Origin of the sequence: Streptomyces sp. cg36 (genome assembly GCF_041080675.1) — a bacterium.
Taxonomy (GTDB): Bacteria; Actinomycetota; Actinomycetes; order Streptomycetales; family Streptomycetaceae; genus Streptomyces.
This window is the reverse complement of record NZ_CP163520.1, coordinates 8444016-8559358: the sequence shown is the minus strand read 5'-3', so window position 1 is coordinate 8559358 and position 115343 is coordinate 8444016. Positions and strand designations below refer to the sequence as shown.

The window sequence follows — 115343 nt, the reverse complement described above, 5'->3', positions numbered from 1 at the left end:
TGGGCATTTGTGTTCGCCGCCTTCATGCTGGTGCGCGGCCGGGTCGGCCGGGGCTTGGGGGAAATCTTCCTCACTCTGCTGATCGGGGCGATCGCTGCCTCCGCGCTCATCCGCCCGGACACCCTGCTCGCCCAGTCCGGGCCGCTTGGGCAGGCCCAGCAGGTCGGCGCGGAAGTGGCGCAGCAGAGCATGGCCGCCTACGACTGGGGCGGCAAACTCGCCAGCCGCGGCCCCTGCGATGCCATGACCGGCAACGCCGAACAAACCTGCCTCGCCCAGCCGGGCCACCAGCCCACCGCAGCCGCGGCGGTAGCCCGCCCGCTGCAGGACTCGCTCACCAACGCGTTGATCGTCAAGCCGTACATGCTGCTGCAGTACGGGCGCATCCTCGACCCCGGCAAGGCGTCCGACCGTGCCGCGTACGCGGTGCATCTGAAATGGGTCAGCGGCGGCTACAAGCCCAGGGACGATGTGCCGGGCGGGCCGTGCAGCCTGATTAAAGGTCCGGCCAAGCAGTACTGCCTGGCCGGACAAGGCGGGGCTGCCCCCAGCGCCGATGCCTTGCCGTCCCTCACTGCAGCGGGTGACCTGCTGGATTCACCGCGCCCGGTCCTGGGCGAAGACGACCAGCAATTCGCGGCGTTCCTCGCCGATCTGAAGAAGGCCGGGCCGGTCGGCAAGGCCTGCGCGGCTTACGCGGAAAAGCCCACCTGGTGGCGGGTGGGCGGCGCCGGACTGCTGCTGATTGCCGCACTGTTCGTCTGCGGCATGCTGCTCTCCAGTGCGGTCGTGCTGCTGGGCACTCAGGGCATCTGCGCGGCCGCAGCAGCCGTCGGCGGCGTCACCTTCGTTGCCGCCATGCTGCCGGGGCCCCCGCGGCAGAGCGTCTGGAAGTGGCTCTCGCTGTGGGGCATCGCGGTCTTGGCCGTTGTTGGCATCTGCGCGTTCATTCCGTTCTTCGGGATCGCCGTCGATGCCACCGTCACCCATGGCCCGGACCTGATGGTGGAGCGGATCCTGCTCATCGACGTCCTGGCCATCGCCGGTGCGGCCGGGCATCGCCGCCTGCTCGCGTCCGTCTCCTCCTTCGGGCGCCGGATGGCGATGAGGATGCGCTACGCCAAGATCGGCGGCACCCACCTGCCCGGTGACACCTCCGAACTCGGCGCCGCGCTCGCCATGAACTCCCCGGCAGCCCTGGGCGGTTACGGTGGACTGCGCGCGTTCACCGGCACTGGCGGCCGGTACGCGATGCTCGGCACCCGCCAGCGTCTGCTGGGCGCCCTCAGCTCCCTGGCCGACGGCACCGGGATGCCCGTGGACACCGGCGCCCTGCTGGCCGATGCCAGTGCCGAGGCCGGACGCGGACTCGCCCCCCTCACCGCGGCTGCAGCCATCGGCGGGCTGGGCACGCGGCTCGGGATCAGGGGCGGGCACTGGCTGCTGATCGGACGACGGCCCGACAAGGACCAGCTGGCCCAGTGGCGCAAACCCACCGCCGAGGGGGACACGGGCGGCGGATCATCGGGGGGCGGGAGCGGTGGTTCGGGCGGCACCGGTCCGCGTCGGCCCGGCGGGCCACCGGACCGCTACCGTGACGCCGACGGCCAGATCCTCGATCGCGACACCGGCAAGGTGCTGCACGACCAGCACACCGACCGCACCCTGCTCTCCACCCGCGCCCACAACCGCCTCATCCGTTACCGCGGCTACCGCATCCTGCACCGCGGCGGGCGGACCGCGTACGGGGCGACCGTCGGGCTGCCGGCCAACGCCCGCCGCACCCGCGCGGGCGGCACCGCCGCCTCGCGCTACACCCACGACGCCCGCCAGCAGGTGCGGGTGTGGGGCAACACCGTGCGCGAGGACGGCCGCGCCTGGCACGACAGCGCACGGCACGCCTCCCATATCGTGCGGGAGAACACCGACGACCGCGGCGGCCCCGGCCCGTTCACCAGCCGCCGCCTGCCCACCGCCGGCCCATCGACCGTCACCTCCCGCCCGGCAACCCCGCCGCGGCCCGCCCCCACCGGACGGACCGCCCAGGCACCGGGTGCCCCTTCGGCAACAGCGTCCCCGGCACAGCTGTCACGCCCGGACAGTCCTGGGCCCCGCTCTCGCCCCGATCTCCACCAGGCCGTACTTCCCGGCGGCGGGAACGCCCGCAGCCAGGCGCGCCAGGAGGCGCGGGCCCGGATGCAGGAGCTGATGCGCAGGACCGCACCCGAAGCCGAACGCCTGCGACGGCAACAGGCCCGCCGGCGGAGCGAGGGCGGTGAGCAGGAGTGACACGTGCTGGACGCCACATGGGGCGGTGGGGATGCCTGGTGGCGTTGCTGATGTTCGCCGCAGTGTGCTGTGCCGTGCCGACGGGACACGCGCTCAGCGCCTACCTCGCGCTGAGGACGGCTGCGCAGGACGGCAGCGGGATCACCGAAGGGGGCAGTGCCGCCGAAATCCCTCCCCGGATGCTGACCGCCTACAAGACGGCTGTCCAGCAGGTCGGGAAGGACGCGCCGAGATGCCGGGGCATGCGCTGGCCCGTCCTCGCCGGGATCGCCAAGATCGAGTCCAACCACGCCATCGGCAGGACCGTCGCGGACAACGGCGACATCCGCCCGAAGATTTACGGGGTAATCCTGAACGGCTCCGGCCAGGGCGGCAACATCACCCCTGTTCCCGATACCGATGGCGGCAAGTGGGATGGCACCACAGAGGGCGACCGCGCCGTCGGTCCCTTCCAGTTCCTGCCCTCCACCTGGGAGACAACCGGCAAAGACGCAGGCGGCGACGGGACAGCGGATCCGCACAACGCGGACGACGCCGCCCTCGGCGCCGCGCTCTACCTCTGCGGGAACGGCCGCGATCTCACGCAGCGGTCACAGCTGGAAGCGGCGATCTGGCAGTACAACCACTCGAGCGCGTATGTGAGCGAGGTGCTGGGCTGGATCGATCAGTACACGGCGGCCGCCACGGGCCCGGACACCAAGCGCCTGACCGGCACGGTCCTCACCGTCATCGAGGCCGCACTCGCCCAGAAGGGGGTGGCGTACTCCTGGGGCGGCGGCGATGCCAGTGGCCCCACCTACGGGATCTGCTGCACCCCTAGCGGCAAAAGCGGCACCGGTATCAAGGGCTTCGACTGCTCCGGGCTGACCGTGTACGCGTACGCCAAGGCCGGAATCCAACTGCCACGCACCGCTGCCGAACAGGCCGGGACCGGCAAACGGATCCCGGCCAGCCTCGGCGCCGGCGCGCTCAAACCCGGGGACCTCGTCTTCTACGCCTACGCCCCCGGCCACGACGCGACGGTTTACCACGTCGGGATCTACGTGGGCGCAGGGCAGATGGTCAACGCGCCCCGCCCGGGGACCCTGGTGCGACTCGATGCCGTCACCGCCATGTCCGGTTATGCGGGAGGAGCCCGGCTGCTGTGATCACCCCACCGCGCTCCCCGCGTCTGCTGGTGCTGGGCACCGTCCTGCTCGCCGTCGTCGGCGTCGCCCTCCTCGGCCTTCCTCAACGTCGGCAGCCACAGGCGCCGACGGTGTCCCCGGCTGCTCGCGCCACGACAGATCCGGCACCTCATGTCTCTTCTGCGGCCGCTGACGCGTCGGCCCGCGGTGCGCCGGCTTCGACGCCTTCCCCGCCCAGAGCGGCCGATGCGTCCGCGCTGCCGCCGCGCGGCGAAGGCGCGGCCGACGACACGGCCGTCCAGCGGGCGTTGGAGGTGGCGTGGCCCTCCGATCTTCCCGACGGCGACGCGCGCGAACTGCTGACTGCAGGACGCGGCCTCCTGCGCGCCGACGCCACCGGGATCGGCCGCGCGCACTGGCCCGCGCTTTTCCCCGCTTCCAAGGGCCTCGCGCCAGCGTTCGCCGTCTCCCGATTCCGGATCCAGGCGGTGATCGCCCGTCGCGGTGGCAGCCCGGACACGGCGGTGGTGCACCTGGTGTGGGCCGGCATCGACCGCGGCGGCACTTTCAGCGACGGCCGCATCACCGACTGGTACTTCACCCGTAGCACCACACCGAAGGAGGCGTCCACGTGGACTCCGCAGCCCCGTCCCTGACCGGGCAGAGCTCCGCCTCGGCATCCGGGCAGTTGCTCGGTCTCGCGCTCGGCATCGTTCACGCCGTCGGCTGGGTGATCACCTACTGGTGGGCGGTGGCTCTGGCCGCCGTCGCGGTCTGGGCCGCGGGCGAGGCGGTGCTGCGCCGCCTGGCACGGAAGGCCTCGGCCGAACGCATGGCACTGGAGCTCGTGCCGTCGCGGCACTTCGACCCCGGTCTGGAGGAGATCTTCCGGCGGGGTGTTCAGCTTGCCCGGGCCTCGACGAGCATGCCGTGGTGGGCGCCGCGCCGGTCCAAGGCGGTGCAGGTCCGGCTGCGTGCTGACGGCTCCAGCCCGCTGCGCTACCGCATCGAAGGCCCGGCAGGCGGCGAGCGCCTGCTGTCGATCACTCCGTTCGGTCCGGCCGTCACCGTGAACCGGGCTCGTCCCCTCACCGACAAGCCCCGGACCCACGTGGTGCGGGCGGAGTTCCTCCTGCGCGGCAGACCGACCGCTCCCCTGCGTGAGGTCCCGCTGGACCCGGACCCGTTGCAGCCGCTGGTCGACGCCGTCTCGGATCTGCGGGCCGAGCTGGGGGATCTCGCCGAGCTCCGGCTCGACATCCAGCGCGCCCCCAAGTGGGCACTGCGGGCGCGCCGTCTGCAGCTGATGAGCAACGCACGTCGGGCGGAGCGGCAAGAGGCCCAGCGCGCCGCCCGGTGGGTACGGCAGGACTCCCTCGGCATCGAGGACTCGCTCACCTGGCAGCTGCAGCAACTGGCAACCGGCAAGGGCGGAGGCGGACGCCGGCTGGTCATGCCGCCCGTCCCACGTCGGGTGGACCCGCAGGAGGCACTGGGCAAACTCGCCGAGGACGACCACCTGGTGCGGGTGCAGCTGCTGGTGATGTGCGCCTCGAACACCGAGGGCCGCGCCCAGGCCAGGCTCGCGCAACTCCAGGCCGCCCTGGACGTGTTCGGCGGCGGCTCGCGCTGGGCGATGCGAGGCTGGCGGGTGGGCCCCTGGCGGATCGGGGCGGACCGCTGGCCCAGCCGCCGCGGCTTCGAACGCCGCTGGGCTCTGGGGCAATGCCAGCCACCCCGTCCGAACTGGGCCCGCCTAGAGGAGCTGGCCGGCCTGCTCAAGCCGCCCACGGCGCACTGCCGTCTGCCCCTGCTCTGCGGCGACCTGCCGACGTTCACGCACGGGAATCCCGAGCTGTTGCTGCAGGGGATCTACCGCAGCCCGGACGGCCGCCGCCGGCTGGTCGCCACCTACGCCAAGGAGACGCTGTTCGAAGTCGGGGTGGGCAAGGCGGGCGGCGGCAAGACCGAGCGCGCCCTCGCCCAGGCGATCGGCTGGGCACATGCCGGCGGCGGACTCATGTTCGTCGACCCGCACCGCGACTCCTGGCCGCGCGCCGTGCCCTTCCTCGCCCACGCCGACCTGATGCAACGGATCGCGCTGATCGATCTCAACGCCCACGGCCCGGCTCCGCAGGTCAGCTGCTGGAATCCGATCGGCATGCACCAGGGCCAGGCTGCGCACGAGGTCGTCGAGGCAACCGCCGACGCGTATGCGTCCGTGCTGGGCTGGGACGACGCCACCGCTCCGCGCGCGCTGACCATCCTCACCGCGGCGCTTGCGGTGCTGGTGGCCGTCAACGAGGCCGCCTGCCAGGCCGGGCGGCCGCACGACCAGACCACGGTCTTTCACCTGCGGCCTTTGCTGACCGACCCGGTCTTTCGTACGACGGCGCTCACCGCGGTCGAGTCACGCCTGGACGAGCAGACCCGCTCGTGGTGGCGGACCGTGTTCCCGACGCTGCCCACCGACGCGTTCGCCGTCGTCCTCAATCCGGTCGCCCGCCTCGCTGCCAACCCCGTCACCCGGGCGTTCCTCGGCCAGCCCGCCGGCGCCTACAACATCCGGGCCGCGATGGACCAACGGATGATCGTGTGGGTGTGCCCGGGCGGGAACGGGCCCACCGACCGGCTGATCACCGCGCTGCTGGCCCGGGACCTGCTGCGGGCCGTCCGCTCACGCCGCGACACCCCCGAAGACCAACGGGTGCCGTTCCGCCCGTACTTCGACGAATTGATCACCCTGACCGGCGCAGCCCCCGAGACCATCGCGAGCATGTTCGAGGACTTCCGCAAATACAAGGTCCACGTCCACGGCATGACCCAGCTGCTGGCCCGCCTTCCCATCCCGGTGCGGCTCTCCCTGGTGCAGAACGCGTCCACCTTGGCGTCGACCGCGGGCTCGCAGTCCGCCATCGCCCCGATCACCGCGGAGTGGGGCGACCGCCCCGGCCCGGACGTCGTGGCCGCCCTGGACCGCTTCGAGCACTACATGTCGCTAACCGTGGACGGCCGCCGTATCGGTCCCGTCCGCATCACCGGCCCCCACCTCGACGAGGTGTTCGCCGACTACGCCCGCCCGGGCCTGGCCGCGGCACTGGAACACGCCGCCCGAGCCACGGCAGGCGCCGCCCCGCTGGGCCAGCTCACCGACCGGGCGGACGACCAGCTCACCCGCGTCAGCAACTTCCTTACCCAGCACTGCTCCACCACGTCAGCCGTCCATCTGCACAAGAAGGACTACAAGTGACCACCGCCTCCGAGACCAGGCCCTGCGCCCACACGCCCAGCCCGGTCGAACCGCTGCCGCATCAGCTCCTGGCCGCGCTCGGCCAGCACCGCATCGCCACCACCCGCCAGCTCCACGAACTGCTGCGGCCCCGCGCAGCACGCCAGACCGTCTCCGCACCACTGAACAAGCTGCGCCGCGACGGCCTGGTGGACTACACCGTGCTGCCGCAGTCCAACCGGTCCCGCGCCTGGTACCTGACGAGCGAAGGCGCCCGGCTGACCCGCGACTTCCCCGCCCTGCGCGGCCGTCCCCCATACCCGGTCAGCTCCACCACAGCGGCCTCCCTCAAAACACCCCACACCCTGACCGTGGTCCGCACGCACCTCGCGTTCGTCACCGACGCACGCCAGCGGGGCGACGAGCACGGCCACCTGGACTGGACACCGGAAGTCGCCCACCCCCTCAGCGACGGCGAGCGGGTCATCGCGGACGCGGTCATGCACTACACCCTCGTCGAGGGAGATGAGCGCACCAAGCTGCGGGCATTCGTCGAGGTCGACCGGGCGACCATGGGCAGCGAGCGGCTCGCCTCCAAGCTGATCGACTACGCGCGGCTGTGGGCCTACGAGCCGCAGCCCGTCGGCCGGCCCCGCTCACGGCAGCCGACCGCTCCCGGAGCGGTCTGGCTACGCTGGTACCCCGTCTTCCCAAGACTGTTGTTCGTCCTGACCGGCGCCTCCCGGTACGTCCTGGACCACCGGATCAGCGACCTGCAGGCCATGGTCGCCCAGCACCCCTTCGTGGGCACGCTGGCCAGGCAGGTGCCGATGGGCGCCGCAGTCCTGGACGATCTCGAAGAGCGGGGGCCCACGGGTGAGGTCTGGGTGCCTCTGACGGGCGGGGGTTCGCGGCCGTGGACCGAGCTGTGACACCCCCGTGGGGCGTGGGCGAAGGTCGCAGGCTTGCAGTTGTTCCTAAGGCAGTTGGCGTTTACGTGCGCATGCGCCCCATCTGCGGTGAGGGACGAAATCACATTCGGCCCCATGCCGCGAACCCGATGGTCCACTGCTCGCTCGCGCATCGGAGGGATCATCCGGGTCGCACGAGCCCTGCACAAGCAACATCAATTCTTCGCGGGCCAAGTGAACAGCAACGTGCAAATCAACATCCGGACCAAAAGTGGCCGGATTCGTCTCAGGTTGTAGGAGTGAACTCCGGTATACAGGTGTGAAGTTGCCTGGCATATGCGGAACCTTACAGTCACGCAAACGGATCATTCGCAGGCTCACCACTCCGTGCCCCCGGGCTGAAGTCCGTGGGCGACGCAGGCATCAGGAACGTCACACCGCACTTTACGGGGAGGCCTCGTGAAACGCCACGCACACAGAATCCCACATTCCGCTAATCACCGAAACCTCGCCTCTGCGTCCCTCGCGCTTTGCGCTGCACTGGCCATGAGCGCGTGCGGCTCCTCCGACAGGGAGAAGCACGAGACAACGGGCCAGATCAAGCCACCCACACCACCTCCAGCGGCGTCTGCCACCACTGGCCCGAAGGAAACAGCAAAGAAAGAAGCAATCGCGGCATACCAGGCCTACTGGCGGGAGATGGAAAAGCTCTATGGCGATCCAACGGGTAAGAGTGCCCATCTTGATCAGTACGCCGCATCTGCAGCCCTGAAAAATGCTGAGGCAGACGCCAAGAGCACCCATGCACGCGGACTCATCAACACGGGCGACGTCGCTGTAAATGATCTGACCGTCACCACGGTCGACCCCTCGGGCAAGGTTGCTAACGCGACCATCTCCAGTTGCCTGGACATCTCTCGGTGGCAGACCGTTGACGCAAAAACAAAGAAACCGGTCTCCCTACCGGAAAACCGGCTGATGAAGTACGTGATCGTCAGCGCCGTCGAGAGGTATCCAGAAGGCTGGCGCGTCACTCGCGATGATCCGCAGGGGAAATCATGCTGACTCGTTGCATCCCCCTTGCCGTGTTATCAATCCTGGTGGCGCTCGCTGCCCCCGTCTCAAGTCACGCGGAGGACAACCCCAAGGCCCATAGCGGGACCCATTGCGGTTTGTACACGTGCGAGGTTGAGGTCGACGTCCCCGGGCAGGCCGGTGGCCAGAACGGCGGCAGCAACAGGACGAGTGGTACCAACGGAGATGGTTCGGCCGGTCACGACGACGGCACGAACGTCAACGTCTGCACCTACAAAGTCGCAGACCCGCAGCCACCGGCCGGAAGCCTGGACTGGGAGGGTCACGCCCAGGGCGACGGGGCCGTGTATGAGCAAAGATGCACAAGAGACAGAGGGGGCCTCACCATCATTCGGATGGTGTGGCTGGCGGACCCGCCTCCGCAAGCGACCGTCGATCCGGCCATCCTGGCTCAGCGGGCGGTTGACTCGATGACGCTTCTCGGCCCGGACGTCGCCAGCCCGAGGGCGAGCGGGCGCTACACCGTGGGCGTCCCGATGTGGATGTGGGTCAACCAGAGCGCCACGACCTACGGGCCGAACACTGCGTCGGCCACGGCAGGCGGGGTCACCGTCACCGCGACCGCGAAGGTGTCGAGGATCGTGTGGGCGATGGGCGACGGTTCGTCCGTGACCTGCAATGGCCCCGGCACGCCCTACACCTCCTCCCAGGACATGGCCCAGTCCCCCACCTGCGGACACCTGTACGCCAAGACCTCGGCCCGTGCGCAAAGCGGCAGGTTCCCGGTGACCGCGACCTCGACGTGGACGATCGACTGGCAGGGCGGCGGACAGGCCGACCAGCTCCTTGAGGTCAGACAGACCACTGTGCAGGTGGCGGTCGGCGAAGTACAGGTCGTCAGGTAACGCAGCCGGAAGGACACAACGGTGAGCAAGACCCGAGAACGTGCAGATACCGCCCGCGCGAACGGAGTCCCCCAGCAGGGACGGGCTGCCGGGCCGGTGGCCCCGCCCCGGGTGTCGGCGCGCAGACGGCGGCCCGGGATCATCGCCTTGTCCGTGGCACTGATCGCCGCGGGAGGCGCCGGCGTTTCCGTCCTGCTGCTTCAGGTCGGTCACCGCACCGACGTGGTCACCGTGGTCCGCGACGTCCAGGTCGGCCAGGTCCTCACCGAGACCGACCTCGGCAAGGCATCCGTCGCCCTGGACCCGGCCGTCAAGGCCGTGCACGCCGACGATCTGAAGTCGGTGGTGGGCAAGCGGGCAGCGGTGGAACTCAAGCCCGGCTCCCTGCTCGCCCCCGCTCAGGTCACGAAGGACTCTGTGGTGCAGGCCGGCGAGCAGCTGGTGCCGATCGGCCTGGAGCCCAAGCAGATCCCGGCCACCGCTCTCGTGCCGGGACAGAAAGTTCAGCTGGTCCATGTCCCGGCCCAGGGCTCCGCCGACACGGGCAAGGCGGCGGATGCCGCTCCGAAGAGCATCGACGGCCGGGTCGTGAAGGCCTCGGGCGCCGCCCCCGGCACCGGGATCGTGGTGGTCGACGTCGCCACCTCCGCTGCCTACGGCCCCACGGCCGCCGCTTGGGAGGCGGCCGGTGCGCTGCGCCTGGTCCTGGCTGCTCCGGACGGCCGCTGATGGCTGTGATCGCGCTCGCAGGCTGCAGCGGAGCACCCGGCGTGACCACGAGCGCCCTTGCTCTGCTCCTGTCGTGGCCGCTTGCAGCGGACCGCAAGATGATCCTCGCGGAGTGCGACCCGGACGGCGGAGCCGTGCTGCACGGCCTGCTCCAAGGCACGCTTGGCGACCGGTACGGGCTGCGCAACCTCTCCGTCGCCGCCCGCAAGGGCGAGTTCAGCGACGCCTTCTGGCGGCAGCTGATCGACCTGAGCAGCGACGGCACGCACGCGTCGCCGCGGGATCGGCTGCTGCTGCCCGGTGTCACCGACCCGTCCCAGGCGGCGAGCATGGTCTCGGTCTGGAAGATGCTGATGCAGATGTTCCGCGGCATCGAGGCGGAAAGCGGCCACGACGTCCTCATCGACCTGGGCCGGAGCGGGGCGTACGGGCCCTCCGCGGTCATGGTCGAGCAGGCTGATGCCGTGTTCGTGGTGGTCCGCAACACGCTCCGCTGCCTGCAGGCAGCGGAGGGCCGGGTGCGCGCACTGGAGGAGTCCGTCGGTGACATCAGTGTGCTGATGGTCAATGAGGGCCCGTATCCGGCAGGCGAAGTACAGCGTGTTCTGCAGGTGCCGGTGATCGCCGCCCTTCCGTACACGCCGAAGGACGCCCGTGTGCTGTCCGACGGAGCCGAGCAGCCACGCCACTTCACCCGCTCGTCCCTGATGAAGGCCGCGGCGACGGCCGGCACGCTGCTGGCCCAGCACGCCGCCAGGCGCCGGACCCGCCTCGATCCACGCGGCTTGGGTGCGGCAGGCGGGGAGGTGACCCATGCACGCTAGGCCCCTGCACCCCGACCCCACGGTGGCCCCGCTGCCCCACGCAGCGCGCCGGCCGGCCCACGGCACGCCTGCGCCGGCCGGTGCGGCCGCAAGTGCCCAGGTGCTCGGCACGGCAGCGCCCCGAGCCACCGTCCCCCACCACACGGCCCGCACCATTGCCTCCCAGGTCGCCAAACAGCGCGAGGAACTGCTCAAGACCACGCCGGGCATGGACCGGGCCAGCGAGGAGCAGCGCTGCCTGGAGTGGATCAACGAGGCCGTCGCGCTGTGGTCGGACGCCCAGGCGATGGCGCCGCAGGAGGATGAGGCGCTGCGGCGCGCCGTCTATGACCTGCTGTTCCGAGCGGGACGCCTGCAGCCGTATCTGGACGATGAGCGGGTGGAGGACATCATCATCCAGGGCCCGGATGAGGTGTGGCTCGACTACGGCGACGGAGTACGCCACCGGGTCGGACCGATCGCCGACTCCGAGGAGGAGTTGCTGGAGCTGCTGCGGGAGTTGGCGCGCGGCTCCGGGCACAGCGAGCGCACCATTTCCACCGCGAGCCCCACGCTCGCCCTCTCCCTGCAGGACGGCTCCCGTCTGCAGGCCATCACCGGGCTCGGTCCGATGACCTATGCGGTGATCCGACGGCATCGAGTGGCCCAGGCCGGTCTCGACGACCTCGTACGGCTGGGCACCATCGACTCGGTCCTGCGGGAATTCCTCGGCGCGTGCGTACGCGCCGGGAAGAACGTGATGATCGCGGGGAAGCAGAAGGCCGGGAAGACCACGCTGCTGCGGGCCATGCTCCGCGAGTTCGGCCCGGAGTGCCGCTTTGCCACGATCCAGACCGAGGACGAGCTGTTCGCCCACGCCAACGGCTACCACCGCCAGGTGGTCTCCCTGGTGGGCCGTGAGTCCAACGGCGAGAAGGACGCCGCAGGGCGCGGCGCCGGTGAAGTGACGCTGCTGGACCTGATGCATCCCGCGCTGCGGATGTCGCTGGAGCGGATCGTGGTCGGCGAGGTCCGCGGCCCGGAAGTCGTCGCGATGATGCAGGCGTTGACGAACGGGTCGGGCGGCAACCTGTGCACCATCCATGCCCGGCGCGCGCACATCGTCTTCGACCGGATCGCCGAGCTGTACGCGCTGGCCCAGGAGAACCTGTCCGAGCAGCTCGCCTACCGGCAGACCGCCAACGGCCTGGACTTCGTGGTCTTCGTCGACATGACCGATGAGACACAGATCGGCGGCCGTCGTCACCGCTACGTCTCGCACGTCCTGGAGCTGACCGGGATCGGTGAGAACGGCCGGCCTGCCACGAACGAGGTCTTCTCCCCCGGCACCGAGTTCGGCGAGCTGCGGGCGGTGCCGCGGATGGACCCCGGCTGCATCGACGACCTGCGCCGCGTCGGCTTCGACTGCACTCTCCTGCGGCAGCCGTACGGGGCGTGGAGCGCGCCTCTGGCACTGAAGGTGGGGGTGCGCCGATGACGCTGACGTTTGTGTGGGCCCTGCTGAGCGGCATGGCCGTCACGGGCGGCCTGGTGGGCATCGTGGCCGGCTGCGTCGGGACCGCGGCGCCGCGCCGGGCCCCGCTGCGGCACCGGTGGCAGGCCCTGCGCGGCGGCGGGAGCGAGAGGGCCCGGCTGCGGCAGGGCACGCTGGCGGGTGGCGCGTTCGTGGTGTTCGCGGGCGTGTGGCTCATCTCCGGGAACTTCGTCGGGGCACTGCTCCTGGGTAGCGCAGTCATCGGCGTGCCGTGGCTGATCACCCCGGCGCAGCTGGCCAAGGAGCGCATCGGGCAGCTGGAAGCGGTGAGCGAGTGGACCCAGCGCCTGGCCGGCCTGCTCCGTCTGGGTATGGGTCTGGAGCAGGCGATGATGACCAGCCGCCAGGGGGCGCCCGAAGAAGTGGCATCGCAGATCACCGCTCTGTCCGACCGGCTGCGTCTGGGCTGGCGCCCGGAGCAGGCGCTGCGGGCGTTCGCTGGGGAACTCGACGACGTCACCTCGGACAAGGTGGTCGCCGCGCTGATCCTGTCGGTCAATGACCGCGGGCCGGGGCTGGCGCAGGCGCTGGAGGACCTGGCAGGCACGGTCCGCGACGAAGTCGCCCGCAAACGCTCCATCGAGGCGGACCGGGCCAAGCCCCGCACCACGGTGCGGTGGATGACGATCATCACCGTGGGCGTCGTCATCGGCGGGTTCCTCGTGCCGTCCTATACGAGGCCGTACGCCACCCTGCTGGGGCAGCTGGTGCTGGCCTTCCTGGTGACCGGGTTCGTCGTCACGCTGGCGCTGATGCGGCAGCTGAGCGCCTTCCGCCGTATCCCGCGGTTCCTGGTAGGCGATCCCACGAGCGCTGTCCGCCTGCCTGCGCCCGCGCCGGAGCCGGACCTGCCCGTCGCCGAGCCGGCAGGAGCTGAGCGGTGAACATGCTTCCCATTGTTCTGACCGGCGCCACGATCGGCGCCGGCGTGGCGCTGCTGATCCGGGAACTTCTCCTGCCCCAGCCCGCGTTGACACCGGCCCTGCAGCGCACTGCTCCCGCTGCGTTGGCGATGCCCGAGTTGCATCTGGAGCGCGAGGAGGTCTGGGGCCGGTGGCTCCTGGCCCGCCTGGAGCGCCTCCCGGGCGTACGGGTCCCCGCGACGCATCTGGCCCTGCTCGGAGTGGGGCCGGGCCAGTTCATGCTCAAGAAGACCGCGCTCGCCGCACTGGGCTTGCTCTGCCCGGTGATCGCGACGGTTCCGTGGCTTATCGCGGGCGTCAGCCTGCCGTTCTACGTGCCCGCAGGCGTCGGAGTCCTCGTCGCGGCGCTGCTGTTCATCACGCCCGACCTGGCGGTGCGGGACCAGGCCAAGCGGGCACGGGAGGAGTTCGCCCACGCCCTGTCCGCCTACCTTGACCTGGTCGCGCTCAAGCGGGCCGCCGATGCCGGGCCCGCCGAAGCGCTGGAGAAGGCCGCCGCCGTCGGTGAGGGCTGGCCCTTCCTCTTCCTGCAGGGCGCGCTGCGCCGGGCCCGCCTGGAGAAGATCCCGCCGTATCAGGCGCTCTCGGAACTGGCCGCGCAGTACGACCTGCCGGTCCTGGACGACGTCGCTGACATCATGCGCGGCAGCGCCACCGACGGTGCTGCCGTCTACAAGGCATTGCGGGCCCGCAGTGCCGCCCTCAACGCCGAACTGCTCGCCGATCAGGGGGCCGAAGCCAACGCGGCCAGCGAGAAGATGACCGCCCCCGGAGCCCTCCTGGCCGTCCTGGTGATGCTGCTGATGGCCTTCCCCGCGGTGATCCGCATGCTCACCGTCTGAGCCTCCCCCCTCTCACTCAACGCACCGAAAAGGCAGGGAAACATGACGCACTTCGCAGCCCGCAGCCGCCGTGCTGTGCTCCAGCTCACCCTGCGCGTGCGGGAAAGGCTCCAGGAGGCTGCGCGCCGGCCGGACCGGGGCGACATCTCCATCACGACCGTCATCATCTGGGTGGCCGGCGTCACCGGTGCCGTCCTGGTCGCCGGGACCATCGCTGTCGTGATCGCCAAGTACAACGGGAAACTCGGCGGCCTGTGATGCACCCGCCCGCCCGCCTGACGCAGTGGTGGCAGGGGCAACGGTGGCGCGACGACCGCGGGGACACCAGCATCCAGATAGCGATCGTCTTCCCCTTCGTGCTGCTCGCCACCCTCGCCGTCATCCAGGCCTCCATGTGGTACTACGCCCGGCAGATCGCCCTGACCGCGGCCCGCGAAGGCCTCACCGCCGCCCGCTCCTACCAGTCGACCCCGGCCGACGGTGCGGCCCAGGCACGCCACGTGCTGGAGCGCACCGCCGGTGACAGCCTGCGCGGCTACAGCGTCGCGGCCAGCAGCGACGGGCAGCGCGTGCGGATACGGGTATCGGGAACGGCCCTGTCGATGATTCCGGGTGTACCCGGCCTGCACATAAGGCAGTCGGCATCCGGGCCGGTCGAGCGCTGGACGGTCGCCGCTGGCGGGGTCGCGAAGGCGGAAGGTGTGGCGGGCGCAAACCCGGGTGGGGGTGGCCCGTGAAACGGTCCCCGGCAGGCGCGAGTTCGCGAACTGACGTGTCGGCGTGCGTGTCGCTGCAGGCTGCCCGCAGACGCGGACTTCGCGGTGATGAAGGCAGTGCCGCGATCGAGGCGGCCATCATCCTCCCGTCGCTGATCATGTTCCTGTGCCTGGCGATCGCGGGCGGCCGGATCGTCACCTCCGGCGCGAAAATCGACGCCGCCGCCCAGGACGCGGCGAGAGAGGCATCCATCCACCGCACCATGGCCTCCGCCCAGAGCGCCGCACAGTCCGCGGCCGCCGAATCCCTGGACGACCAGGGCATCACGTGCGCGTCGACCGACGTCACCGTCAACACCGGGGGTCTCGCCGTGCCCGTGGGGCAAGTCGGCACCATCACTGTGACCGTGACCTGCACCGTCAATCTGTCCGACCTCCTGCTGCCCGGCGTGCCAGGAGCCAAGACGCTCACGTCGACGGCGACCTCAGTGGTGGACCGGTACCGGCAGAGAGCTCTTGGGTTCGCGAATTCTGAAGTACCGGTGAGCGGGAACCGAAGTATGGATGGGCGCTATGAGTGAGCATGGGCACTTGGGTTCACGTCCCTCCAGTGAACGCCTTGACCAGGAGGCGACCATGACCTGGCAAGAAGGCTCCACTCGAACCTACGACGTTTCCGACAAGGGATGCCTGATGATCCTGCGTCGGTCCCTGCAGAGACGGTGCGACGACCGCGGAGGCGTCGCCGTGTTCGTTGCCGTGTGCGTCGTCGCGCTGATCGGCATCATCGGCCTGGCCGTCGACGGCGGAGCCAAGATGCGCGCCACCGAACGCGCCGAATACATCGCCGGTGAAGCCGCGCGGGCCGGCGGACAGGCCATCGACCCCACCAGCGCCATCAACGGCACCGCGATCGCCGTCGATCCGCAGGCGGCGGCCGCCGCCGCACAGGCCTACCTGAACTCCGCCGGCGCCACCGGCACCGTCAGCGTCTCCGGGAACGACCAGACGCTGAATGTCACGGTCACCGGCTCCTACAGCACGAAGTTCCTGCCCGTGGTGGGGATCGGCTCCCTGTCGGTGACCGGCCATGGCAGGGCCACCCTCCTTCATGGCGTCACCGCCCCCCAAGGAAACTGATGCACTCCACCACCCGCTCCGCAGCCGCCGGCCGCACCCTGGCACGGTTCCTGTTCGCCGTGCTCAGTCTCGTGGTCCTTGCGGGGGTAGTCGCCGGGCTGCCTCTGCTGCTGGCCTGGGCTACCCCGGTCATCTGGGCCGCCACCCACGGCGACCTCGCCCACCTCCTGGACCGGCAGGACACCGGCGGCCTGTTCGTGCTCATGCTCGTGCTCATGGCCTGGATCGGGTGGGCGCAGTTCACGTTCTGCGCCGCGCGCGAGCTGATCGCGCAGGTACGGGGCCGGACCTGGCAAGCCCCACGGGGGCTGGGCGCCCCACAGCGCGCCGCAGCTCTCCTGATCGGCAGCATCCTGGTGCTGCTGCCCACGAGTTCGGCCCTGGCCTCCGATGCACAGGCCGCACCGGCCACCATGTCGAGCCTGCTGCCCGGCCAGGCGGACACAGCCGGCCAGAACGCCGCGGCCGGCCAGGTCTCCCCCGCCACCGCGGCGGGCACACCGGCATCGCCCACGTACACCGTGCGCGAGACGCGGCCGGCGGAGAGCCTGTGGGGCATCGCCGAGCGCGAGCTGGGAGAGGGCGAGCGGTGGCGGGAGATCGCGAGCCTGAACGAAGGCCGCCCCATGGCCGACGGCACACTCTTTCGCGCCAACAGCTTTCTGCAGCCCGGCTGGCAGCTGAAGATGCCCGCGGCCGCCGCCACTCCAGGAGGCCTCCGTACGCAGCCGGGTGACACTCCCGCAGCTGTCCACGAGGACCCCGGACATATCGTCACGGTCCACGCGGGCGACTACTTGTCGAAGATCGCGCAGGAGGAACTCGGCGACGGCAACAAGTGGCCCGAGCTGTTCGACGCCAGCCGGGACAAGCCGCAGCCGCACGGCCTGCCCATGATCACCGACCCCGACCGGGTCTACGCGGGGCAGCAGGTCACCGTGCCCGGCGCCCGCCCCGCGCATTCCGATCCACCACCGCACGAAGACGACGGCGATGCGTCGCCGGGCAGGCAGCACACCACGGCCCCCGCGCCTGGCGCCCGGCCAACGCCGGGCGGTGCCGCGCAAGATGTGCCGGCTCCGGACCGCAGCACGGCGCCCGCGTTGCCGTCCCCCGGCGCAGCGAGCCGCCGTCCCGCCGAGCCGCCCCGGCAGCAGCACAGTCCCCCGTCCGCTGGACCGTCAGGAAGGCCGCAGCCGGGCAGCAGCACCGCCACTGCGTCAGCGCCGGCGCAGCCGTCCGGTTCGGCTGCCTCCTCCCCCGCTGCCACGGCGTCACCGGCACCGGTGGCGCGGTCCGCCAGCCTGCTGAACCTGCACACGGTCCTGGGGGCCGGCGCCCTGCTGGCGGCCGCTGTCACCGGTGCTCTTGCCCTGCGCCGTACGCTGCAGCGCCGCCGCCGCAAGCCCGGCGAGACGATCGCCATCGCGTCGCAGACGTCCATGGCCGAGGCCCAGCTGGCGGCGGCCGCCGAGCCAAACGGCGCGGCCCGCCTGGACGTCGCCCTGCGCACCCTGGCCCACCAGACGGCCCGGGAAAAGGACGCGATCCTGCCTGGCCTGCGGGCTGCCCGGATCGGTGCCCGCGCAGTGGAGGTGCTGCCCGAGGATCCCGCCCAGGATCCCGCGGCGCCCTTCGCCGCCGGGCAGGACGGATGGTGGGCCCTGCCCGGTGATGCCGTCCTCCTGGAGGACGAGGGCGCCCACGAGGCGCCGGCACCGTACCCGGGGCTGGTCACGATCGGCAGCACCGAGACCGGTGACCTCCTGCTGCTCAACCTCGCGCAGCTGCCCGCGCTGCTCCTGGACGGCAACCCGGTCCACATCACCGAGGTCTGCACCTCCCTCGCCCTGGAACTCGCAATGAGCCCCTGGGCCGGGGAAACCGAGATCGTCACCGTGGGTTTCGGCGAGGACCTGCCGCACCTGCTGCCCACCACACGGATCGCCCACATGCGCCAGCCCGCCCACGCGCTGCGCGATCTGGGCGAACGCCTGCTGGAAGCGCATCAAATGCCCGACACCCAGCACCAGCCGTACCTCCTGCTGTGCGCCTCCCCGCTGGACGAGGACACGGCCTGGCAATGCGCCGACCTCATCGACCGGGCAGGCAAAGTGCCGGTCACGCTGATCGCCCCGGCGAGCACGGCGGCCGCGTCCTTCCCCGCAGCCGAGATCCTCAACGCCTCCCTCCACGACCCGCAGCACCTCGACGCCGCCGGAGCCAGCATCACGCTCCAGCGCCTGGAGCACGCCGCCTACGTGCAGATCACCACAGCCCTCAAGATCTCCGGGCAGCCGCCCCACCCGGCCGAGGGCCCCTGGAGAGACGTCCCAAACGAGCCCGACACACCGCCGGAGCCCGAGCACAAAGCGGCACACAAGCAGTCCACCGCGCCCGCCGCCGCTCCCTCCCCCTCGCCCGCGGCGGCCACGCAGGTGAGCGGCGAGGTCTTCCCGGCCCTGCTCGCCGCCAGCACCGATCCCTCGGGGCTTCGCCTCCTCTCCCCCGCCGCCCCCTCGCCCGGGCCCGACACCACCCCGGGCCCGGGCCGCACGACAGCGCAACCGCCCGCGGCAACGCCCCCAGCCGCCGCGGACCCCGCCGAAGCGGCAGAGGCCGGCACCGCTGACGGGCCGAGGGACACGCGCAAGGAAGCCACGGCCGCGACAGAAGAAGACACCCAGGCGCAGGACCTGCACGCTCCGGAGATCCGGGTCCTGGGACCGGTCGAGGTGACGGGCGTGGACAGCACCGGTCACGGCCCGCGGATCTGCCAGCTGGCCGCTCTGCTGTACTTCCGGCCCGGCCGCCATGCCGATGCCCTGTGTGCGGACATGGATCCCCTCAGCCCGTGGTCCTCCAGCACCCTCAACGCACGGATGCGGGGCCTGCGCAGCTCCCTGGGCAGCGACTCCTCCGGAACCCCCTACGTGCCACGCCGCACGTCGGGTGACGACCCCTACCAGCTCGCTGCCGGCGTGCGCTGCGACTGGACCCGATTCCTCCAGCTCGTCCAGCGCGCACTGCCCCTGGGCCCCTCCGGCCTTGCGGACCTGGAAAAGGCGCTGACTCTGGTGCGCGGCCGGCCCTTCGGCGGCCGGCCCCTGCCCTGGGCCGAGCCCTACCAGCAGGAAATGATCACGCGGATCATCGACATCGCCCACACCGTGGCCACCTACCGCATCCCCAACGGCCCCCAGCACGACCTCAGCGCCGCGCACCGGGCCGTCGCCACCGGACTCGAAGTCGACCACTCGGCAGAACTGATGTACCGCGCCTGGATGCGGCTCGAGGCCGCACGCGGCAACCGCTCCGGGCTGCACACCGCGATCACCCGCGTCCAACAGGTCAACCAGGCCCTTGACTGCTCACCCGAGATGGAAACCACCCAGCTCATCAACGAGCTCCTCAACGGCTCGGACCCGGCAGCACGCAACGCCCTGTAAACAGCGGCGCGCGCAGGAGGAGCACCACCCACACCTGGCGGCGGGGGGCGACGTCCCCTGCCAGGTCCCTCACGAATTAAGACGGTGTCCTATGTGGTGAGGCGGGGTAGGGCCTCATCTTGAGGCAGGGGACGTGGAGTTGGATCGTGCCGGACGGGCTGTGGGAGATCGCGAAGCCGTTGATCCCTCCGTCGAAGGTGCGGCCGCAGGGGGGTGGGACGCAGGACACGCCTGATGAGACGCTGTTCGCCACGATCGTCTATGTACTGGTGTCCGGCTGTGCCTGGCGGGCGTTTGCCGCCCTGCTTCGGGATCTCGAAGTCGACCGCGCACCGCCGTTTCGTGCTCTGGTCCAGAGCCGGAGTCTGGGCCGGCTGCACGAGGCAGTCCTGCACCGGCTCGACGGCGCCGGCCTCATCGACGTCTCCCGCGTCGTGCTCGACACCGCCCACGGCAGGGCGGAAAAGAGGGGGCGAACACACAGGCCCGAGCCCGGTGGACCGGGGCAAGCCGGGTTCCAAGATGCACGTCCCGTCGGACGCGAACGGACTGCCCCTCCTCGTCGCCGTCTCCGCCGCCAACGTCCACGACAGCGAGGGGCTGAAGCCCATGGTGGAAGGTCACCAAACGAGACACGACCCCCACCGCGGCCGCTCCTTCAAACCCCGGCGCCTGCACGCCGATAAGGCATACAACATCCCTCACCTGCGGAAATGACTGCGCGGCAAGCGCATCGGAGTCCGCATCGCCCGCAAAGGCATCGAGTCCAGCGAACGCTTGGGACACCAGCGCTGGGTGATCGAGCGCACCATGTGCGCCACGTGGCGCTCTGTTTGTATCCCCGGTTCAGCCGGGAGGAACTCGGAAGGAGGTTTCTGGGCCAGATGACTTACCTGGATCCGAAAGGTGAAGGGGACAACAGCATGTCAGAAAACCAGTGACCGGGCTCAGTTGTCAGGGACGGTGTGCTGGGTGGCCCGCGCGATATGGCGAAGGCTGGATTGCTTGAAGCCCAATCTCCAGAAGATGCAAGTTCCCATCCGCCGGAAAGACGACTGAAACCGGCGCCGCGCTCTGCACTGGACCGATCGTTATCCGGTGCACTTCCGGAGCGCGGAGCGATGCCCAGCGAGGGCATTCAAGGAGATGAATGGGACGCCTACGTCGCGCTATGACGTACAGCAGAGACGAACGTGGGATCGCCTACGGGACGCGAGTCCTATGGCGACGGAGGCCCCGTAGTAGTCGCCGGAGCAACGCCCGGCCAGGGAGGACGGGAAAGCCGTCCGCAGGGCGAAGGGGGCCAGGTGATTCGGACGCCCGAGACTCGGGAGGTATGCGAAATGCAGAGCGCCGAAACGGTGCTGGGTGTCCTGCGTGAGCGCGGCAGGCGTGGTCTGTCGTGTGACGAACTGTATCGGCAGATGTCCAACCCGCAGTTATATCTGCTGGCTTACGGGCGCATCTACGCTAACCATGGCGCGATGACACCCGGAGTCACGAGGGAAACAGTGGACGGCATGTCCCAACGGAAGATCGAACGCATCATTGATGCGATACGCCACGAGCGTTACCGATTCCGTCCAGTACGCCGCGTGAACATCCCGAAGAAGAACGGGAAAACGCGGCCGCTGGGACTGCCGACGTGGTCGGACAAGCTCGTTGGTGAAGTGGTGCGCCTCCTACTGGAAGCGTATTACGAGCCGTCGTTCTCCAACCACTCTCACGGGTTCCGGCCCCGAAAGGGATGCCACACCGCCTTGCGCGAGGTGGGTCATACCTGGACCGGGACTTCCTGGTTCGTTGAGGGAGACATCGCCGACTGTTTCGGGAGCCTGGACCATGAGGTTCTGCTCTCGACCCTCGGCGAGAAGATTCACGACAACCGCTTCCTTCGGCTGGTGCGCAACATGCTGACGGCCGGATACGTAGAGGACTGGAGGTGGGGAGCCACGCTCTCCGGAGCGCCGCAAGGCGGAGTGGCTTCCCCGATCCTGTCCAACATCTACCTGCACAAGTTGGATGAGTTCGTCGAGAAGGTTCTTATTCCGGAATACACCCGAGGGGAACGCCGGGCTCGTAACCTGGAATACCTCATGGTGGCGAATGTGCTGGCACGGGCACGCCGGCGCGGCGACAGGGCGGAAGCCCGACGGCTGCGTCAGCACATGCACAGTCTGCCAAGCTCCGACCCGGATGATCCGGAGTACAGGCGACTGCGCTATGTCCGTTACGCCGATGACCACTTGCTCGGGTTCACCGGACCGAAGGCCGAAGCCGAAGAAATCAAGCAGCGTCTGGCCGAGTTCTTGCGTGACGAACTCAAGCTAGAACTCTCCCAGGATAAGACGCTGATCACCCATGCCAGAACCCAGGCGGCACGGTTCCTCGGCTACGAGATCACCACTCAGCAGAACAGCAACAAGGTCACCCGCGGCCGTCGAGCGGTCAACGGACAGATCGCGCTGCGAGTCCCGCTGGATGTGATCAAGGCCAAATGTTCCCCGTATCTTGATCGCGGAAAACCCGCGAAACAACCGGCCCTGTTGAACAGCGACGACCACGCCATCATCGCCACCTTCGGGACCGTCTATCGGGGAATCGTCCAGTACTACCTGTTGGCCGGGGACGTCCACCGGCTGCACCGCCTGCGATGGGTCATGGAGACCTCGATGCTCAAGACCCTGGCAGGAAAACACCGTTCAACAGTTTCAAAGATGGCGGCGAAGTACAAAACCACCTTCGAGACACCGAACGGGCCTCGCGTTGCTTTCGAAGCCCGAATTGAACGGAAGAACAGGAAACCACTGGTCGCACGGTTCGGTGGCATTCCACTCCAACGGCAGCGGACGGCAGAAGTCGTCGACCGCGAGCCGGTCCGGGTGGACTATCCGCAGAAGGAACTCGTCGCGAGACTCCTTGCGGATACCTGCGAGATCTGCGGAAGCAGGGGCAATGTTCAGGTTCACCATGTCCGTGCACTCGCCGACCTCGCGCATGCCGGATGGCAGCCATCTGACTGGGCGCGCGTCATGCTTCATCGACGCCGCAAAACGGTTGTGGCTTGCGATACTTGCCATGACCGAATCCATTCGGAGCGAGCTGTTAAACCACTCACGCAGTAGTCACTGGAGAGCCGGATGACAGGAAACCGTCATGTCCGGTTCGGCGGGAGGCCGTGCGGAAAAGGACTCGCCTTCGGCGGGCACCTCGCCGCGCGGCCCACCCATCCTCCTGGCTCCACGGCTTCCGCCGCCTCCGCATCCGATGGGAACGACGCGACGACATCCACGAAGCCTTCCTCGGCCTCGCCGTCTGCCTGATCACCCACCGCCACGTCCAACGCCTTTGTTAGGGCCAGTTATACGGGACAGCCATTAGGACGCGGCCACGCTCGCGTAGTGGCGTTGACGCGCTGGAACATCCGATAGGCCGCCGGATAGGACAGTGGGCGGAACGGCCGGCGCAACGTCCACCACAACGGACTGTCCGCCTCCGTCTCGACGAGCCCGTCCATCTGCGCCTGGTAGAGGCGCAACCACACCACCGCGTCCGGAGACGCGGGAAGCGACTGCAGGACCCGGCTGCCCTTGCGTACCACTGTCACCAATTGCTGCCCGGCGTCAACCTCACCCTGCCGCACTCCGAGCAGCTCAGATGCTCGGGCCCCCGTGGACAACCACAACGTCACCAACGCGCGATCCCGGTGCGAGGGCAACCGGGCGAACAGCTCGTCGAACCGATCGTCAGGGATCCGTCGTGGTGTCTGTCGGGCGATCTTGGGCCGGTAGAGGCCGCTGCGTTCGAACTTCATGGGCGCCGTCGGCGCGTGGTGAGCCCGCGCTCGTTCCCCGTCCCGGCCCCTGGCCAGCGGGAACGGGTTGCTCAACGGGCCCGTGCCCAGCTCCAGGTGAAAGGCGTAGATGCCGCGCAGCACCGTCTCGCTGTGCGCCCGCGTCCGCAGCGCGTACTGACGGCCAGGACCGCTCTTGCCGGTCACCGGGTTCACACGCCCCTGCGGAGCCGCCCCGCCCCTGGTCGGCTTCGCGACCATCTGCAGCCACCTGCTGAAGTCTCGTGCCTCAACGCGGGTGGCCTGCCCCCACGGCACCCCGACTGCCGACAGGAACCGGAACCAACGCAGCAACGCCAACGCGTACGAGCGCTGCGTCGTGGCTGGCCGCCCGATCGCCTGCAGGTCCTGCAGATACTCCGCCACCGGGACGACAACCTCGCCGTCGGCATCCAGGAGCCGGCACGGCTGCCAGGGATCATCCGACTCCACGACGGATCCGGCCGACGGCACCACCAGCCCCGCGAGATCACGGGAGGCATCACTCGTCTCTGTCATGGTCCGGGACGGTAGTCCTCCCCGACACGGCCTGGACGCTGAACTACATAGATCTGTCTGGTAGTTCAGTCAACAGTCACCGACCGTCTCGAGATCAGTGGAGCCCGCTGAGGCCTCGACGGCGCCGAGGCGGTCTTGAAACTCCGTACCGTCGCCGCCAATGGGGATCTTGACGCCTACTGGGACCACCATCTCGCCGCCGAACATCAGCGTCTCGACTCAACTGACCAGCACCGATACGTTCTCACGGCCTGACCGCGATCTCACTCAGAACGAGCCGCACCCGCCGTCAAACACCCCAGAGGCCCCACCGGAGAGCTAATCCGGTGGGGCCTCTGAGTTTTTCGTAGGGCCATCAGTTGAGCGTCTGAGCTCTATGAGAGGAACCGCTCATACCATGATAGGTCGACGCGGAATAATTTCCCCAGTGGGTAGCTTCGCCGCGCATCAAGAGGCCAGTTTTCCATCTGCGAGGAACGGAGAAAATGCCGACTCAAGCTGCAGCTACTCCCCCAGATTTTGACCCTCGACAGATCCCACTACTTCTTCGAGATCATCGAAATCCCGCCCATCGCAAGGGAGAACATCCGGACAAGTGCTTTCCGAACGTCCGGGTCTCGATCGAGCCGATCCAGCGATTCAAACCTCGCCGGATCAATATCTATCGTGGCAACTCCGCCAGCATCCCCGCCGTCTACGGTCGAGAACAGCAGGAGGCATCGATAGGCCCGCACAGCGCCTCCTCGCTCCTCGCGCATCAGCGACTGGAGGACGACAGCTTCGTCCTTGACCTGACTGCGGAGTGCATCCACGGAGGTCCACCGAGTCGCCCAGCCACGGCCCTCCGCCTCCAGCTGGATCTCCAGCAGCGCATCGAAACTGATCTGACACACGCGGAAGTCAGGGTCAGTCGAATGAATCATAGACATCAGCACTACTCCCCACCGAGGACGTCAATACGGATTTGCTCGTTCGGGTCGATGCGTCCATCTTTGACCCTTGTTTGAATTTCATCCCAGCGGTGATGACCGCCAAGAATCGACCCGTCGCGCGAGACGAAAATCCCTTCTCCCGGCTTGGCTTTATTGACTCCATCCAGGAGTTCATCGTTGCTCAGGTATTCGTGATACCACTGCGACGCCGGGTCCCGAGTTTTCTGACCCTCAGTGTACCTTCCGAGATCACCCGTCTTCACGTAACGCGGTGAAATATTAAGATCGCATCCCGGACCGGTGTTGTGAACGAGTACGGGCGTGGTCCCGGCTAGTACATAGTACGTGTGGAGGTTGCGGACGGTGAGGTTGTAGGCAGATTGCAGCTTGGTGAAGTGCTTGACTCCGGTGACCTGCAGTTGGTCACCCTTCGAGGAGCGGACGGTCATGCCGGGCTTCAGGTCGCCAGCGTTGATCCAGGTGTGGGTGCTTGGCGCCCAGAAGGGGTGGTGGTCCGTTGCTGTGATCCTGCTGCTGGAGGCGGCGTTGCTTGTGACGGTCAAGGTCGTGAAGTCGGTGTCGTCCGGTGTGACGATGGTGGCATCGACCTTGTGGGCTCCTGATTCCCCGGTTTCCGGGTCGGTCGCGGCAACTTCGTCTCCGACCTGGAGTTGGTCGATGGCCTTTGTTGACCCGTCGGCTAGGAGGACTTTGGTTGCGGCAGGGAAGCTGTTGAAGCATCCCTTGATGCTGACAACGTTCCTCTCCATCTCGCCGGCTGCGGAAGCCCGGCCAGCCCTTATGCTTCCGGCGATCTTCGAACCGCCTGATGCGGTGGGGCGGCCGAGGAAGGAGTCGCCGCCTCCGGCGCCGAAGACGGGGATGTTGTCGAGTTCCCAGTTGCGGAGTTCCTTGAAGAGCTCATCATAGGTGTCGCTGTCGTGGCATTCGTCGATGTCCCAGCAGGCGTTCACGGCTGCGGCCACGTACTGGTGGTAGTCCTCGACGCGGTCGCGGCCCCAGCGGTAGCCCTCGCCGTCGTATTTCGCGAGATTCTTCATGATCTTGCGGTGGAGCTTCGGGTAGTTCTTGACGTCGGAGACGGTGACTCCGCCGGGGAGCCACGTCTTTTTGGTCTTGTGGTCGTCGAGGGTCCAGGCGTCGTCGTCCTTCGACCAGGACTCGATGTGGACCTTGCCGTCGATGGTCTCGCAGAACGACGAGGCCCCACCGCAGCCTCCCTCCGGCCTGAGCCCGCTCGGATCGCTCAGGGTCGCCGGGTTGTTGTTGCTGTAGGCGTAGCCGTCGAGCGACTGCGGGTCGTCAGCTGCAAGGACCGGATCGACGCTGAGGAAACGGCCCAGTGACGGGTCGTATTCGCGGGCGCCCAGGTGAGTGAGTCCGGTCTGGGTGTCCATGGTTCCGCCGACGAAGCCCTTGGTACCGGCCCAGGTGGCGGGCGGGGTGCCGCGGTCCTCACCGAAGGGGGTGGTGCGGCGCTGGGTGGCGGTGCCGTCGGTGGCGTTGATGCTGATGTCGGCGGTGCCATGGTGGTCGGTGGCCTGGAAGGTGACCTTGTTGTCGTTCGTGCGGACGGCGGTGGCCGCGCCGAGCGGGTAGTAGCGGGTGGCCGTCGGCTTGGCCGCGCCCTTGGCGAGATTCAGTTCGGTTGCGCCGAGATAGAGGGTGGTGTTCTCGTCGGCGGGGTTGGCGGTGTCGAGTGTGTGGCCCGTGAGGCGGTTGCCGCTGGGGTCGTAGACGTAGTCGGTGGTCTTCTTCGTGGTCACCGTCGAGGTGCCCGTTTTGGTCTGGACGGTGTCGGTGACGCTGGCCAGGTGGCCTTCGGTGTCCCAGGCCATGGCCTGGTTGCTGGAGAGAGCAGCGTTGGGGTTGAGGGTGCGGCGAGTGGTGTTGCCGGCCTGGTCGTAGTCGTAGGAGTCGGTGACCGGGTCGGTGGCGCCGGTTGCGGTGCTGGCGGACAGCAGGGAGTGCGGGTGGGCCGCGCCTGCGGTGGGGTAGGTGTAGGTGCGGGTCTGATCCTTGGACGTGTCACCCGTGGTGTTGTGCTGGGTTTCGGTCTTGCGGGTGCCGTCGGTGTTGTAGGTGTAGCTGGACCAGTAGGGGGCGGGTCCGCCGAGCTTGCTGCCGTCCGGGGTGGTGGGGCAGGACGGGTCGGTGGGGGTGAAAGCCTCGGTGAGGCGGGCGAGGTAGTCGTACTGGAAGCACTGGCGGTCCGTGCCGGTGCGGGAGACGTCGCTCAGTTCGGTGACGTTCCCGGCCTCGTCGTACTTGTAGGCGTTGGCGCGGGCGGGTACGGCGGTGTTCTCGGTGTCGGTGCGGCTGACCGAGAGGCGCTGGGTGCCTTGTTCGTAGCCGTTGGTGATGGTGGTGTTCACGCCGCCGGCATTGAGGGTGGAGCGGTAGGGCTTGCCGGTGAGGGTGTAGATCTGGTCCGCGAGGTAGGTGGACAGGTTGCTTCTGGCGGCGGTGGTCTGGTGGAGCTTGTTGTACGTGAAGGCGACCACCTCGGCGGGCAGACTGCCCGCAGCCGGGTACGACGTGGCCTGGACGGTGCCGTCCGGGTTGTAGGAGGTGCTGGTGGAGTAGTCACCGGCCAGGGCCTCTTGGCCCGGGATGGAAGGGACGGTGAGGGTGGTCTTGGTGGGTCGGTACAGCGGGTCGTAGGTGTTGAAGGTTGTCGTGTACGGGTAGACCGTGCCGCCGATGTTGACGTGGCGGGTGGAGGTGGCCAGTTGTCCCTTGATCTTGTCCCAGGTCTGGGAAGTCAGCAGCGGACCGTTGGCCGTGCCCTCGTGTGTCTCCAGGAGCCGGGAGAGGTTGTCGTAGACGTTGGCGATGGTCTTGCCGCGGCCGTCGGTGGTCGTGGCGAGTTCGCCTCGGTCGTTGTAGGTCTTGCTGGTGGTGCCGCTGTCCGGGTCCATTGCCTTGGTCTGGCGGCCGAGCTGGTCGTAGGTCCAGGACCATTGGGCGCCCTGCGGGCCGGTCAGCCCGGTCATGTGCCCGGCCACGTCGTAGCGGTAGGTGGTGCTGTCGTACGGGCCGGTGGGACCGGCCGGGTTGGTGGCCTGGTACTGACGCAGCTCGGTCGTGCGCCCCTGGGCGTCGCTGAGGGTGGTAGTGGGGGTGGCACCCTTGGGGGGGGTGACGGTGACGCGGTCGCCGCCATAGACCGTGGTGGTCGTGGCCAGCGGGATACCCGTGCCGTTGCCGGAGAGCAGGGTGGACTTGACGGGCCGCCCCAGGCCGTCGTATTCGGTGGCGGTCTGGGTCTCGATGCCGTCGGCGTCTACCACGGTGAAGAGGGTGCCGCTGGGGGCGGCGGTGTTGTGGTAGGGGGCGTAGGCGAGGCGGACCTGGCCGCGTTCGTCGTAGAACGTGTCGGTCAGGATGCGGCCGCCGTCGGGGCCGGGGGCCTGGGTCTGGCGGACGCGGCCGAGGCCGTCGTACAGGGTGTAGCTGGTGTCGGATGAACCGTCGTTGTTCAGCGTGAGAGTGGCGACGGACTGAATCGTGTTCTCGGCGTCGGTGTAGCGGAATTGCAGGTTCGGCGACTGGTTGTTCAGCTTGGAGCGGTTGGGTTTCCACACCTTCAGCGGGCGTCCGAGCGCGTCGTATTCAGTGTCCGTGCGCAGGTTGTTGGCGTCGGTGCTGATGTAGGGAAGGCCGCGCAGCAGATCGAGGTAGGACGTGCTGGTCTGGGATGTGGCTGCGTTGCCGGCGGTGGCGGGCGGGCTGGTGACCGCCACCTTGGTGGGCCGGCCTGTCGCCGGGGTATAGACGGTCGTTGTAGTGGGAGGGGCAGTTGCGGGGGTGGTGGCGGGTGCCTTGGCAGTGTCGTTGGGGTCGAAGACGCTGGTGGAGGCCAGCGCGGTGACGGTCAAGGGCCGCCCGTAGGCGTCGTAGCTGGTGGTCTTGTCGACGTAGGTGGCGGTGTTGCCGCTGCGGGACTTGAGGGTCTCGGTCATGGTGACCAGGCCCCTGGTGGGCGCGGCGCCGTATGCCTGGCCGTCGTAGCGGGTGCGGGTGTCGGCCAGGATTACTGAGGTGCCGTCACCGTGGGTGTCTCTGTCTGGGGTCGCAGCGCAGTCGGCCGCGATGGTTTCGGTGTGGATCGCGGCGGTCCGGATCCATCCGTCGTCGGCGTAGGTGGTGCGGGTGCACTTGTCGTCGGCCGCGACCGAGGGATCGCCCAAGTCCTCGACTGCGACAGGCCGACCGAGGTCGTCGAAGGTGGTGTTGCCGCGGGTTTCGCGCCACTTGTCGTCAGTAGTCAAGTAGGTGAAGCTACGGGTCTGGCTGGTACCGGTGAGGTTGGCGGTGGAGGTGCCCCAACTGCGGACCCGCTTTGCTGTCTCCTTCTTCCACGGCTTGTTCACCGATTTGGACAGGGTCTTCCCGCCCGGCTTGTCGAACGTCTCACTGCGGTATTCGAACCCGGCCCACGCCTCGTCGTCGGTGAGCTTGGAGCCCTCACCGTCCGAGACGGTGACGCTGCGAGTCTTGGTCTTGTCGGTGGGATCGGTTCGGTCACCGTCCATGCCGCGCAGGAAGTAGTGGTCGGCCTGGGTGGACATGGCCTGGCTGCTGCCGGTCTGCACGCGGACCTTGCCGTAGCCGCGCCACTGCGACCAGGTCTTGAGCTTCTCCTTGGTGATGCCCTCGGTGTCGTCGAACGCCCATGCACCGCCGTCGAAGTAGGTGTAGTTGGTCTGGGTGCTGACAGCGCCGCCGGTGCGGTCGGAGGAGATGACCGAGTCCACGACGTACTTGTTGAACCACTCTGTGGTTACTGGATCCGTGTAGCCGGCCTGGTACATCTGCGGGTAGCAGCGTGAGGTGTTGGACTGCGGGCTGGGCAGGCTGTCCCAGGAACAGGCCGCCTGCGAGTAGTTCACGTCCAGTTGGCCGCCCGACTCGTCGAGCACGGTGCGCAGCCGCTGCTTGTAGAAGCCCGGTCGGCCGTCACCGCTCTTGTCCAGGCGTCCGATCTGCGCGCTGTAGGAGAGTGTCGTCGGGGGCAGCTTGACGGGGGTGGCTCCGGCGAGTCCGGTGTGCTGGATGGAGTCGAGCAGGAGCTGGTAGTCGAAGTCGGCGGTGCCCCACTTGTGGTGCAGGTCCCAGGAGTCGGTCGGCTTGTAGCTGCTGTCGGTCTGCAGGGTCTTGGTGGTGACGTTGGCCAGACGGGTGCGGCCCCAGAACGTGGGCGACAGGCGCCCCTTGTCGCACTTGGTTCCGCTGTTGCAGTTCTGGTCCCAGGGGGTGTCGTACCAGTACTGCCGGTTGGTGTCGATCTTCGCCGGGTCGCACAGTGCGGTGTTGGTCTCCAGGCAGCGTTCGGCGGTGGTGAAGTCCACCCGGGCCATCGGCTTGACGGTGTCGGAGTAGAGGTCCTTGAGCTGCTGGCCGTACTCGATGTGGTCCAGGACCGAGGCGCGGACATAAGGGGTGCCGTCGGTCTCCTTGAGGTTGCGGCCGTAGGTGTTGGCCTCCTGCTTGTACCAGTAGGTCATGTCGTTGCCGTTGGCGTCGATGACCAGGTCGAGGTTCCAGCGCCGGCCCTGCTGGCACCATGATTCCGCGAATGTCGCCTTGTTGCACGGCTCGCCGCTGTTGTTGCCGAAGACCGGCACGCTCTCCACCGACTTGGTCTCCGGCTTGCCCGCAGTCCAGTTGGTCAGCCGGTTGTAGCCGAAGTAGTAGCGGGTGCCGTCAGAGGTGGTGGCGCGGAAGTACTCGCCGTCGTTGTCACCATTGCCGCGGTCGTCCTGGCGCCAGTGGAAGACCCGGGTGTTGTCGTCGCCCTTGATCCGCCATTCTTCGTCGTTGATCGGGATCAGTTCGCCGGAGTGCCCGTCGAAGCTGATGGTGGCGTTGTCATACGCCCAGCACATGTCCCCCGGCTCGACTCCGTCGGTCTTCACCCCGTCGTCACCGCACGGTTTGTAGGACCGCTCGACGAAGCCGGGCGCGATGCTGAAGCCGTCACCGGCCCAAGAAGCCTGGTTGTTGGTGTTCGCGGTACGCCCGTCGATCTCTCCCGAGTTGTAGGACAGGCCCACCGTGGGCGTCAGCCCTGTCGGTACTGGCGGAACCGGCATCTTGTACGACCAGGAGAACGAACCGCTGTTCAGCGATGTGCTCCAGGTCGACGCCGCCGACAGAGGGGACGCCTTGTAGTCACCCGACGGGCTGGCGGATCCTGCCGTCGCGGCGAGCACGGTCGCCCCACCCGCCAGCGCCTGGGCCCCGACAGCCAAGGGCGCGGACTTCGACGCAGTGCCAGTGCCCGCGATGGCGACCGCGTCGGCGGTCACCGTGTGCTTCTCCGCATCGTTGCGGCCCACCAGCGGAGTGGAGGTACGGCACTCCGGCTTGCTGGGTGTGGTCAGGACACAGGCAGGCAGCTGGACCAAGCGCAGCCGTTGCCCGTATCCGGCTCCTGCCGCGTCCGCGAATGCGTCGTAGTCGACACTGACCCGTACCTTCCTGGCGGCGTTTCCGCTGTTGGGGGCAAGGGTCAGCAGGATGCCGTCCACTCCGGCCTTCTGGGCGGCCTTGCGGTCCAGCACTGTGACGGTGGCAGCCGTCTGCCCTACGGCATACGGCGGTGCGGCCTGCTGGCGCGGGGCGAGCGGGGCGTTGGCCACCGCGGCCAGCGACACCGGCAGGGAACCGGCCCTCACCTCGCCTCCAGAGCCGGAGCCGCCGGACGTCTTGGCGGTGAGTGCGGGGCCAGCCGCAGCCGGCAGACTGACGCTGGCGGTGGCTTCCTTGGGCCAGGCCGTCTTCGGGCTGCGCGGTTTGGAGACCGTCTTGTCCGCAGGGCGTGGCCTGGCCTCGGTGTTCGTACCCTTGACCGGCTTTTCCTTCCATGACGCTGAGGGAAGGTTCGATTCGGCTGCGGCTTGTGGGCCGGGCAGGGCCTGTAGCAGTCCTGCTACCAGGGCGGCCGATAGGACGGCGGCAACTCGTGCCGTCGTGCGGGTGCCCGCTCGGCGGGCTGGTGTGATGCGCATCGTAAGCAATCCCCCGCCGCACCGGTTCAGCGCCGGGTGCGGCTGATCGTGCCGGCCACGGGCCAGGCAGGTGTGAAGAGGAGGTCAAGTGAGGGGGCCGGGGTGCGGGGCTGCCCACGGGATGGGCAGCCCCGCAACGGCGGCATGGCGGCCTAGCTGGCGGGGCCGGTGGTGATGTCGAGCTCGTCGCCCTGTGCCAGCTGTGCGATGCCGGCGGGGCTGAGGACGCCCTGGTAGGCCCAGATATCGTCGATCTGGCCGGAGAACCAGTCCGCGTTGGCGACAGTGGCCGGGTTGCGGCCCAACCGCAGCTCCTGGGTGGCCTTCAGCGGCTGCTCCGCCGAGGTGAAAGAGATATGCGGGGTGCAGCCGGTGTCGGCGTCGGGGCAGATTTCGTTCTCCCGCTGCCCGTTCACATACAGCGCCAACTCGTTGGAGAAGGCGTCATAGGTCACCGCGAAGTGGTTCCAGAAGCTTCCGATGTCCTGCGAACTGGCAAAGGTATGCATCGCCACGGCGTGCTTGCCGGCATTGTCCACCGTTTCCACCTGCCACTCCCCGATGTTGCCGGGGCTGACCGGATCGTCGCTGGTGCGCAGGAACTTCCAGCGCACCGTGACTGCGGGGTTCTTGTCGCCTCCCAGGGAGAGGACCGTCATGTCGCGGTTCGGTGGCGCGGCCGACTGCGCCCACCCGGCGAGGGTGAAGCTCTGTCCGGTGTCCAGCGGCACCGTGCTGGTCTGTGCGAATCCGGTGCTCCCGTTCAGCGTCAGTGTGCCGGTGCCGACTCGGGCCTCGTCAGGCTTCGATATCGTCGCGCCGCCGTACAGGGATGCGGGGAACCGCCCGCGGTCCTCCGCCGAGACAGGCGGGGTGGCGGTGGTTGCGGCATCGAACCTCCACCGGGCTGCCAGCTGGGGACGCTGCTGGACCATTGTCCTGGCCTCGTCCTCGGTGACGATCCGGTCGAAGACACGCACGTCGTCGATGTCACCGCCGAGGAATTCCGCGGGCGTTCCCTCCCGGCTCAGCCCCGCGATCATGAGTGGCTTCGTCGTCGCCCACGGCGTGGCCTGGGCGTAGTCGCTCTCGTCGACCAGATAGCCGTTGATGTAGAGGCGGATCTTGTGGGTGACCGCGTCCGAGACGCCCACCAGGTGCGTCCACTCGTTGCTCGTCTCGCCGAAGCACGGCAGCCCGTTCACCGCGCCGGTGCAGGCGGGCTGGACCGCACGCACCAGGGTGTCGGCGGTGGAGTCCTCCGTGGACCGGCCGAAGATCCACTTCTTGTAGGAGGGCGAGTAGTACAGGGAAAACTCGGGCTGGTGGACACCGGGCTGGCTGATCGCCACCTTGGCGGTGGAGTCGCCGGCGGCCAGCGCAGGGCGGCGTACCCAGGCCGAGACGGAGAAGCTACGGGTGCCGTCCACCTGCGGGCGGGTGGTGGTGGCATATGCGTCTGCCCCGAACCGAGCTGCCTTGTCCTCGATGCCGTCCTGGATGCCCCGCTGCACCGCACCGGTGACCGTCAGGTCACTGGTCTCGGAGGTGCCGTTCGCGGTCGTGCCGCTCTCGTCCAGCGACCACACCGCCTTGGCGCCCGTCCCGCTGGTGACCTGGCGGTAGGCCGCCAGGTCCGTTGTCTCCGCGAGGCTCAGCGCGCGGTCGTAGACCCGGATGTCGTCCAGCGATCCCTTCCACGGGTCAGTGTAGGTGTCGCGCCAGCGCAGACGTCCGAAGTCCATCGCTCCGCGCGCCGACCACAGGCTGACCCCCTGCGTGGGTGTGGACGGGTTTCCGTTCACGTACAGGGTCAGGGTCTTGGCGGGTGCGTTGTACACCCCGGCCAGGTGCGTCCATTGGTTGGCCACCGGCGCCACGTCGGAGGAGGCGGTGTACCAGCTGTAGTCGGTGGCGTGGTCCGCCGTGGGCGCCTTGATGGTCCACTTCCCGGCGCTCAGGCCCAGTGTGACGGCGGCTTGGTGCACACTGCTCTGGCTCAGCGCCGACTGGAACTGCAGTGAAGGGTCAGCGGTGTTCACCCAGGCAGAGAGGGTGAAGCTCTGGTCCGTCTCCACGACCGCGCTCTGCGTGGAGAGGTAGTTCTTCGGCGTCCCGTCCGGCGCCGTCTCGCCCGTCACAGCCACTGCCGTACCGGTGTGCCCGGCCGCGCCCAGGGTGCCTCCGGTGACGGTGGCGGGGAAGTTCGCGGCCGGGCCTGATGCCAAGCCTGCGCTGCCGGCGGTGTCGTTCATCGCCCACCCGGCCCGCGGGGCCTGCCCGCGCCGCACGTTGAAGTAGTACGTGGTGGTCTCACCCGCGTTTCCCGCCGCGTCCTTGGCGCGGGCCGTGAGGATATGCGGGCCCTCGCTCGGCATCAGCATCCGCACCGAACGCGCGGCTCCCCCGCTGGTGGCCACCTCACGGGCGGCCGTCGGCTGCTGGTCCATCCCCCACTGGTAGGCCACCGCATCCTTGGAGGTGGTGGTGAAGGTGAAGGTGCCGTAGCGGCCCACTCCGTCCGTCCATGCCAGTGGTGCCTGCCCATCGTGCGACCCGGGGAAGTCGAGCGAAGTGGTCACCGGCCCCGCGGGTTTGCTGGTGTCGATGGTGAAGTAGCAGCCGGTGGGGGCGCCGTCCCAGCTCCACGGCCCCCACTCCGCACCGTCCCAGGCCCGCACCGCCCAGCCCACCGCCTTGTTCTGCGGTACGACGGAAGACGGCAGCAGGAGAGAGAAGGTTGAACCGGAGGCTCTGAACGTACTGGACGCGGGCGGGGTGTTCGCACCCCCGGTCGAATACCAAGAACCGTTGGTCCAGACGAGCGCGAACTGCACACCGATGCTGTCCTGGTCCGGATCCGACACCCGCGCATACAGCTGCGGGGCCTTCGTGATCGGTGTCGAAGTAGAGGAGCAGACACCGCCGGGCTGGGACGAGAGGTCTTTCATCGCGGGCTGGCGGGGCGGCAGGTTGTAGAACACCTGCAGGTATCCGTCGTCGGTGAACCGCTTCCACTGCCCGTATGCCGACGCGCTCTCACTTCCGGCCTTCAGACCCAGTGTCAGGTCGACCGCGTTGCGGTCGGCAACTGCCTGGACCGCATCACGCAGACCCGCCGGCTCGAACTCCGTGTATCCGGCCCCACAGCCGTCGAAGCCTCGTGCGTCGTTACGCGTCGCCAGGTACTTGTTCCAGAACGACGAGGACCCCATCGAGCTGGAGTTGTTCCACGTGCTGCTGGAGTTGATGCGCCCGGTGAGGAACAGGTCCACCGGCTGGGCAGTGCAACTCCAGGAGTGCGAGTTCCACGCCCGGAACTTGGCATCCTGAATGTGCTTGCCGACGAAAGCCTGGCCCCGCACCGGAATCGCGTACAGCACCCGCTTCACATCGGCCGGCACGCACCGGCCCTCGTCTCCGCAGTACCCCATGCCGAAGTCCCCGGAAAACTTCCAGAACGACGTATCCGACCAGTACCGGGAGATTCCCGCCCAACCCACTGCTCGAGGTGCTCGCACGTCGGGGTCGATCATCACCGGGAACACCGTGCCCGGCGCATCGAGCAGCTTCTGGTCCGGCGTCAACACCAGCGACTTCTGATCCGCAGGTACCGCCACCTCCACCGGTGCCGCATGAGCCGAAGGATCCACCGGTGCCTCCACCGCGAGCCCGGCTCCCTTCGACGCGGCAAGCGTCTTCAGCCGCGCAGTCGAGGTTGCAGGCATGCCGGAGCCGTCGGTCAGGCCGGGCGAGGAATCGAACATCATCGGCCTCGGGGCCTGGAACACCGTGCCGCCGCCCGCCTTGTCGACCATCGACAGCGAGCCGTCCGTCTCCTTGCGCACCATCAGGTCCGCGCTGGACATCCCCAGCTTCAGCTGGTCCAGCTCGGGGTTCTTCGCCGCCTGCGGCGTCTTCACCACGATCAGCTGCGTGAACCCCGATTCGGTGGCGGTCATCCGCAGGTCCACGTCCGGGAGGATCGAGTGGTACTCGGCCGTGCTCCCATTGATCACCGGCGTCGGCAGCGCCTTGGGCCAGGCGAGCTTCAGCTCTTTACCCGCGCTCAGCATCCGTACCAGCGGCTGCGAACCGCCACCGGAGAACTCCAGGTCCACGAGCGTCGCCGACGGCACCACCGCGCCGCCGCTCGTGGTGCGCAGGGAAGTGTCGATGGCGCGCCAGGCCCCGTCCCTGCGGGTGCGGACCGGCTTGGTGTGGATCGTCGCGGCGAGCCGACCGTCCGGCTTGGCCACCACGTCGCTCGTCTCACTCTGCAGCGAGGCAACATTCACGTCCTTGCCACTGTGCCGGGCCTCGGCCACCGCCAGCGACTCCGCGGTCTCCTGCTGTCCCGGATCGGCACTGCTCGACGCCGACCAGTCACCCGGAACCGCGGAATCCGCCACGGCCGTCAGCGGCTGCGCGCCAGCGAGCACAAGCCCCGATGCCGCAGCCCATCCCGCCCACCGCACCGTCACATGACGCCGGACCTGTCTCACGGCACGACGGCCGTCCCCACCCCACACTGATGCTCCCCCCACAGGAACCACACAGAAAACAAACAAGTGAGCGAATCCAACGAAACGCCAGCCCGACAGTCAACAGTGAGCTACGACACAGCCCGTCATTCCTTGATCCATCACCATTTCCACCAGTCGGCCGGATATGGCCAGCGCCAGCCATCACGGCGAGGTGAACTGCCCCTGAATACAACGTTTCAGGGCTGGCTTCAGGACACAGCCGCCCCTCCGGCCGGCCCCGGCGAACCCACCCCGTCGCGCACCGACCGTTCACGGATCTTTACTTTATGTTTACCGGCATAGTCGGTCGTCAGGCCCTCGCGCCCGCCGTGAACCGAGCTGTTCCTCAGCGCCGGAACCCAGTCGCCCCGCCCGGACTGCACTGCCGGCGCCGCCGGGGGACGGTGATCACCGCCGTGTCCGGGCCGTGGGGTAATCTCGCCGCTGATGCCGGGAGGCGGATGCCCTCGGTACCGAATGCACAGGGTGAGCAGTGACCAACTTGCCACCGCGGGCGGGGAGCGTTCGGAGCGCATGACGCGCCGCGGACACGCGTCGAAATCAGGCTGTGGGGGCCTTGCTGTGCCCGCGCGGCCCGTCGTCCCCTTCGCCTTCTTCGGTGCCACGTGGCCGACCGGGCCCCACGGCGACGCCGAACGGTTTCGCGACAGAGACTGCCTTGGTTGAACGTCTGGACGGGAATGTGACAGGGACTCAGATACGCGTCGACGCACCTCGCGGCCGGGGAGGCCGACGCGCCGCACCCGACGTCAGGGGCATACCGGCGACTCGTCGTGCAGTGGCGGCGTCATGGCGGCGGGCGCGTGCCGCGCTGCTGCTGCACGTCGGGCTGCGCCTGGTCGGCGTCGGCATGGTGGGTATATGGGGGCACCGCAAGGGGCTGGGACTGCACGAAATCCTGGCAACACGGTGGGACTCGGTCTACTACCTCAACATCGCCGAGCACGGCTACAGCGGCCCCATGCACCCCGCCTGCGGCCTCGGCGGCCCCACCTGCAAACTCGCTTTCTTCCCCCTGTACCCCACCCTGATACGTGCCACCACCGCCGTCACCGGCCTCCCCGCCAGCTGGGCGGCCTGGTCCCTCGCACTGACCGCCTCGCTCCTCGCCGCCTGGGGAATCTTCGCCGTCGCCGAGAAGCTCTACGGCTCACGGGCCGCCCTGTTCTCCGTCGCCCTGTACGCGATCGTGCCGCACGCCCTCGTACAGTCCATGGCCTACACCGAGCCCCTCTTCACCGCCCTCGCGGCCTGGGCCCTGTACGCGGTACTCACCCGGGCCTGGCTCACCGCCGGCACACTCGCGCTGCTCGCCGGCGCCACCCGCCCCTCCGGCCTGGCCGTCATCGCCACCGTCACCATCGGCGCTGCCTGGCAACTGCTGTCCGCGGCAAGAGGGCGCTCCACGGAGCCCGTTTCCTTCCAGGGGCGGCGCGCCCGCAAACGCCCTGCGGTGCGTCTGTACGCAGCGATAGCCCTGGCACCCCTGGGCTGGGCGGCGTTCGTCCTATGGGTGGGACACCGTATGAACCGCTGGGACGGCTACTTCGTCGAACAGCAGCAGTGGGGCTCCACCTTCGACGGCGGCGCCTTCACCGCCCAGCGCCTGCGCGCCCTGTTCACCCAACCCCAGCTCTCCCTGAACGATGTCGTGGTCGCCGCCACCCTCGTCACCGCGGTGATCCTGCTCGCCACTCTGGCACTGCGCCGCCCGCCCCTGGCCCTCTGGATCTACGCCGCCGCCCTCGTCCTCATCACCGTCGGCGGTGCCGGCTTCTTCCAGTCCAAGGCCCGCTTCCTCCTCCCCGCGTTCCCCCTCCTGTTCCCCCTCGCCACGGCCCTCGCCCGCGCACGCACCACCACCGTCTACGCCGTCCTCACCGGCACCGCCCTCGTCTCCGCCTTCTACAGCGGCTACCTCACCATGGTGTGGACCCACTCCCCATAGCGTTCAGGCGCAGTGGCCGAGGGTCATGCGCTGAGAACGGTGTGACGGCCGAGCGGTCCGAGGCGGCCGCAGGAGCAACAGGTTCACGGCCTGTGACGCTCTTCCCGAGCGCCGTACCAACGCCGGAGCGCGAGAGTGTGGCACGTACACCTCCGCAAGCCGAGACCGACGACCCGGGGGCCCGTCTGCTCAGCGGGCCGTTGCCAGCGGCCCAGCGGTGCGCGCGGCGCTCTATCCCAGTTGAGCCCGGTTCTGGTCGAGGGAAACGGTCGGGCGGCGTGTGTCAGTGCGGGATGTAAAGATCGCCGCATGGGAGTTCTGTATGGGTATTTTGTTGCCGCAGACGATGACGACGCGGTGCGGGCCGTGGTCCGCGAGGACGGCGAGGCGATCGCGACGGGCTATGACGGATTCGATGTCAACGGCATGGATCCGGTGACTGCCCTGCTTCCGGCCGAGGTTCTGCTGACTGGACGGACGGCCGAGGAGGTGAGCGCCGATCCGCGTCACGGTCACCAGATCGCGATGCTCGGCGACGGCGAGGTCCTGTGCCTGACACTGACCGAGGCCCTGCGTGACGCCCTCGCCACTGCTGATCGCGCCGCCTTCCACAAGGTCGCCCGCGAGTGGGCCACCTCGGATGTCTTCTGGACGCCGCCGGATCCGGACGGCCTGGCAGAATTCCTCCACCAGGCAGCCGACATGGCCAGCCGGGCGGTCGCGCGAGGGCACCGCCTGTACAGCTGGATGAGTGTCTGACAGGCAGGTGCACCTCCTGCCTTGCCCAAGACACTCGGATGAAGGACGGGGCAGGAGATGCCGGACCTCCCGATCAGACTGTGAAGCTGTCGTTCTGCTGACCGGGGGCCCTATCGGTTTCGTCAAGGGAATTGAGGTGCGCTCTCGCGAGGGGCAAGGCAGCATGGCGTGATGCCTGACCTGCTGTGGGATGACGTGAAAAGCTTCTTTGCTCCCTGTCTGAAGGGGGCGCTGGCGGACGTCCGTGTCCCGGATACCTCGCTGGAGGACTGGCAGGCAGTGCTTGATCTCGTTCGGTCGCAGGGGTGGTCGTGCGAGTACTCCGAGGACGGTGTTGCGGTCCGGCTTCCGCGAGCTGCGGACATGCTGGCCCGCGGCGAGGGTGCCGAGGCGTTGCTGAGGGTCTGGCCGGTCCCTGGATTCCTCGTGGTCTTTCGGGCACATGAGGCTGGCTCGGTCGACTTCGACGTTGATCTGCGGGAGTTGCAGGGGCAGGACGGCGTGGATGTGCTGTGCCGTCTGCTGCGGGCAATCGGGCGTCGGCTCGGTAAGCCGGTGTTGCTGAGCCCGGAGTCTGATCCGCTCCACCCGGTTCTCGGCTTCGACATCGAGGCCGACCGTGTGGTGCTGCTGGATGGATGACCCGGAAGTCATGTGACGGCCACTGACTGCGGCCCGTAGAAGGTGCCGTCGCGGCGCATCGCAAAGAGCACGTCGGCTCGTCGTCTGGCGAGGCAGAAAAGCGCTTGGGTTCGCGACCCAGGTGACCTCACCCGCGAGGCCGTCGTCGCGGCGCAGGGCCGCTGGTGAGCGGCCCTGCGCCCGGGACATCGAGGCGGGTCTGACGGATCTTACAGCCGCCCTTCAACCACTCGCGACCCAATTCCTGGCTGTCCCTGCTCGCGGTATCCGTCGTGGAGCATTGCACGGTCGGTATCTTTGGCCGGGCCGGTCCAGTTGGGCCCTGCGGGGCGCCCCGGGGCAGCACAACTCCGATGAGGGAGAGCGTTCATGAGCGTAGAGCCGGGTTCCACCCTTCTCAAGGACCAGTACGCGGCGCAGGTCGGTGCCGACCTGGAGACCAACGCCAAGGAGCAGGAGCGCATCCGCGGGGAGATTCATACCCTGAACGGCCGTCTGGTGACGCTGGAGGGTGACCACGCTCTGCTGACCACCATGCAGGCCACCCTCACCGGCGCCCAGGCCGCTGCCCGCATAGGCGCTGCGGCAGGCCCCAAGGCATCGTCGAAGGGGAAGCCTGCGGCACGGGTGTCCCGGCCGCGATCCTCCCAGCGCACGAAGCAGGACGTCCCGCCCACGGCCGCAACGACGCCCGCCTCCCCCGCCACCACCTCGCCCAAGCGGCGGGCGAGCGTGGAGGCTCCGCTGCGGGAGCTGGTCCTGGCGCTGTTCACCCACCAGGATCCCCGCTCCGTCGCCGACGTCCAGGCCGAGCTGGGGGCCGCGCATCCGCAGCGCACCCGGCCCAGCGCCCAGCTCGTGCGCAACACCCTCGAAGCCCTCGTCGCCAAGAGCCACTTGTCCAGGTCCCGCGTGGAGGGCGCCGTCCGCTACACCGCCCTGCCCGCAGCCCCGGCCGGCGCCCCCGTGCAGCCCACACCCAGCGCCGGCAACGCAGAAGCCGGGGCCTGACACGCGCACGGCAGGACGGCCGTACACCCGGCAGGCCGAGGTGCGGGCCGTGTCGGCGTGCGCATACGGCGGGCGGCCCCTACCGTGGCATCACCGCCCCCGACAGGACAGGCGGACCAGGGGCCCGCGGCCACTCGCACGTACGCGGGCCCCTTCCCCTGCCCCACCACAGCGCCCGCAGACACGGTCGGCCGGATACGTCGCCGGGCAGCAGGGGTGAGGGCCTCGCCAGATGGTCTGAGCGGGTCGCGGTGGTCTGCGGCCGAGCACTGTCGGCCGTGGACAGTCGGCGCTGTCCGCGGCGGGCTTCCTCCACCCCGCCCCCGACTGCAGGCCACCTGGATCGGGCGGTGAGGATCCTGGCCTCGGTCGACGCCCTTGTACCGGGCGACACGGCGCCGTTGGGCTTGGTGCTGCTCGCTCGCTGTCCCGAGTGGGGGTGAGCGCGCGGAGGGGTGCGGTGAGCGCGGACCTGTGGCAGGGAAGCCACTTTAAAATGGGGGCGCCTCGGCCGTACGGGACTCGCTTGGCCGCCTGTCCCGGACGGCCGAGTGCCTTTGCGCCGGGGCCTGTCCGGGCGGAAAAACCGAGGATGGGGAGGACCCGCTTCGATACGATGACAGCGGCTGGCAGCCACCTTCCGTCACCACGCGTGACGTCGTTGTGTGATCTGACTGATCACATCGGCTGCAGCTTCCCGACCGGGACCGCCGCGCCACTGCCGCTGGCGCCGTAGAGACGAAAGGGAGCATCCGAGGATGGCCCGACACCTGGTGACCAGCGCGCTTCCCTACATCAACGGGATCAAGCACCTGGGCAACATGGCCGGGTCGATGCTTCCGGCGGATGTGTACTCCCGGTATCTGCGCCAGCGCGGTCACGATGTCCTCTACATCTGCGCCACCGACGAGCACGGCACCCCGGCCGAGCTTGCCGCCCAGCAGGCCGGGCTGACGGTCGCCGCCTTCTGCGCCCAGGCCCACGAGGCGCAGAAGGCCGTGTACGACGGGTTCGCGCTGGCCTTCGACTACTTCGGTCGCAGTTCGTCGCGGCAGAACGTCGAGATCACCCAGCACTTCGCGCGCAAGCTGCACGAGAACGGGTTCATCGAGGAGCGGGCGGTCCGCCAGGTGTACTCGCCGGTCGACGGCCGTTTCCTGCCCGACCGGTACGTGGAGGGCACCTGCCCGCACTGCGGTTACGACAAGGCCCGCGGTGATCAGTGCGAGAACTGCACCCGCGTCCTGGACCCGACCGACCTGATCGGCCCGCGTTCGGCGATCTCCGGCTCCACGGATCTGGAGGTCCGCGAGACCAGGCACCTGTTCCTGCTGCAGTCCACGCTGCAGCACGAGGTCGAGGAGTGGATCGCCACCGTGAGCGGCCAGTGGCCGCACCTGTCCACCTCCATCGCCCGCAAGTGGCTGACCGAGGGGCTGAACGACCGCGCCATCACCCGCGACCTGGACTGGGGTGTGCCGGTCCCGGCCGACACCTGGCCGCAGCTCGCGGCCGAGGGCAAGGTGTTCTACGTGTGGTTCGACGCCCCGATCGAGTACATCGGCGCCACCAAGGAGTGGGCGGACGCCGCCTGCGACAGTGAGATCCGCGACTGGAAGTCCTGGTGGTACGAGGCCGACGACAGCGTCCGCTACACGCAGTTCATGGCCAAGGACAACGTCCCCTTCCACACGGTCATGTTCCCGGCCACCGAACTCGGCGTGCGCGAGCCGTGGAAGAAGGTCGACGTCGTCAAGGGCTTCAACTGGCTGACCTTCTACGGCGGCAAGTTCTCCACCTCTCAGAAGCGCGGCGTCTTCACCGACGCGGCCCTGGAGATCCTGCCCGGCGACTACTGGCGCTACTTCCTGATCGCCAACGCCCCCGAGTCGGACGACTCCTCCTTCACCTGGGAGCACTTCACCGCCACCGTCAACAAGGACCTGGCGGACACCCTCGGCAACTTCGTCAACCGCGTACTGTCGTTCTCCCGCAAGCGGTTCGGCAACGGGGTTCCGGCCGGGCACATCGCCGGCGAGGCGGAGGCGAAGCTGGGCGAGGAGATCGCACGGCTGCTCGGCGATTACGAGGAGCAGATGGAGGCCCTGCAGTTCCGCAAGGCCGCCACCGCCCTGCGTGCCCTGTGGTCAGCGGGCAACTCCTACCTGGAGGAGAAAGCCCCCTGGCTTCAGGTCAAGACGGACCCGGACGGCGCCGCGCTCACCCTGCGCACCGCGATGAACCTGATCCACCTGTACGCGGTCGTGTCCGAACCGGTCATCCCGGCCACGGCCGCCACCCTGCGCGGCGCCTTCGCCCTCGACGGCGACACCACGACCTGGGTCACCGCCGAACAGGCCAGGGCCCTGGACACCGTCCCGGCCGGCACCGCGTTCACGGTGCCGCCGGTGCTTTTCACGAAGATCACGGAAGAGGACCTGGAGTCCTACCGCGAGCGCTTTGGCGCAGCCCCGCACGCCTGACCGAGCCCCCCATCCCGTGCCGTCCGTACCGTCATCGAGTGCATGGGGGCGGCTGCGGCCGTGTCCAACGACCCGTTGGTGACACGGTGGGACAAGGGCGTGTATCAGGGGATGAGCCTGGCGCATTTGTCGCTAGGCCCGTCCGGGCGCTTCATGGTCGGTGGCGGTTGAGGACCCCGATGAGGGCGGCAAGGTCGGCGGCACCGGCCGGGTCATCGGCGTAGCGGGTGGTCTGGAGGGGTTCGACTTCAGGGAGGGTGATGCCCTCCCGGGCCAGGACGTGGACCAGGGTCAGCAGTGCGGCGCGGGCGTTGCCGTCGGTGAAGGGGTGGAAGAACGCCACATCGAGGTAGGCGCGGGCCGCTCGGGCCGCCAGCGGGATCTCCGGGTCGGTCGTCTCGCGCAGGCAGGAATCGAAATCGGCCTGCGTGTGCGGGGTCAGGCCGTAGCGCTCGCGGCCGGCTTTCGCGTAGGCGTCGCTCGTGCGGAACGGGACCTTTGCTGCGGCGAGGACTTCGCGCTGCCAGCCGGCCAGCAGGGCGAAGTCCAGCGGGGTGCGGCGTGCGGCATCTGTCAGGGACAAGGCGTGTGCGGCGAGCAGGCGTTGCGCGCGATGCGGGTCGCGCAGGCGGACCGGTCCCTTGCACCAGGACTGGAACCCGTCGCGGCCGGGCGGGAAGCGTCGCAGAGCCGGTGCGGACTGCCAGTCGGCCTCGCGGCGCGCGCGCAGCCAGAGGGAAAGGCTGTCAGTAGCGGTCATGGAGTTCCTCCAGCGCCGCCCTCTCCCGGTGGTCCTGGTAGGGGGCGTGGCCGGTGAGGCCGACTGCGAGGTCGTCGGCGACGGATTCGATCAGTGTCTGCTTCGGGTAGACCCAGCTCTTGAACCGGCCACCGATCGCGCGCTCCACCGCCAGCTCGGCCTCGTCCCGGTCCATGCCGGTGCTGGTGAGGAACCAGGCCAGGACGCGCGAGGTCTGGCCGCGCCAGGCGTTGTCCGCTTGCGAGTCCAGTGCGTGGGTCACCAGCCGGACGCAGGCCCGTTCCAGGTGCCAGCTGCGGTCCTGGGGTGAGGCGTCCGGCGGCGGCGCCAGCTCGGTGAAGCGCTGTGCCGTCCGCTCCAGCCACTGGCGCCACTCCAACAGCGCGGCCACGGCCCGGTCAGCGGTCTCGTCGGGGGTCGTCACCGAGCTCGGCCCGCCGGTCCAGTTGCCGATGGGCCCGCTGTTGTAGTGGTACCAGTTCCATCCCCAGGCCCAGGTGCCGTATCGCTCCCGGATGATCGCGTCCACCTGGCTCTCGCACCAGCGCTCTCCTTGCCACCAGCCGGCCATACCGGAGAGCACGGGTGGCACCCATTCGCGGACCAGCGAGCGGAGGTGGGCTTCCTCGTCCTCGTCCCAGGCGAACGGGTGGCGGGCAGGGTCCGACATTTCCCAGTTCCGCATGTCCTCGTAGGTGACGTGAGGCACGCGGTTGTCGGGGAAGGGCAGGGTGTCACGGTTGTACGTCAGGGCTGGCCACTCTCTCTGTCCCATGCGATCGACCCACCAGTCTCACCTCCAAGCCCCTCCCCTCGCGAATGGTTTTCGCACCCCACCCATGAGAGTGGCCCCGGGTACAGAGATCCGTGCACCAGCCTTCGCTACCTGCGTCGGTCCGAAGCCGCTCCACCGACCTGGCGTTGAGCTCTGCCGAGTAGTCTCGCCCTGAGAGGAGGCGTCATGAAGTCACTCGGGACCTTGTTTGTGGCCGCGACCTGGGGTGTTCCGCTGGTCAGTGTGCTGGGCGGGGTGATTGCCGCGGTGGCCATCACACGTTGGCGCCGCCGCGCGATCAGCGCTCTGGAGAGGGACGAGGAAAAGTAAGGCGAACCTGCCCTTTGGACATCCGGTCGGTAGGGAAGCGCGAGCGCTCAGGAGATCGGCGCCGAGGGCATCAGCGGCGCCCGATCATCCGCCTCCGCAGGTCAAAGCCCACCCGTTGCATAATCTTCAGGCCGCGTCGTCTCGTTCTCGTTCGATGGCGGCGAGGCGGTTCTTGAGGCGGTAGCTTGGGCCGTTGATGGAGATCACTCCGCAGTTGGCGGAGGAGGCGGTCGAGGATGGCCGCGCAGCCATCGTGGACCGACTCACCTTCAATGCCACTCTCATCGAGACCGGCACCGAGTCCTACCGCCTCGCCCGCACCAAAGCCCGCCAGGAGAAAACCGGCACCCGGCTACGGCAAGGTCCCCATTCAAGTCGCCCCGCGGAGCCAGCTCACGACGCCTGACCTTCACCAATCAGCCACGAACCGGGGCCAGTTGACGTCGCCTGGGCGGAGCCGCTGAACGTCGCCCCAGCCATGCCGGTGCCCCCTCCCGGGCAGCGGAGCGGCCAGAACGTGTCGTTCACGGTGTGCGGCAGGTACACGGACTCCGAACTCGCCCAGCGGGTGTAGGAACGCGGCGCGGACCACGAAGAGCGCAGGAACTCGCCCCGCTTGGAGGCACAGAGGAAAGGTCCCGAGCAGACCTCGTGGCAGGGCGAGGAGAGCTACCCGAGGCTCTTCACCGTGGGGGGCGCCCACGTCGAGCCACACCCACCCCTCGACCTGGTTGCCTGATTGGGTGCCCCGTTCCCCGGGGGTCGCCCCGGGCGTCGAGGTGGGCCCGGCAGGTGAGGCGGAGGGTGAGGGCGGCCAGGTGGCCGGTGAGCAGGGGGGTTTCGGATGTAGGCGGTGAGGCGGTCACGGCCGTGCCAGGGCAGCACGCTGTTGCCCGTAGGCGATCAGCAGGCGGCCGGTCCGGGTCTCGATGTCGTCGCCGGCCTCCAGGCCACGACCGCGCACCAGGGCGTGCAGCGCGGTGTGGAGCAGGAGGCAGCGCTGTCGTAGCCGTCCCGGCCCCGCTGGCCGGGACGCCCGGGACGGGCCCAGGCGGGCTGCGGCCCGCGATACGGCCCAACTCCTGCGGACTCAGGGGGAGATGGAGGAGAGGGCCCGGATGCGGCGGGGTGGTGGCAGTCATGATGCGTGGGCCCCTTCCCCATGCAGGATCTCCGCGGTCCGCTCGGTGCCGGCCAGGTGCTCCAGTGCGGCGCGGATGTCCGTATCGGCGGCCGCGACCTCGCTCAGCGCGGTGAGGTCACCGGTGTCCTGGGTGACCTGCTCCACCAGCTGGCCGGCCAAGTCGTCGATCTGGCGCTGCAGTTCGCGGCGCTGTTCGGCGAGCTTGAGGACGGCCACGGCCGCCCGGTCCTGCTCCGCGCTGGCATGGACGGAGCGGCCCTCGCGTACGGCCCGGAAGTACTGCTCCCCGGCGAACATGTCGGCGCCCTCGCGGGCCGTGCGCTCGGCTCTGCGCCGTTCGGCCTCCTTAACCAGATCGGGATCCAGGTCGCTGAAGGCCGCATCCCCGCGCATGCCGGGGTGATCCCTGGGAGGCTTCCCAGCCTGATTTCGGGGGTCGTACGGCTGCTCCCCGCGTCTGCGGGGGTAAGGGGCCTTCAGCCGGGCCCGCGCTTCTGGTCCCCGCTGCTGCGGGGTTGATGCCCCATCGCCGCATCGTCCGGGAGTGGCTCATGCTGTCGACCGCCGTCGCCGACCGTGCCTGTCTCGCTGGCCCCGAGGCCGTGGGCGCGCCGCTGGTGCGTCTGCGGGTCTGCCACGACGACTACTGCTCCCCTGCTTCGCCGTCCGCGCCCGCACTAAGCTGCGGCCCATGGACAGGGGGGCCCAGGAAGGCTTGGGCTACATCAACATCGACGGCCCGGAGCCGACTTGGCAGGAGTTGCTGGGCGCACTCAGGCCGGAAGGGCGGGAAGACTGGCGCGGAAGACCTGTCGAGAGGCGGCCGGAGGACATACCAGAGCTACTCGCGATGGCGAAGGAGCTGCGGGCTCTGGAACGGGCCCGCCGGGAGAGGGGCGAACTACGGCGAGCCGAGCTCTACACGGCAGGCCCAGGACGCGCCAGGCGCGAGCGGGACGTTCTCGCCGCCCTGCTCAACCAGACCCACAGGGGCCAGGTCCTCAACGAGGAGCCCTACCAGGTGGTCACGCGCGATGAGCCCCGCTTCCCAAGGTTCCACCCGTCCCACATCTCCCTCCGTGTCCCGTGGTACGTCGAGGACGTCGCGGTGACGGAAGCCGAGTACACGACCGCTGCAGAGTCGGCCATCAGGTGGGGCCTGGTCGTGAGGCGGATGGATGTGGATTGGCGGGGCGAGTTGAGGCCCATTCTGCTGCTCACCGGGTCGGGACGACGCTGTTCCGCCGAATACGGAGGGAATTACCAAGCCATGACCGAGGCAATCGGGCCCAAGCCCGCCGTGAGCATCACGTCCGGCACGGCAGGCGTGATCCAGACCGGCGGCGGCGAGGTGAACATCGACGGCGGCCTCACCGTCACCGGGGCGGCCGACGGCCGCGAGGCGACCGAGGAACAACGGCTCGTCTCGGCGATCCTCGCGGCGCTGAGGGAGCACGGCGGGGAACTGCCGCAGCAGGAGCGTGTCTGGGTCGAGCGGGACGTCCAGGAAATCAGTGACGCGCTGGTGCTGCCCGAGGGAGAGCAGGACCGCGACCGGGTCCGGGACACCCTGTCCCGCCTCACGCGTCGTGTGACCGGGGCCGGGGTACTGGCCGCGGCCGTGCAAGCGCTGTGGGACAGACTCTTCGGCTGACCCGGGGGAGCCTGACCAGCACCCGGAGCCCCGGCCCGCCACGGCCGGGCTCCGTCGCGCCCGGGGCCGGGTCAGGCGCCGGCGGCCCGTGCGATAGCCGAGGCGAAGATGTGGGCGGCGGTGCGCGGGTCTCCGGCGCGGGTGGACATGTTGAAGGTGCTGGAGATGTGGGTGTCTCCGCGCCGGCCACCACCAGGTGCGGTCCGCCGTCACCCGTACCGCGCTGAGCCGGTGCGAGCCGTGCCGAAAGAGACGCCGCACCCGGGACCGCGCGTGCCGGCGGTCCATCAGCCGTGCGGTGCTGCCCCTGGCGCTGCGCACGGACGTGCTGCGCATGCTGCGCCGGAGCCACACGTTTCAGGACGTGGCCCGCCAGTTGCAGATCCCTGCCAGCCAGATCCACGGTCTCGCGCGGACGAACCCCCTCTTCCGGGCCGACCTCGACCGGGCGCTGATGGCGGGCCGCGACAAGACGCTGACCCTCGTGCACTCCGAATGCCACCGCCAGCATCACGCGGGCGACGGCAAACGGGCCACACAACCCTGCTGACCTGCGAAGCCCTCGGGGTTCGCTTGAGCCGGATGCGCTTAATGGCGCACGTCCGGTTCTGAGGGGGCCGGATCACGGCAACGCGATCCGGCTACCCGACTCCAGCCCGAGCTCGACCCGCGCAAGGTCAAGGACCTCGCCACGTTGTCGTTCGTCGAGGCCAGGGCCAACGCTGCCCTGCTGGGGCCTCCGGTTATCAGCGGTCGCGGCCTGCCGGGCTGGGTACTCGATCTACTTCACCAGCCTCGACGACATGGTCCGCAACCTGAAGACCGCCGAGGCCGCCTGCCGCCGCTACCGCGAACGCCACGGCGACCTGCGGGTCCCCGTCACCCACATCGACCCCGAGGGCTACAACCTCGGCGACTTCATCGCCCGCTACCGGGCCCTAAACGCCGGAAGCAGACGCGACAAAAACGGCCGCAGCCTCACCGTGCCCGACGAGCGGCGCGCCGCTCTCGACGCACTCGGCATGGTCTGGGAAGCCGCCCCTCCAAGGCGCCCGCCCACCGACGCGGAGATCACCGCCCTGCGTGCCCTGCCCCCCGAGCGCGGCAACATCCCCGCCCATGCCCTGCTCGCCCTCGTCGATGCGGGCGTCGAGCAGAAAGCCCTCGCGCACGCGCTGGGCTGCAACGCCAGCGCACTCAACGCCCGCCTCTGCGCCGCCCGCAAGCGCCCCGCCGCCGACCTGCCCGCCCTCGCCCGCGCCTACCGCCAACGCCACGGCCACCTGCGCCCCCCGGCCACCTCCACCGATCCCACCGACCGCATCCTCAGCGACTGGCTGTCCAAACAGCGCCGCGCCTACCGCCGCGGCGAGCTCACCGCACCACAGATCCAGGAACTCCAGGACATCGGCGTCGAGTGGGACCTCCACGCCTCCCAATGGATCCACGCCCTGGACGTCGCCCGCCGGTACCACCGCGAACACGGCCACCTGCGCCCCCCGAGCAACACCCGGACCGACGGCGTCGACCTGAGCCTGTGGCTGCTGCGGCAGCGCACCGCCCGCCGGCGCGGCACCCTGGCCCCCGACCGCGTCGCCGCCCTGGACGCGCTCGGCATGGACTGGGAGCCCGGCCCCGGCGTCGCCGGAGTACGGACCGAACAGGTCTGGCAGAGACGGTTCGCCGACGCCCGCGCCTACCACGCCGCCCACGGCCACCTCCGTACGCCCACCCCCACCCTCGTCAACGGGCGACGCCTGGATGCCTGGCTCACCCTCCAGCGCGCCCGCCGACGCCAAGGACGCCTCACCGACCAGCAGATCGCCCAGCTCGACACCCTGGGATTCCGCTGGTGACAGCGCCAGCCAACGATGCTCGGCGTTGCCCAGCGCACAGCCGTCTTGGTCTGCCCGTCGCACGCACCCGACAGCAATGCCGCACGGGTGACGGGTGCACCAGGGCTCCCACGCCGCCACAGAGGGCTGGGTATACGCCCCGGGGCACGTGCCCCCTGTGGATCCTTCCCCAGAGGCCACGGGCGAGCCAGGAGGCTGGGTCTCGTACCAGCGGGATTCCGTCACGCAGCCTCGTAGTGGTGGGCCCGTCCGCCCCGCCATTCGATCATCGACGAATCAGCGGCGACCATGTCCTCGGCGGTCGTCTCCTCTATCCCGGCCTGCCGCAGGAACTCGACGAGATCCCGGTCGGAGTAGGCGAGGCCGATGATGGTGCCGCGCACGGTGACACGCCGCCCGCCACTGCCTCGCGGCCGGTGCACGACGATCGGCGCCCCGTCCATACGTCCAGGGTGCGCCGCCCCGCCGACACCGGCCAGCGGGGCCTACACCGCCTTCGGGCGCGGCAGCTGCCCGACCTCGATCTCGGTCAGCTCGACGTTCTTGCACTTCGCGGCCACCAGCTGCTTCGCCCGGTCCTCGCCCGAGCTCTCCCCGTAGGAGACAGCGGCAGCCCGCGGCACGCCATCGGGGTCGGTCCAGGTCAGGCCATAGTTCGTCATCGTGATCGCCATACGGCAATGATCGCTGGTGGCACTGACAACCACCCCTGATCCACCCGCTTACGTGTGGGATGCCTGGGCGGTGGCTGCCTTCGAGGGGCGGCCCCAGCCGCGGTCCCGCTCGATGGCGGCGAGCAGGACCGGCTCCCATCCGGCCGCGGCGAGCGAGGCCGTGTCGGGCAGGCCCGCCTCGGCGAGGACGGACAGCTGCACCGCGTGCTCGATGCCCTCCGCCCATGCCTCGCGCACTGCCTGGCGGACCTCGATGCGGGCCTGCAGCCCGGCGGTGGAGTCCGTCTCGCCCTCGCGGTGCAGCGCGGCGAGGGCGCGGGCGCGGGCGGCGACCGCGTCCAGGAGCACGGCGGCCCGCTCGGCGTCGGCCTGCATCGGCGCCGCGGTCCCCTTGGGCGTCACCCCGCGCCGCAGCTGCTCCATGCGCCGGGGCAGCGGCTCCCAGGACGGCTCTCCGGCGAGTTGGCCGTTCGTGTCGTCGACGGCGCGGGTCCATTCACGAGCCAGGCCCCGGGGCTCCAGCGGCGTCCCGGCGGGCACGGCCCGGCCGCCATGGTGGTTGGGCTTGAGGGAGACCCACAGGGCGGTCGCGGTGCCGCCGACCGCGGTGAGCAGGTCGTGGCGCTCGGGCAGCCACCGTCGGAGTGCGGCCCGGGACAGGCCGGACAGGGGCAGCAGCTCGGTGTATGCCTCGGACTCGCTCCAGCCCTGGGGGCGGCGCACCACGCGCAGCTCCTCCAGGGTCGGCGCGAGGTCCTCGACCGTGCGGGCGCACAGCTCGCCCGCCCGGAGGCCCGTGTCGCACACGACCGCCCCCATGGCGAGCATCCGCACCCGGCCGCGGGGAGCGCCCGCCTGGTCGGCGAGCGTGGTGAGCTGGGAGCGGAACAGGGTGCGGGGCCGTGTGGCGACGACGGGTTTGCTCTGCGGGTTGATCTGGGGCGGCAGGTCGGCGTAGTCCTCGGCGCCGCACGCGGTGACCAGCAGCCGCAGGACCTCCAGGCGGGTCTGCTCGGAGTGGTCGGAGCGCCTGGCGGGGTCGGCGACCGTGCGGGCGCGCAGCTCGCCGGTGCGGGCCAGCTGCAGGAAGGTGGTGACCGGTCCGCGGGTGAACAGGTCGGTGACGGCAGCGGCCCGCCCGGACCCCACCCATGGGTCCCGGCGCTCCCCCCGCAATCCGCTGTCGCTCGCACTGCGGCTGGTGCCGGCCGCTGGTCAGCCACGGTGGGACCGGGGCTGGCGGGCGCGTTGCGGGTTAGCTCAGGCCGAGTGTGGCCAGCGCGGTGGTCCAGTTGGTGGCGATCGCGTGCCGGGCGGCGTCCAGGCTCACCTGCCCGCTGCACACGGCGCTCTTGAGGCGGTTCTCGACCGTGTCCTTGTTCCCCGCGCTCTTGCCGCCGACGCTGTAGCGCGGCTCGGGCCACAGGTTCAGCGGATCCCGCGGGGCGCCGCCCAGCTCCAGAGGAATGAGGTGATCCTCCTCGTAATCGGCGGTGGAGGTGTCGGTGTAGCCGTAGGCGGCGATCTGCTGGACCTTGAGGGGGTTGGTGTAGCTGGTGGGCGGGCGCACCGTGGAGGTCCAGCCGGACACGCAGATGGTGGAGTTGATGGTGGCCTGGGTGACGTCGGGGTTGTCGGCGCCGGGCTGGCAGACCGGGTCGGGCAGGGGCAGGTATGCCTGCGAACACGACTGCGCCACCGCAGCGGTGACGGCCGTGGGCGGCGTCGCGGCGTGGGCCGTGCCGGTGGTCAGGCTCAGGGCGCCGGCGGCCAGGGTGAACGCGGCCGCAGCGGGGGCGAGTTGCGGGATCACACGCATGTGGGGGTCTCCGTCACGTCGGGCCCGGGCGGGGATGCCGGGCATCTCAGGCATGACACCACCCCGCGGGCATGACCGAGGAGAACCAGCGGGTGAACAGACGGCAACGTGCGTAATCCTTGCCCGGCGTTGGCATGCCGCTGACCAGACCATCAGTGTTTCTTGGTGGCCGTCGCTGCCAACGTCGGGAGGCGCAGTGCGAGCACATCGTCGTGGCTGATCAGCCGATGACCAAGACGGGTGCGGCGCTCTCTCGGTGAGCGTGCCGTCGGTGCTGTGCCACCTGGACCGAATATCACTGAGGGTGGTACGCCGCAGGTAGGCTCCCGGCCCCATGGAACCGCTGCCCGCGGGCGTGGACCGCGACATCCTGGAGGAACGGATCATCTTCGCGCTCACGACGATCCGCGCGACGCAGGGGTGCACGCTGCACCAGGCACTGGATGTCTTCGCGCAGCGGTATGAGGAACTCCGGCGCGACCGCCCGGACGACTTTCACCTGAGCCGGGACGAGTACGGCCGAGGTTTCCACTCCTGAGCTCCCGTTCAGGCGGACCGCGGACGATCGCCGGTTGGCGGTTGACGTCACAGGAGACCGTCACCCAGGGCATATCCGGCCGGGCACAGGCCGGGGCAGAGGCGGTGATGCTCCCGGGCGCAGAAGAACCAACGGCGCTGTTCAGCCCATGACCAGGCCAGATGCACCCTCACGGCCTGGCCGCGCTCTCCCCCGGAACGAGCCGCACCCGACCGGGGCAGGCCCTGTCGTTGAAGTGGCGAGGCAGACGACTCTTGTCCCGCACCTCCGGAGTCCCGTCCTTTACCGAGCGGTTGACCTCGCCGACCACAGGATAGCAACACCGCCGATCGCTCCTCAGCCTCTCCCCCTTGCTGATGACCCCCGCCGACAGGGCGGCCGGAGAAGAGCCAGCCGCTCTGCCTGATCGGCGACCGGAACCGCGAGTCCCCCATGCTGATCGCGCTGGGAGCGTCCTCTGCGCGGCCATCGTCGACCGCCTCACCTTCAACGGCGCCATCGTCGAAACCGGCACCGACTCCCCGCCTCGCCAGGACCCGAGCCCGCGCCGAAGCCGCGGCCAGCACGGTCCCGCCGGGGAGCGTCGGCCACTTCCACCGTCTCAGAGGGAGCTGGCCGACGCTCCCCCGGAGCGATGCAGGGCCCGCAGTTCGTCGGGAGTGACAGACCCCGGGTCACGAACGGGCTGGCCGACGTCGGCAGGCCAACTGGGCCGGAAGCGCTCGACGAAGTCGGTGAAGTCGGTCCGCAGATATCGGGAGTCGGACGGCTTCAGCCGGATCTGCTGGCGGCTGTCCGCCCACCAGATCTCGAAATCGGCAACCGTGCCCTGCGCCGGCCAGTCTTCGCCCTCGCTCGGCAGCAGCAGAACATCGACGAAGCCTGCGACACTCAGGCCGATGTCCACGAAGATCCCGATCGCACCGGGCCTGGGAACCTTCACCACGGTGCCCTCGAAGACCTGCCCAAAGCACAGACCACTGCGAATCCGGGCCCACTCGGCATCTGTCACCACGAACGAATCATCGCACCTTCGTCCCTCTGCCTCAGCGGCACGGCACTGCCGTCCTGACTCGTGAGCATCCACGAGCCGACTGATGACCAGCCACTGCCGGAACTACTGCTGTCATCCACTCGAGGCGTTCGACAGCGACCGGCGATCTCGCGACGATGGCCTCCTACGAGCGGAAATACGGCGTGCTCGCGGAGGACAGTGTGAGCGGCTGGCGAACAGCGAACCGCACGGCAGAGATCAGCCCGTGTGAATTCCAGTCGACTTGGGACGCTGCGCGAGGGACCCTCGACGCGAACCGAACCGAGGAGACAGGTTGATCACGGAGTACCAGCAGCAGCTACGGGAGCGCTACCTGGCCGCCCCCGTCATGACAGCCCCGACACCCTGGCAACCAGGGCTGGACCACAGGATCCCCATCGGCGGCCTGCTCGGCATCGGCTTCGCAGTCCACCCTGACACCGGACACGACCTGGTCATGGTCGTATCCAGCGACGGACACGGCCTCTTCGATGCAGCCTGCGGCGAGAAGATCGCACGCGACCGGGATCCCGATCCCGCCACCAGCACCCCCGACGCCCACCCGGACCTCGCGTGCCCTGGCCTCGGTCCCATCACAGGCACCCCGGTCCGCATCGCCGGCCTCTTCGGCGGCGGTCTGCACAGCACCACCCCGGACGGTTGGACGCTGGACATCGTCAGCCCCGAATGGCCCCACGACCGCGTCATCCTCTCCGCCGACGGCGGAGCGCACAAAGGACCGGCGGGAGGCACCTGGTGGCACGTCTTGCACTCCGAACACTCGCAACTGCGCGCTGCCGGTTTTTCCCCGTCCGGTCTCACCCTGGCAGTCGCCACCAGCAGCGACCTCACCCTCTGGACCCGCCCCAAGCTCCGCATCGAGGACTGAGCGGACGCCGGGACGTGAGGCAAAAGGGCCGGTCAGACGCTGGGTAGGGTGGCGGCCATGGCTAAGAACTCCTAACGAAATGATCTTCGAGGTGGTTGGATCGCTCCGGGACTGTTGATTCGGGGGTGCGGGGTGGCTCGGCCGAAGCCGTGGGAAGTCGATGACGAGTTGTGGGCGGTGGTTGAGCCGCTGTTGCCCAAAGTTGAGCGTCGGGCCCGGCATCCGGGACGCAAGCGGCATCCGGACCGGCCGGTGTTCCAGGGCATCCTGTTCGTGCTGCACACCGGGATCTCGTGGGAACACCTGCCACAGGAACTCGGCTTCGGCTCGGGCATGACGTGCTGGCGGCGCCTGGCCGAGTGGACCGAAGCCGGGGTGTGGCCCCGGCTCCACGAGGTGCTCCTCGCCAGGCTTCGCAGCGTGGACGCCCTGGACTTCTCCAGGGCCGCGGTCGACGGCTCCCACATCCGCGCGTTAAAAGGGGCTCCAAGACGGGACGAAGCCCTGTTGACCGGGGCAGAAGCGGCAGCAAGCACCGCTTGATCACTGACGCCACCGGCATCCCGCTCGCGGTCACCCTGACCGGCGGCAACCGCAACGACGTCACCCAGCTCATCCCGCTGCTCCAGGCCGTGCCGTCCGTGCGGGGCAAGCGCGGCCGGCCGCGTCGCCGCCCGGATGTTGTCCTGGCTGATCGCGGGTACGACCACGACAAGTACCGCCGTCTCGTCTGGGGCCTCGGAGTGAAGCCGATGATCGCCCGCCGAGGCACCGAGCACGGCTCTGGCCTGGGCACCCAACGCTGGGTCGTAGAAAGGGCCTTTGCTCATCTGCACTGGTTCCGCCGCCTGCGGATCCGCTGGGAGGTCCGCGACGACATCCATGAAGCCTTCCTCACGCTGGGATGCGCGCTCATCTGCTGGCGCCGACTCGCGGCCGTTCAGCGGCGCCACTCGTAGGCGCCGGGGGAAGTCTCAAGGACCTCGCGCGGCCACTGCTGCCGTACCTGGTGGAGCAGCCTCCGCTGCTCGTCGATCCATCCCTCCTCAAGGCAGAGCGGGAGGAAAACGTGCACGCCGGATCCGGTCACATCCTCAACCCGCACGGCAGGGGTCTCGTGCTCTTCATCGAGCGCACGGACCCGAATCTCGGGGCTACGGTCGTCGTCGATCCAGACGACGTCATGCCCCGCAGCAAGCACGTCCAGGGCGTGGTCCCAGCCGTCCACGTCCGCGGGGAACAGGCCGAGGGCCAGTCGTCCACGCACGAAGCCACTCTTGATGAGCACCTCCGCATCGAGAAGGTCGTGCAGTGGGAGCACCCCCGGCATCCGGCGGCCCAACACCCGGACTCGGAAGCTGTTGTCGCCATCCGAGAGATGGATCAGATCCACCGAACTACCTCTGCTCTGCCGTACCCGCCAACTGTCACAGCCCATGGTGCGAGGCCGAGCCTCTTCGTCACCACCGCATTACTTGGGCCTCATTCCGATAGAGGTTCTTAGCGGCGATGACTTCGCCACGCTGACGGCATGGGCAACCGCCCTCGGCTGACTCCCCCGGCCGAGGACTCCAGCCATCCGTTTCGGCCCCACCGGCGGCGCCTACTTCACCCACCCCCGGCACGCCGACACCCTCGCGGCCCGGCGGACCTCGTCAGCCGCCGCAGCCCGGGCAGCAATCTCGCCCCTGACCAGGGCGAAGTGCGCGAGATGACGATCAACGCGTTCACCGGCAAGGCCCGTGCGCCGCCGTGCGCGCTGAGCGCCCCAGGAACTGGCTGCTCTCCACACCACTGCGGGCAGGACTCGGGAACCAGCAGGCTTCTCGGCTTCGCCGCTCGCGTTCTCGACGGAGGGCACGCGTCGGTCCGGCCGAAGGCGATAGCGTTCACGCTTCAGGTCCTCAAGCCGGCGCGACTGGGGGTGAGGGGTGAAGCGGCATCCGCTGCTCGATGTGGTCGAGGACATCGACCCTGACGAGCAGTACACCGTGAAGGACATCGCGCACCTGACCGGCCGGGCCTACCGAACGGCCGGCAGATGGGCGGCGGGCGGACACTTCGGAGAAGGCAGCGAGGACCGTGTAGGTGTCCACGACGCGGGCCGCCGCCGGGTGTGGACCGGCCGGGAGCTGCTCGCCGCCGTCGCCGCGCCCAGGCCCGTCCAGGACCACCAGGACCGGGAGAAGTCGACAACGTGGGCCAGTGGCTGCCGCCAAGGCGACGGCTGCGACTGCATCGACCACCACAACGAGGACACCGCGCAGCACCGCCGGGCCTTTCGGGAGGCGTTCGTGGAGCAGGTGTTCCCGGCCCAGGCCCGCGCCGACCTGCTGAAGATCCTTGCGGCGGGGAACCCGCTCCCGGTGGGCCTGGCCTGGGTACAGACCCCGCCCGCGCGGATGTGGGCCTACGCCAGGACACACCCGGCGTGGGGAAGAAACCTTGATGAGGCCCTGATGGCGAGCCGTGACCCGAACCTCCACCACGGCAGGGAGCACACGTACCGGGTCTACGGGTGCCGGTGCCCTGACTGCCGGACGGCGAAAGCCACCCACCGATGATCCACCTCGCCGAACAGGGCGGCCATCTATCCCCGTCCTGCTCTGCGGTACCCATCTGGCCTCCGCGTGCAGGAAGCCGGGCACGACAACGTCGGTTCGCTGATGGGGATTCTCCCGGCCGGCCGTGCACCGGGGCGTCAGGCCGGCTCGGATGCCTGGGCGAGGGCGTGGCAGGCGTCATGTTCGTGGGGCAGTCCGGTCCCGGAAAACCATGGCTCGGAGCGGATGGCGGGCCAGAGTTCCGGGCGTTGCAGGACGGCGGACAGGTAGGTGTGTTGAGCGGGTGAGAGCGGGGCGCCGGTGGAGTGGGGGCGGGCGAACGCCTTGGTGAAGAAGGGTCCCAGATCCCTGTCGAGTGTGAAGACACCGGTGAGGGGAAGCACGGCGAGGGCTGCGGGCAGCAGGGTCAGGAAGTCGTCGGCGCGTGCGGCTGCGGCCTCGATCAAGTCGAATCGCAGCCTTCCGTCCTGGCCGGGCAGGTGCTCTTCGAACCAGTGGTCGGCCTCATGGGCGATGAGCAGTGCGTCGAGGATCGTTCGGGTCGCGTGTGGTTCGTCGGCCAGTGCTGGTGCCAGTGCGGCGCAGGCCCGCACTCCCGGGTGTACGTCGTGGAGCAGGGCTTGGGGGCGGGCTCCGAGGATGCCCAGGAGGCGCGCTGCCACCGCCCGCGATCTGGGGGCGCTGGAGTTGCCGGCGAGCGTCTCGAGCCGGTCGATGATCGCCGGCCGCGATGCGGCGCGGTCCCGGTGGCCGGTCAGGCTCACGGCTGCTTCCAGGGCCTTGAGGTGAATGCGGGCGTCGGGGTCGTCGAAGAGGGGGGTGAGTGCGTCGAGGAGTTCGGGTGCGGCCGCTCGGCAGGCCAGCAGGTCTCGTGCGCTCTTGGTCTGCAGGGATTCGCAGGTGCGGGCGGCCGGCCACGTTACGCCCGTTTGTACCTCGTCGTCGGTGTGCTCGAAGAGGCACGATTGGGCGACACGGGCCAGGAAGTCGACCAGTTCCAGGCGCAGCAGCCGGGGTGCGGTGTCCCAGGGCAGCACGTCCTTGACCGCCTCTCCCATCCGCGGGTCCTGGAGCATCGCCGCGACCACGCGGGCCGCGGGGGCGGTGGCGGTGGCGGAGTAGACGCTGCCTTGGTGCAGGACCGCGCTGTCCAGGTGGGCCACCGCTGCGCTGCGGGCCTTGATGTCGGTGCTGAGCAGGGCCAGCAGATGCGAGGAGGTGTCCGAGGCCGGGCCGTAGGCGTGCTCCAGGTCCGCCCAGGGCGTCTGCGTCAGCAGCCTGATCATCGGTTCCATCAGCTCATCGTCGCAGTTGTTCCCGCCTGCGTCAGCGCCGGGGGCCACCGCGCCCCCGCCGTCGGCCGCAAACGGCATCGACGAGATCGCCCGAGCCTCATCACCGCACCTGCCGACGCCAGTTGCGACGCCGGGCCGGCGCCCCTCAGCCGGTCTGCTGATCGCGGGAGAGCTGCCCCGTGGTCTGCTGCCTGCGGGCCCTGCACCACCACGGGGACCACGGGGCGCTCATCACGCGCTCCCCTCGCATGCCGGTGCCTGCCCGGGGTCTCGGGCAAGCGGTCAACGGGCAGGCGGTCAACGGGCAGGAGAGGATGGGGTGATGAGTGACACCTATCTGACGGTCATTCCCACCGATCCGCTCTGGCAGCCCGGCAAGGAAGCAGGGGACCGTGCCATGGCCGCCCTGTCCGGGATGCTTCCGGACAGCGACGCGCGCCTCGGGCTGGTCAACCAGTGGCACGACGGCGTCGAGTTGATCCTCTGCGGCTCCAACCTGGAGAAGATCTCCTGCCCGCACTGCGGTGCGCAGTGCGCGACAGGCTGGTGGACGGACCTGGTCTCCGAGCGCTACGACCAGGGGTTCGTCCGCCTCATGGCGGCGCTCCCCTGCTGCGGCGTCGACACGTCGCTCAACGACCTGGTCTACGACTGGCCCATGGGGTTCGCGCGGTTCCGGATCGAGGTCATGTATCCGGGCCGGTCATGGCTGACCGCCGAGGAACTGTCCCGCCTCGCCGACACGCTCGGACATCGGGTACGGCAGATCCTCAGCCACTACTGACAGCCCCAGCGGTGGCGGGCCGCCGGCGGGAGGCCGGGGTGTTGTCAGTGGCGTCGTTTAGCGTGGCGGGCACGGGGATCGGGCGAGTGCCGCGAGGGGGCTGCGCATCGTGAGTGACGGTATCCAATGGCTGGCCGGCCTTGCGTACTGGGACGTGCCGGTGGTCTTCGCCCGCGGGGTCGGTCCGGAGGAGCTGGCGAGGCGGCTGTCGCTGCGGCCCGCCGGCGCCGCCGGTTCGGCCCTGCGGCCGATGACGGACCGTCAGGCCCGCGCGGTGGTGGCATCCGAACGTCCGCCAGATTCGGGCGAGGAGGCGGCCGGTGTGGTCCGCGTCGGTGAGTGCGCGGGCTGGTCGTTCGCCCTGGAGTACGGAGACGGAACCGCCGTGGACCAGCTCACCAGGGTGTCGAGGGGAGCGGTTGAGGCCGTGCACCTGCTGCCCTCGATGGAGCGTTCACCGTCGGTGTTCCAGTGGGCGAGGGACGGCGAGAGGGTGTGCTCCTTCACGATCGGAGAGGAATGCCGACGGCAGGGGCGTTTCCCGGATCTCCTGGTGCCGGATCTGGTTCTCGGGGGTGTCCTGGCGGACGGGGAAACTGACGCGCGCCCCGAGGAGCAGCCGGTCCAGGAGCCCTGCCGCCTCACCCTGGGCGTGGTGGAGCGGCGCTTCGGCCTGTCCCTGCCCCGCGAGCACCTGGAGCAGCAGTGCGAGAGCGGCGCCCTGCTGCCCGCGTTCGCGGTGCGGGGTGCCCCGGACGACGGCGTCCTGGACGAGCCCCCGGACACCCCGGCCATACGGGCCTGGGCCACATCACAGGGCTATACCGTGCGGGAAGGCAGGATTCCCGCCGACCTCCGCGAGGCGTACAAACGCGCGCACCGCACCCCACCCGGGCGATGACCGGGGTGGCGCTTGAGCCACCGCAGATGTGTTCAGGGGGGCACTGTGACGGTTCGGCGCGTGGCGCCCAAGGCCCAGGCCACCCCGGGCAGTCGGGTGACCGGCCCGGTCCGATAGTGGCTGGTCAGGCCCGGGGCGTGCTCCCTATCGTGGGGCCATGACGAACGAGGGAGAGCCGACGCTCTACGTGAACCGCTGGGGCGACACCTCGGACCCGGACCCGGGTGGGCGCTGGTCCTACCAGGAGTTGTGCTCGTGCTTCTCCCCGTCGAAGCCGCGTCCGCGGGCCCGGGTCGGGTTCCACACCGAGCAGCAGGACACCTCGGCTCCGGGCTGGCGGCACCTGCTGGAGCTGGTCGAGGAGGCCGCCGCGGACGGCCGCGAGGAGTTCCGCCCCCTGACCGGGCTCAGCCCCGAAGAGCGACGCCAGGTCGTCACCCTGCCGCCGACCATCGCCAAGCTGAGCGCGGTCAGGCACCTGGTGCTCTACGGCAGCAACCTGGTCCGGATCCCGCCCGAGATCGGAGCCATGACCAGCCTGGAGGAGTTCACCCCCTACACCTCCTACCGGCTCCACTGGTTCCCGTACGAGATCACCCGGTGCCGCAACCTGACCCGCAGCACGGTCAGTACGCGCGCCCTGTTCGGCAACTACAAGCTGCGCCCGCCCTTTCCCCGGCTCCAGCCGTCCCAGGACTCCGTGACCGGTCTCGATCCGGCACACCTCGATCCCCGGCGCCGGGGAGCCACCGCCGTGCACAGCTGCAGCATCTGCGACCTGCCGATCTCGCAGCGGGGACTCCACCAGGTGTGGATCTCGATCCGCGTGGCCACGGACGTGCTGCCCCTGCTGGTCAACGCCTGCTCGCCCGCATGCGTGGACGCGCTGCCCGACGGCGCCGAGGACTACATCGCCACGCCGCACAAGGGCGGCCGCATCGATCAGCCGCCATCCGACTGGGGCTGACCGACCTGCCCAACTCCCCGCCCGGACATGCAGCTTCACGACGCGGTTCTGGCACTGATTTCGGATGTCCGGCGAGGAGATTCTCGCTGCGGTGCGGGCCGCCTGGACCATCAGCGCAGGCGTCACCGCCGATGCCGATGCGCTCGGCCCGGTCCGCCGATGCCGCACGGTTCAGGTCGAGCAAGTCGGTCTGGAGGAACGGGTCGTGCATACGGCGCCTCACAAAATTGTGGTGGGCGGCTACCAGGTGATGGTGCGGGCCGCGCGGCTGAGGAATGCGGTGAGCGGCTCTGCCTGCGGGCGTGGGATGTAGGCCGTGGTCTGGTGGTCGCCGGGCAGGACGGGCAGGGCGCCGGGGGGTGAGGGCGGGCAGGGCGGTGGCCCAGAAGCCTGCGCCGCCGCCCTGCCTGGCATAGGAGAAGACGACCTCGGGCGGGTGGGTGGGCGACGGTCCGGTGGTGGCGAGGGGCGACAGGAGGTGCGCGGGGAACGCGTCGCGGTGGCGGTAGGTGTCGGCCCGGTGGTCGATCGGCGGATGCCCGGAGGGAAAGCGGGGCGTGTGGGAGCGCTCGCCCGCTTCTTCGGTCTCGTTCAGGTAGCAGTCGAGGAAGCCGATCAGGTCGCGCACGCTGTTCTTGGTGAAGCCTCCCGCGTACAGGGGGGCGAGGTGCGGGCGGCCGTTTACGCCGTAAACGTGGGCAGCCAACCACGTCGCGAGCAGCGCCTCAGATGGCTGCCTAGAATCCTGGCTGCATCACACGAGGTCAAGCGAGGTATGAGTTATGTGGTCGGTGAAGGACGCGCCTGCCGGGATCAACAAGCACATCGGTGGAGCGATCGCGGTCTGCACCAGCGGAGGTGAGGCCGTTCCCGGGTACGCCTCGTGGGCTGACGACATCGTGGCGATCCGCGCGGCCTGCAACTGCGGCTGGCGCGCGGCTATGGACTTTCCGCCGGACGGCGTGGAGCAGGCCGAACAGCTGTGGCGCACCATGCACATGCTCCCCCTGTGCGCGCTGGGCCAGGAACCCTTCAGTGAGCGGATCGGCCGTGACCTGGTCGAGCAGATGCTCCACTTCCAGCACAACCTGCCCTTCGCCGAGATGAGCCCGCTGGAAGGTCTGCGCACAGCCGCCCGGATGCGGCAGATCGCCGACCAGAGCATCGACCAGCTGCTCGCTCTGGCTCTGCGCCAGAATCTGCCGCTGCGCCATGTCGCCGACGCTCTGGGTACGGATCCCGCCGTACTGCAGGAAGGCACCGGCTACCCGGACCACCCCGGCCACCCCTGAGCCGGGAGAGCATCCGCGTTGATGTGGCTTGCGGCGGTAGGGGCACTGCCGGGACAAAGCGCAGGCGTTCCGTACGCGGGCGGGGCGTGGCGATGGTGCGGATGCGGGCAGGGTTCGTGCGCCACGGCCTGTGTGTCGGTGTGCGTGCTCAGCGGTTCAGGAAAACGGACGCCTTGACATGGTGTGGTGGAATGAGCGGCCTCGATCGGGCTCGCCGCCGTGCGGCTGGCCGAGTACATCATGCTGGAGTTCACCCAGGGAATGCTGTAGTCGAGCTGACGACCGAACCACTGCGCCCGGTGCTCAGCGTCTGCTGTCGCCGGGCGCAAGGCGTACCGCACCTACACCGACCGGACAGCGGCCGGTAGGCAGCTCAATCCTCACCGACTTGGAGGAGCGCGACAACGAATCCGCCGCCCCGACCGGCGACCACGCCGTCGAAGGTGTGTCTGGTCACCGGCTCCCAGGAGCGTCCGTTCCCCCAGGAGCCGTCGATGTTGGAGAACCACTCCGCTCTCGGTCCCAGAATCGATGCCGCCTTCACCGCGGCCCTCTTCGCGTGGGCGCGATCGCGACGCGCGTGCCCCGGGAATACCAAGCTGTCGGCGGAGAGGTTGGCCATCAACTCGACCGCTGTGTCCTGCGGAACTGAGCGGAGAGCCGCCTCGATCTCCTCGACGGTGGTGGGTCCCGTGGCACCTTTCACCACATCGCCGGCCCAGTCGGCCTCGGCGGCCTTTGCGAGGTCGTGGACATGACTCGCAAGGTCAGCTTCGGAGCTCCGGCACCAACTTGAGTACACGCTCTCCTGGCCGGCCAACGATGTGAGAAGCGCTGCGAGCAGGACTGCATCATCCATGGCCGCATCCTCGCAGGACGAACCCCAGCCGATCACCACACTCCGTGATCTTGAGGTTCAACAGATGGGCTCTGAGAGGAACGGGCCTCCGCCAGGCCGATGCCGGGGCAGGTGGGCGGCCGGGCGGCGATACGCACCGCGAGCCGGGCCGCCGGGCCGGTCGGGCCTGTCATGGGACATCGTTCCTGACGTGCAGCCGCGACGGACGTATTTTCTCGCAGCTGGTGCCGTACCGTCCCGCGCCCGGGAACGCCGGCATGCGGGCTCAGTCAGCCCCGGGCAGCGGCCCCGGCCTCGTGCGAGGAGTTCGTCGACGGCGCGGGGGTCCCCGGCGGCGGCAGCATCGGCATACTCGGGCGCCGCCGGGGACCACGCCAGTCTCTCTCATTCCCGAGAGCCGCAGACACGCGCCCGTCGGGGAGCCCACGGCCAGTGCCCCAGCAGGCGTCGGCTTCGCGCGAGTGCGTGCGTCCACCAGCGTGCGCCGGGGCCCGGCGTTCCGTCACGACCACGGCCCGCACGGGTGCGCAAGCTCATGTCCGCCGGGCCCCGGCCATGTCAGGATCGCATCGCCCTTCCCGGTGAAACAGACCGGGGCCGATCCGCCGCCGCTGCCAGGCCCATGAGCGGTTACTCCGGACGTGCGGCACCAGCCTGTGTCATGGCGTCAGACGTAGGCGCAAGCGGCTCGGGCCCGCGTCGATACCGGGTGTCGCTGCGTGAGCCGGGCAGGTGAGTTCTCCCCTGCTCGGCGTGCCCGGCGATATCGCGCAGCGGGGACCGGTCCGGGGAGTACGGCTGAAGGACGTCCCAGTCATAGGGGGCTCAGCGGGGCTCCCGACATCGATCGGTAGGATTGTCGGCATTTAGGTGGCCTGAATCGTCAGAGGGCCTCGGATCACTTGGAGGCCGGGCGGTGCGGTTCGTCTGCCGGAACTTTGGGCTCTCCGACATGCCGCGGCGCGGTCTCACCCCGCAGGAGGCGCCCCTGGAGGTGCTGCTCCTCGATATCGACGCAGAGCTGTCCATCTGGGAGCAGGGGCGCAAGGTGTGGTCCGAGGAGGCGTTCCCCGTCGCCGAGCTGGCGTACCACCTGGCGCTCTGGCTCCAGGGCCCGGCTGCCGGCCATGAGGGCTTCGAGCTCGACTCGATGCAGGCGGACCCGGGGCTGATCCGTATTGTGAGCTCCGACGAGGGCTGGCGGGTGGGTTCCCTCTTCACACCGGACTTCTGGACCGCACCTGTCGCGTGGGACGTGCTCGTGGCAGAGCTCAAGCAGTTCGACCGCTCCGTGCGCCAGGGCGTTGCCGCGATGGGCATCGACCCCGCCTTCATCCCGCAGCCCTGACGCTGTCCCGGACGGGCCAACCCGGTGGAAGGATCACGGTGTGGCCGAGGGCAACGGGGACCCTCACGCCAGGCTCGGCATCGTCCGCCTCCACAACATCGCCTTTGTCGGACAGATCGAGGAGGCCCGGCCACAGTGCTGCCGGACTCGGCTATCCGATCGTTGCGGGACAAGACCCACGGCGGTGCCTCTCGCCGTCAACGACGGGCTGACTCCGAAGGGGAGGAAGCCACTGCGGGCTGCACCCCGGGGTGTCCGCGGCCAGCCGCTCGCCGGCGTTGCGGCCCGCGTCGGCCACCCGGTTCAGACCCAGCACGTCGGCCTGGAGGAACGGGTCCTGCCTACAGGGCCTCACGGGTTCCGGGTGGCGGGGGCGTCGCTGATGGGTGGGTGCCACGGTGCGCGTCCCGAGCGAGCGCGCACCGTGGCCGATGTCCCTGGCGTGAGCGAGCGGAAGGACCGAGGCCAGAAGCCGGAACCAGCCCCTCCCCCGGGCTCCCAAAAGCCGTGCGGGAAAAGGGGTGGCCCGGCGCAGTCCACGGTGGCGGACACCGCTGCCCGCCGTACAGCGACACGCCCGCCTCCGTACGCTTCAACCACCCGGGCGGACGCCACCTCGGACCGGCACTCACGCAGCACGCACCGCCTGCCAGCCTGTCGCGGCGGTGGGCGCCGGTCATGACTCAGAGCCTCGCAGCGGGGTGGTGGTGCCGGAGGCTCTGAGTGTGTCCCGGGAACGCAGGGACATTCCCTCCAACGAGCCACGGCCCGGGAGGTTCTGCCACGGCAGTCAGCCGCTCCATTGGGCGGGGACGGTGGTGTTGCGCACCGGCTGCGGGCTGATCAGGGCCGGTGCGGAATGCGTTCCGGGGGTGCCCGTGATGAGCGGGTTCCCCCGTGGATACTGGTGGTGTTCTCACGAGGTGTTGAGCTGTCGCTGAAGGTTGCTACCGAAGGAAGCGATGATGACTGACGCACCGGACACCTACGCTTTCTGCTTCTCCCACGGCGATCTGCATGTATTCCGCGGAGAGCCCTGGTGCACGGCGGCCTGGGTCACTCTGTCCGGCTCCACTCGGGATGAAGCGCTGCAGGACAAGCGGCATCGCTTCGGAGAGGCCCGCTTCGTCGACGGCCTGTCGCTGGAGCAGCAGGTCGAGGTGCTGCGGCTTCGCTGACAGGCCCTTAGCCTGATGGCCATGCCCGAACCGCTCACCCCGAACGACATCCACCGCTTTATCGAGCGGCTGCGCAGCGGCGAGGACCAGGCGGATGCCGCCGATGCCCTCGGGCTCGGTCCGCGGGCGGTGTACGCGGCAGCCCGTACCGACACCTCCCTGCTGCTCGCGCTCGGCGGGAACGACCCCTACGCGATGGGCGCGGCAGGCATGGCCGCGCGCGCCGAGTACCTGCGCCTCCTCGCGCTGGGGCTGACCCCGACGGTCGCGGAGAACGTCCTCTTCGACGGCACCGCCCGGGTCGGGGGGTGCCGTGCGCAGGACGCGTCTTTCGCGGCGGCGTGCGACGCGGTGACGGCGTCGGTGGGCGTGCGGCAGACGGTGAAGCGGTACTCCAAGTTCACGCCCGAGCGGGTGAAGGTGTTCCTCGACACCCTGCGCCGGCAGGGCAAGGTCGGTCCGGCATCCGCTGCGGCCGGGGTGACCAACGCGGCGGTCTACCAGAAACGGCGCCGGGATCCCGGCTTCGCCGCAGCGATGGACGAGGCACGGAGCGCAGCAGCTGCCCCGGACAAGCCGAAGGCCCGCGGGCCCCAGTAGCACGGGCCGAGGAGCTCCGTGGTCCCCGACCACCACGGACCGGCCGTCATCTGCGCGGTCCCCGGACAAGGAGGGGCGCGGGACCGGAAGAGGGCATCGAACCCGAGCGGCATCCAGTGCGGTCAGTGGGGTCCTTGCGTGTAGGAGCCCGTCTTTGGGCTGTGCACCCAGACTGTTTGGGTGAGGGGGGTGACGGTCATGCCGAAGTCCCACTGTTCGGGACGCCCGTGCTCGCGCCAGAGCTGATAGCCGGCGCGCAGGTCGGGCCACAGGTCCGCCGCGTTGCCCGCGAACCGCACATCGGTGGCGGTGGTCGCTTCGGCGTGCCCCGTGCGCCCGGTGCCGTCACGCAGGTCCACGCGAGGGCGGCCGTCCTGCTGGTCGACGGTGATGAGGATGTGGGGGTGGGAGACGCGCAGCGCGAACAGAAGGTGCCCTGCGGCGAGGTCGGTGAGGAGCTCGGTGTCCGTGAACTGGGCCTGATCGCCTAGCCGGGGTGGGGGCGGTTGCGGGGTGGTCGGGGTGGTGTGGCGGTCGGGCATGAACAGGGCCAGGCCCTGGAGCCAGCCGGTGGCGGACTGGCCGTCGTCGGCGACGGTGAGCGCGAAGTGCCCCATGCGGCCCCAGGGGTAGACGACGCGTCCGCCTCCTCGCGTCGTCTGGATCCAGGCCCAGGGAACGGTGTCGACGGCGTAGGTGGCGATCACCCGGTCGTACGGGCCGCGATCGGGTGCGCCGAGGCGGCCGTCGCCGCAGCGGACCTCCACGTCGCAGCCGTTCGCCTTCAGGCGTTGCGCGGCGGCCTCGGCCAGTACGGGGTCGGCCTCCACGGAGACGACCTGGCCGGTGGGTCCGGTGCGGTGGGCGAGCAGGGCCGCGTTCCAGCCCGCGCCGGTGCCCAGTTCCAGGACCCGGTGCCCGGGCTGGGGCACCAGGGAGTCCAGCATGTCGGCGACCACCGCCACGCAGGACAGGCTGGAGGTGGGCAAGCCGTCGGTGACCTGGATGACGGTGGAGTCGTCGGGCCCCGGGTAGACAAGATCAGCCCAGCGCTCGGGGTCGGCACTACGGTCGGCCGGCACCCATACATAACCGTTCCAGGACCAGACGGTGTCCGGCGTGAACGCGTGCCGTGCAAGCGCCGTCATCGCGTCGCGGACCCACGGGCTGTCCGCGTCCGGCCACAGGCCCCGCTCCCGCATGGCGGTATCCATCCGGTCCGCTGCGGACCGCAGGCGATGGTCCGTCATCACTTGCGGCGCTTACCCGATCCGCTTCCCGGGTTCTCCACCCGGCCGTCGGAATTGTCGGGGGGCGGATTCCCGCCCGACAGCGGCGGGTCGTCCTTGCGGTGCTGCCCCGAGCCGCCGTCCTTGCCGTCTCCGCCCGCCATCTCCTGCCCCTTTTCCGCCATCTGCCGGTACGCAGGACCGTAGCGGGAACCGGCGGACCGGGGCCAGAGCACGATCCGGCCGCCCCAGTCCGTGTCCGCCCGGCGTGACGTCCGGCCGGTTCGCCGTCCTCGAAGCCGCGGGCGGCGGTCCAGCCGGGACGGGAGAAGTACGCCGTCAGGCTTTCCTCGAAGCACTCAACGTCGCAGAAGGGGCCGGTGAGTCCGACGTCGCGGCCCTCGGCGTCCGATCTGTCAGGGGGCATGAGCGGCCTCACGATCTGCCTGCCGCCGGGCACGGGAGGGATCTGTGCGAGGTCTGGAGGACCCGGCCTGTGGCCTTCTCCAGCTACCCGCGGGAGAGGCGCGCGCAAATCCCTACGCTGTTGGGCGACTGAATGTGTGCCGACTGTCTCCTGGTCAGGCGGAGGTGGGGTGGCGGGATTCCGCTATCGCCCTGGCCCGGTCCATGACGTCACGGGCGTGCGCATTCTTTCCGTACGGGCGAAGGGCCGCGCGCATCGCGTGGAAGCGGTCGTCGCACCGGCCGGACTGCACGTGGGGGTACTCGTCGAGCATCTGGTTCCAGTGGCCGCATGCCTCTTCCAGGCGTCCGACTTCGGCCTTGCGTTCCGCGAGCAGCCCCAGGTGACGGACCCGGCCACGCCGGTACACCGAGTGGCGCAGGCGGTCGGAGTCCTCCAGGGAGGCGATCGAGGCTTCCTTGTCGCCGAGTTCATAGCGCACTTGGGCGACGTGGTAGGCGAGGGAGGAGGGGTCGTAGGAGCCGAACGCCCGGGCCTTCGACTCGGCTTTCTCCATGGCCGTCTCGGCCTGCTGGATCTTGGCCAGGGCGGTGGTGCGGTCGCCGGACTGGGCGGCGGCGTGGGCCTGTTGCCCGGCGAGGAAGGCCAGCATGCGCGGACCGGCCTGGGGGGAGGCGGCCGAGGCGGAGTCGGCCAGGCGGAGGGAGAGGCGGCTGTGGCCGAGGTCCACGGCCTGGACGCTCATGCCGCGCAGGGTGGTGCAGTAGGTCAGGTGGTCCTTGGCGGCCCCGGCCACTTCGAGGGCCTTGACGTAGTAGCGCTGGGCAAGGCCATCGTGGCGCTCGTCCATGGCCATGTACCCGGTCAGGTAGAGGTGGTCGGCGGTGGCCGACAGCATCGCCTCCCTCACGTCCTGGGGTGCTTGTGCCTTGAGGTAGGGCAGGAGGGTGTTGACGAGGAACGCGGCGGCCAGTGGCCGGGCAGTGCGGCCGCCGAACATGTCGTCGATCTCGGAGATCTTCTCCGTCATCGCCACCACGGTGTCGACCTCGCCGTAACCGATCCGAAGGTGCGGGTCGCGCTGGAGAGCTTGGAAGCGGTCGGCGGCCTCCGCGTACTGCGGGATGGCCAGGGCTGCCGTGAACAGTCCGGCAGCTCCCAGTACCGCCCGGCGGGATGGGTCCATGTCCGCGCTCCCCAATTCGATCAGTCCTGCCACGGTATCCATGGGACCGCCGGCGGTGTCCGGTGGTGGGCCGAATCCGGCCTCCGTTGAGGTGACGGGCCGGTGCAGGCGGCGTGACAGCGCTTCGAGGACGGCGGGGCGGACCCGGGCCCGGGGCATCGTGCCCGAGAGCCAGTGACACACGGACGAGTCGTCATAGCGCAGCTGGAGCCCGCTCTCGGCTCCTGCCCGGTTGACCGCCCGGGCGAATTCGCCGTTGGTCCAGCGCGCCTGTCCGATCAGCGACTGGAGGCCGGTGTTCGGGATGCGGTTGGCGATCATGGCGAGGGCCTTCCGTGAAATTCAAGGATTTCAACTCCCCACCATGGCACGGAAGTTCCGGGCCGGGTGTCGCATCGGTTCACTCATACGCAACGCCGCCGAGCCTCTCCCCACGGACAGCGACGACGCCCCGGAAACGGAACCGCGATGCGCTCTCACGGAACAGGCAGAACCAGCCCTCTCGACCAGGTGACCCAGGGCACCGCAGCCGGCCGGGTGCTGCCGCCCTCTTCCGCCCCGGCATTGCGGGTGCCGGTGAGCATGGTGGTGCGGCTGGACCGCAACATCGCCTACGGCCAGTCCAGCGGGCGGGCCGCTGTGGCCGCGCCCGGCAAGGATGCCGCCCAAGACGGTGAGGGCGGCGGCGCTGAGACCGCTTCGGCGCCCGGCCCGGGCACGAGCCGCCGGGCGCCGGAGCCCCGTTTTTCCTTCTGCCCGAGGAGTACTGGCATGTACGCGATCGGTATGTGTGTTGATGAGGGGTACTTCCTGCCGTCGCTGGTCACGCTCACCTCGCTGGCCGACGGCCTCGATGCGGCGGTGCGGCGGGATGTGGCGGTGCGGGTCCTGACGTTGGATCTCAGCCGCCCGCACGCCGAGACCATGGCGGCCGTGGCGCGCCGGTGCGGGTTCGCCTCGTTCGGCCTTGAGTACCGGGCGCCGTCGCCGTCCAGCGTGATGGCGGACAGCGCGTACATCACCGTCACCACCTACCTGCGCTTCCAGTTCACCGCGCAGTTCGTGGACCGCCCCTACCTGGTCTACGTGGACGCGGATGTCCTGGTGGCCGGGGACCTGTCCGGTCCTCTTCACAGCCTGCCAGAGGGCCGTGTCGGGGCGGTGCGCGACGAGTTCAACCCGGCTGTCGGCGCGTGTCCGGCGCTGCCCGGCGTCGCCGAGCGGTGGCCCCGGCTGCGGGGGCGGCCCTACTTCAACGCGGGGATGCTCTGGGTGCCGGAAACGGCCCTCGCCGGGCTGCGGGCGGGGGTGGAGGCCGCCCTGGTCCGGTGGCGCCGTCACATCCTGCACAACGACCAGGACGCCCTGAACCTGTGGCTGCTGGCCAGTGGCGGGGTCCACCCGGTCGGCGCGGCGTTCAACCGGTTCGAGATCGGCCGGTTCCTGGAGCGCGGTGACTGGGCGCGACGTGTCGTGCGGCGCCCGCTGAACGCGGACGCGACGGCCCTGCACTTCGTCGGCGGCCACAAGCCGTGGATGGCGTCCTGCCCCGTCACCGAAGGGGTCCGGGCCTACCGGGCGCACGCTGCGGGGACTCTCCGTCTGCTCGGGCGCCTCGGGGACCGGTCCGTCGGCGTTGCGGGCGGGTTGTGGTGAGCCGTTACTACCCGGCCGTCTCTCTCGCGTGCGAAGTCCTGGCCGGCTCCTGCGCCGCGAGCGTCACCAGGGCCGCGCAGGGCCCGCTGACGTCGGTGTACCGGGTGGTCCTGCCGGATGGGCGGAGGGTCGTGGTGAAGCTGTTCGCGCCGCGTGCCCGGCACGACGCGGGCGCGGAAGCTCTTGCCCTGCGGGCGGTTGCCGAGTCCGGGCGCGTGGACGTGCCGGAGGTCATCGGTGCCGGCCCGGTGCCGGGCTTCTCGTCCACCGCGCTGGTCAGCGAGGACGCCGGTGCCCACACCCTGGGCGGTCTCGTCCGGGCCGGACTGGTCGCCCCAGAAGGGGCGCTGGGATGCCTGGGTGTGCTGCTGGGCGCCTTTCACTCCCTCACGCCGCCGGCCGGGGTGCCGATGGCGCCCGGCATCACCGAGCAGGCCCGCGCCGTCCTCCGCCGCTGTCCCTCCTGCCTGGCATCGTGGCTCAAGCCCGCTCTGGAGGTGATCGCCAGGGGGTGCGCCGACCCGGCCGCCTTCGTGTGGTGCCATGGCGATCTGCACTGGGACAACGTCATCGCGGCAGATGGCCTTGAACACCTCGCCGATGCAGGCACTCAAGGCCAGCTGCCCGGGCGGGTGCGGGTGGTGGACTTCGAGGGCACCACGCTGTGCGTGCCCGAGTACGACGTGGCCCAGACGCTGGTCACCTGCGACGCCCTGACCCCTGCCGCCCGCGCCAGCGTCACCACCGCCTACGGCCGCCCCCTCGACCCTCGCCTGCTGGACGCGCTGGTGGTGTTCCAGACCCTGCGCGGCTGGACCTTCGCCGCCCGCATCGAGCGCCGCGACCAGCGCGTGTGGGCGGCCCGGCTCCACCGCGTCCTTCACGACCAAGGGATCCGCATATGACCGCGCCCGAGGTGTCGGTGGTCATCCCCGCATTCAACGAGGCCGCGTACCTGCCCCGCTATCTGCCCACCGTCACCGCAGCCCTGCGGCACTGGGAGCACCTCTCGGGGGCGGTCGGGGAGATCGTCGTCGTCGACAACGCCAGCACCGACCAGACCGCTGCCGTGGCCTGTTCCCTTGGTGCCCGCGTGGTCAGCGAACCGGTCCGCAGCATCGGCCGGGTGCGCAACACCGGGGCCCGTACAGCTCTGGGCCGCTACCTGTTCTTCACCGACGCCGACGTGGCCCTGCCCCTGGAAGCCATCGCCGCCTGTGTGACCGCGATGGCGCACGGGCCGTGCGTGGGCGGTGCCATCCCGCCGCTCTACACACCGGCCCGGTTCGCAGCCCAGCTGCTGTGCGCGTTGTGGGACGCCTACCGTACCCGCACGGGCGGCGCCCAGGGCGTGGCCCAGTTCTGCACCCGGGCCGCCTTCCAGGAGGTGGGCGGCTACCGGCCGGACCTGTTCATGAGCGAGGACGTCGAGTTCTTCGCCCGCCTGACCGCCCACGGACAGCGCACCGCACAGCCCGTGCGGATCCTCGATGAGTTGCGGGTGCGGCCCTCGACCCGCCGCTACGACCAGTGGCCCGCGTGGCGCATGTGGTGGTGGCAGAACCCCGTCACCGCCCGCCTCGCCCTGTCCTCGCCCCGGTTCTGGCGGCACTGGTACCAGTCCACCGTCCGCTGACCCGCCGCCCGTTGGGAGCCTCCTCGTGCCGACCCTGCCCGTGCCGGACGGCGAAGGGATCTACTCCTTCGCCCACGACCTCGAATCCGCCCACCGCCACTGGATGTCCCGCCTGGCTACTCGCACCGGCACCGAACCGGTCATGGAGGTCAAAGCCCCGGTCACCGGGGAGCGCTACCGGATCATGGAGCGCCGCCCCGAGGGCCGCCCGGTCGTGGTGATCGAGCCGCACCACGACGACTTCGCCCTGTCCGCGTCCGGCCGGTTCCTGACCCGCCCCCGGCCGCTGACCGTGATCACGGTGTTCACCCGCTCCCGCAGCGTCCACCCCATGCTGGAAGCGGCCTACCCGAGTGGGGAGGCCGTCTCGGCGATCCGGGAAGAGGAAGCCGCCACCGCGCTGCGGCCGTTCGGCGCCCGCCGCATCCTGCTCGGGCACCGCGACGCGGACCCGCCCTACCGGGCCTTCGACCCCGCCCGCCTCGCGGTGATCACCGAGGAGCTGGCCGGGGTCCTCGCCGACCATGCCGGAGCGGAGCTGATCGCCCCGGCGGCCGTCACCCGCCACCCCGACCACCTCCTCGTCCACGAGGCCGCCCGCATGCTGGGCTGCCGCTGGTTCTGGGAGGACGTCGCGTTCTGGCCGACCTACGCGCTCGCCGGATGCGACCGCGCCCTGTTCGAGCAGCGCACCAACAACACCCTCACCCCTGAACTGGCCGACATCACCGGGGTTGTCCTGGACAAGCTCACGCTGCTGCGGCTCCACGGCTCCCAGATGCACCCGGCCCGCAAGATGTACCGGCCGCTGCGGCATGCCTGGACCGTCGCGCGCGAGCTTGTCGACCCGCCGTCGCACGGCCCGGCCCGGTACGCAGAGCGGTTCTACCGGCTGGAGGACGGATCATGACGACCGTCGTCGCCTTCGAGGGACCGTCCTACGGCGGGAAGACCACCATGATCAGCCACCTGCGCCAGGTGCTTGTGCCCGGCCACGTCCTGTTCTTCGACTGCTACGTGCGCAGCATCCCGCGCCGCGCGGACATCCCCCCGGCCCTCACCCGCTCCGCCGCCGGCCAGCTACAGGCGTTCGAGACGTTCATGCGGATCGAAGGAGACCGGGTGGCCACGACAGCCAGGCAGCCGGGTGCGCGGCTCATCGTCCTGGACCGGTCCGTGGACACGCTCCTGGCTCACGCGCACGCCCTGGACGCCATGTTCGGCTACGGCACCCTTCCCCAGGCCCGGCGCCGTCTGGACCGGCTCGCCTACTTGCGGCCCCACCACACTCTCTACCTGGACACATGCCCAGAGAGCCTGGCGCTGCGCCGCAAGGAGGCCGGGCACACCGCCGTCGAACCGGACTACTTCCTCCATGACCCCCGCTTCCTCCACCACGCCCGCACCTACTTCTGCGATCCGGTGTCTCCTGCGATTGCCGCCGAGGTCACGGTGGTGCCCGGCGACGGCCCGCGCGAGGACACCGCGCGGGCCGTGGAAAGCCTCGTGCGGCACTGGGCCCGGCCATGACGGGGGCGACGGTGCTGTTCGCCTGGCGGCGTACCCCGCCGCCGCTACTGATCGGCGGTGCCGAGGTCTCGCAGCAGCTCCTCGCCGAGGAATTCGCCCGCGCCGGATGGACCACCCTCTACGTGGGATCGTACGAGCCGCCGTGGAACGCGCCCTGCCAGCTCGACGCGCTGCGTGCCCGCCTCACCGCCACCGGTGTCAACTTCGAACAGGCGGACGGGGAGTTGCGCTACCGGTGGAACGGCGTGGAGTGCACGGCAGTATCCCAGCACCAACTGGAGCGGACGTTCGCACACGCCCTGCTGTCCCTGGCCCCGGACCTGGTGGTGACCTCGCAGGAGCGGTCGGCCGACCTCGCCGCCCTGGCGCGCCGTGCCCGCCGCCGGGTCGCGGGATGGGTGCACTCGGTGTCCCCGACCGGCCTGGGCGTCCTGCACGGCCGCCCGCACACCGCGCTCGCCACGTCCCGGTTCGCCGCCTCCCGGATCGGCACCCGCCGCGAGACGGACACCGTGGTGTTCTACCCGCCGTTCCAGCCCCCGGCGCGGCCACGTGACGGGCAGCACCCCGCCGGCCGCAGCGCCCCACCTCACCTCGGAGGGCCGGGCGCCACGGCCGGGCTCTTGATGGTCAACCCCGTCCCGGCCAAGGGCTCCGTCGTCCTGCACGACCTCATCCAGCGGCTCCCCGGCGAGCGGTTCACGCTCGTGGAGGGCTGGTGGGACACCGCCGCCGACTTCACCCGCTACCCCAACGTCCGGTACGTGCCGCGCACCTACGACATGGGCGCCCTCTACACCACGCACCGCCTGCTGCTGGTGCCCTCCCTGGTCGAGGACGCCTTCCCCCGAGTGATCACCGAAGCCGGACTGCACGGCCTGCCCGCGCTCGGCTCCAACCGGGGCGGCATCCCCGAAGCCATCGACAGCGGCGGCCTGGTCCTGCCCCAGCACGACGCGGGCGCCTGGGCCAGAGCCATCGAGGCGCGCGACGCCGAGGCACGGGGCGCCACCGCCCGCAAACGGGCCCTGCCCCTGGTGCGCCCGTGCCTGCCCGAACTCGCCGCCGCCGGACTCCTGGAGTGACCCCTCTACGCGGCGCGGAACGCGTCCTGCACCACATCCCGGTGGCCGGTCCACCAGTGCAGCAGCTGCTCATCGGCCAGGAACAGGCTGTCGCAGCTCGTGTCGCCTCGGTCGTAGTGGAACTCCAGCTGCCAGTAGTCCGTCATCCGCTTCCACCACAACCGGGACACCGCATCGGCCAGCTCGCCGGGCGACAGGGGGATGAGGGAGCGGTAGCCGCAGACGAACGCGGCGACCCGTTCGAGATCGAACCGTCCATCCACGCCGAACTGGACCTGCGCGGTCCGCGCGACCTCCTCCGCGTACGGGCGGACCGCCAGCCGGTCCCAGTCCAGGATCGCCACCACATGGCCATCGGCGCGCAGGAGGTTGCGGTACTGGAAGTCGCCGTGCGTCCATCCGTGAAGGGCAGCGGGCATCCGCACGGAGGGCTGCTGGTCGGCGTACGCGGCCAGCAGCGTCCTGCGCCGGCGCAGGGCATCGGCGGCGGCCCGGTCGAACGGGTCGGCGCCGTCAGTGGGGACCAGGGCCAGCAGGCGGTCGGCGCGCGCCGTGGCCACACCGGCGTCTGTGACCTTCACGACGAGGTCCGGCTCGGGCACCGGGGACGGCGCGCGGCCTTCCAGGGCCTGGTGGAGCCGGGCCAGCAGGGCCCCGAGGTCGCTGGCCTCGCCGGGAGTGAGATCAGTGCCGGGGACATGGCGGCCCTCGACCCAGGGCAGCACGCAGTAACTGCGCCCGTCGATGTCCACCACCCTCTCGCCGCCGGCCGTAGTCAGCGCGGCCACAACGGGCAGGCCGTCGGCGGCAAGTCCGGACAGCACCCCCAGGTTGCGGCGGACCTTCGCCACCGGCACGTCCATGATCTGCTTGACCGCATAGCTGCCCGACCCGGTGTCGATCCGCCAGTTCCGGTTCATCAACCCGTCCGCCAGGAACCGGTGTTCCCGCACATCAGGAAGAGCGAAGGCCGCCGTAAGAGCGGGCAGGGCGTCGAGAAGGGTTTTTTCGTCGAGCGTTGCATCCGTCACCCGTCGCACGCTAGGCCATGCCGCGCCCCAGGCGGGGCGGTTCGCCCGCGTGACCCGCCGGCCCCCGCCATAGGGAACAGCGACGGCAAGGACAGAAAGCTCGGCGTGAGGCGGCAGCCCGCCGCCAGGCGGTCAGGCAGAGGCGGCCGCAAGGCGGCGGAGGCCCTGCGAGCCCGGCAGACGGCCGAAGCCGAGCGTCTCCACGAAGAGAGCACATGCGGCAGCAGGGCAGCCGCGGCCTGCTGGTGGCGCGGGGACGGGGTGGACGTCTCATGGCCGGTGAGGCGTGGGTGTGGCCGGTGCGCCGGGCCGGGTTCTGTGTGGTGTCCTGGGTCAGACGATGGGGCCGGGGCTGCCGGGGGGATGGGGGACCGCGGTCCATCTCCAGGGGCGGGGGCCGTTGCGGCCGCGTAGGCAGGCCACGCGGTGGCGGGCCTCAACGGCGGTGTGGGGGTGGTCGGTTGCGGTCTGGATGGCGTAGGTGGTCATGCGCAGTTCCCGGATGCCTCGCATGACGGGGAAGCCGGCGTAGTCGCGGACGTCGTGGCCTCCGTAGGCGGTGACGAAGCGGGCGTACTCGTGCAGGGGGATGGTCGCGGTGGTGTCGACTTTCACCGCCGTGGAGGTCAGGTCCCATTCGGGTGGGCCGACGGCGGCTGAGTCCAGGTCGAGGAGGTAGCACTGCCCGTCGGGGGTGCGGGCCACGTTGCCGGCCCAGGCATCGCCGTGGAGCGGTGTGGGGGCCAGGCCGTCGTCCAGCGAACGCCAGGCGTCGGCCAGTTCCTCGGCGTACCCGAGCAGCCAGCCCATGTCGGCTTCGGAGATGACGCAGTGGTGTGGGAGCGTTTCGAGGCGGGAGCGTGCCTTGGTGGCGGGGTCGGCGAGCGTGGGCAGGTGGGCCGGTGCGGGCAGCTGGTGCAGGCGGCACAGGAGGCGGGCGACGTCCTCATGCCGGCCGACGGTGTGCTCGGGCAGTTGTTCCCAGAAGGTCGCTGCCCGGTTGCCGGGCAGGTCGACCGCTGTGGGATGGGCCGGGCGGACGGCCGGGAGGTGGTGTTCAGCGAGCCATTGGGCGGTGAGGAGTTCGCGGCGAGCTGCGGGGCGGCGGCCGGGCCGGGTGATGCGGATGACGATGCGGCCGGGCAGGGACCATATGGCGTTGTCGGCGATGCGGACGGGCTCGGCGCCGGTGGGGTCGAGTCCAGCGGCGCGGCATGCCTGGGTGACCAGGGGTCGTGTGTCCTGGGCGGCCGTGTCGCTGCTGGTGGTGACCCTCACGTCGATGCTCCCTTGGCGGTGGTGCGGGTGATGCGCTCGCAGAGTTCGGCTGCCTCGGGCACGGTAACGCGTTGGCGGGTGGTGGTGAGGGCGAGTTCCCGCAGTCCCCAGTCGGCACGGCCGGAACGGATCCGGGTGGACTCCTGCAGGGCGAGGGCGCCGATCGTGGCGGCTTCCTGGACGTCTCCCGTGATCACGGCCAGGGTGGCGAGCTTCGTCCGGGAGAACACGCGCGAGCGCAGGTAGGCGTCGGTGTGCTGGGCGGATGCGGCGGCGAGGCGTTCGCGGGCGGCCTGGACGTGCTGCGGCTTGCGGGTGGTCATGGCGAGGTCGAACAGGGCGTGTCCGGTGTCACCCTGGTGCTGGGCGTGGTCGTAGTAGGACATCCAGACAGGGTCCTGGTCGGGGCAGGCGTGGCTGAATTCCTCGTCGGCCTGGCCGACCGCGCCGAGGGTGGCCTGCTCGTCTCCGAGGCGGGCGTGCGCGCGGGCGCGGGCGATGGCCAGCATGGCCCGCTCGGAGGGGGTGAGCCGTTCGGCACGGACGCTGGCGACTTCGGCGTGGATGAGTGCCTGATCGGGCTCTCCGGTCCACACGGCGTGCCGGGCGCGCCAGCTGTAGATCTTGCAGCGCAGGTGCCAGTCGCCGCCCGCTTCGGCGCAGGCCGCGGCGAAGATGAATGCCTGGCGGGCGTCATGGTGGGCGAAGGCGTCGAAGCAGACGGCGCCGGTGACCATGCCCAGGTGGGCCACTGCGCAGAACAGCTGCGGCTGCAGAGTCTGCCGGCAGGGCACGCCCAGCAGGGCCGCGGCCCAGGCCAGTTGTCCCGTGCCGGTCTGGCGTACCAGTCCGCCGCCGCCGTTGGAGTTGTGCCACTGCGACAGGTTCAGCGCCGCCTGCTGGACCTCCTCCACGTCGCCCGGCCGGATGTTCTGGGGGAGTTCCGTCTCGGTCAGGCGCGCCAGCGCCGCCAGCGGCGCGCGCCCGCCGCCGGGCCCGCTGGGGGTACGTCCCGGGCTGTCGCGGTCGAGGCCGAGGACGTCGGCGATGTGGGGCCACCAGTAGGCCGGGGTGCGGGTGCCGTTCATCCAGCGGTTCGCGTTCGCGCGATGCACGCGGCCCGGGTCGCCGCTCTCGGCTACGCCCACGGCCCGCGCGAGGTCGCTGGGACCCCAGCCCCGCTGCTCGCATGCCTGCCGGATCAGGTCGCTCCTGGCCATCTCATCTCTCCCGGCCTGGACTACACAGGACTACGCGGGACTACGCCTGGACTCTCGCCCTGTGAGTTACCCGCTCGTTGAATAAACGTCACCCGATCATTCACCAACTACCGGTCATCGGCGGTGAGTTCTCGGGATTTGCGCCGCGTGGACGACCTGGCGAGCGAGCCTGGCGGCGCCGCCCGCATCGGTTAAGAAGGCACGGCGCACCACGCAGCCAGCCGCCTGTCAGAAAGGGAAGAAGGCCATGGGACGGACGAACGGGACCTCCGGCAGCGACCAGAGCGAAGAGGGCGACATCCACGGCGGCGGGCAGGGCGACACCGGCAACGGCCAGGGCCACGGTGGTGACGAGGACCGCATGGGCGGCGGCGCGCCCGCCGAGAGCTGACACCAGCGCGAAGGGACGGATCCGATGGACGAGCAGCAGCACGCCACCGCGTGCGCAAGGATCATCGACACCTACCGGGGCGGCTACTTCAACGACCGCGCCTGGCTGCGCGAGGCTTTCGGGTCCGTCTCCCGCGCGCACTTCGTGCCCGACCAGGTGTGGTGGCCCCAGCGGGGCGAGGACGGCCTCTACCCCCTCATCGACCGCACCCTCGATCCCGAGCGGTGGCTGGACGCGGTCTACTCCGCCCGGACCCCGCTGATCACGCAGATCGAGGACGGCGCCGTCACCCCGGCCGACGGCGCCACCGCATCGAACGCCTTCACGTCCTCCATCTCCTGTGCGGCCGTCGTGGTGCAGATGCTCCACCACCTCGATCCGCAGCCGGGAGAGAACGTGCTGGAGATCGGGACCGGCACCGGCTACAACGCGGCTCTCCTCGCCCACCGCGTCGGCGCCCGCCACCTCACGACGATGGAGATCGACCCCGCCACCGCCGACCGCGCCCGCCGGGCACTGCACGCCCGCGGCGTGCCCTCCCCCACGATCGCCGTCACCGACGGGGAATCGGGCTATGCCGCCCGCGCACCGTATGACCGGCTCATCAGCACCGCATGTGTCCAGCAGATCCCGCCCGCCTGGCTGGAACAGATGCGCCCCGGCGGGACGATCCTCACCCCCGTGGCGACCCCGTTCGGCGACGACGCTCTGGCCCTGCTCACCACCGACGGCCACGGCCACGCCAGCGGCAGGCTGGTCGCCGCCGTCAGCTTCATGCGCCTTCGCTCCCAGCGCGAGCCCCGGCCCTGGCGCGACCTGGGCTGGCCCCGCCTGCCCGACTACGAACTCACCGCCGGCCCCGACGGCCAGAGCGTCCGCCAGCGCTCAGCCTGCGCACCCCGGGAGACGTCGTGACGCCCGCGCTTGGCCCGAGACCGTGCAGCGGGTGTCCGGTCTGCGGGGTGTTACAGGATGTTCCACTGCTGATGCCGGTCGTTGCGGTGCAGGGCGGCGATGCGGCGTTCGACTTCTCTTTGGCTGCTGGGGGCTTGGGGTACTTTGCGGGCGTTGGTGGTGATCATGCGGAGTTCGCGGATCGCGGTCAGGGTCGGGTAGCCGGACCAGCGGGTGATGTCGAAGCCGTAGCTGTCGGCGAATGCCTGGTAGTGCTTCTGGCCGTGTCCGAAGCGCCTGCAGTGGATCTCCACGGTGACCAGGTCCCATTCGGGGTGCCCGCGGGTGACGGTGTCCCAGTCGCACAGGACGGCCTGCCCGTTTGCGGTGTGCAGGGCGTTGCGGTGCTGGGGGTCGCCCTGGAGCACGCCGTCGGGCAGGGCGAAGGCGAGCGTGGTGAGTGCGTGGGCGAGCTGGTCGGTGTAGTGGGCCAGGAAGGTGTGGGTGGGTTTCGGCAGCCAGTGGGTGGTGGCCAGGGAGCGGCGGATCGCGGCGATGTTGTCGTGGTGTGGGAGCGGGAGGGGCGGGGTGGGGAGGGTGTGCAGGGTGTGGAGGGGTGTGGCGAGCTGGGCTGCGGTGACGGGGTGCGGGGGCTGGGGCAGGTAGTGCCAGAAGGTGGTGGCGTGTCCGTCGGTGATGACGGGCTGGGCCACGGGGTGCAGGGTGACGGTGGGGAAGCCGAGTTGGGTGAGGTGGCGGACGAAGGCGACGGTGCGGGCGACGTCTTCGGTGCGTGTTCCCCGGCGGGCGATTTTGACGACGGTCTGTTCGCGTGGAAGGAGGATGACGGCGTTGGTGTGTCCGCGCAGCAGCCGGGCACCTGCGGGGTCCAGGCCGACCAGGGCGCAGGCTTGTCTCAGGACGTGGTGCATTTCGGCGTTGTCGAATCCGCCGGGGGCCGTTGCCAGGTGGGTCATGGGCTCCACCCTCGCCGACCGGGCGGGTGCCTGTCAGGCGGTTGCGGGAGCGAGGGTGAGGATTTCGCGCAGTTCGCGGGCGGGAGGGCCGAGCTGGGCGCCGGGCGGGAGCGCCGCGATGATCTCGCGGGCCCGTCTCTCGACGATGGGGGTGCGGTGCGCGGCGGTGATGCCCAGGAGGGTCGCGCCGGCGAGGTGGCAGGCGTCGGTGAGGCTGCCTTCGTGGGCCAGGCACAGGGCGGCTTCGAAGCGGAGCAGGGCGGGGTCGATGCCGGTGGTGTGCGGGTAGAGGGCGAGTGCCGTTTCTTGTACGCGGCGGGCCTGGCTGGTGCGGCCCAGTGCGGTGAGGGTGCCGCTCTGGTAGAGGCGGAAGCGCCGTTCGGGGAAGCCGAAGGCGTCGTTGTCGGCCATGTGGTCTTCCCTGCTGTGCTCGAAGGCGGTGAGGGCGTCGCGCAGGGCCGCGTGTGCCGCCTGGGTGTCGTGCAGTTGGGCCAGGGCGCGTGCCTCGGCCACGGCGGCGAAGGCGGTGGTGCGTACCGGCCGTCCCCGCAGGATGGTGCGGGCCTGGCGGGCCAGGTGGACGGCTTCGGGCAGGGGTCCGTAGTAGAACGGCAGCATCGCGGCCTGCACCCGTACCCGGGCCCGCAGTTCGGGTGTTCCGCTGTCGTCCGCGGCCGTGCGCGCGGTCTGGTACCAGGTCCGGGCACGGGTGAGCTGGCCGAGTTTCATCAGCGCGTCGGCGACGAGTGTGGCGAGCATCGCGGTGAGCTCGGACAGGCGAACCTGCACGGCGGCACACTGGCGGTGCGTGGCCATGGCCTCGATCTCGACGAGCTGGTCCAGGAGAACGGGGAGCATCTGGCGCGGTGGCGTGCAGACGTACTGGTGGCGGGCCCGGAACACCTGCTCTTCGGCCTGCTCCAGCTGGCCGGTGCTGACCGAGCCGGTGGCCAGGGTGCGGTCCACCGAGCGCCGCACCGCATCCACCTGCCGCTCCAGCGGATCGCCCGCCCGACCCGGCTCACGCATCCCGTGCGGGCCCGTGGCGCCGGCGGCCTGCGCCGGGGGGATCTGTCTCGCCGCGGCTCTCCCCGGCGCCAGCCCGAGATCATGGGGCGTGCAGTCGTAGAAGCCGCACAAAAGACCCAGGGCGGCCGCGCGGGGCCGGCGGCCCGTCTCCCAGTGCCCCAACTGGTCGGCGTCGATACGCGGAGCCGAGGCATGCCCCCGGGCCAGCGCGTTCAGCTCCCGTGCCGCCTGCTGCCGGGTCAGTCCGCGGGCCAGACGATGCGCGCGCAGCAGCGACACCCCGCAGTGCTCATGAACCGCCCGGGCAGTCATCCCGACCGGCTCGTCCCGGACGAGCGCTTCCTGCCGGATCCGCCGCGCACACGACGGCCCATGCGCTACAGGGCCCATCCCTACCTCCCCAACGACGTCGGCTTCGGCTCACCCACCAGCCTAGTGACACACAGTCACATCCGGTCAAAAAACAGTGACTTGACGACAAGGAAGCACGCCCCGCTAGTGACTGGCACACCCCGAAGTGACGGATCAGTCAAGCGCCGATTGCCCCAGCCCCGCACCGCGGCAACCCTGGCCCACCCCGGAGAGCCGACCCAAGCCCCCACACCTACTCCGCTCCATCCTTTCCACCGGAGTTCTGATGCCGACCCCGCTGTCCACCACTGCACCCGAGGTGCGCCGTACGCCCGGCGCCTCGGGCGCCACGCCCCAGCAGAGAGGGAGGAGGCGATGAAGGTCCAGATCCCCTTGAGGCAGACGGAAGCCCTTCGCAGTGAGTCGTCGGCGTGCACGGGGCACAACCCCGCGTTTCGCCTGATCACTGACCTGTTACGGCCCGAGGCGGCACCGGCTGCACTGCTACGGCGCGGGCAGCTCGGGCAGCGTCCGGTGAGCATGGGCATTTGGCAGGAGGTGACCTTCTGCTCAGCGCTCCTGGGCGTCCTTCCAGTAGTCCTCCAGCATCTCGCCGGGCCAAGCGGGCTGGGTCACGGGGCCGCGCGGAAGCATCTCCTTAAAGCAGGCGACGAAGTCGATGACCGGTGTCCCGTCGTCGGCGTCGAGGTCGACGACGTGGAGGTCACGGCCGTCGACGCGCAGGAGTCGGGGGAAGCTGGTGGCGAGGCGGGCTGGGCGGCGGTGGTTGTGGTGGACGAAGGTCCCCGTGGCGGGCCAAGCGGGGTTGTCGCGGGGGCTGCGGGCGTGCAGCGCGACGTCGGCGGCGCTGCCCGCGCTGAAGTACCACATGACTTGCAGGTGGGAGAACTCCTCGATCCCTTGCAGAGTCTCCAGCGGGTACTCGGGGCGCAGACGGATGATCGATTCCACGCCGCCCTTGTAGTCGTCCAGGCGGCCCAGGTGGCCGCCGACGACGTCGGCGACGACAGGAAACTCGATGCGCTCCACGGACACGGACGCCCCCTCGTTCTCAATCAGTGGCGGGCCGCCGACCCCTCCGAGTCCTGCGCCCGCGCGATCATGGCCCGGTCAGGCTACGCCCGCGAGGACCGTCCTGGCGCGCTCGTCGATCTGCGCCGCTGCCGGGATGCCTCGGTTGCGGTAGGGGGAGAGCACCCGGCGCATGTTGATCACGGTCTCGCGGGCCCGGCCGGAGTGGATTCCGTCCATCGCGTCCAGGGCCCGCGACCAAGTCTCGCACGCCGCCTCGACGTTGCCCTGCTGGGCCTGTACGGCGCCCATGTACCCGAGTGTTACGGAGTGGGTGCGGCTGAAGGTGTCGGCCTTCCGGGTCTGCACGCTGCGGCGGAACTCCCGCAGCGCGCCGTCAAGGTCGCCCAGCGTCCACAGCGTGCGGGCGGTCTCGTGCGCCAGCGACGCCTCGGCGAAGAACCAGACACGCGACGGCTCATCATCGCCCGGGGTCGCCGAGGCGAGGTCGTCTTCGGCGCGGAGCAGCGTGGCGAGGGCCTCGCGCCTTTGGCCGGCCGCCGCGAGACTGCGGGCCTGCACCACGCCGAGCAGGGCGCGTTCGCGGGGCGTGGCCAGCGTGTACCTCTTGCGTGCGATGGACTCCGTCGCCAGGTCCACGGCCTTTGCCGGGTGGCCGAGGTCGGTGGCCTGGTGGGCCATCGCGCGCAGGATGTGGCCGCCCAGCGGGGCGTCACCGGCTTCGGCCGCCAGCTTCGTCGCGAGGGTGAAGTAGCGCCTGGCCGCCTCGTGACGAGAGGCATCGAAGCTCATCCGCCCCGCGACGTACACCGCCTCCGCCGCGGCGGAGAACAGACTGCGCCGCACCTGATCGGTTGCGAACACGCCACCGACGTAGGCCGCGATGTCGTCGCTGATGTACTGGTAGAGGGCGGTGCGGCCGTCCATCCCGCCGTGCAGCTGGTCCCGCCGGGAGAAGAACTCCGTTGTCTCGCGCAGCGCGCTGACCTCCGCGGTGCCAACCCGGCGGCCGGTCGCCGCAGGCCGGCGCCGGGCCCGCTCGGGGGCCTCGTCCCACCACTGCCGTCCGGGCAGGACCAGAGCGCCCACCGAGTAGGCGGCCCCGGACAGCAGGCGGCGACGTTCCAGATCCACGTTGGCTCTCCCCAGGTCCACCAGCTCGGTCAGCGTATCGACGTGCCATTCGATCGCCGTGACCGCCGCCGATCCCGGCATACAGAGGCCGATCTCGGCAAGGGTGATGGGGCGTTGGAGCCGTCGGGACAACGTCTCGCACAAGATACGGGGCGCCCTGCCGCTCGGGCGCGTGCCGCTGACCCACATCGCGACCTGCGACCGGCTGGTGCCGAGCAGTTCCCCGGCCCGTGCCTCGGCAGCGACGCGTACGAACGCCGCGGCCACCTTGGTCTGCGACCAGCCGGTTTCGGCGATCACAGCGGCCAGGTCCTCGTTCCGCTTCCGCGCGGCACTGCGCATCAGACGCCCCTGTTCACAAGGGTACAAAGTTTGACGGGTTTGACGGCCTCCCCCGCCACGCGGGGATACCGGCCCCCCGCCCCGAGCGGTTGGCTCATGGTCAACGAAACCACTAACTGCCCTTCCCTGGAGGGGAGTCCGGTGAACACCCGCCAACTGAGTGGCGCCGACCCGACCCGAAGCGCCCCGCCCCGCCCCACCCCGCCCAGCAAGGCGCTTCCCCGCCCGCCCTGTCCCTGCCCGCGCGCGTTGCGCCCCTTGGAGTTGTGATGTCCACCGCCGCTGTCGCCCCCGTGCCGAGCCACCTCCAGGAACCTGGCGGCACGGCCCCCGGGGCGACGGCGCCCGCGCTCCCGGTGCGCCGACAGCCGGGTGCTTCGGGCGCGCTGCCCCGTGAGGCGTGGGTGCCGGACTCCTCGGCCGTGGTCCTGCAGCGGCTGCTGGGGGCGCTGCACGGCACCGGGCGCGGTGACACGGCCGCCCGGATGCGGTCCCTGCTGAGCGACGCGGTCGACCAGCTCGCAGACGCCCCCTCCGCGAGCGCGCAGGAGGCGCTGGGTGCGGCCCGGGCAGCGTTGCAGTATCCGGCGGGAGACGAACACGAGTTGCGGGTGCTGACGCAGGCGGCGCAGGCTCTGCTCCCGTTCAGCCTGGACCCCGGGCATGTACCGCAGCAGCCCGCCGCTGCCGAGGCGGGCGCGGTCTACACCTGCTCCACCGCCACGGATCCGCCGCGTGTCCGGGACCGGATGAACCGGCTGTATCTGGCCTGTGCGCGCAGTGACGGCGAGGTCGTGGCCAGCGCCATCGACGTGTGCGCTCCCGAGGTGCCACTGGCCCAGCGTCCGCAGTGGCGCCGGCACATCCTGCCCGGCCTGGCGGACGGCACGGTCACGCTGCTCGTGGTGCGGGACCGCGAAGACCTCCTCTCCCCCGCACCGTTCACTGACTCCGCGGCGTACGAGCAGGCATGGGGCTATTTCGCGGCGTGGTTCACCGCGCGCGGGGTGCGCCTGGTGTTCCGTACCCGCCACGCAACTCCCCCGCAGGTTTCTCCTCTTGGTGAAGGGTCCCGGTCGTGAATCCCCCCACCCTGCTCTCCCTCCCCACCCGTGCCCGCTACACCGCGTTCTCCGGCTCCTCCCCCGCTTGGGGTGCAGGCCACGGCATTATCGACAGGCAGCCGCCCGGGGACGAGGTGTGGTTCCAGCGTGCGGGCGTGGTCGAGCTGACGGCGGCGGACCGCGTGTGGCCCAGCTGGTGCCGCAAGGTCTGCGCGGCCACCTTGCATCGCTGCAGGGCCGCGGAGCAGACAGCGCCAGGAAAGCTGCTGGTCAGTGAGCTGGTCACCAACGCGCTGCAGCACGGCGACGCCTGCCGGCCGATCGGCATGGGCGTGTGGTGCTCGCTTTCGGTGGTCCGTATCGAAGTCGCCTGCTTCGGCACACCCTGGGTCCCGCCGGTCACCGATGCCGGGCTGTACGGGGAGAGCGGGCGCGGGCTCCAGCTGGTCAACGCGTGCGCGGACCGGTGGGGCATCACGCCCGGCGCCGACCGCGCGATGGTCTGGTGCGAACTGGACCGCCACCAGCACGGACAGGCCGCGTGATGACCATGCCCCAGCCCCGCTGCACCCCCGGTGCCCCCGACGCCGTCCAAGTCCCCGTGGAGGGCGGGCGGAGGAGACCGCTGCGGTTGTTCACCCGTCACGACCGGCGCGTGCTGGAAGGGGTGGCCCAGGGGCGCAGCGCGCGCGACCTGGCCGAGGACGGCCTGTATCCGACGGAGAAGACCGCCCTGGGAGGTGTGGGAGCACTCGGCCGCGCGCTGAGCGGTGGTGAATTCGTGCGCTGGTCGCGCATCGTGCACCTCGCCGTCCTGCACCGCATCCTGACGCCAGCCCCGAACCCGGGACCGGGACCGGATGGAGATGCGGAGCAGGGCCCGGCGGTGGTCCTGCCGCCCTATCAGCTGGATCTGCTGCGTGCTTATGCGGCCGGGATCGTGCTCGCCGAATACGCCCACCGCAGCCAGCACCGGGTGTCGTTGTGCGAGGCGAGGGAGCTGCGTGCGCTGCTCTGTTTCAGCCTGGGCGCGTCCGGCTCGGTGAACGCCGTCTACCTCGGCCACCGCCACCGTCTGCTCGACCTGGTCGACATGCCGACCGTGGCCTTCGGGGCGCCCAGCCTGTCTGCCACCGAGACGGCTGGTCCCGTGTCATGAACACTCCCCGCCCGGATGCCCGGAAGTCCTGTGATCCTCCGTTCGACCTTCCTCTACGCCGTACTCCCTGTGTACGGGGTGGTGCTGGCCCTGTCGGTACGGGCGGCGCGCCGCCGACGGACGGGGCCACAAGGTGCGCCGTCCGGCGATGCACCGTTTCTGTGGCTCTACCTGCGCAACTGCGCGGCCTTCCCGCTGCTGTGCCTGGCCCTGATCGCGCTGATCGGTGTCTTCCCCGGACGCCTGCCCTGAGCAGCCCCCCACAGGCCACCCACCTGCACCTGCACCTTCGACTTTCGACTTCGACCGTTCCTGGAGGACGGATGCCTGCTCTGGAGAATCCCGCGACGAGCATCCCGTTGGCGTTGCCCCCGGTGCTGGCGGCGGCCCGGCGGGCCATCCCGGCGGACGGCGGCAGCGAGCTGGTGCTGGACTTGAGCCCGGACACGGTGCAGGTGGTGCTCACCCCAGCCGGCCCGTACTCCCGGCGCATCCTCGCGGCCGTGGAACAGCGCACAGGACGGGATGCACTCGCCGTCGTCGCAGAGCACCAACCCCTGTTCTGGCACTGGCTCATCGCCCCCACGACGCACTGGACCGAGGCCCCCGGGCGCACCTTCCGCTTCGCCCACGGCACGCTCGTACTGCCTCCGCTGACACGTACGGGGCCGCCCGGGACGTACTGGATCCGCACCCCCGGCAGCAGCCTCCTCGACCCCGCCGTCCTGCGCGAAGCCGTCCGCGAGACGGAACCCAGGTGATGGGCCTGTCCCCGAGGCAGCGGAGCGGACGCGAGCCCCTCCAGCGCAGCCTGCCACGGCACCGGGTCGGCGAGCCGTCGACGCGAACCGGTCACGCGCCGACCGCGCGGCCCGGTCCACGGCCCGCCAGCGCCCCCTCTGCCGCTCTGTGTTCCCGACCAGCCCACAGTCCCTCCTCCCGCCCTCTCCGACCGCTCTGCTGCGTGAGCGGCAGGGCCGTGGAGCACATCCACTCAGACCGCGGCGCCGACGACGCCGCGTGTCGTCCGTGCGGTGAGCGCGCCAGCGACCGCCGCGCTTTCCTTCCAGGGAGGTCCTTTGATGGCCAGGCGCCGCAGCACCACCGAAGTGCAGGCAGCAAAGAACACCGTCGTTGCTGCCCGGGCCACGGTGATCAGGCGGTACGAGGACGGCGAGTCGATCGCCCGCCTGTCCGCCGACCACCAGGTGGATCCCACCTGGCTGGGCGGGCAGCTGCGCGCGTGGGGCGTGCAGCTGCGGGACCGCTCCGCGGCTGTCCGGCTGAGCCGGTGAACACCCCGCGCGCGTGCACCGTGCGGCGGCCGATCACCACGGCCGGCCGCCCCCAAGAGGACGAGGCCGAGCGATGAGCACGCACCGTTGTGACAGAACGCCCCCTGTGGCGCTGTCCCGCGACGCCGCGAGGGGCGCTGCGCAGCCACGGCGGAACCGACCGCGGCCATCGTGCCCGCTCCGCAACGCGGCGCGGTGCGGGGGCCGATTCCGATCCCTTCATCGACGCGGTGGCTGGAGAGCGATGTATGTGATGCGGCCCGGTGATCCCGCCGACGCGGACGAGATCACCCAGGTGCTCGACGAGCGCTTTGTGCACCACTGGAAGCGGCACGGACACGGCATCCCTGAGCTGGGTGACCGTCTGCGTCGCCTCCTGCTGCATCCCGGGCAGGGCGGTGAGCGGGTGTGGGTGTTCACCGATGACAGTGCGCGGTGCCGGCCATTGGCGGGTCCGGCCGCCCGCTACGAGGCGGGGACGCGGGGCGGGGCGCCGGTGGTGGGCTGTCTGACGCTGAGCGACCAGCTGCCCGAGCCGCAGCTGTGGACGGCGGCGGAGGGCCGCGAGACCACGCTGAGCATCCCCGCCTTCTACTCCCATCCGGGCCCGCAGCTGCGCTGCACGGGGGCGCTGATGCACTGGTGGATTCTCGACCATGTCGCCCGCTCCTATCCGCAGGCCGACTGGCTGCGCTGTGTGGTCCCCCATACGCGTCTGATGCGCCACCTGCGCGACCGCTACGGCTGGGAGTACGTGCGCAGCGCTGCAGCTTCAAGCGGCTCGGCGGTGCACCTGATGCAGCGCCGCCCCCACGCCCAGCAGGATCTGGCCCTCCTCATCACCACCACGGAGCCGATGCCGACGCCAGATGGCGGCGGTGCGGGTCCTGCGGGTGCGCCGTCGTGCGATGCCGTCCGGGAGTCCTCGTGAAGAGTGTGCCTGCCGCGGTCGTTGTGGTCCTGGGGCCGCCCGCCTCGGGCAAGACCAGCGTGGCGGTCGCGCTCGCCGCCTGCGGTGCGGCCGTGTTCCGGCCGCGCGAGGCAGCCCGGCGCCTGGCGCAGACGGAACCGATCATCGCCGCCCTCCTCGACCCGGGCCGCGGCCCCGCCGGTGAGCTGCCCGACCTGCTCGCACACGACCTGGCCCGCACCGCCATCGACAGTGCGGCGGGCCGCCCCGTCGTGCTGGAGGGCTATCCCCGCAACGCGGCGCAGGCCGAGCTCCTCAAACGGTGCGTGCGCTCCCGGGGGCGGCGCCTGTGTGTCATCGAGCTGACGGCCCGCCCCGGCACCCTGGCAGCCCGCCTCGCGCGCCGACGCGCCTGCCCTGTTTGCAGCGCGATGCCCGCTGGTTCTCCTGAACCCGGCGGGGCGGCGTCCGGGCCGGGGCGGTGCGCGGACTGCGATGTGCCGCTGGTGGTGCGGGACACCGACCGGGGCGAGCACGCCGAACAACGCTTTGCCCACTATGCCCAGCACCTGGCCGCCATCCGGGCCGTGCTCGCCGACGGGGATCCAACGGCGTGGCACACGCTCACCACCGACCCCGGCTCCCCCGACGCCAGCACCTGCGTCCTGGACCTCCTGCCCGCACCGGCCGGAAACGGGAGAGGACTGTGACCACGTCGAACGGACTGCCCGGCTGCGAGATCTGGTTCACCCGCCACGGCCATCCGGCCCCCACCCCGCTGGACCTCCAATGGCCCCAGGCGTGCGCGGAGCTCGGCGTCGCCGCTCTCACACCGTGGAGTCTGCAGGCCCTGTCCGACCCCGTTGCCCGCATCACCACGGAACTCGTGGCCAACGCCGTGCAACACGGCCCGGCCGGGCATCCCGCACAGATGTCCCTCACCCGCCCACCCGGCATCCACACAGCCGTACGGATCGCGGTCACGAACACCCCCCGCTGGCAACGACCCGATGGTCCCGCCGGTCACGCGAGCGGTGGACTGGCGGTGGTGGACCGTCTCGCCACGTCCTGGAAGATCGCGCCGGGCCTGGCCAGCACCACCGTGTGGTGCCTCATCGACCTCCGCACCACCCAGAAAGACCCCAGTACCTCAACCCATCTCGCCCCGGACGTGCCGGAGTTACCCCGATGAACACCCGACCCCTGCGCAGCGCCACGGCCCCCGGCTTCACGCCTCCTCGTCCACCGAGGAGAAACGCATGTATGTGATGCGCCTGCTCACCGCTGCGGATACCGCTGCCGCGGTCACGCTGGTCCAAGACCGGGTGCGCGCCCTGGACGCCGAGCTGCCCGGCGAGGGCGCTGCCGTCCCGCTGCGGATCGCCGCGTTCCTCGGCACGCCCCCCAGCGCGGGCGGATGCGTGGCCGGTCTCTTCGACGACGATCTGCTGCGCGCCGTCGTGGTCCTCGCCCGCGAAGACCGCACTCCCGGCGTCGATTTGGACGCCTGCGGGCGCCAGCGGCAGCGGCGGGTGCTGGAGGTGGTCGAGGCATACACCCATGCCAGGATGCGGCATCTGCGGCTGGGGGTGCTGCTGTCGATGTGGGTCAGCGACCAGGCCGCCTGCCTCACCCCGCCGGCGTCGCGTGTCACCGTGAGCGTCCACGACCGGCGCCTGGCCGACTACCTGTGTCAGATGTGCGCCTGGGAACTGGAGCGGCAGGCACAGGACGGGGGCCGTCAGGTCCTGTTCCTGCACCGGGCCGCCGAACGGCTCCCCGCACTCGACCAGGCCATCCTCACCGAGGCGGCGCTGCGCACCGCCCTCAAGACGCAGGGACCGCCCGTGGAAGGGGTGCGGTGATGGGGCGGCGCGGCAGGGTGGGTGAGGAGACGATGGTGCCGGTCTACCATCCGGCCGGGTTCGACATGCCGCTGCGTACCGCGCTGGAGGAGATGGGGGCGGCCCGGTGGGCTGCGATACGCGATCTTCTGCACGCGACCGGGCGGGACTGGGTGCTGCGCACCTCGCGGACCCAGGTCCTGGCCGCGGCCGCCGCGCGTACGGGCAGCGACGTGGTGGGGGCCTGGCTTGCCGAGGAGCCGCACTGCGTGGACGCGCACGTCATGCACGCCCGGGTCCTGGTGCAGCGGGCCCTGGACGCGCACCGCCGCCGTCAGACCACTGCCCCTGCCCTGGTTGACGCGGCGTATGCCAGCTGCGAGCACGCCCATGAGCGCGCCCCGGCGGACCCGGTGCCGCTGATTGCACTGCTGGCGCTGGGAGTGGCGGACGCCGGCTTCCGCAATCCCGCCTACTGGCAGAAGGCGAGCGAGCCGATGCTGCCCCGGGGGCCGTGGAAGCTGTGGTCGGCCATCTGGCAGCGACACCCCTGCAACCGGGAGGCCGCGCACCAGATGCTGCGCTGCGTCACCCGGCCCGGCTCCGGCGCGGGCGCTGCTGACTTCGCCCGTTGGGTGAGCTCATGGGCGCGCCCGCGACAAGACGCTGCGCTGCTGATGCTGCCGCTGTATGCCGCCGTGGAGTCCTTCCGCCACGACGGGGACCGCAATCCGCTGCTGCGCCGCCAATGGGCGCGCGACCCGGTCAACCGTGACGTCATGATCGCCGCCGCCGGCGCGGATCTGCGCGCCGATCCGCACGTGTCGGTCGCCGACCTCAACCACCTGGCCCACGCCCTGTTCACAGCCGGTGAATACGTGCGGGCCGGGGCGGTCTTTCAGGTCCTGGACTGCCACTTCACCCGCGCCCCCTGGGCCTACACCACCACAGACCCCTCCCAACACGCGCTGGCCGCCCACGAGTTCCTGCGGGCACGTGCCATCTGCCTCAGTCCCGCACGCACCACCCGACCCCCAAACCCTCAAACTCCTCCCCGCCCCTCCTGGTCCTGGCCCTGACCAACAGGTCCCCGGCCTCGGTCCCTGATCCGTGTTCCTTTCCGTTCTCTTGGAGGTTGTGTTGTCTTCTCCGTCCTTACCCCCGGCCAGACGGGCCGCGTTGGCCGATGATGAGCGGCTGCGTGAGCTGGGCTATACCCCTGAGCTGTCCCGGCGGATGGGCCGGTTCGGGAACGCCGCCATCTCGTTCTCGGTGATCAGCGTCCTGTCCGGGTGCATGACGATGTACGGCTTCGGCATGGGGGCGGGCGGGCCCGCCGTCATGCTGTGGGGCTGGCTGGCCGTGGGTCTCATGGTCTGCTGTGTGGGGGCGGCACTGGCCGAGGTCACCAGCGCCTACCCCACCAGCGGCGGCCTGTACTTCATGGCGGACCGCCTCGGCGGCAGAAGGTGGGGCTGGTACACCGGCTGGCTCAATTTGCTGGGCCTGCTCGGCGGCATCGCCGGGATCGACTTCGGCGCGGCCCTGTTCACCGGCGCGTTCTTGAACCTGCAGACCGGCTTCACCCCCACCCCCGGCAAGATCATGGCCATCTACCTGGGGATCCTCGTGCTGCACGCGGTGCTGAACCTGTTCGGGGTGCGGCTGATATCGCTGCTGAACGTGGTGAGTGTGTGGTGGCACCTGGCGGGCGTCGTCCTCATCGTGGGCGCCCTCACCCTCGCCCCCACCCACCACCGCTCCCCCAACTACGCGTTCACCGCGTTTGTGAACACCACCGGCTGGTCCTCCAACGGCTATGTGATCCTGCTCGGGCTGCTGCTGGCGCAGTACACGTTCTCCGGCTACGACGCCTCCGCCCACCTGTCGGAGGAGACCACCCACGCCGCCCAGGCCGCCCCGCGCGGCATCATGAGCGCCATCACCTGGTCCTGGGCCGCCGGCTTCATCCTGCTGTGCGGGCTGACCTTCGCCATCCACGACTACACAGCAGTGCAGAACAGCGCACTGGGTGTGCCTCCGGCGCAGATCTTCCTCGACGCGCTGGGGGTGGGGTGGGCGAAGGCGCTGCTGCTGGTGGTGATCATCGCGCAGCTGTTCTGCGGCAACGCCGAGACCGCCGCCTGCTCCCGCATGATCTTCGCGTTCTCCCGGGACAACGCCCTGCCCGGCTCCACCCGCTGGCGCACGGTGCACGAACCCACCGGCACACCCCGGGCCGCGGTATGGCTCTCGGTCACCGTCGCCGCCCTGCTCGCCCTGCCCTACCTCTACAGCCCGACCGCCTACGGTGCGGTCGTCGCCATCAACGTCATCGGCATCACCCCCGCCTACGCCATCCCCATCTACCTGCGCCTCCGCAAAGGCCGCGCCTTCGAGCCGGGCCCCTGGAACCTGGGCCGCTGGAGCGGGGTGGTCGGGACGGTCGCGGTGGTGTGGGTGGCGTTCGTGACGGTCGTCTTCTGCCTGCCCCAGAGCCATCCCGTCACCATCGACACCTTCAACTACGCCCCCCTCGCCCTCCTCGTCGCCCTCGCCCTGGCAGCGGTGTGGTGGAAGGCGGCGGGCAAGGGCTACGAGCTGCCCGCGGTCCCGGCCAGCGGCACCCTCGCCGAGATCCAGGACGAGGTGGTCTGAATGCCTCCCCTGTTCAATCCCCGCAGGGGCGCCGAGTCCGAGCACCCTGGCGGCCCGCTTCTCTCCTCCGCCCGCATGGCCGTCCCGTCCCGGCCGCTGTCCCCCGCGTCTTCTCCTCGGGAGGCCCTGGCCGCAGCGGTCGGGGACGGCCGCGTCGAGACGGTGGTGTGTGCGCTGGTCGACCCGCACGGACGGCTCGTCGGCAAGCGGTTCGGTGCACGCCACTTCCTCAACGAGGTCGTGCCGCACGGCGCGGAGATGTGCGCCTACCTGCTCTCCAGCACGATCGACATGAACCCGGCCCCCGCCGGATCGGGCCTCGCCTCCATGGAGGAGGGCTTTCCCGACTTCCGCGTGATGCCCGACCTGGAAACCGCGCGGACCGTGCCGTGGCTGCCGAAATCCGCGCTCGTCCTGGCCGACGCCTTCACCGGCCGGGACGAGCCGGCCGTACTCAATCCGCGGGAGGTCTTGCGGCACCAGCTTCGCCGTCTGGCCGCCCACGGACTGCACGCCCACGCCGGCCTGGAAACAGAGTTCGTCCTCTACCAAGGTGTGTACGCCCCCGGCCAGACGGTCGGCGGGCCCGGACTGGCGCCGCTGACCCCGGGCGGCGACTACGGCCTCAACCAGCCCCCCGCTTTCACCCGCTACATCCACCACCTGCAGCACGCTCTGGCAGCGGCGGGTATGCCGGTGGAGGCGGTCAAGACCGAGGCCGCCGCCGGGCAGATCGAAGTCACCTTCCCCTACGGGGACGCCTTCCAAGCCTGTGACCAGCACGTCATGTTCAAGCACGCCGCCCGCACCCTGGCCCGCCAGGCCGGGGCGCAGGCCACCTTCATGGCCGCGCCGCAGACCGGCGTCGGCAGCGGCCTGCACCTGCACGTCTCCCTCACCCGCAACGGCACCCCCGCCTTCCCCCACCACGAAGGAAGGGTGCTCTCCCAGACGGGGAAGCGGGCGATCGCGGGGATGCTGGATGTGCTGCCCGAACTGGCGGTGCTGTATGCGCCGAACACCAACTCCTACAAGCGCTACCTGCCCGGCTCCTTCGCCCCCACCCGCATGACCTGGGGCATCGACAACCGCACCTGCGCGGTGCGGGTGACCGGCCAGGGCCCCAGCCTGCGCACCGAGATCCGAGTTGGTGGAGCGGATGCCAACCCCTACCTCGCGATGGCGGCAGTGATCGCCGCCATCGTCCACGGCCTGGAATCCACTCTGGCCGTGCCGCCGCGCTGGTTCGACGACGCCCACACCGCGCGCGACGAACCGGAACTGCCCGCGAGTCTCGACGAAGCGCTCCGCCTGCTGGAACACAGCAAGCCCGCCGAGCACGCATTCGGGGAAGAGACCATCGACGCGTTGGTCCACCTTGCTGCGGCCGAAATCAGCCACCAGCACAGAACGGTCACCGACGCGGAACAGGCCCGCTGGTTCACCCAAGCCTGACCCCCGACGGCCCGGCCCCTCACGGCCGGGCCGCCACCCCCGGTACATGCCGGCCATCTCGCTTTCCAGGGACTTGTCGTGGAGTTATGTCTGACGCGGTCAACGATCGCCCCCACCGCCCCGCACCATGTCGTCGCCCGCGCGGCCGCCGAGGCCGGGTTCCGTTACATGGACATGTCCGGGCCGCACTGGTTTCCCTCGCCCACGGGACCGGCGACCTGCACGGCCTGGGCATGCGTGCGGCGGCGGCCCTCTACGCCGCCGCGCACCTCCCCTGGCGCGCCCGTACCGGTGCGGCCCTCACCGCTCTCCTGGACGGGTGGCGGCTGCTCGGCCACCGCGAGCCGGTGCCCGCCAGCCGATGGCACCCGGCGCACCCCGACCGCAGCAGCCCGCCCCGGTATTCAGGCGCCTACGCGCTCCTCGCCACGCCCCCGCACTCCCCCCTCCGCCTCCCCGCCCTGTGAGAGTGATCATGACCGTGACCTTCCCCAGCCCGCCGGTGGGCCTGCTGGTCCTGGGCGCCAGCCTGACCCAGATGCGCCGCCGGTGGGGCGTCAGCCGCGCCCTGGCAGCGGCCGCCGCCCGCGTCTCCGCGGCGGAACTCGCCGACGGTGAGAGCGGCCGGGCAGCTCCCCCGCAGGCAAGCCTGGACCGCCTGCTGCGGCTGTACTGCCAGCCCCCTCACGTGCACGAGATTCTGGCGGGCTGGGCCGCAGCCGGCCGTGATGAGGCCCCGGGCCACACCCTCACCGACGCCGCCGTCGGCTGGCAGCCGCGGCTCGCAGCCCTCGAAGGCTGTGCGCTCCGTATCCGGGTGTTCAGCGACCGGGCCGTCCCCGCGCTCGTGCGCACCCCCGCTTACGCGGCCGGCCTGGAACGGCTGCGCCCGGCAACGGTGCTGGATCACAGCAGCGCCCGCCCTGGGCAGCGGCCTGGCGTGTTCGACCATCACACGTGGGAGCACGCCGAGGTGATCCTGGATGCGCCCGTTCTCACGCGCCGGGTCGCTGGTGCACCCGGTATGCCCGATCCGCTGGCCGACCAGCTCACCCATCTGTGCACGGTGGTTGACGAGCGGCGCGCGGACATCCGCATCATCCCCGCCGCAACCGCCCGCCCGCAGCGCTCCCAGGGCAGTGACCTCCTCCAGCTGACCCTGCCCGGCCCCCACAGGCCCGCCGTGTGGGTCGAGGAGAGCTCCGCCAGCGCCACCTACCGCAACGGACCCCCCGGCATGGAACAGCAGCACCTTCTGGACGAGTTGGCCGCTCGGACGGCGGACGGGGCAGGCAGTGCCACGCTCCTGCACGAGGCCGCCGCGAACTGCACAGCACACACGCTTCCCCCGGTCCAGCGGCCCGCCCACACGGCCGGCCCCCGTCATGCTCTCGCCTCCTCGTCCCGGCGCCAGCCATGAGGGCACCCGCTGCCTCCACCACCCCGCTCGGGCCGCAGATGCTGGTGGCTGTTGACCGCGCTGCTGACCTGCTGTGCGCGCGGATCGCGGACGGCACCTACCGCCCTTCGACGTCCACCCCTGCTCTGGTGCAGCTGGCCGCCCAGTTCGGCGTGACGACCGGGATCATGCACCAGGCCGTACGCCGGCTGAAGCGGACCGGCATCATCGCCACCTGCCGCCAGGGCCGGGCCGTCATCGCCGACGCCGCCTGCGAGGAGCTGGAAAGGCGGGCACTCGCCTCCTGCCCCGCCCCGCAGCCGGGGCCGGAGCCGGAGTCGGAGTCGGCGGTGAACCGGCAGATTACTCAACTGGCCGCCCGCATAAGGGGCGACATCGCCTCGGGTGCCTGGCTCCCGGGACAGCCGCGCACGCGCCGTGAGCTGCGCGAGGGCTACCAGGTGCCCGGCCGGGTGGTGGCGGGCGCCGTGCGCCGGCTCAGGATCGAGCAGGTGGTGAAGGTGCGCCGCCGGGTTGGTGTGCGTCCCCTGCCCGGCCCCCCGTCTATGGCCGGGCCACACCAAGCTGCAGCCGAGAGTGACACGTCCCCGGCCGGGTCGGTGGAGGCGTCCGCGCGCCTGCCGCGAAGGGGCACGCCGTGCTGAACGATGTCACCGAAGGGGATCGCGGTGTGCCGTCGTGGAGGGGGCCGGGTGCGCGTGTGGATGTGGGGGGCGAGTCGTTCCTGCGTCCCGATGCGGCGCGCGTGTACCGCTGGCTCAGTACGGGCCGCGGGGACTTCGCAATCGACGACGCCTTCGCACAGCGTCTGGCCAACGTCGACGACACGGTCCGCACGGCGGCCGTCATCAACCGCCTCCACCACACCCTGACCGCCCAATTCCTGGCCGGGCGGGGCTTCACGCAGATCCTCGATCTGGGCTGCGGCTACGCCGACGACTGGTCACGGGCCCTGCAGCGACGCACGACGCCGCTCCTGTCCAACGTGCTGCCCCAGGCCACGATCGTGCACGTGGAGATCGACGCGATTGCCGCCGGGCATGCCCAGAGCACCATGGCCGGCCTGCACGGCAACCCCGGCGTCCTGCACGCCGACATCCGCCTCATGCCCGAACTGCTCGCCCACCCGATGATCGCGGACCGGTTCGATCCCAGCCGCCCCATCGCCGCCCTCCTCCACGACGTACTGCCATGGATCGGCAACGACCAGGAGGCGGCGAACGCCCTCACCGCGCTGCGGGCATGGCTGCCGCCGGGCAGCGCTCTCTCCCTCACCCACGCCACCAACGACCTCTCCCCCACGCCGCACACACGGGACCAGCTCACAGCCCTGTGGGACGAAGAAGCATCCTGCGCCTTCCGCCCGCGCACCCGCGACGCGATCGCCGCACTGCTGGGCAACTGGCCGCTGCTGGCCCCGGGGCTCGTCCCCACCGCACGCTGGCATCCCGGCCATCCCCACACCCGCGCCCCCGACGCACACTCCGGCGCCTACGCCGCCATCGCCGTCACACCATGACCCGACCGTAAAGGGACCGGATCTCCCGTGTATTTGATGACCTCACTCGCGCACGTAGAACGCCGCCCAATCTCCACCCTGCTGGCCGCCCGGGAGGCGTGGGCCGCGCGGCAACCGGGCCCGCAGACGGGCCAGATGCTCGCCATGGCGAGCCTGCTCGAAGACCACCATACGCACACCGACTTCCTCGCCCTGCTCGAAGACGGCGAACTCGCCGGCATCCTCACCCTGGTCCGGGAAACCCCCCTCATCGGATGGACCGCCGCGGAACAGCAGGAACCCGCACTCACCATCACCGCGGCAATCACCCATCCCGACCGGCGCGGCGAACGCCTCGCCCGCCTTGCCTCCCCGTGGCTGAGCAACACCGCGGCCCGCCTGCCCGGCCAACTGGCCTGGGTGCGCTGCGCGGTACCCGATGACCGGCTCGCCGCCCACCTGCGCACGACGTGCGGCTGGGAACAGGTCTGCTGGATCCGCTCCCCCGGACTGGGACACACCCACCTGCTGCAGCGCCGCGCCGAGCCCGTCCCCCGCATCGACCGGATCATCGCGACCAATACGGAGCTGACGGTATGACAGTTGACACCGGACGGTGCCAGGCCCCACCCGTCGCCCAGCAGGTCGGCGCACGAATGATCCAGTACAGCGCTCAGCCCCCCACCCGGCAGCTTCGCGGGTTCAGCCCGCACCCCGCCTGCGCGGGGACCACGTAACGGTGGTTGACCAGCCGGAAGTTGATCTCGGCTAACCCCCGCCTGCGCGGGGACCACAGGCCGCCGCGGATGGTCCGCCAGTCCGGCACCGGTTCACCCCCGCCTGCGCGGGGACCACAACTCCCGCCACCGACAATTCCGTTGGCATTACGGTTCACCCCCGCCTGCGCGGGGACCACCCCCCGTCTGGCCTTCGGGCCGGGCGGGGGCGCGGTTCACCCCCGCCTGCGCGGGGACCACGCGAGCGACGCCGCCACCGACCCCGTGTGGGACGGTTCACCCCCGCCTGCGCGGGGACCACTCAGTAGTGACGTCGAGACTGCGGCCGTTCCCCGGTTCACCCCCGCCTGCTCGGGGACCACAACACAATCCGGGAGGCAGCCGTGCGCATCACCGGTTCACCCCCGCCTGCGCGGGGACCACATGTCGATCCAGGAATTGCCGAGCTCATCCAGCGGTTCACCCCCGCCTGCGCGGGGACCACGCCGCCGCCTCCGCCGCGCCGATCGACTCGGAAGGTTCACCCCCGCCTGCGCGGGGATCACAGGCGCTGACGATCTGGGGGGGTGGGGACGATGAGGTTCACCCCCGCCTGCGCGGGGACCACGCGTTGAGCGCGTCGAACATGTGGGTGCCGTACGGTTCACCCCCGCCTGCGCGGGGACCACGACCGGCTTCAATGCGGTGGTGGCTCTGAACACGGTTCACCCCCGCCTGCGCGGGGACCACCCGTCAGGACTGCGGGGCGGCTCCGCAGCGTGCGGTTCACCCCCGCCTGCGCGGGGACCACGCATCCTCGTAGCCCGGCAGCAGGGACCGGAGCGGTTCACCCCCGCCTGCGCGGGGACCACCGTACGGACCAGGCCCGGTCCGGGCGGCCCCGCGGTTCACCCCCGCCTGCGCGGGGACCACTCTTCCTGACCTGGCCTTCTATCTCGGGTTTGCCATTTCTTGACTCTCTTCCGGGCGGAACGCGACGAGTGTGAGGCCATCAAGATCTACGGGGATGCGGCGACGTTCGCCGGCGGTCTGCAGCGTGAATCCCTGTTCGTTGGCCTCTGGATGGATGAGTACTGCGGCTCCGCTGCCGATGGAGCCGCTGACGACTCGCCAGAGCTCATCGCGGACACGCGCGGAGAGGGTTCCTACGTAGAGACCCGGGGTGGGTTCGATCATCCAGCGGGTCAGCGCGCCCCGTACGTGGTCGGGTACTGCTGTGGTAGCCAGGACCGTCAGATTGGGCACGGTCAACCGCCTTCCGTCACTGGATCCCTGACATCACTTCGGACGCCGCCTCCATGTCTGTCGGCAGTGCTGTCTCGTCCCGTGTCTGAGGACTCTGTGCCTGTCGTCGTCTCTTGGCTGTGGGAAGACGTCAGGGACGATGTGGCGGCTACTGGGGCGTAGTTGACTCCTGCGGGCACCGAGCCGACGTCAGGGTCCCAGAGATTGACGAGTTCGACTTCCTGCCCGTCCGGGATGGCATGAGCGTCGTCGGGTGCGAGGAGGGACTGTACGTCGGTGACGATTCTCGGCAGCAGCTTGTACAGACGCAGTCCCTCGCGGAACCCTCTTCGGGCCATGGCTTCGGGGTGGGACGCGTCGTGCAGAGCGAAGGCCAGCGGGATGGTGATTTCCGCCTTGTACAGGTCGGCGATGTCGTAGACGAAGGCGTGCTGTTTGCCCTGGTGGACGAAGCCGAGCGCGGGTGAGCATCCGAGGGCGGCGAGGGCGGCGTGCACGATGCCATACAGGCAGGTGTTGGCGGAGGACAGGGCCAGGTTGACGGGGTCTTGGTCGTCCCAGGCGGCGGGGTCATAGTTGCGGCGGAAGCGGCCGATGCGGTGCTGCTGGGCGAGCAGGCGGTAGAGGGCTTTGACGCGTTGTCCCTCCAGGCCCCGGAGTTTGTTGAGGGGGGTGGAGGCGGGTACGGGGGTGTCGAAGCGTTTGAGGTACATCTGCCGGGCGACTTCCAGGCGGCGTTGCGGGTCGCACCACTGGTGGACTTGGTGTTCGAGCCAGCGGGTGGTCAACGCGTCGGATGTGGTGGTGGAGTAGCAGCGGACGCCGCCGGATCCGCTGCAGACAACGGTGGTGCCGTGGCGGGCGAAGGTGGCCAGTGCCGGCTGGGTGATGGAGGTGCCGGGGCCGAGCAGGACGCAGGAGAGCGCTGCGGTGGGCAGGTAGACGCGGGTGGTTTCGCCTTCGGCTGTGGTGGTCTCGGCGCAGACGCCGGTGTCGTCCTGGACGATGCGGACGACGTCGGCATACAGGAAGGAAAGGGAGTCGCCGACGCGCGGCAGCATGGCGAGGGTGGGTGCGGCCATCCGGCGCCGTGCCGTGGCCCCGGTTTACCTCCGCCTGCGCGGGGACCGTAGCTGCTCTATTTAGTTCACAATGAGCACACGCGGTTCGCCCGCTTCTGCCTCGGGGACCTGGGTCCAGTAAGCCCACCGAGAAGGCCGGTACGTGGATTCCGCCCATCCTATCTACAGATTCCCGGCAGACGTTCAGTTCATCTGAGAGCCCATCACTCACAACCGCTGTTGTATGGGTGCAAGTGTCAGCAGGCCGCATCCGTGGGCCTTGCCCCGGCCGATACCTGCCGCGACCTTCTCGCGGAGCAGGCCGGCGTCGAGGACTCGGGCGGTCCCGTCGAATCGGGTGCGGGAATGCTGGATTCGCTGCTTTGCGGCGGCACCTTTCGAACCTCGAGGTCCGCGGACCGCGTCGAGCGGCTGGGCATTGATGTGCAGAGGTTCCAAACCAGCGGCGGCGGACTGGCGTTCCCACCATTCAACGGCAGCATTGCCGCTCAAGGCGACGACCGGAGGGAGGTTGTATGCCTCCCGAGAGGTCATCCCTGGTTTGCGCACGGGATTGGCCACGCAGCGGTAGTTGACGATCTGCCCCTTGTGGAGTTGTGCCAACAGGTCGTCAAGGATGCGCGTTTCGACTTGTCCGTAATCCGCCGGCAGGCGGGAGGGGGCGGGCTCGAGGCGGCTTTGCAGGAGGATCTGCGGTCCACGGACGGTTTCCTCGGCACGGAACAGCACTCCGAATGCGGCCCGGGCCGGGCCTTCGGCTCCGTCGGGGAACATCTGCAGCACCCGTTGGTGCAATCGGATGCCCTGGGCGTTTCCGCTGAGATCTCGGCGGGCCTCGGAAGAAGTGGGTGAGGGCAGGATGCGGGTCAGCCAGACAGTCACCAAGTCCTCCTCTCCGGAGGGGAGATGTGGGTATCGATATACCTTTGAAGCATCTTCAAATAGCCGGTGCCGAAGCCTTCGTATCCTGCCTCCAGAAGGTACGCGGCACGCCGGTACAGCGGCCGGGGCTGGTACAGACGCTCCAGCGGGGCGAACGACATCGGCTCGTCGGTGACTTCGCCGCTGTGGTGGTCACCGTCACCGCTGTCTGGGGCGTTGGTGCTCACGGGGAGTGCTCCGAGCGGTCGGTCGCCGTAGAACTCGATCGGCTGCGGGCCGCCGTGCGGCCTCTTGGCTGCCAAGGGCATCCGGACCAGGTGCTGCAGCGGATCGTCCACGGTTCCCAGCAGTACCGGCCCCTCTGGCGGGCAGGAACGGCGGCCGAGAAAGAGGGGCCAGCGCGGGTCGCGCAGGGCACCGGCGCATGAGGCAAGTAGTTCTTCATCGTCGCTGGTGAGCGCGAGGGTGAAGGCAGCGTCGGCCAGGTACTGACGCCGGGAGACCACAGTGCTCTTGTCTTTGGGCCGGCGTTCCCCGTCCACGGTGATCACTGTCTCATCGGCGGGTAGCCCACCGCCTACGGTGTGGTAGTCGGACAGCACGACGCCGGGTCGGTCGACACGCACCGTCATCGACAGTTGTGTGAGGTCGTCCACGCGTGCCTGGCGCTCCCGTCCGAGACCTGCGGCGAGCATGCCCACGACGCCGGACCGGGTGGGGAATCGTGCTGTGTCGCGGCGCTGGAATTTGCTGTGGGTGCCCCAGGACTGGAGTGGGCCTGCCAGGCGCAGCAGCAGACCGCGGGAGGGGGTTTCGGTCACTGCGGTGCCTGGGGGAGAGCGATGTCGATGGTGGTGGTGACGAGTGCTCCGAAGGAGGCGTGGCGCTCACCGAGGTGCTCCAGCTTGTCGAAGTGGAGGCAAGCGTGTGCCCCGTGCAGGACCCGCTCGGGGCCGAGGAGCGTGTTGGCGGCCTTGGAGTAGGCGTCGATGCCTTGCACGGAGCGGTTGACGTAGCCGCCGCGTTCGGCAGACTGTACGGGCTCTTCGAAGGCTGCGGCGAACGACAGGGGCCGGTCGGAGCGGACGGCCAGGTGGACCAGGTGCGGGAGCGTGTGCGGGGCCGTGGAGTTCTTCTTCGCCTGCGGCAGCGATTCGATGAAGGAGAGCAGGAACTGGCTGGCGAGCTCGCGGGCCGCCTCCAGGGCCGTGTCGTGGTCGTCGCCCAGGTTCTTCATGAGTTCCTGGAGATCGACGGTGGCGAACCGGTAGAAGGTGCCGGTGCTGAACTCGGCGGTGCCCATATGACCGCTGCCGGTTTCGTCGCCTCTCATCGCGGTGACGTCGTCGACGGCTGCGAAGTAGTCGAGTTCGATCTCGGTGGTGTGCGTGGTGAAGGCATGCGCGACCTGGACGGCACCGTCGACATCGGCACGGTCTACCTCGGCGAGCATGCGGCCGAAGAGGTTGATGACGCCGTTCCTGTCGGTCAGGACTTTGTCGATCTTTCCTTTCAGGGCGCTCTCGGGCTTGGTCCTGCCCTTGCCGGTAAAGTCCGTGGTGAGCATGTCCTTGTGGGCTTCGGCGATGTCAGCAAGTTCCTCGACAGCGCTTTCAGTGAGGTAGACGAGTGTGTTGGTCAGAATCTTGTTCGGGATGGGCTGGTTGTCTTTCCCCTTGGCCACCTCCCACTTGATGCTGCTTCCTGCCGCAACATGCGCACCCGCGCGCTCGGCAGGGGCGTTGTCCCATCCACGGTTGCGGAGCACTTCGGCGACCCGCTCGCCGATGCGGCGTGTGCGCAGCGCGTTGTCGCCGAGCGCGTCCTGGAAGTGCTCGCGGACGGCCCGCTTCCAGGACTGGCTGGAGATGCGGGTACGCAGGGCGTCGCCGTAGAGCATGGTTTTCACCGAGTTGGTGTCGTCCCGGTTCAGGTTGGCGTAGGGGACGGGCTGGATGACGTGGATGTCGATGAAGCGTGGCCTGCGGTCCATCAAGATCTCCTGTGGTGAGGGGTTCAGTCCTGAGCGGCGCGGGCGGTGATCCGGTAGAAGTCCTGCAGCCAGCGGCGGCTGATGCGCCCGGACCGGTAGGGCCAGTCGATGAGGTCCGTCAGTAACTGGCCCCAGTCGATGGCGGCGTCGGTGGTGCGTACCTGGTTCACCGCGGCAGGGAGGTGAAGGTGGATCCCGCGGAGGCTCTGCCGCGTCAGGAGATTGAGGCGGCTCTCTGCAGCGCTCATCCGCATGGAGGCGCCCTTCGCCATGACGGCATGGCCCAGCGTGGCGCCGAACGAGGGGCCGTAGGGGGCGGGCTCGGGCGCGGCGGCCCTCTCGTCCGGGCTTCCGTCCTCCTGAAGCACTTGCTGCGTCACTGCTTCCACATCGTCGGCGGTGTCTTCGTCGTCTTCCTGCTCCGTCGCGAAGGCGTGCCGGGGCTGGGCCGCGATCAGGGCGGCCACTGTGTAATGCGCCTGCGCTGCCCTGTCGTCGCACCCCTGCGGCAGCAGCGGCGTCAGCAGCCGGTGCATGGCGCGGGCGCGGGGGTGGTTCAGATCGCGGCGCAGTCCCGCGCGCAGCGCTGCGCGGGCGCCGGGGTCGGTGCGGCACAGGCGTTCGACATCTGCGGTGAATGCGGCGTACGCAGCACGATTCCTTTGGTGCGGGTTCGCTTCAGGGGCTGGGAAGGTCATACCTGTCCTCGGGTCGGCGGACGACGGTCACCACTTCTTGGCCGCCCGGGTCGTCTGCGGTTGCTCCATCGCCTTGTGTGGGTCCTTCAGGGCGGCCAGGATGATCGCTTTCGCCCTGGCGACAGCCTTCGCGCCTCGGGCGGTGCGCGTCACGGAGTCGGTCACCATCTCGTAGGCATCGAGCGCATGTCGCCCGAAAGCCCTGCATGTGGCGTCAAAATCGAAGCCGGAACCCTCGAGACCGTCAGAGCGGGTCAGCTGCCGAAATCGTGACCAGAACTCGTCCTCCGCCGACGGCCAGTACCGTGCCGCGACTGCGTCCAGCCATGCTCCCGGATCGTTCTTCTTGTCATCCGTGTACTTCCGCCAGGCTTCTTTCGTGGCCTGCTCCAGCCGGCCCCCGAAGAGCTCGCCGAGTTCGCGGAGCTGACGCACGGGCAGGTCTATGTTCGCCACGTCTTCCTCCACCCGGGTCAGGAGAACCGGGGTCGTGGAGTCGACGTACTGGTGGTTCACCGCCTGGCTGGTGTCCTGTTCAAAGCCGAGCGCGCGTACGCGCAAGTACTCGCTGACGTCGAAAGCGTGATCCATGACCCTCGGCTGGATGGGGCTGGAGTCGTCCAGCTGCTTGAGCAGAAGGGCGTCGATGTCCCGCCACAGAGATCGGGAGGCGCGCGCGGGCCGGGGGAAGGTCTTCCCGTCCTTGCCGATGTCCCAGATCAGGTAATCGTCTTCCGGCCGGATGCGTTCGGTGTCGTAGGCCCAGGTGATGTACGCGTCGGCGGTGTGCTCGCCATCCTCGTCAGGGACGAGCAGGAGAGCGTGCTGCGAACAGGCGGTGAGCCGGGAACAGGGACCCTGTGGCTCGGGCATCGGCTGAAGCGGGTCCGGGAGGTCATCGCGCTCCCAGGGACACAGGTCGCTCTGCCGTCTGACACCGCCGTCCGGCGGTGTCAGACCTGCCAGGAGCGTGAGGAAGAGGTTGTCGCACTCCGGGTGATACGACAGCGCACCGCGCAGTGGGGAAGCCTTCGCGTAATGGTGGCTCACCTGGCCGACCTCACGCCTCGAGAGGCCGCCGGGGGATCCCCAGTAGTGCCAGGTCAGCAACGACAGTGCCGCCTGCGAAAGGCTGGGGAGTACGAGCTGGTCATGGCTCCAGTGCCCGAACCAGGAATGGTTGTTGCCCGCAGACCGGCTCATGACCAGCTTGTGGACCCCGGCGGTTCGGTTCCTGTCGCACTGGTCAGGCAGGCGGGGGTCCTGCATCCAGGGGCGATCACGACCGAACAGGTCGAATCGGTGGGTCCACTGGCCGAGGTAGCCCGCGATGCCGGCCTTGCGGCCGTCGGGGAGGTCGATGCTCTGCTCAGGAAGACCCTGCTCAAGGATTTCCTCCCGCCGATCGCCCCAGCTTCCGGGACCGGCCTCGTCCAGCGCGGTGATCCGGGCCGTGAGCGCGTACAGCAAGCGCAGCATCGCAGAGTGAGCCGGAGCCTCCGGGATCAGCAGCGTGCGGATCTCTCGGGCGTGCAGGAACAGGCTCCTGATGCCCACGTGCGATGGGCCTGACTTCCCCTCCAGCCATGCAACCGGAATCCATGGCTGTTCAATCAGATTGGATACAGGCGCGGACACGCCCCTCCCCCCATGGTCGGACCTCCTCCGCATGGTAGAAGGACGTCCCCGAGCGGCGTGGGCGGTTAGGGCAACGGATCGATTTTCAGGCCAAGTTCACTCATGCAGAAACGGTGGCTCGGGCTGATGTACACCCATGCACTGTCTTCCCGCATCAGGTTTAGTCGGAGAACATTCCGCAGAGCGGCCATGTTGCGCCAGGCCCGGTTGGCATCGCCCTGCACCCCCTCGACAAGCCGCTTCGGCACCGGTATCAGATAGGGGACGAGCTGACCCGGATTCGCTCTGCCCCTGGGATGGCGATCAAGTTGCTGCTCCAGGGCGCCGTCCTCCAACAGGTACACCTCCTGCCCCTGCTTGTTGGGGCCGGGGAAGAGGCAGACCACATGCACCATCTCCTCACCGAGCACGGACGAGAGCAGCTCGGGCTCCAAACCGGGCAGACCGCGGCTCAGCAGACCGAGATCACCGTCGAGTTCCCGCGGCCCCGGCACCGCCAGCCAACCCGCAGTACCACTGGCTCTGCGCTCCCGCACCACGCGCTCATGGTCGAGCTGCTGGAGCTCACGCGCCGCGGCCTGCCCCAACCCGTCGAGGAGCTCGTCGGCATACACCTCATCCAGGAGCAAGGGCAGTTCTCCAGGCAGCGAAATGGACCTTCCGGCCCCCAGGATCAGGTCAGTGCGCCGCACCAGCGCCGCCTCGTCCCGTGCGGACACGTTGTCCGCACGGAGCACCACCAGCCGTGGCCGATCACTCACACTCTGCGCCGCACGGGCCAGCAAGTCCGCGAGCGGTGCCAGTCCGGAGATGACGAGGTCAAAGTGCAGACCCCCGACATGTTCCAGCATTGGCGTCGTCACCAGCACGGAAGGCCCCGTGACTCCGCCGTGGGGGGCGAAGGCGTTCCGGCAGACTGCAAGCCGCCTCCACCGGTCCTTGTTGCGCATCTGGTCATGGACCAGGGTCGCATCAAGGCCGGGCAGATCCTGTGTGAGCTGCTGGAACGTACGGACGGCTTCCGCCGGCGTCGACCGGTAGACAACGGCCCGCCCACGGCCTTCCGTCACCATCGGTGCAAGAGCCGCGCAGATCTCCGCATAGGGTGAACCGTCAACGACTCTGACACCGAGCGTGCGGCCGCCCGTGCCGGCAGGCTGCCGAGGCAGGTGCCCGCCTCCGGAGCGGGCATCCACGAACGACCACCCCGGCGAGCAGCGAGGCTGAGGCTGGCTCACCACCGGCTCTTGACCACCGCCTGCGCCCCGGCGGTAGGCCGCCAGCATCGCATCCACGGACATATCCGCAGCCGTCGCGGCCAGGACAACCGGTATCCGCAACGCAGCAGCCCACTCCAGGAACCGCAGCATCAGCTTCTGACCCCAGGCGCCACGGGCATGGGCTTCATCCACCACAACGACCTTGCCGGAAAGGGCAAAGAGCCTCATGACGTTGAACTTCACCGGCATGACAGCCTGCAGAAGCTCGTCCACCGTCCCCGTGCCGAGCGCAGCCAACAGCGCGCGGTGATGGGAGTTGAGCCAGCTGTCTGCCGTCAGGACCCACTCCTCACCGGGCTCCGCACTGACTCCCCCGGTTGCGTTGACGTGCGCCCACTGCTCCGCGGCTTCCGCCGGCTTCAATCGCGCAGAGCTGTGCAGCAGCAGCGACCGCCGGGGCCCGGTCAGCGCCTGCCCGGCGAACGCGTGCACCTGCGCCATGCGGCTGTCGGCGGCTGAACCGGTCGGCACGGCGTAGAAGAGGCCCCGTGCATTCGCGGCATGTCCAAGGACGGCCGCTGCGCGAAGGACCGCCTCGGTACGGTCCTCCGACGGCGGAGCCGTCACGACCACCAGGCCCGGGCCATGTTCGGCGACCAGATCAGGCAACTGGCGAGCCATGCTCCCCCCCAAACCCGCCTCCCCCGCGCCCTGCGCACACTCTGACGGCCGGGCAAAACCCGTCCCGAGCAGGTCCGCCTGCTGCACCAGACGGCGAGCCGCCGTGCGGGCGATCTGCCAGTAGGCATCCAGGTCTCCGGGAGTTCCAGCCCATCCCTCGTCCCTGAGCCGGGTCAGGATCTCCTCTTCGATACTGGCCAGCCAGTCCGACAAGGTCACCAGCCCCGTCAGGACAACAGCCGCCTCCGGTGTCATCCGCCCCTGCGGAACCGAGGTCGCCCCGACCACTCTGCGGACCTCCGTGAAGTGGAGCCGGCGCTGCTCCTCCCAACTGCCCGCGCCCATACCGGGGTGACGCGCAACTGGACACCTCGAATCCTTGTCGTAGACCACCGGATGGAAACGGCCACCGTGCCCGCCGAGGAGCTGGGCCACCGCATGGCTGAGCCGGGACTGCGGACGCCGCCTCGAGTCCGGATAGCCGCTCTCCCGAAAGGCCCCCACCAGCCACCAGTGCGCAGCCCCCTCGTGCGACTGCCTGTCCTGCGCGGCACCAGCACCGAACCCGTACCCCGGCTCTCCCCTCAGCTCCTGGGCTTGCAGCCTCCCGTCCGCATGCTTCGGTCCGTTCGAGTGCAGCTGAAACGGCACGCTGATCTTCCCAATGTCATGCAGCCCCGCCCAGAATGCTGCCAGCACGCGCGCCTGCCCCGGCGAAACCTGCAACGCCTCCACCACCAGGCTCCGCTGATGCGTGGTCAGCAGTTCATCCCAGAGCAGTTCGGCAACGGCTGCCGTGTCCAGCAAGTGACAGATCAAAGGATGCGTATGATCTGCACCGTGAGCGTTCTTGCCCAGACCGGCATGTTTGCCCCAAAGGCGGGCATCCAGGCGCATAGCGCTCCTTGTCAAGGGTTCAGTACCGGTGCACCTCTGCAGAACGCAACAGAGCGACCCTGACCTGCAACAACTCGTCGTCCTGCCGCGCCCCGCGAGGGCCGACGAAGGCGAATTCAGTCAACCGTAGCCGCGTGAACTCGTCCTGCGCGTAGAGTACTTACTGCTGCACGTCTCCCTGGGGGGTACACGGAATCCCACTGCCCCTCCAGCCGACGGCACACCGAGACGAACGCACGACCCTCTCGAGGGATGTGGCGCAACCTCGGCTGTGTCTGCGCCATGGAGAAACAGTGTCCAGGTTCCGGCGGAAGTTCGTCCAGCGGCGCGAGGTCCTCCTCGAGGTCTCCCGCCTCGTGATCAGCGCGGTACTCCGTGCCCTGATCAGCGAACTCGTCAGCTGGCTCTTCTGAGCCAACGGTGGCGGACCCCAGGGGTCCGCCACCTCCTTGCATCACGGCAATGTCCCACAGGCCCATCGTTCTCCGCACAGCCCCAGGCGACCCAACGCCTGCCAGGCTTCGTTTCGACCAGTAGTCGCAGGTCCGGGCGCGCCCTTACAGCTCCGCCCGCCCGGTTCACCCCGCCCGTGGGTCCTCGCTTAAGCGATCCTGCGCGGACGCGTCATCCCAGCCTGCGTACTCCTCGCCGAACCGCATACGCCAATGAGTGCGCAGTGCCTGGTAAGTGCGCTGGGCCTCGGCGACCGTCGTACAGATGACCGCCACACAGCCTCCACCAGCCACCACGCCGTCAAGCACCTCCAGCAGAACGGCGAGCCGGCCGTCCCGGCAGGCCGGGTCGTAGGTGTGGGTGACGGGCCGGACCTCGACGTGCAGGTCACGCTCCCGCTCGCTGCGTACAGGCGTGGCGGGTGCGATGACTCTGCCGCTTCGCGCGGACGCGAACAGCCAGCCGGGATAAGCGGGCGTAGGCACCTCGCGGCGGGAGGCGCGCGGATCCGCACCCGCCAGGTAAGCCTGCACCAGCCCGCGCGCCGTCTCCCCGGTGAGGGTCGCCGACAACAGCACGACCGGCACGCCCAGCGCACCGAGCCACTCCAGCAACCGCACCAACAAGGCGTGCGTGTAGGCGTCGAAGGCATGTGCCTCGTCAACAATCACCGTCTTGCCCGACAGGCCCAGGTGGCGCAGGGCATTACGCTTCAGCGGCAGCACCCCCATCAACGCCTGGTCGATCGTGCCCACAGCCAGCGGCGCGAGGACGCCCCGGCCCCGCCCGCGCAGCCAGCGGCTCGCTTCGACGCAGACCTCCCCTTTTGGGCCGGTCCCCTCGGGCTCAGACAGCACACGCGGCTCGCTGTACGGCTCGTGGAGGTCGGCAGCGCCATGCACAAGAGCCAGACCAGCCGATGCAAGCAGGTTACCCTCGGCGAACCGGACCAGGCGCCCGTACATCTGATTGGCCGTGGCCTGCGTCGGCAGCGCGAAGAACAGCCCGTTCGCCTCACACGCCGCGCCCAGCAGCGACGCCGCATACAGGGCCGTCTCGGTCTTCCCCTCCCCCGTCGGCGCCGTCACCAGCACAATCCCCGGACCATCGACCATCCCGGCCAGTCCCGCCTCCACACTCTCCTGCAACCCGAAAGGGCGCGCGATCTCAGGGAACAGCTCGGCGAACGTCCCACGGCGCAACAACGCCTGACCAAGGCCCGCTTCCTCCAGAAGGACCGGGGCCTCACCCGTCAGGCCGTGCGCATGAGCAGCAAGTGACGTACGGGAACCGAAGTCCCCACGGGCGGCCAGGCTCCGGTGCTGACTCAGAATGACGTGCTCCTGACTGGCAATCCAGTCCGCCACGATGACCATGCCCGCGACGACCACCGCAACCTCCACCGGCAGCGCCCCACCGGCCGGCCCAGCACCTCATGCAGCGCCGCCACATGCTCCCACCGCTGCTCGGCCCACACCCCGGCCCCCAGCCCGGGCGTATCCCTCTGCGGATCCTGCAGGTCCTGCGGCCCTACACCCTCCGGGTAGCGGCCGTGATGCCCTCCCAGCAGCTGCGGCACCTGCGCCAGCAGCAGCCGCCCCAAACGCCCACCGGACTGCGGATAACCCAGCCTCGCGAGCAGTTGCGGCAGAGCGCGGTGCGTGGCGTACTCATGCCGCAGATCCCCTGAACCATCCCCACTCAGCACGCCATCCACATAAGCCGCCTCGCTCAGGAAGGCGCAGGCAGCAGACCGGGACTGGACAGCAAGCCGCTGAAAACCCGGCGTAATCTTCCCCAGATCATGCAGGCCCGCCCAGAACATCACCACGCTCCGCGCCTGCCCCGGGCCGATCGCCAGCACCTCAGCAATACGGCGCCGCTGGGCAATCGAGAGGACCGAGTCCCACACCGCCCCGCACACCACCGCCGTATCCACCAAATGCCCCACCACCGGATAAGGCGCCGGCAGCCCCTCAGACTTCCCCCACAAACGCGTATCGACCATCGCCCCTCCAACCCGAGCCCGACAGCAAGGCAGTACTCCACCACACCCCACCGACAACACCACAACACCGCAGGCCAGAACCCGAGCACGATCAACACCGCCTCACGGAAGGCCAGTTGAGCGCCATCACGTCACCGCGGGCACGACCCCTCACCGCCTCGGCACCAGCAGCCGCACGCAGCACCGAAGTTGTACACATCTTCACATCTCGAAAGGGCGATCCCCTGGATACTGCCAGTTGTCAACGGCCATCGGGATGCCCAGGTAGGTGGCCGTGAGGTGTCCAGGCTGGTGGCCATCAGAAACCCAGGCGTGTGGCCAGTGGTGTTCCCGGGGTGGGGTCAGTTCAAGGGGACCACTCCCTTCCCGGCGAGGGCCTCGGCGAGGCGATGTGAGTCCCCGGTGGTGGTCACGAGGTGAGCGTGGTGCATGAGGCGGTCGGTGCTCGCGCCCGCGAGGGTCTTCGGCATGATCGTGTCGAAGCCTGAGGGGTGAATGTTGCTGGTCACCGCGATGGAACGACGCTCGTAGGCGGCATCGATGATCCGGTAGAACGCCTCGGCGGCGTCCTCGCCGACCGGTAGCAGCCCGATGTCGTCGATGACGATGAGATCGGCCCGGCAGATCCGGGCGACGGTGCGGGCGGTGGAACCGTCGACCTTCGACTTCCCGATCGCGGCGCTCAGCGTCTCCAGGGTGAACCAGGACACCCGCAGATCCTTCTCGATCGCGGCCTGGGCGAGTCCCTCGGTGAAGTGGCTCTTCCCGGTGCCGCTCGGCCCAGCGATCACCAAGTTCTCGGCTCGGCCGATCCATTCCATGGTGATCAGGGAGTTCTGGGTGGGTTCGGGGATAGTGGAGTCCTCGGCCCGCCAGGAGCCCAGCGTCTTGCCGGTGGGGAAGTTCGCTGAGTGCGGTCGCAGCCGCCGGGTGGCCGCGTCGCGGCCGGTGACCTCCTCGGATATCAGCAGCCGCAGGACCTCGGCGGGGTCCCAGCGTTGCGCGCGGGCGGTGGCCAGGACATCGGGGGCCGCCTTGCGCATATAGGGCAGCCGCATGCGGCGCATGAGCTTGTCGAGTTCCTCGGGGAGGGCGGGCGGGTTGGGAAAACTCATGGAGGTGCCGTTCTCTTCCGTGGGGTTGAGTTCAAAAGGCGGTGCTGGGCGGGGAGTTGGTCAGCGGCCCAGGGCCTGCCAGCCGATGGTTCCGTTCTGGACGGAGTGGGCCTCGTCCGCGCGGACGACCTCGCGGGCGGGCTTGCTGTCCGCGATGTGTCCCAGGATCGAGAGCAGGTCGCCGTCGGCGAAGCGTCCGGCGGTCGCGGCCAGGCCGAGGGCCTGGTCGACCTTGTCGTTGCCCAGAACGGTGGCCAGCTCGACCGCGCGGGCCATCTTCGCGCGGATGCGGGTGGCGCCGGCGGGCCCGGCCTCCTTGAGCCAGCGGCCCGCGCCGGGGCCGATGCCCACGAACGCGATCTCGGCTTCCGAACGGGGCTGCAGTCTGGGCTGGTGGATGCTGCGGCCGTCGGGGTGGTCGGGGTAATGCTCGTCGATGATCTGCGGGACACCCGGAGTGGAGAGCTGGTGGCGCCAGATTTCCGCCAGGTCACCGGAGTTGGTGCGGGCGGTGATGGAGAGCTCGTCGCCGACGACCCGGCACCACACCCTCGCGCCGGTATAGCCCGGCGGGGTCGAGTAGCGCACCGAGTTGAAGCTGATCGTGCGGTCCGAACCAACCAAGCGTTCCTCGCCCAGCGCGAGCGCGAGCGGCTCGATGGGCAGGACATGCAACGTGGTGCGTTCGATGTCGAGGCGGTCGGCAGGTATCTGCCCGGTCGCCCGATGGCGACGCGAGTTCACCGCATTGCACCAGGCCAGACAGGCATCCGCGAGCTCGGCGAAGGTGTCGTAGGCGGGCAGCAGGTTCGCATCTGTGGGCACCAGGTCGGCCTTCGCGATCTTGACCGTGGCCTCCGCTCCGCCCTTCGATTCCGGATCATAAGGGACGCAACTGACCACCTGGCAGCCGTAATGCCGGCCCGCGGCGACCATCTGCGGATGCCGCACCGGAATCCCGGCGATGTGCTCGACGGTCACCGTCTTCGCGTTGTCCGTCAGTACGTAGGTCGGTGCCCCGCCGATCCGGCGCAGCGTGGTGTCCAGGCAGGCCACCAACGTGCCCAACGTGCAGTCCCAGACCGGGATCACCACCCGGAACCGCGACCAGGACAGCCATGCGCAGAACAGCCAGGTCCGCCGCCCCGCGATCCGCGGGCCCTCGCCCCAGTCGAACTGCAGCCACCGGCCCGGCTCGGGAATCCACGGCCGGTACGTTCGGCGCTTGCCCGCCTTCCAGGCCGTCTTCGCCGCGTTCACCGCCCGCCGCGTCGAGCGTGCGCTGCCGCGATAGCCCATCTTCACCAGCTTCTCGTGGACCACGTCGGCGCGGATCGTCGCCTTCGACTGCTCGACCCACTCCTCGACCTTCTCCAGAAATGCGTCGATCATCTTCGGCCGCGGCTTCCGCTCATAAGGATTTCGCCCGCCGGCGCGGGCCTCGACATACCGCTTGACCGTCTTCGGATCGTGTCCCGCCAAGGCCGCCGCCGACCAGACCGTCCCGGTCAGGTCGTACGCCTCAAGGATTTCCATGATCTCTCTGTCAGACTTCGTCACAGGACCTCTCCGACCGACTGCTGATGCTCGCAAACACCAGCAAACCGGACGGAGGGGTCTCCTTCAGATAAGGAAGCGATCAGGAACACCACAGGTCAGACGGCCATCCACCTGGAATTCCGGTGGCCATCAGCCTGGACTCAACTGGCCGCACACCTGGACTTTGCCACGACCGCCGTCACCAGTAAACACATAAATCAGATATAGCGTGCCTAACCCGACCAGCCCACCCGCCCGCACGAGGAGCAGCGCTCGTAACTGCCGCAAGGCATACGTCACACCCGGGTTCACCCCCCTACCTTCGCGGGGACCAGGCCCGGATGCAGTTGGACCGGGCATCGCGGATCGGTTCACCCCCCGCCTGCGCGGGGACCAGCACCACTGAGGCCCAGTACCCCGGTTCTGGACCGGTTCACCCCCGCCTGCGCGGGGACCAGGACGTCCGGCCATCAAAGAAGACCGCCTGCCCCGGTTCACCCCCGCCTGCGCGGGGACCAGGCGGCGTCGAGGTACGCGGCCCCGCTGTCGAGCGGTTCACCCCCGCCTGCGCGGGGACCAGTTGACGTACTCGCCGCTGGTGCGACCCTCGACCGGTTCACCCCCGCCTGCGCGGGGACCAGGGTCGATCAGGACGCCTGTGTCCGGGTCGTACCGGTTCACCCCCGCCTGCGCGGGGACCAGGCGGAGGGAGAGGTGTCGGCGGGCCGAACAGGCGGTTCACCCCCGCCTGCGCGGGGACCAGTGCTCGGAGGGGGCGCT

102 protein-coding genes, 5 pseudogenes and 1 CRISPR repeat array (2 of these 108 cut by a window edge) are annotated in these 115343 nt (G+C 69.8%); of the genes and pseudogenes, 69 read left to right on the top strand and 38 right to left on the bottom strand.

The features are described 5' to 3' along the window. The 20 genes and pseudogenes from AB5J87_RS37695 to AB5J87_RS37600 all read left to right on the top strand — a co-directional run. A protein-coding gene (locus AB5J87_RS37695) for a hypothetical protein (protein WP_369383266.1) crosses the window boundary here: on the top strand, positions 1 to 2289 show its 3' portion. It extends 339 nt beyond the left edge of the window; the window shows 2289 of its 2628 coding nt (coding positions 340-2628); its start codon lies off the left edge, out of view; it ends in the stop codon at positions 2287 to 2289. A gap of 38 nt (positions 2290 to 2327) precedes the next feature. Beyond that, the gene (locus tag AB5J87_RS37690; RefSeq protein ID WP_369383265.1) at positions 2328 to 3437 is read left to right on the top strand and encodes a C40 family peptidase; all 1110 of its coding nucleotides are present in this window, start codon (positions 2328 to 2330) and stop codon (positions 3435 to 3437) included. Beyond that, a complete protein-coding gene (locus AB5J87_RS37685) occupies positions 3434 to 4072 on the top strand; it encodes a hypothetical protein (protein WP_369383264.1) in 639 nt (212 codons plus the stop codon). Before AB5J87_RS37690 ends, AB5J87_RS37685 begins: the two co-directional genes overlap by 4 nt. Further along, positions 4048 to 6666, top strand: a complete 2619-nt coding sequence (locus tag AB5J87_RS37680; RefSeq protein WP_369383263.1) for an ATP/GTP-binding protein — start codon at positions 4048 to 4050, stop codon at positions 6664 to 6666. Before AB5J87_RS37685 ends, AB5J87_RS37680 begins: the two co-directional genes overlap by 25 nt. Further along, positions 6663 to 7577, top strand: a complete 915-nt coding sequence (locus tag AB5J87_RS37675; RefSeq protein WP_369383262.1) for a replication-relaxation family protein — start codon at positions 6663 to 6665, stop codon at positions 7575 to 7577. The genes AB5J87_RS37680 and AB5J87_RS37675 overlap by 4 nt, the downstream gene beginning before the upstream one ends. Positions 7578 to 8015: 438 nt before the next feature. Continuing rightward, entirely contained in the window at positions 8016 to 8621 is a 606-nt protein-coding gene (locus AB5J87_RS37670) for a hypothetical protein (protein WP_369383261.1), read from the top strand. A gap of 440 nt (positions 8622 to 9061) precedes the next feature. Further along, positions 9062 to 9496 (top strand): ATP/GTP-binding protein, encoded by a 435-nt coding sequence (locus tag AB5J87_RS37665; protein WP_369383260.1) that lies wholly within the window; start codon positions 9062 to 9064, stop codon positions 9494 to 9496. Between the two features lie 111 nt (positions 9497 to 9607). Further along, on the top strand, positions 9608 to 10225 hold the full coding sequence (locus tag AB5J87_RS37660) for an SAF domain-containing protein (protein WP_369383770.1): 618 nt from the start codon (positions 9608 to 9610) through the stop codon (positions 10223 to 10225). After that, the gene (locus AB5J87_RS37655; protein WP_369383259.1) at positions 10225 to 11049 is read left to right on the top strand and encodes a hypothetical protein; all 825 of its coding nucleotides are present in this window, start codon (positions 10225 to 10227) and stop codon (positions 11047 to 11049) included. The genes AB5J87_RS37660 and AB5J87_RS37655 overlap by 1 nt, the downstream gene beginning before the upstream one ends. Beyond that, a complete protein-coding gene (locus AB5J87_RS37650; protein WP_369383258.1) occupies positions 11039 to 12526 on the top strand; it encodes a CpaF family protein in 1488 nt (495 codons plus the stop codon). The genes AB5J87_RS37655 and AB5J87_RS37650 overlap by 11 nt, the downstream gene beginning before the upstream one ends. 2 nt (positions 12527 to 12528) lie before the next feature. Further along, positions 12529 to 13467: a type II secretion system F family protein gene (locus AB5J87_RS37645; RefSeq protein WP_369383769.1), complete on the top strand. Its 939-nt coding sequence runs from the start codon at positions 12529 to 12531 to the stop codon at positions 13465 to 13467. Next, a complete protein-coding gene (locus AB5J87_RS37640; RefSeq protein WP_369383257.1) occupies positions 13464 to 14348 on the top strand; it encodes a type II secretion system F family protein in 885 nt (294 codons plus the stop codon). The genes AB5J87_RS37645 and AB5J87_RS37640 overlap by 4 nt, the downstream gene beginning before the upstream one ends. A gap of 42 nt (positions 14349 to 14390) precedes the next feature. Further along, a complete protein-coding gene (locus AB5J87_RS37635; RefSeq protein WP_369383256.1) occupies positions 14391 to 14606 on the top strand; it encodes a hypothetical protein in 216 nt (71 codons plus the stop codon). Further along, the gene (locus AB5J87_RS37630; RefSeq protein ID WP_369383255.1) at positions 14606 to 15085 is read left to right on the top strand and encodes a TadE/TadG family type IV pilus assembly protein; all 480 of its coding nucleotides are present in this window, start codon (positions 14606 to 14608) and stop codon (positions 15083 to 15085) included. The genes AB5J87_RS37635 and AB5J87_RS37630 overlap by 1 nt, the downstream gene beginning before the upstream one ends. A gap of 47 nt (positions 15086 to 15132) precedes the next feature. Beyond that, positions 15133 to 15645: a TadE family protein gene (locus AB5J87_RS37625; RefSeq protein WP_369383254.1), complete on the top strand. Its 513-nt coding sequence runs from the start codon at positions 15133 to 15135 to the stop codon at positions 15643 to 15645. A 112-nt stretch (positions 15646 to 15757) separates the two neighbouring features. Next, entirely contained in the window at positions 15758 to 16204 is a 447-nt protein-coding gene (locus AB5J87_RS37620; RefSeq protein ID WP_369383768.1) for a pilus assembly protein TadG-related protein, read from the top strand. Next, a complete protein-coding gene (locus AB5J87_RS37615) occupies positions 16204 to 19653 on the top strand; it encodes a hypothetical protein (RefSeq protein ID WP_369383253.1) in 3450 nt (1149 codons plus the stop codon). The genes AB5J87_RS37620 and AB5J87_RS37615 overlap by 1 nt, the downstream gene beginning before the upstream one ends. Before the next feature lie 119 nt (positions 19654 to 19772). Beyond that, positions 19773 to 20484, top strand: a pseudogene (locus AB5J87_RS37610) (IS5 family transposase); the annotation flags it as partial. Positions 20485 to 20996: 512 nt separating this feature from the next. Beyond that, a complete protein-coding gene (locus AB5J87_RS37605) occupies positions 20997 to 22778 on the top strand; it encodes a reverse transcriptase domain-containing protein (protein ID WP_369374185.1) in 1782 nt (593 codons plus the stop codon). A 107-nt stretch (positions 22779 to 22885) separates the two neighbouring features. Next, positions 22886 to 23008: pseudogene (locus AB5J87_RS37600) on the top strand (IS5/IS1182 family transposase); the annotation flags it as partial. A gap of 6 nt (positions 23009 to 23014) precedes the next feature. On the opposite strand, the gene AB5J87_RS37595 reads toward AB5J87_RS37600, so the two are convergent. From AB5J87_RS37595 to AB5J87_RS37580, 4 genes are all read right to left on the bottom strand, one after another. Beyond that, positions 23015 to 24004 (bottom strand): tyrosine-type recombinase/integrase, encoded by a 990-nt coding sequence (locus AB5J87_RS37595; protein WP_369383252.1) that lies wholly within the window; start codon positions 24002 to 24004, stop codon positions 23015 to 23017. A 539-nt stretch (positions 24005 to 24543) separates the two neighbouring features. After that, on the bottom strand, positions 24544 to 24933 hold the full coding sequence (locus tag AB5J87_RS37590) for a hypothetical protein (RefSeq protein WP_369383251.1): 390 nt from the start codon (positions 24931 to 24933) through the stop codon (positions 24544 to 24546). Positions 24934 to 24938: 5 nt separating this feature from the next. Next, positions 24939 to 31640, bottom strand: coding sequence for a polymorphic toxin-type HINT domain-containing protein (locus tag AB5J87_RS37585; RefSeq protein ID WP_369383250.1), 6702 nt, complete (start codon positions 31638 to 31640; stop codon positions 24939 to 24941). A gap of 485 nt (positions 31641 to 32125) precedes the next feature. Next, positions 32126 to 36385 carry a LamG domain-containing protein gene (locus tag AB5J87_RS37580; RefSeq protein ID WP_369383249.1) on the bottom strand — a complete coding sequence of 1420 codons (4260 nt, stop codon included), beginning with the start codon at positions 36383 to 36385 and terminating at the stop codon, positions 32126 to 32128. A 913-nt stretch (positions 36386 to 37298) separates the two neighbouring features. On the opposite strand from AB5J87_RS37580, the gene AB5J87_RS37575 reads away from it, so the two are divergent. From AB5J87_RS37575 to metG, 5 genes are all read left to right on the top strand, one after another. Then, positions 37299 to 38468 (top strand): glycosyltransferase family 39 protein, encoded by a 1170-nt coding sequence (locus AB5J87_RS37575; protein WP_369383248.1) that lies wholly within the window; start codon positions 37299 to 37301, stop codon positions 38466 to 38468. A 309-nt stretch (positions 38469 to 38777) separates the two neighbouring features. Next, entirely contained in the window at positions 38778 to 39227 is a 450-nt protein-coding gene (locus AB5J87_RS37570) for a hypothetical protein (protein WP_369383247.1), read from the top strand. A 171-nt stretch (positions 39228 to 39398) separates the two neighbouring features. After that, positions 39399 to 39869: a hypothetical protein gene (locus tag AB5J87_RS37565; protein ID WP_369383246.1), complete on the top strand. Its 471-nt coding sequence runs from the start codon at positions 39399 to 39401 to the stop codon at positions 39867 to 39869. A 369-nt stretch (positions 39870 to 40238) separates the two neighbouring features. Next, positions 40239 to 40880 carry a hypothetical protein gene (locus tag AB5J87_RS37560; protein WP_369383245.1) on the top strand — a complete coding sequence of 214 codons (642 nt, stop codon included), beginning with the start codon at positions 40239 to 40241 and terminating at the stop codon, positions 40878 to 40880. A gap of 758 nt (positions 40881 to 41638) precedes the next feature. Beyond that, positions 41639 to 43363: a methionine--tRNA ligase gene (metG, locus tag AB5J87_RS37555; protein ID WP_369383244.1), complete on the top strand. Its 1725-nt coding sequence runs from the start codon at positions 41639 to 41641 to the stop codon at positions 43361 to 43363. 151 nt (positions 43364 to 43514) lie between these two features. Here metG and AB5J87_RS37550 read toward each other — a convergent pair whose 3' ends face one another. Together AB5J87_RS37550 and AB5J87_RS37545 are read right to left on the bottom strand one after the other, a co-directional pair. Next, positions 43515 to 44123: a Fic family protein gene (locus AB5J87_RS37550; protein ID WP_369383243.1), complete on the bottom strand. Its 609-nt coding sequence runs from the start codon at positions 44121 to 44123 to the stop codon at positions 43515 to 43517. Then, complete coding sequence (locus AB5J87_RS37545; RefSeq protein WP_369383242.1) at positions 44110 to 44898, bottom strand: hypothetical protein; 789 nt, start codon at positions 44896 to 44898, stop codon at positions 44110 to 44112. Before AB5J87_RS37545 ends, AB5J87_RS37550 begins: the two co-directional genes overlap by 14 nt. Before the next feature lie 186 nt (positions 44899 to 45084). Between AB5J87_RS37545 and AB5J87_RS37540 the strand changes: the two genes are divergently transcribed. Next, positions 45085 to 45228, top strand: a complete 144-nt coding sequence (locus AB5J87_RS37540) for a hypothetical protein (RefSeq protein ID WP_369383241.1) — start codon at positions 45085 to 45087, stop codon at positions 45226 to 45228. A gap of 126 nt (positions 45229 to 45354) precedes the next feature. Here the strand turns inward: AB5J87_RS37540 and AB5J87_RS37535 are convergent. Together AB5J87_RS37535 and AB5J87_RS37530 are read right to left on the bottom strand one after the other, a co-directional pair. After that, a pseudogene (locus tag AB5J87_RS37535) lies at positions 45355 to 45469 on the bottom strand (ATP-binding protein); the annotation flags it as partial. Positions 45470 to 46366: 897 nt separating this feature from the next. Next, positions 46367 to 46765, bottom strand: a complete 399-nt coding sequence (locus AB5J87_RS37530) for a hypothetical protein (RefSeq protein ID WP_369383240.1) — start codon at positions 46763 to 46765, stop codon at positions 46367 to 46369. A 298-nt stretch (positions 46766 to 47063) separates the two neighbouring features. Between AB5J87_RS37530 and AB5J87_RS37525 the strand changes: the two genes are divergently transcribed. From AB5J87_RS37525 to AB5J87_RS37510, 4 genes and pseudogenes are all read left to right on the top strand, one after another. Beyond that, positions 47064 to 48026, top strand: a complete 963-nt coding sequence (locus tag AB5J87_RS37525; protein ID WP_369383239.1) for a hypothetical protein — start codon at positions 47064 to 47066, stop codon at positions 48024 to 48026. Between the two features lie 298 nt (positions 48027 to 48324). Beyond that, positions 48325 to 48576, top strand: coding sequence for a hypothetical protein (locus tag AB5J87_RS37520; RefSeq protein ID WP_369383238.1), 252 nt, complete (start codon positions 48325 to 48327; stop codon positions 48574 to 48576). Positions 48577 to 48678: 102 nt separating this feature from the next. After that, a pseudogene (locus tag AB5J87_RS37515) lies at positions 48679 to 48871 on the top strand (ATP-binding protein); the annotation flags it as partial. A 21-nt stretch (positions 48872 to 48892) separates the two neighbouring features. Beyond that, positions 48893 to 49882, top strand: coding sequence for a helicase associated domain-containing protein (locus AB5J87_RS37510; RefSeq protein WP_369383767.1), 990 nt, complete (start codon positions 48893 to 48895; stop codon positions 49880 to 49882). 221 nt (positions 49883 to 50103) lie between these two features. Here AB5J87_RS37510 and AB5J87_RS37505 read toward each other — a convergent pair whose 3' ends face one another. The 4 genes from AB5J87_RS37505 to AB5J87_RS37490 form a co-directional block, all read right to left on the bottom strand. Then, positions 50104 to 50325, bottom strand: a complete 222-nt coding sequence (locus AB5J87_RS37505) for a hypothetical protein (protein ID WP_369383237.1) — start codon at positions 50323 to 50325, stop codon at positions 50104 to 50106. Between the two features lie 42 nt (positions 50326 to 50367). Then, positions 50368 to 50544 (bottom strand): hypothetical protein, encoded by a 177-nt coding sequence (locus AB5J87_RS37500; protein WP_369383236.1) that lies wholly within the window; start codon positions 50542 to 50544, stop codon positions 50368 to 50370. Positions 50545 to 50604: 60 nt separating this feature from the next. Beyond that, complete coding sequence (locus tag AB5J87_RS37495; protein WP_369383235.1) at positions 50605 to 51705, bottom strand: hypothetical protein; 1101 nt, start codon at positions 51703 to 51705, stop codon at positions 50605 to 50607. A gap of 106 nt (positions 51706 to 51811) precedes the next feature. Continuing rightward, a complete protein-coding gene (locus AB5J87_RS37490; RefSeq protein ID WP_369383234.1) occupies positions 51812 to 52375 on the bottom strand; it encodes a hypothetical protein in 564 nt (187 codons plus the stop codon). 334 nt (positions 52376 to 52709) lie between these two features. Here AB5J87_RS37490 and AB5J87_RS37485 point away from each other — a divergent pair, with 334 nt between their 5' ends. Continuing rightward, positions 52710 to 52913, top strand: coding sequence for a hypothetical protein (locus tag AB5J87_RS37485; protein ID WP_369383233.1), 204 nt, complete (start codon positions 52710 to 52712; stop codon positions 52911 to 52913). Positions 52914 to 53368: 455 nt separating this feature from the next. Then, positions 53369 to 53477 (top strand): annotated as a pseudogene (locus tag AB5J87_RS37480) (AAA family ATPase); the annotation flags it as partial. A gap of 37 nt (positions 53478 to 53514) precedes the next feature. On the opposite strand, the gene AB5J87_RS37475 reads toward AB5J87_RS37480, so the two are convergent. Next, positions 53515 to 53928, bottom strand: coding sequence for a hypothetical protein (locus AB5J87_RS37475; RefSeq protein WP_369383232.1), 414 nt, complete (start codon positions 53926 to 53928; stop codon positions 53515 to 53517). Between the two features lie 313 nt (positions 53929 to 54241). On the opposite strand from AB5J87_RS37475, the gene AB5J87_RS37470 reads away from it, so the two are divergent. Next, positions 54242 to 54835: a hypothetical protein gene (locus AB5J87_RS37470; protein ID WP_369383231.1), complete on the top strand. Its 594-nt coding sequence runs from the start codon at positions 54242 to 54244 to the stop codon at positions 54833 to 54835. Between the two features lie 132 nt (positions 54836 to 54967). After that, a protein-coding gene (locus AB5J87_RS37465; protein WP_369383230.1) for an IS5 family transposase occupies positions 54968 to 55794 on the top strand; the annotation gives its coding sequence in 2 pieces (ribosomal slippage) (positions 54968 to 55294 and positions 55297 to 55794; 825 coding nt in all). Here AB5J87_RS37465 and AB5J87_RS37460 read toward each other — a convergent pair. Next, a complete protein-coding gene (locus AB5J87_RS37460) occupies positions 55776 to 56228 on the bottom strand; it encodes a DUF5959 family protein (RefSeq protein WP_369383229.1) in 453 nt (150 codons plus the stop codon). The genes AB5J87_RS37465 and AB5J87_RS37460 overlap by 19 nt on opposite strands. A 538-nt stretch (positions 56229 to 56766) precedes the next feature. Here AB5J87_RS37460 and AB5J87_RS37455 point away from each other — a divergent pair. Beyond that, positions 56767 to 57399 carry a hypothetical protein gene (locus tag AB5J87_RS37455; RefSeq protein WP_369383228.1) on the top strand — a complete coding sequence of 211 codons (633 nt, stop codon included), beginning with the start codon at positions 56767 to 56769 and terminating at the stop codon, positions 57397 to 57399. Positions 57400 to 57536: 137 nt separating this feature from the next. Here the strand turns inward: AB5J87_RS37455 and AB5J87_RS37450 are convergent, their stop codons facing one another. Then, positions 57537 to 58694, bottom strand: a complete 1158-nt coding sequence (locus AB5J87_RS37450) for a hypothetical protein (protein ID WP_369383227.1) — start codon at positions 58692 to 58694, stop codon at positions 57537 to 57539. Positions 58695 to 59016: 322 nt separating this feature from the next. On the opposite strand from AB5J87_RS37450, the gene AB5J87_RS37445 reads away from it, so the two are divergent. The 5 genes from AB5J87_RS37445 (at position 59017) to AB5J87_RS37425 (ending at position 62638) form a co-directional block, all read left to right on the top strand. After that, a complete protein-coding gene (locus tag AB5J87_RS37445) occupies positions 59017 to 59478 on the top strand; it encodes a hypothetical protein (protein WP_369383226.1) in 462 nt (153 codons plus the stop codon). 109 nt (positions 59479 to 59587) lie between these two features. Continuing rightward, positions 59588 to 60379 (top strand): DUF6461 domain-containing protein, encoded by a 792-nt coding sequence (locus AB5J87_RS37440; RefSeq protein WP_369383225.1) that lies wholly within the window; start codon positions 59588 to 59590, stop codon positions 60377 to 60379. Positions 60380 to 60536: 157 nt separating this feature from the next. After that, entirely contained in the window at positions 60537 to 61346 is an 810-nt protein-coding gene (locus tag AB5J87_RS37435; protein WP_369383224.1) for a leucine-rich repeat domain-containing protein, read from the top strand. A 64-nt stretch (positions 61347 to 61410) separates the two neighbouring features. Then, positions 61411 to 61659 (top strand): hypothetical protein, encoded by a 249-nt coding sequence (locus tag AB5J87_RS37430; protein WP_369383223.1) that lies wholly within the window; start codon positions 61411 to 61413, stop codon positions 61657 to 61659. A gap of 478 nt (positions 61660 to 62137) precedes the next feature. Next, on the top strand, positions 62138 to 62638 hold the full coding sequence (locus tag AB5J87_RS37425) for a hypothetical protein (protein ID WP_369383222.1): 501 nt from the start codon (positions 62138 to 62140) through the stop codon (positions 62636 to 62638). A gap of 373 nt (positions 62639 to 63011) precedes the next feature. On the opposite strand, the gene AB5J87_RS37420 is transcribed toward AB5J87_RS37425, so the two are convergent. Next, the gene (locus AB5J87_RS37420; RefSeq protein WP_369383221.1) at positions 63012 to 63497 is read right to left on the bottom strand and encodes a hypothetical protein; all 486 of its coding nucleotides are present in this window, start codon (positions 63495 to 63497) and stop codon (positions 63012 to 63014) included. 952 nt (positions 63498 to 64449) lie between these two features. On the opposite strand from AB5J87_RS37420, the gene AB5J87_RS37415 reads away from it, so the two are divergent. From AB5J87_RS37415 to AB5J87_RS37405, 3 genes are all read left to right on the top strand, one after another. Further along, positions 64450 to 64845, top strand: a complete 396-nt coding sequence (locus tag AB5J87_RS37415) for a hypothetical protein (protein ID WP_369383220.1) — start codon at positions 64450 to 64452, stop codon at positions 64843 to 64845. Between the two features lie 965 nt (positions 64846 to 65810). Further along, positions 65811 to 66023 (top strand): hypothetical protein, encoded by a 213-nt coding sequence (locus AB5J87_RS37410; RefSeq protein WP_369383219.1) that lies wholly within the window; start codon positions 65811 to 65813, stop codon positions 66021 to 66023. A gap of 21 nt (positions 66024 to 66044) precedes the next feature. After that, positions 66045 to 66623 (top strand): hypothetical protein, encoded by a 579-nt coding sequence (locus tag AB5J87_RS37405; protein ID WP_369383218.1) that lies wholly within the window; start codon positions 66045 to 66047, stop codon positions 66621 to 66623. Positions 66624 to 66745: 122 nt separating this feature from the next. On the opposite strand, the gene AB5J87_RS37400 is transcribed toward AB5J87_RS37405, so the two are convergent. From AB5J87_RS37400 to AB5J87_RS37390, 3 genes are all read right to left on the bottom strand, one after another. Continuing rightward, the gene (locus tag AB5J87_RS37400) at positions 66746 to 67825 is read right to left on the bottom strand and encodes a methyltransferase domain-containing protein (protein ID WP_369383217.1); all 1080 of its coding nucleotides are present in this window, start codon (positions 67823 to 67825) and stop codon (positions 66746 to 66748) included. 47 nt (positions 67826 to 67872) lie between these two features. Further along, positions 67873 to 68016, bottom strand: a complete 144-nt coding sequence (locus tag AB5J87_RS37395; protein WP_369383216.1) for a hypothetical protein — start codon at positions 68014 to 68016, stop codon at positions 67873 to 67875. A 417-nt stretch (positions 68017 to 68433) separates the two neighbouring features. Next, positions 68434 to 69786, bottom strand: coding sequence for a tetratricopeptide repeat protein (locus AB5J87_RS37390; protein WP_369383215.1), 1353 nt, complete (start codon positions 69784 to 69786; stop codon positions 68434 to 68436). A gap of 450 nt (positions 69787 to 70236) precedes the next feature. Between AB5J87_RS37390 and AB5J87_RS37385 the strand changes: the two genes are divergently transcribed. The 6 genes from AB5J87_RS37385 to AB5J87_RS37360 are packed head-to-tail and all read left to right on the top strand — an operon-like array spanning position 70237 to position 75372. Then, positions 70237 to 71121, top strand: coding sequence for a glycosyltransferase family 8 protein (locus AB5J87_RS37385; protein WP_369383214.1), 885 nt, complete (start codon positions 70237 to 70239; stop codon positions 71119 to 71121). Then, positions 71118 to 72026, top strand: coding sequence for a phosphotransferase family protein (locus AB5J87_RS37380; RefSeq protein ID WP_369383213.1), 909 nt, complete (start codon positions 71118 to 71120; stop codon positions 72024 to 72026). Before AB5J87_RS37385 ends, AB5J87_RS37380 begins: the two co-directional genes overlap by 4 nt. Next, entirely contained in the window at positions 72023 to 72757 is a 735-nt protein-coding gene (locus tag AB5J87_RS37375; protein ID WP_369383212.1) for a glycosyltransferase, read from the top strand. The genes AB5J87_RS37380 and AB5J87_RS37375 overlap by 4 nt, the downstream gene beginning before the upstream one ends. Positions 72758 to 72782: 25 nt before the next feature. After that, the gene (locus tag AB5J87_RS37370) at positions 72783 to 73667 is read left to right on the top strand and encodes a PIG-L deacetylase family protein (protein ID WP_369383211.1); all 885 of its coding nucleotides are present in this window, start codon (positions 72783 to 72785) and stop codon (positions 73665 to 73667) included. Then, entirely contained in the window at positions 73664 to 74287 is a 624-nt protein-coding gene (locus tag AB5J87_RS37365) for a hypothetical protein (protein WP_369383210.1), read from the top strand. The genes AB5J87_RS37370 and AB5J87_RS37365 overlap by 4 nt, the downstream gene beginning before the upstream one ends. Continuing rightward, complete coding sequence (locus AB5J87_RS37360) at positions 74284 to 75372, top strand: glycosyltransferase (protein WP_369383209.1); 1089 nt, start codon at positions 74284 to 74286, stop codon at positions 75370 to 75372. The genes AB5J87_RS37365 and AB5J87_RS37360 overlap by 4 nt, the downstream gene beginning before the upstream one ends. Before the next feature lie 5 nt (positions 75373 to 75377). On the opposite strand, the gene AB5J87_RS37355 is transcribed toward AB5J87_RS37360, so the two are convergent. The 3 genes from AB5J87_RS37355 to AB5J87_RS37345 form a co-directional block, all read right to left on the bottom strand. Continuing rightward, positions 75378 to 76403 carry a phosphotransferase gene (locus AB5J87_RS37355; RefSeq protein WP_369383208.1) on the bottom strand — a complete coding sequence of 342 codons (1026 nt, stop codon included), beginning with the start codon at positions 76401 to 76403 and terminating at the stop codon, positions 75378 to 75380. 333 nt (positions 76404 to 76736) lie between these two features. Continuing rightward, entirely contained in the window at positions 76737 to 77681 is a 945-nt protein-coding gene (locus AB5J87_RS37350) for a phosphotransferase family protein (protein ID WP_369383207.1), read from the bottom strand. Next, the gene (locus tag AB5J87_RS37345; protein WP_369383206.1) at positions 77678 to 78901 is read right to left on the bottom strand and encodes a hypothetical protein; all 1224 of its coding nucleotides are present in this window, start codon (positions 78899 to 78901) and stop codon (positions 77678 to 77680) included. Before AB5J87_RS37345 ends, AB5J87_RS37350 begins: the two co-directional genes overlap by 4 nt. Positions 78902 to 79148: 247 nt before the next feature. On the opposite strand from AB5J87_RS37345, the gene AB5J87_RS37340 reads away from it, so the two are divergent. Next, the gene (locus tag AB5J87_RS37340; protein WP_369383205.1) at positions 79149 to 79292 is read left to right on the top strand and encodes a hypothetical protein; all 144 of its coding nucleotides are present in this window, start codon (positions 79149 to 79151) and stop codon (positions 79290 to 79292) included. 24 nt (positions 79293 to 79316) lie between these two features. After that, positions 79317 to 80207, top strand: a complete 891-nt coding sequence (locus tag AB5J87_RS37335) for a methyltransferase domain-containing protein (RefSeq protein ID WP_369383204.1) — start codon at positions 79317 to 79319, stop codon at positions 80205 to 80207. Positions 80208 to 80257: 50 nt separating this feature from the next. Here the strand turns inward: AB5J87_RS37335 and AB5J87_RS37330 are convergent, their stop codons facing one another. The 4 genes from AB5J87_RS37330 to AB5J87_RS37315 all read right to left on the bottom strand — a co-directional run bounded on the left by AB5J87_RS37330 (position 80258) and on the right by AB5J87_RS37315 (position 85072). Further along, positions 80258 to 81163 carry a phosphotransferase family protein gene (locus tag AB5J87_RS37330; RefSeq protein WP_369383203.1) on the bottom strand — a complete coding sequence of 302 codons (906 nt, stop codon included), beginning with the start codon at positions 81161 to 81163 and terminating at the stop codon, positions 80258 to 80260. Between the two features lie 33 nt (positions 81164 to 81196). Beyond that, complete coding sequence (locus AB5J87_RS37325) at positions 81197 to 82504, bottom strand: helix-turn-helix domain-containing protein (protein WP_369383202.1); 1308 nt, start codon at positions 82502 to 82504, stop codon at positions 81197 to 81199. A 609-nt stretch (positions 82505 to 83113) separates the two neighbouring features. After that, positions 83114 to 83599 carry a TrmO family methyltransferase gene (locus AB5J87_RS37320; protein ID WP_369374138.1) on the bottom strand — a complete coding sequence of 162 codons (486 nt, stop codon included), beginning with the start codon at positions 83597 to 83599 and terminating at the stop codon, positions 83114 to 83116. A 75-nt stretch (positions 83600 to 83674) separates the two neighbouring features. Further along, a complete protein-coding gene (locus AB5J87_RS37315; protein ID WP_369383201.1) occupies positions 83675 to 85072 on the bottom strand; it encodes a Tat pathway signal protein in 1398 nt (465 codons plus the stop codon). A gap of 269 nt (positions 85073 to 85341) precedes the next feature. Here AB5J87_RS37315 and AB5J87_RS37310 point away from each other — a divergent pair, with 269 nt between their 5' ends. The 18 genes from AB5J87_RS37310 to AB5J87_RS37225 all read left to right on the top strand — a co-directional run bounded on the left by AB5J87_RS37310 (position 85342) and on the right by AB5J87_RS37225 (position 98975). Then, entirely contained in the window at positions 85342 to 86154 is an 813-nt protein-coding gene (locus tag AB5J87_RS37310; protein WP_369383200.1) for a hypothetical protein, read from the top strand. After that, positions 86151 to 86681, top strand: coding sequence for an ATP-binding protein (locus tag AB5J87_RS37305; protein ID WP_369383199.1), 531 nt, complete (start codon positions 86151 to 86153; stop codon positions 86679 to 86681). Before AB5J87_RS37310 ends, AB5J87_RS37305 begins: the two co-directional genes overlap by 4 nt. Positions 86682 to 86767: 86 nt before the next feature. Next, on the top strand, positions 86768 to 87295 hold the full coding sequence (locus tag AB5J87_RS37300; protein WP_369383198.1) for a hypothetical protein: 528 nt from the start codon (positions 86768 to 86770) through the stop codon (positions 87293 to 87295). A gap of 30 nt (positions 87296 to 87325) precedes the next feature. Next, positions 87326 to 87547 carry a hypothetical protein gene (locus tag AB5J87_RS37295; protein WP_369383197.1) on the top strand — a complete coding sequence of 74 codons (222 nt, stop codon included), beginning with the start codon at positions 87326 to 87328 and terminating at the stop codon, positions 87545 to 87547. Positions 87548 to 87618: 71 nt separating this feature from the next. Further along, a complete protein-coding gene (locus AB5J87_RS37290) occupies positions 87619 to 88056 on the top strand; it encodes a hypothetical protein (RefSeq protein ID WP_369383196.1) in 438 nt (145 codons plus the stop codon). 321 nt (positions 88057 to 88377) lie between these two features. Further along, the gene (locus AB5J87_RS37285; RefSeq protein WP_369383195.1) at positions 88378 to 88590 is read left to right on the top strand and encodes a hypothetical protein; all 213 of its coding nucleotides are present in this window, start codon (positions 88378 to 88380) and stop codon (positions 88588 to 88590) included. 244 nt (positions 88591 to 88834) lie between these two features. Then, positions 88835 to 89521 carry a hypothetical protein gene (locus AB5J87_RS37280; protein WP_369383194.1) on the top strand — a complete coding sequence of 229 codons (687 nt, stop codon included), beginning with the start codon at positions 88835 to 88837 and terminating at the stop codon, positions 89519 to 89521. Further along, entirely contained in the window at positions 89518 to 90210 is a 693-nt protein-coding gene (locus tag AB5J87_RS37275) for a nucleoside monophosphate kinase (RefSeq protein WP_369383193.1), read from the top strand. The genes AB5J87_RS37280 and AB5J87_RS37275 overlap by 4 nt, the downstream gene beginning before the upstream one ends. Beyond that, positions 90207 to 90692, top strand: a complete 486-nt coding sequence (locus tag AB5J87_RS37270; protein ID WP_369383192.1) for an ATP-binding protein — start codon at positions 90207 to 90209, stop codon at positions 90690 to 90692. The genes AB5J87_RS37275 and AB5J87_RS37270 overlap by 4 nt, the downstream gene beginning before the upstream one ends. A 67-nt stretch (positions 90693 to 90759) precedes the next feature. After that, positions 90760 to 91365: a hypothetical protein gene (locus tag AB5J87_RS37265; RefSeq protein WP_369383191.1), complete on the top strand. Its 606-nt coding sequence runs from the start codon at positions 90760 to 90762 to the stop codon at positions 91363 to 91365. Positions 91366 to 91400: 35 nt separating this feature from the next. Continuing rightward, a complete protein-coding gene (locus AB5J87_RS37260) occupies positions 91401 to 92423 on the top strand; it encodes a hypothetical protein (RefSeq protein WP_369383190.1) in 1023 nt (340 codons plus the stop codon). A 157-nt stretch (positions 92424 to 92580) separates the two neighbouring features. Then, positions 92581 to 94002, top strand: coding sequence for an amino acid permease (locus tag AB5J87_RS37255; RefSeq protein WP_369383766.1), 1422 nt, complete (start codon positions 92581 to 92583; stop codon positions 94000 to 94002). 75 nt (positions 94003 to 94077) lie between these two features. Further along, on the top strand, positions 94078 to 95457 hold the full coding sequence (locus AB5J87_RS37250; RefSeq protein WP_369383189.1) for a glutamine synthetase family protein: 1380 nt from the start codon (positions 94078 to 94080) through the stop codon (positions 95455 to 95457). A 233-nt stretch (positions 95458 to 95690) separates the two neighbouring features. Further along, entirely contained in the window at positions 95691 to 95924 is a 234-nt protein-coding gene (locus AB5J87_RS37245; RefSeq protein ID WP_369383188.1) for a hypothetical protein, read from the top strand. Positions 95925 to 95932: 8 nt separating this feature from the next. After that, positions 95933 to 96877 (top strand): Scr1 family TA system antitoxin-like transcriptional regulator, encoded by a 945-nt coding sequence (locus AB5J87_RS37240; protein WP_369383187.1) that lies wholly within the window; start codon positions 95933 to 95935, stop codon positions 96875 to 96877. Next, entirely contained in the window at positions 96874 to 97521 is a 648-nt protein-coding gene (locus AB5J87_RS37235; protein WP_369383186.1) for a GntR family transcriptional regulator, read from the top strand. The genes AB5J87_RS37240 and AB5J87_RS37235 overlap by 4 nt, the downstream gene beginning before the upstream one ends. 56 nt (positions 97522 to 97577) lie before the next feature. Further along, entirely contained in the window at positions 97578 to 98396 is an 819-nt protein-coding gene (locus AB5J87_RS37230) for an SAM-dependent methyltransferase (protein WP_369383185.1), read from the top strand. A gap of 36 nt (positions 98397 to 98432) precedes the next feature. Beyond that, positions 98433 to 98975, top strand: a complete 543-nt coding sequence (locus AB5J87_RS37225; RefSeq protein WP_369383184.1) for a hypothetical protein — start codon at positions 98433 to 98435, stop codon at positions 98973 to 98975. Between the two features lie 1067 nt (positions 98976 to 100042). On the opposite strand, the gene cas2e is transcribed toward AB5J87_RS37225, so the two are convergent. The 12 genes from cas2e to istA form a co-directional block, all read right to left on the bottom strand. After that, positions 100043 to 100357 carry a type I-E CRISPR-associated endoribonuclease Cas2e gene (gene cas2e, locus AB5J87_RS37220; protein WP_369383183.1) on the bottom strand — a complete coding sequence of 105 codons (315 nt, stop codon included), beginning with the start codon at positions 100355 to 100357 and terminating at the stop codon, positions 100043 to 100045. Between the two features lie 2 nt (positions 100358 to 100359). Beyond that, positions 100360 to 101439: a type I-E CRISPR-associated endonuclease Cas1e gene (cas1e, locus tag AB5J87_RS37215; RefSeq protein ID WP_369383182.1), complete on the bottom strand. Its 1080-nt coding sequence runs from the start codon at positions 101437 to 101439 to the stop codon at positions 100360 to 100362. Positions 101440 to 101646: 207 nt separating this feature from the next. Continuing rightward, complete coding sequence (gene cas6e, locus AB5J87_RS37210) at positions 101647 to 102321, bottom strand: type I-E CRISPR-associated protein Cas6/Cse3/CasE (RefSeq protein WP_369383181.1); 675 nt, start codon at positions 102319 to 102321, stop codon at positions 101647 to 101649. After that, positions 102318 to 103142 (bottom strand): type I-E CRISPR-associated protein Cas5/CasD, encoded by an 825-nt coding sequence (cas5e, locus tag AB5J87_RS37205; protein WP_369383180.1) that lies wholly within the window; start codon positions 103140 to 103142, stop codon positions 102318 to 102320. Before cas5e ends, cas6e begins: the two co-directional genes overlap by 4 nt. Then, positions 103139 to 104314 (bottom strand): type I-E CRISPR-associated protein Cas7/Cse4/CasC, encoded by a 1176-nt coding sequence (cas7e, locus tag AB5J87_RS37200; protein WP_369383179.1) that lies wholly within the window; start codon positions 104312 to 104314, stop codon positions 103139 to 103141. The genes cas5e and cas7e overlap by 4 nt, the downstream gene beginning before the upstream one ends. Positions 104315 to 104337: 23 nt before the next feature. Then, complete coding sequence (gene casB, locus AB5J87_RS37195; protein ID WP_369383178.1) at positions 104338 to 105012, bottom strand: type I-E CRISPR-associated protein Cse2/CasB; 675 nt, start codon at positions 105010 to 105012, stop codon at positions 104338 to 104340. A gap of 27 nt (positions 105013 to 105039) precedes the next feature. Beyond that, a complete protein-coding gene (gene casA, locus AB5J87_RS37190) occupies positions 105040 to 106650 on the bottom strand; it encodes a type I-E CRISPR-associated protein Cse1/CasA (protein WP_369383177.1) in 1611 nt (536 codons plus the stop codon). A 65-nt stretch (positions 106651 to 106715) separates the two neighbouring features. Beyond that, positions 106716 to 109448, bottom strand: coding sequence for a CRISPR-associated endonuclease Cas3'' (locus AB5J87_RS37185; RefSeq protein WP_369383176.1), 2733 nt, complete (start codon positions 109446 to 109448; stop codon positions 106716 to 106718). Between the two features lie 578 nt (positions 109449 to 110026). Beyond that, positions 110027 to 111292 (bottom strand): CRISPR-associated helicase/endonuclease Cas3, encoded by a 1266-nt coding sequence (locus tag AB5J87_RS37180; protein ID WP_369383175.1) that lies wholly within the window; start codon positions 111290 to 111292, stop codon positions 110027 to 110029. After that, positions 111229 to 111909 (bottom strand): CRISPR-associated endonuclease Cas3'', encoded by a 681-nt coding sequence (locus tag AB5J87_RS37175; RefSeq protein WP_369383174.1) that lies wholly within the window; start codon positions 111907 to 111909, stop codon positions 111229 to 111231. Before AB5J87_RS37175 ends, AB5J87_RS37180 begins: the two co-directional genes overlap by 64 nt. A 341-nt stretch (positions 111910 to 112250) precedes the next feature. After that, positions 112251 to 113024 (bottom strand): IS21-like element helper ATPase IstB, encoded by a 774-nt coding sequence (istB, locus tag AB5J87_RS37170; protein WP_369383173.1) that lies wholly within the window; start codon positions 113022 to 113024, stop codon positions 112251 to 112253. 60 nt (positions 113025 to 113084) lie between these two features. Then, entirely contained in the window at positions 113085 to 114584 is a 1500-nt protein-coding gene (gene istA, locus AB5J87_RS37165; RefSeq protein ID WP_369383172.1) for an IS21 family transposase, read from the bottom strand. Positions 114585 to 114869: 285 nt separating this feature from the next. Continuing rightward, a CRISPR array of direct repeats spans positions 114870 to 115343; the repeat unit is 29 nt; unit sequence CGGTTCACCCCCGCCTGCGCGGGGACCAG (it continues 1935 nt past the right edge of the window).

What these genes read in the sequence shown, in the direction of transcription:
- AB5J87_RS37665 (WP_369383260.1), top strand. Translation starts at nt 9,062, where the DNA reads ATGACGCTTCTCGGCCCGGACGTCGCCAGCCCGAGGGCGAGCGGGCGC.
- AB5J87_RS37655 (WP_369383259.1), top strand. Translation starts at nt 10,225, where the DNA reads ATGGCTGTGATCGCGCTCGCAGGCTGCAGCGGAGCACCCGGCGTGACC.
- AB5J87_RS37650 (WP_369383258.1), top strand. Translation starts at nt 11,039, where the DNA reads ATGCACGCTAGGCCCCTGCACCCCGACCCCACGGTGGCCCCGCTGCCC.
- AB5J87_RS37635 (WP_369383256.1), top strand. Translation starts at nt 14,391, where the DNA reads ATGACGCACTTCGCAGCCCGCAGCCGCCGTGCTGTGCTCCAGCTCACC.
- AB5J87_RS37630 (WP_369383255.1), top strand. Translation starts at nt 14,606, where the DNA reads ATGCACCCGCCCGCCCGCCTGACGCAGTGGTGGCAGGGGCAACGGTGG.
- AB5J87_RS37620 (WP_369383768.1), top strand. Translation starts at nt 15,758, where the DNA reads ATGATCCTGCGTCGGTCCCTGCAGAGACGGTGCGACGACCGCGGAGGC.
- AB5J87_RS37615 (WP_369383253.1), top strand. Translation starts at nt 16,204, where the DNA reads ATGCACTCCACCACCCGCTCCGCAGCCGCCGGCCGCACCCTGGCACGG.
- AB5J87_RS37605 (WP_369374185.1), top strand. Translation starts at nt 20,997, where the DNA reads ATGCAGAGCGCCGAAACGGTGCTGGGTGTCCTGCGTGAGCGCGGCAGG.
- AB5J87_RS37595 (WP_369383252.1), bottom strand. Translation starts at nt 24,004, where the DNA reads ATGACAGAGACGAGTGATGCCTCCCGTGATCTCGCGGGGCTGGTGGTG.
- AB5J87_RS37590 (WP_369383251.1), bottom strand. Translation starts at nt 24,933, where the DNA reads ATGTCTATGATTCATTCGACTGACCCTGACTTCCGCGTGTGTCAGATC.
- AB5J87_RS37570 (WP_369383247.1), top strand. Translation starts at nt 38,778, where the DNA reads ATGGGAGTTCTGTATGGGTATTTTGTTGCCGCAGACGATGACGACGCG.
- AB5J87_RS37565 (WP_369383246.1), top strand. Translation starts at nt 39,399, where the DNA reads ATGCCTGACCTGCTGTGGGATGACGTGAAAAGCTTCTTTGCTCCCTGT.
- AB5J87_RS37560 (WP_369383245.1), top strand. Translation starts at nt 40,239, where the DNA reads ATGAGCGTAGAGCCGGGTTCCACCCTTCTCAAGGACCAGTACGCGGCG.
- metG (WP_369383244.1), top strand. Translation starts at nt 41,639, where the DNA reads ATGGCCCGACACCTGGTGACCAGCGCGCTTCCCTACATCAACGGGATC.
- AB5J87_RS37550 (WP_369383243.1), bottom strand. Translation starts at nt 44,123, where the DNA reads ATGACCGCTACTGACAGCCTTTCCCTCTGGCTGCGCGCGCGCCGCGAG.
- AB5J87_RS37545 (WP_369383242.1), bottom strand. Translation starts at nt 44,898, where the DNA reads ATGGGACAGAGAGAGTGGCCAGCCCTGACGTACAACCGTGACACCCTG.
- AB5J87_RS37540 (WP_369383241.1), top strand. Translation starts at nt 45,085, where the DNA reads ATGAAGTCACTCGGGACCTTGTTTGTGGCCGCGACCTGGGGTGTTCCG.
- AB5J87_RS37530 (WP_369383240.1), bottom strand. Translation starts at nt 46,765, where the DNA reads ATGCGCGGGGATGCGGCCTTCAGCGACCTGGATCCCGATCTGGTTAAG.
- AB5J87_RS37525 (WP_369383239.1), top strand. Translation starts at nt 47,064, where the DNA reads ATGGACAGGGGGGCCCAGGAAGGCTTGGGCTACATCAACATCGACGGC.
- AB5J87_RS37505 (WP_369383237.1), bottom strand. Translation starts at nt 50,325, where the DNA reads ATGGACGGGGCGCCGATCGTCGTGCACCGGCCGCGAGGCAGTGGCGGG.
- AB5J87_RS37500 (WP_369383236.1), bottom strand. Translation starts at nt 50,544, where the DNA reads ATGACGAACTATGGCCTGACCTGGACCGACCCCGATGGCGTGCCGCGG.
- AB5J87_RS37490 (WP_369383234.1), bottom strand. Translation starts at nt 52,375, where the DNA reads ATGCGTGTGATCCCGCAACTCGCCCCCGCTGCGGCCGCGTTCACCCTG.
- AB5J87_RS37485 (WP_369383233.1), top strand. Translation starts at nt 52,710, where the DNA reads ATGGAACCGCTGCCCGCGGGCGTGGACCGCGACATCCTGGAGGAACGG.
- AB5J87_RS37450 (WP_369383227.1), bottom strand. Translation starts at nt 58,694, where the DNA reads ATGGAACCGATGATCAGGCTGCTGACGCAGACGCCCTGGGCGGACCTG.
- AB5J87_RS37445 (WP_369383226.1), top strand. Translation starts at nt 59,017, where the DNA reads ATGAGTGACACCTATCTGACGGTCATTCCCACCGATCCGCTCTGGCAG.
- AB5J87_RS37435 (WP_369383224.1), top strand. Translation starts at nt 60,537, where the DNA reads ATGACGAACGAGGGAGAGCCGACGCTCTACGTGAACCGCTGGGGCGAC.
- AB5J87_RS37430 (WP_369383223.1), top strand. Translation starts at nt 61,411, where the DNA reads ATGTCCGGCGAGGAGATTCTCGCTGCGGTGCGGGCCGCCTGGACCATC.
- AB5J87_RS37420 (WP_369383221.1), bottom strand. Translation starts at nt 63,497, where the DNA reads ATGGATGATGCAGTCCTGCTCGCAGCGCTTCTCACATCGTTGGCCGGC.
- AB5J87_RS37415 (WP_369383220.1), top strand. Translation starts at nt 64,450, where the DNA reads ATGCCGCGGCGCGGTCTCACCCCGCAGGAGGCGCCCCTGGAGGTGCTG.
- AB5J87_RS37410 (WP_369383219.1), top strand. Translation starts at nt 65,811, where the DNA reads ATGACTGACGCACCGGACACCTACGCTTTCTGCTTCTCCCACGGCGAT.
- AB5J87_RS37405 (WP_369383218.1), top strand. Translation starts at nt 66,045, where the DNA reads ATGCCCGAACCGCTCACCCCGAACGACATCCACCGCTTTATCGAGCGG.
- AB5J87_RS37400 (WP_369383217.1), bottom strand. Translation starts at nt 67,825, where the DNA reads ATGCGGGAGCGGGGCCTGTGGCCGGACGCGGACAGCCCGTGGGTCCGC.
- AB5J87_RS37395 (WP_369383216.1), bottom strand. Translation starts at nt 68,016, where the DNA reads ATGGCGGGCGGAGACGGCAAGGACGGCGGCTCGGGGCAGCACCGCAAG.
- AB5J87_RS37390 (WP_369383215.1), bottom strand. Translation starts at nt 69,786, where the DNA reads ATGATCGCCAACCGCATCCCGAACACCGGCCTCCAGTCGCTGATCGGA.
- AB5J87_RS37385 (WP_369383214.1), top strand. Translation starts at nt 70,237, where the DNA reads ATGTACGCGATCGGTATGTGTGTTGATGAGGGGTACTTCCTGCCGTCG.
- AB5J87_RS37375 (WP_369383212.1), top strand. Translation starts at nt 72,023, where the DNA reads ATGACCGCGCCCGAGGTGTCGGTGGTCATCCCCGCATTCAACGAGGCC.
- AB5J87_RS37365 (WP_369383210.1), top strand. Translation starts at nt 73,664, where the DNA reads ATGACGACCGTCGTCGCCTTCGAGGGACCGTCCTACGGCGGGAAGACC.
- AB5J87_RS37360 (WP_369383209.1), top strand. Translation starts at nt 74,284, where the DNA reads ATGACGGGGGCGACGGTGCTGTTCGCCTGGCGGCGTACCCCGCCGCCG.
- AB5J87_RS37345 (WP_369383206.1), bottom strand. Translation starts at nt 78,901, where the DNA reads ATGGCCAGGAGCGACCTGATCCGGCAGGCATGCGAGCAGCGGGGCTGG.
- AB5J87_RS37340 (WP_369383205.1), top strand. Translation starts at nt 79,149, where the DNA reads ATGGGACGGACGAACGGGACCTCCGGCAGCGACCAGAGCGAAGAGGGC.
- AB5J87_RS37335 (WP_369383204.1), top strand. Translation starts at nt 79,317, where the DNA reads ATGGACGAGCAGCAGCACGCCACCGCGTGCGCAAGGATCATCGACACC.
- AB5J87_RS37330 (WP_369383203.1), bottom strand. Translation starts at nt 81,163, where the DNA reads ATGACCCACCTGGCAACGGCCCCCGGCGGATTCGACAACGCCGAAATG.
- AB5J87_RS37325 (WP_369383202.1), bottom strand. Translation starts at nt 82,504, where the DNA reads ATGACTGCCCGGGCGGTTCATGAGCACTGCGGGGTGTCGCTGCTGCGC.
- AB5J87_RS37315 (WP_369383201.1), bottom strand. Translation starts at nt 85,072, where the DNA reads ATGCGCAGTGCCGCGCGGAAGCGGAACGAGGACCTGGCCGCTGTGATC.
- AB5J87_RS37310 (WP_369383200.1), top strand. Translation starts at nt 85,342, where the DNA reads ATGTCCACCGCCGCTGTCGCCCCCGTGCCGAGCCACCTCCAGGAACCT.
- AB5J87_RS37290 (WP_369383196.1), top strand. Translation starts at nt 87,619, where the DNA reads ATGCCTGCTCTGGAGAATCCCGCGACGAGCATCCCGTTGGCGTTGCCC.
- AB5J87_RS37285 (WP_369383195.1), top strand. Translation starts at nt 88,378, where the DNA reads ATGGCCAGGCGCCGCAGCACCACCGAAGTGCAGGCAGCAAAGAACACC.
- AB5J87_RS37280 (WP_369383194.1), top strand. Translation starts at nt 88,835, where the DNA reads ATGTATGTGATGCGGCCCGGTGATCCCGCCGACGCGGACGAGATCACC.
- AB5J87_RS37265 (WP_369383191.1), top strand. Translation starts at nt 90,760, where the DNA reads ATGTATGTGATGCGCCTGCTCACCGCTGCGGATACCGCTGCCGCGGTC.
- AB5J87_RS37255 (WP_369383766.1), top strand. Translation starts at nt 92,581, where the DNA reads ATGGGCCGGTTCGGGAACGCCGCCATCTCGTTCTCGGTGATCAGCGTC.
- AB5J87_RS37250 (WP_369383189.1), top strand. Translation starts at nt 94,078, where the DNA reads ATGGCCGTCCCGTCCCGGCCGCTGTCCCCCGCGTCTTCTCCTCGGGAG.
- AB5J87_RS37245 (WP_369383188.1), top strand. Translation starts at nt 95,691, where the DNA reads ATGCGTGCGGCGGCGGCCCTCTACGCCGCCGCGCACCTCCCCTGGCGC.
- AB5J87_RS37240 (WP_369383187.1), top strand. Translation starts at nt 95,933, where the DNA reads ATGACCGTGACCTTCCCCAGCCCGCCGGTGGGCCTGCTGGTCCTGGGC.
- AB5J87_RS37235 (WP_369383186.1), top strand. Translation starts at nt 96,874, where the DNA reads ATGAGGGCACCCGCTGCCTCCACCACCCCGCTCGGGCCGCAGATGCTG.
- AB5J87_RS37225 (WP_369383184.1), top strand. Translation starts at nt 98,433, where the DNA reads ATGACCTCACTCGCGCACGTAGAACGCCGCCCAATCTCCACCCTGCTG.
- cas1e (WP_369383182.1), bottom strand. Translation starts at nt 101,439, where the DNA reads ATGGCCGCACCCACCCTCGCCATGCTGCCGCGCGTCGGCGACTCCCTT.
- cas7e (WP_369383179.1), bottom strand. Translation starts at nt 104,314, where the DNA reads ATGGACCGCAGGCCACGCTTCATCGACATCCACGTCATCCAGCCCGTC.
- casB (WP_369383178.1), bottom strand. Translation starts at nt 105,012, where the DNA reads ATGACCTTCCCAGCCCCTGAAGCGAACCCGCACCAAAGGAATCGTGCT.
- AB5J87_RS37185 (WP_369383176.1), bottom strand. Translation starts at nt 109,448, where the DNA reads ATGCGCCTGGATGCCCGCCTTTGGGGCAAACATGCCGGTCTGGGCAAG.
- AB5J87_RS37175 (WP_369383174.1), bottom strand. Translation starts at nt 111,909, where the DNA reads ATGGTCGATACGCGTTTGTGGGGGAAGTCTGAGGGGCTGCCGGCGCCT.
- istB (WP_369383173.1), bottom strand. Translation starts at nt 113,024, where the DNA reads ATGAGTTTTCCCAACCCGCCCGCCCTCCCCGAGGAACTCGACAAGCTC.